111 protein-coding genes, 1 tRNA gene and 2 pseudogenes (1 of these 114 cut by a window edge) are annotated in these 109,975 nt (G+C 63.1%); 61 read left to right on the top strand and 53 right to left on the bottom strand.

The annotated features are described in order from the left end of the window. A protein-coding gene (locus NKH22_RS14155) for a cytochrome c (protein WP_023747500.1) crosses the window boundary here: on the top strand, window positions 1–630 show its 3' portion. The gene continues 321 nt to the left of window position 1, outside the view; the window shows 630 of its 951 coding nt (coding positions 322–951); the start codon falls outside the window, past its left edge; it ends in the stop codon at window positions 628–630. Between the two features lie 20 nt (window positions 631–650). Here NKH22_RS14155 and NKH22_RS14150 read toward each other — a convergent pair whose 3' ends face one another. The 3 genes from NKH22_RS14150 to NKH22_RS14140 form a co-directional block, all read right to left on the bottom strand. Continuing rightward, window positions 651–1,040 carry an SET domain-containing protein gene (locus NKH22_RS14150; protein WP_023673684.1) on the bottom strand — a complete coding sequence of 130 codons (390 nt, stop codon included), beginning with the start codon at window positions 1,038–1,040 and terminating at the stop codon, window positions 651–653. A 146-nt stretch (window positions 1,041–1,186) separates the two neighbouring features. Continuing rightward, window positions 1,187–1,813 (bottom strand): LysE family translocator, encoded by a 627-nt coding sequence (locus NKH22_RS14145; RefSeq protein ID WP_023687228.1) that lies wholly within the window; start codon window positions 1,811–1,813, stop codon window positions 1,187–1,189. Next, the gene (locus tag NKH22_RS14140) at window positions 1,810–3,957 is read right to left on the bottom strand and encodes a S9 family peptidase (protein WP_023673682.1); all 2,148 of its coding nucleotides are present in this window, start codon (window positions 3,955–3,957) and stop codon (window positions 1,810–1,812) included. Before NKH22_RS14140 ends, NKH22_RS14145 begins: the two co-directional genes overlap by 4 nt. A 114-nt stretch (window positions 3,958–4,071) precedes the next feature. Between NKH22_RS14140 and NKH22_RS14135 the strand changes: the two genes are divergently transcribed. Both NKH22_RS14135 and NKH22_RS14130 read left to right on the top strand, forming a co-directional pair. Then, window positions 4,072–4,446 (top strand): SH3 domain-containing protein, encoded by a 375-nt coding sequence (locus tag NKH22_RS14135; protein WP_023673681.1) that lies wholly within the window; start codon window positions 4,072–4,074, stop codon window positions 4,444–4,446. 412 nt (window positions 4,447–4,858) lie between these two features. After that, window positions 4,859–5,284 carry a Ros/MucR family transcriptional regulator gene (locus NKH22_RS14130; protein ID WP_023673680.1) on the top strand — a complete coding sequence of 142 codons (426 nt, stop codon included), beginning with the start codon at window positions 4,859–4,861 and terminating at the stop codon, window positions 5,282–5,284. Between the two features lie 126 nt (window positions 5,285–5,410). Here the strand turns inward: NKH22_RS14130 and NKH22_RS14125 are convergent, their stop codons facing one another. After that, the gene (locus tag NKH22_RS14125) at window positions 5,411–5,839 is read right to left on the bottom strand and encodes a SufE family protein (RefSeq protein ID WP_023684547.1); all 429 of its coding nucleotides are present in this window, start codon (window positions 5,837–5,839) and stop codon (window positions 5,411–5,413) included. Between the two features lie 117 nt (window positions 5,840–5,956). Then, a complete protein-coding gene (locus NKH22_RS14120; protein ID WP_023732038.1) occupies window positions 5,957–6,325 on the bottom strand; it encodes a DUF5330 domain-containing protein in 369 nt (122 codons plus the stop codon). Window positions 6,326–6,857: 532 nt separating this feature from the next. On the opposite strand from NKH22_RS14120, the gene NKH22_RS14115 reads away from it, so the two are divergent. The 3 genes from NKH22_RS14115 (at window position 6,858) to NKH22_RS14105 (ending at window position 9,787) form a co-directional block, all read left to right on the top strand. Beyond that, window positions 6,858–8,603 carry a sensor histidine kinase gene (locus NKH22_RS14115; RefSeq protein ID WP_023732037.1) on the top strand — a complete coding sequence of 582 codons (1,746 nt, stop codon included), beginning with the start codon at window positions 6,858–6,860 and terminating at the stop codon, window positions 8,601–8,603. Further along, complete coding sequence (locus tag NKH22_RS14110; protein ID WP_023732036.1) at window positions 8,578–9,366, top strand: peptidoglycan-binding domain-containing protein; 789 nt, start codon at window positions 8,578–8,580, stop codon at window positions 9,364–9,366. Before NKH22_RS14115 ends, NKH22_RS14110 begins: the two co-directional genes overlap by 26 nt. A gap of 73 nt (window positions 9,367–9,439) precedes the next feature. Beyond that, a complete protein-coding gene (locus NKH22_RS14105; RefSeq protein WP_023698568.1) occupies window positions 9,440–9,787 on the top strand; it encodes a DUF1491 family protein in 348 nt (115 codons plus the stop codon). Here NKH22_RS14105 and NKH22_RS14100 read toward each other — a convergent pair. From NKH22_RS14100 to NKH22_RS14085, 4 genes are all read right to left on the bottom strand, one after another. Next, the gene (locus NKH22_RS14100) at window positions 9,774–10,784 is read right to left on the bottom strand and encodes a DUF2336 domain-containing protein (protein WP_023732035.1); all 1,011 of its coding nucleotides are present in this window, start codon (window positions 10,782–10,784) and stop codon (window positions 9,774–9,776) included. The two genes, NKH22_RS14105 and NKH22_RS14100, sit on opposite strands and share 14 nt — an antisense overlap. Window positions 10,785–11,179: 395 nt before the next feature. Next, window positions 11,180–11,728 (bottom strand): DUF1254 domain-containing protein, encoded by a 549-nt coding sequence (locus NKH22_RS14095; protein ID WP_023735535.1) that lies wholly within the window; start codon window positions 11,726–11,728, stop codon window positions 11,180–11,182. Next, window positions 11,721–12,305, bottom strand: coding sequence for a DUF1214 domain-containing protein (locus NKH22_RS14090; protein WP_023670163.1), 585 nt, complete (start codon window positions 12,303–12,305; stop codon window positions 11,721–11,723). The genes NKH22_RS14095 and NKH22_RS14090 overlap by 8 nt, the downstream gene beginning before the upstream one ends. 73 nt (window positions 12,306–12,378) lie before the next feature. Beyond that, window positions 12,379–14,538, bottom strand: a complete 2,160-nt coding sequence (locus NKH22_RS14085) for a transglycosylase domain-containing protein (protein ID WP_023684539.1) — start codon at window positions 14,536–14,538, stop codon at window positions 12,379–12,381. A 217-nt stretch (window positions 14,539–14,755) separates the two neighbouring features. Between NKH22_RS14085 and NKH22_RS14080 the strand changes: the two are divergent. Both NKH22_RS14080 and NKH22_RS14075 read left to right on the top strand, forming a co-directional pair. Further along, a pseudogene (locus NKH22_RS14080) lies at window positions 14,756–14,971 on the top strand (glycine cleavage T C-terminal barrel domain-containing protein); the annotation flags it as partial. Beyond that, complete coding sequence (locus NKH22_RS14075; protein WP_352909892.1) at window positions 14,953–16,506, top strand: trimethylamine methyltransferase family protein; 1,554 nt, start codon at window positions 14,953–14,955, stop codon at window positions 16,504–16,506. The pseudogene NKH22_RS14080 and the gene NKH22_RS14075, both read left to right, overlap by 19 nt. Window positions 16,507–16,518: 12 nt before the next feature. Here NKH22_RS14075 and NKH22_RS14070 read toward each other — a convergent pair whose 3' ends face one another. The 3 genes from NKH22_RS14070 to NKH22_RS14060 all read right to left on the bottom strand — a co-directional run bounded on the left by NKH22_RS14070 (window position 16,519) and on the right by NKH22_RS14060 (window position 18,874). Continuing rightward, window positions 16,519–16,683: a hypothetical protein gene (locus tag NKH22_RS14070; protein ID WP_023698576.1), complete on the bottom strand. Its 165-nt coding sequence runs from the start codon at window positions 16,681–16,683 to the stop codon at window positions 16,519–16,521. Between the two features lie 135 nt (window positions 16,684–16,818). Then, on the bottom strand, window positions 16,819–18,447 hold the full coding sequence (groL, locus tag NKH22_RS14065) for a chaperonin GroEL (RefSeq protein WP_352909889.1): 1,629 nt from the start codon (window positions 18,445–18,447) through the stop codon (window positions 16,819–16,821). Window positions 18,448–18,511: 64 nt separating this feature from the next. Continuing rightward, window positions 18,512–18,874 (bottom strand): co-chaperone GroES, encoded by a 363-nt coding sequence (locus NKH22_RS14060; protein WP_023727642.1) that lies wholly within the window; start codon window positions 18,872–18,874, stop codon window positions 18,512–18,514. Between the two features lie 247 nt (window positions 18,875–19,121). On the opposite strand from NKH22_RS14060, the gene NKH22_RS14055 reads away from it, so the two are divergent. Further along, window positions 19,122–19,385 (top strand): hypothetical protein, encoded by a 264-nt coding sequence (locus tag NKH22_RS14055; RefSeq protein ID WP_023670169.1) that lies wholly within the window; start codon window positions 19,122–19,124, stop codon window positions 19,383–19,385. After that, window positions 19,382–19,648 carry a DUF1488 family protein gene (locus NKH22_RS14050; RefSeq protein WP_023727641.1) on the top strand — a complete coding sequence of 89 codons (267 nt, stop codon included), beginning with the start codon at window positions 19,382–19,384 and terminating at the stop codon, window positions 19,646–19,648. Before NKH22_RS14055 ends, NKH22_RS14050 begins: the two co-directional genes overlap by 4 nt. A gap of 43 nt (window positions 19,649–19,691) precedes the next feature. On the opposite strand, the gene NKH22_RS14045 is transcribed toward NKH22_RS14050, so the two are convergent. After that, window positions 19,692–19,883: a hypothetical protein gene (locus NKH22_RS14045; RefSeq protein ID WP_023684535.1), complete on the bottom strand. Its 192-nt coding sequence runs from the start codon at window positions 19,881–19,883 to the stop codon at window positions 19,692–19,694. A gap of 7 nt (window positions 19,884–19,890) precedes the next feature. Then, the gene (locus NKH22_RS14040; RefSeq protein ID WP_023727640.1) at window positions 19,891–20,100 is read right to left on the bottom strand and encodes a hypothetical protein; all 210 of its coding nucleotides are present in this window, start codon (window positions 20,098–20,100) and stop codon (window positions 19,891–19,893) included. 217 nt (window positions 20,101–20,317) lie between these two features. Between NKH22_RS14040 and NKH22_RS14035 the strand changes: the two genes are divergently transcribed. Beyond that, window positions 20,318–20,725 (top strand): DUF3168 domain-containing protein, encoded by a 408-nt coding sequence (locus NKH22_RS14035; protein ID WP_023670173.1) that lies wholly within the window; start codon window positions 20,318–20,320, stop codon window positions 20,723–20,725. Window positions 20,726–20,731: 6 nt separating this feature from the next. Here NKH22_RS14035 and NKH22_RS14030 read toward each other — a convergent pair whose 3' ends face one another. Further along, complete coding sequence (locus NKH22_RS14030; protein ID WP_023684533.1) at window positions 20,732–21,118, bottom strand: ester cyclase; 387 nt, start codon at window positions 21,116–21,118, stop codon at window positions 20,732–20,734. A gap of 280 nt (window positions 21,119–21,398) precedes the next feature. Between NKH22_RS14030 and NKH22_RS14025 the strand changes: the two genes are divergently transcribed. From NKH22_RS14025 to NKH22_RS13990, 8 genes are all read left to right on the top strand, one after another. Then, on the top strand, window positions 21,399–21,659 hold the full coding sequence (locus NKH22_RS14025) for a hypothetical protein (protein WP_023670174.1): 261 nt from the start codon (window positions 21,399–21,401) through the stop codon (window positions 21,657–21,659). Window positions 21,660–21,741: 82 nt separating this feature from the next. Next, a complete protein-coding gene (locus NKH22_RS14020) occupies window positions 21,742–22,407 on the top strand; it encodes a response regulator transcription factor (RefSeq protein WP_352909886.1) in 666 nt (221 codons plus the stop codon). Then, a complete protein-coding gene (locus tag NKH22_RS14015) occupies window positions 22,391–23,809 on the top strand; it encodes an ATP-binding protein (protein WP_023754803.1) in 1,419 nt (472 codons plus the stop codon). Before NKH22_RS14020 ends, NKH22_RS14015 begins: the two co-directional genes overlap by 17 nt. A 174-nt stretch (window positions 23,810–23,983) precedes the next feature. Then, a complete protein-coding gene (locus tag NKH22_RS14010; RefSeq protein WP_023687241.1) occupies window positions 23,984–24,427 on the top strand; it encodes an RT0821/Lpp0805 family surface protein in 444 nt (147 codons plus the stop codon). An 85-nt stretch (window positions 24,428–24,512) separates the two neighbouring features. Then, window positions 24,513–25,667, top strand: coding sequence for a c-type cytochrome biogenesis protein CcmI (gene ccmI / locus NKH22_RS14005; protein ID WP_352909883.1), 1,155 nt, complete (start codon window positions 24,513–24,515; stop codon window positions 25,665–25,667). Between the two features lie 3 nt (window positions 25,668–25,670). Continuing rightward, window positions 25,671–26,114, top strand: coding sequence for a cytochrome c maturation protein CcmE (gene ccmE, locus NKH22_RS14000; RefSeq protein ID WP_023670179.1), 444 nt, complete (start codon window positions 25,671–25,673; stop codon window positions 26,112–26,114). Continuing rightward, entirely contained in the window at window positions 26,114–28,105 is a 1,992-nt protein-coding gene (locus NKH22_RS13995; RefSeq protein WP_023670180.1) for a heme lyase CcmF/NrfE family subunit, read from the top strand. Before ccmE ends, NKH22_RS13995 begins: the two co-directional genes overlap by 1 nt. Beyond that, on the top strand, window positions 28,102–28,566 hold the full coding sequence (locus tag NKH22_RS13990) for a cytochrome c-type biogenesis protein (protein ID WP_023670181.1): 465 nt from the start codon (window positions 28,102–28,104) through the stop codon (window positions 28,564–28,566). Before NKH22_RS13995 ends, NKH22_RS13990 begins: the two co-directional genes overlap by 4 nt. Here the strand turns inward: NKH22_RS13990 and NKH22_RS13985 are convergent. Together NKH22_RS13985 and NKH22_RS13980 are read right to left on the bottom strand one after the other, a co-directional pair. Then, window positions 28,563–28,871 carry a type II toxin-antitoxin system RelE/ParE family toxin gene (locus NKH22_RS13985; protein WP_023670182.1) on the bottom strand — a complete coding sequence of 103 codons (309 nt, stop codon included), beginning with the start codon at window positions 28,869–28,871 and terminating at the stop codon, window positions 28,563–28,565. The genes NKH22_RS13990 and NKH22_RS13985 overlap by 4 nt on opposite strands. Further along, entirely contained in the window at window positions 28,868–29,137 is a 270-nt protein-coding gene (locus NKH22_RS13980) for a CopG family ribbon-helix-helix protein (protein ID WP_023670183.1), read from the bottom strand. Before NKH22_RS13980 ends, NKH22_RS13985 begins: the two co-directional genes overlap by 4 nt. 191 nt (window positions 29,138–29,328) lie before the next feature. On the opposite strand from NKH22_RS13980, the gene NKH22_RS13975 reads away from it, so the two are divergent. The 5 genes from NKH22_RS13975 (at window position 29,329) to NKH22_RS13955 (ending at window position 36,899) form a co-directional block, all read left to right on the top strand. Beyond that, complete coding sequence (locus NKH22_RS13975) at window positions 29,329–30,882, top strand: Do family serine endopeptidase (RefSeq protein WP_352909880.1); 1,554 nt, start codon at window positions 29,329–29,331, stop codon at window positions 30,880–30,882. A gap of 254 nt (window positions 30,883–31,136) precedes the next feature. Next, window positions 31,137–31,811, top strand: coding sequence for a response regulator transcription factor (locus NKH22_RS13970; protein WP_023670185.1), 675 nt, complete (start codon window positions 31,137–31,139; stop codon window positions 31,809–31,811). 107 nt (window positions 31,812–31,918) lie between these two features. Beyond that, a complete protein-coding gene (locus NKH22_RS13965; RefSeq protein WP_023698585.1) occupies window positions 31,919–33,394 on the top strand; it encodes a sensor histidine kinase in 1,476 nt (491 codons plus the stop codon). Between the two features lie 11 nt (window positions 33,395–33,405). After that, the gene (locus tag NKH22_RS13960; protein ID WP_502908570.1) at window positions 33,406–36,360 is read left to right on the top strand and encodes a bifunctional [glutamine synthetase] adenylyltransferase/[glutamine synthetase]-adenylyl-L-tyrosine phosphorylase; all 2,955 of its coding nucleotides are present in this window, start codon (window positions 33,406–33,408) and stop codon (window positions 36,358–36,360) included. A 65-nt stretch (window positions 36,361–36,425) separates the two neighbouring features. Continuing rightward, window positions 36,426–36,899: an EF-hand domain-containing protein gene (locus NKH22_RS13955; protein ID WP_023670188.1), complete on the top strand. Its 474-nt coding sequence runs from the start codon at window positions 36,426–36,428 to the stop codon at window positions 36,897–36,899. Between the two features lie 104 nt (window positions 36,900–37,003). On the opposite strand, the gene NKH22_RS13950 is transcribed toward NKH22_RS13955, so the two are convergent. Beyond that, on the bottom strand, window positions 37,004–39,325 hold the full coding sequence (locus NKH22_RS13950; protein WP_023670189.1) for a PAS domain-containing sensor histidine kinase: 2,322 nt from the start codon (window positions 39,323–39,325) through the stop codon (window positions 37,004–37,006). A gap of 310 nt (window positions 39,326–39,635) precedes the next feature. Continuing rightward, on the bottom strand, window positions 39,636–42,275 hold the full coding sequence (gene pepN / locus NKH22_RS13945; RefSeq protein ID WP_023732017.1) for an aminopeptidase N: 2,640 nt from the start codon (window positions 42,273–42,275) through the stop codon (window positions 39,636–39,638). A 37-nt stretch (window positions 42,276–42,312) separates the two neighbouring features. On the opposite strand from pepN, the gene NKH22_RS13940 reads away from it, so the two are divergent. Beyond that, window positions 42,313–42,525, top strand: a complete 213-nt coding sequence (locus NKH22_RS13940) for a hypothetical protein (RefSeq protein WP_155921555.1) — start codon at window positions 42,313–42,315, stop codon at window positions 42,523–42,525. Window positions 42,526–42,695: 170 nt separating this feature from the next. Further along, window positions 42,696–43,598 (top strand): DMT family transporter, encoded by a 903-nt coding sequence (locus NKH22_RS13935; protein WP_023687251.1) that lies wholly within the window; start codon window positions 42,696–42,698, stop codon window positions 43,596–43,598. Between the two features lie 19 nt (window positions 43,599–43,617). On the opposite strand, the gene NKH22_RS13930 is transcribed toward NKH22_RS13935, so the two are convergent. The 3 genes from NKH22_RS13930 to NKH22_RS13920 all read right to left on the bottom strand — a co-directional run bounded on the left by NKH22_RS13930 (window position 43,618) and on the right by NKH22_RS13920 (window position 46,238). Further along, entirely contained in the window at window positions 43,618–44,430 is an 813-nt protein-coding gene (locus NKH22_RS13930; protein ID WP_023687252.1) for a helix-turn-helix domain-containing protein, read from the bottom strand. A gap of 233 nt (window positions 44,431–44,663) precedes the next feature. Next, window positions 44,664–45,542 carry a uracil-DNA glycosylase gene (locus NKH22_RS13925; RefSeq protein ID WP_023670194.1) on the bottom strand — a complete coding sequence of 293 codons (879 nt, stop codon included), beginning with the start codon at window positions 45,540–45,542 and terminating at the stop codon, window positions 44,664–44,666. A gap of 141 nt (window positions 45,543–45,683) precedes the next feature. Beyond that, window positions 45,684–46,238, bottom strand: coding sequence for a hypothetical protein (locus NKH22_RS13920; protein WP_023698594.1), 555 nt, complete (start codon window positions 46,236–46,238; stop codon window positions 45,684–45,686). Window positions 46,239–46,540: 302 nt separating this feature from the next. Here NKH22_RS13920 and NKH22_RS13915 point away from each other — a divergent pair, with 302 nt between their 5' ends. Both NKH22_RS13915 and NKH22_RS13910 read left to right on the top strand, forming a co-directional pair. Then, on the top strand, window positions 46,541–48,220 hold the full coding sequence (locus NKH22_RS13915; protein ID WP_023692823.1) for an electron transfer flavoprotein-ubiquinone oxidoreductase: 1,680 nt from the start codon (window positions 46,541–46,543) through the stop codon (window positions 48,218–48,220). 144 nt (window positions 48,221–48,364) lie between these two features. Beyond that, window positions 48,365–48,964 (top strand): DUF922 domain-containing protein, encoded by a 600-nt coding sequence (locus NKH22_RS13910; RefSeq protein WP_023692824.1) that lies wholly within the window; start codon window positions 48,365–48,367, stop codon window positions 48,962–48,964. A gap of 25 nt (window positions 48,965–48,989) precedes the next feature. On the opposite strand, the gene NKH22_RS13905 is transcribed toward NKH22_RS13910, so the two are convergent. The 5 genes from NKH22_RS13905 to NKH22_RS13885 all read right to left on the bottom strand — a co-directional run bounded on the left by NKH22_RS13905 (window position 48,990) and on the right by NKH22_RS13885 (window position 52,828). Then, window positions 48,990–49,991: an endonuclease/exonuclease/phosphatase family protein gene (locus NKH22_RS13905; RefSeq protein WP_245260542.1), complete on the bottom strand. Its 1,002-nt coding sequence runs from the start codon at window positions 49,989–49,991 to the stop codon at window positions 48,990–48,992. A gap of 152 nt (window positions 49,992–50,143) precedes the next feature. Next, the gene (locus tag NKH22_RS13900) at window positions 50,144–51,604 is read right to left on the bottom strand and encodes an AMP nucleosidase (RefSeq protein ID WP_023731828.1); all 1,461 of its coding nucleotides are present in this window, start codon (window positions 51,602–51,604) and stop codon (window positions 50,144–50,146) included. Between the two features lie 278 nt (window positions 51,605–51,882). Beyond that, window positions 51,883–52,077, bottom strand: a complete 195-nt coding sequence (locus NKH22_RS13895) for a hypothetical protein (protein WP_023821077.1) — start codon at window positions 52,075–52,077, stop codon at window positions 51,883–51,885. A gap of 39 nt (window positions 52,078–52,116) precedes the next feature. Next, window positions 52,117–52,269, bottom strand: coding sequence for a hypothetical protein (locus NKH22_RS13890; protein ID WP_023692826.1), 153 nt, complete (start codon window positions 52,267–52,269; stop codon window positions 52,117–52,119). A 217-nt stretch (window positions 52,270–52,486) separates the two neighbouring features. Then, window positions 52,487–52,828 carry a DUF2147 domain-containing protein gene (locus tag NKH22_RS13885; protein ID WP_023821078.1) on the bottom strand — a complete coding sequence of 114 codons (342 nt, stop codon included), beginning with the start codon at window positions 52,826–52,828 and terminating at the stop codon, window positions 52,487–52,489. A 441-nt stretch (window positions 52,829–53,269) separates the two neighbouring features. Here NKH22_RS13885 and NKH22_RS13880 point away from each other — a divergent pair, with 441 nt between their 5' ends. Further along, entirely contained in the window at window positions 53,270–53,536 is a 267-nt protein-coding gene (locus NKH22_RS13880; RefSeq protein ID WP_023821079.1) for a sel1 repeat family protein, read from the top strand. 381 nt (window positions 53,537–53,917) lie between these two features. Beyond that, window positions 53,918–55,039, top strand: coding sequence for a branched-chain amino acid ABC transporter substrate-binding protein (locus NKH22_RS13875; protein WP_023821080.1), 1,122 nt, complete (start codon window positions 53,918–53,920; stop codon window positions 55,037–55,039). 68 nt (window positions 55,040–55,107) lie between these two features. Here the strand turns inward: NKH22_RS13875 and NKH22_RS13870 are convergent, their stop codons facing one another. The 8 genes from NKH22_RS13870 to NKH22_RS13835 all read right to left on the bottom strand — a co-directional run bounded on the left by NKH22_RS13870 (window position 55,108) and on the right by NKH22_RS13835 (window position 63,857). Beyond that, the gene (locus tag NKH22_RS13870; RefSeq protein ID WP_023692828.1) at window positions 55,108–57,069 is read right to left on the bottom strand and encodes an acetyl/propionyl/methylcrotonyl-CoA carboxylase subunit alpha; all 1,962 of its coding nucleotides are present in this window, start codon (window positions 57,067–57,069) and stop codon (window positions 55,108–55,110) included. Between the two features lie 309 nt (window positions 57,070–57,378). Next, window positions 57,379–57,909: an O-acetyl-ADP-ribose deacetylase gene (locus NKH22_RS13865; protein ID WP_023821081.1), complete on the bottom strand. Its 531-nt coding sequence runs from the start codon at window positions 57,907–57,909 to the stop codon at window positions 57,379–57,381. Between the two features lies 1 nt (window position 57,910). After that, on the bottom strand, window positions 57,911–59,518 hold the full coding sequence (locus tag NKH22_RS13860) for a carboxyl transferase domain-containing protein (protein WP_023821082.1): 1,608 nt from the start codon (window positions 59,516–59,518) through the stop codon (window positions 57,911–57,913). Window positions 59,519–59,526: 8 nt separating this feature from the next. Next, a complete protein-coding gene (locus NKH22_RS13855; protein WP_196815222.1) occupies window positions 59,527–60,351 on the bottom strand; it encodes a DUF1444 family protein in 825 nt (274 codons plus the stop codon). 107 nt (window positions 60,352–60,458) lie between these two features. Continuing rightward, window positions 60,459–61,622: an isovaleryl-CoA dehydrogenase gene (locus NKH22_RS13850; protein WP_023692831.1), complete on the bottom strand. Its 1,164-nt coding sequence runs from the start codon at window positions 61,620–61,622 to the stop codon at window positions 60,459–60,461. After that, window positions 61,591–62,235 carry a TetR/AcrR family transcriptional regulator gene (locus NKH22_RS13845; RefSeq protein WP_352909868.1) on the bottom strand — a complete coding sequence of 215 codons (645 nt, stop codon included), beginning with the start codon at window positions 62,233–62,235 and terminating at the stop codon, window positions 61,591–61,593. Before NKH22_RS13845 ends, NKH22_RS13850 begins: the two co-directional genes overlap by 32 nt. Window positions 62,236–62,304: 69 nt before the next feature. Then, window positions 62,305–62,589, bottom strand: a complete 285-nt coding sequence (locus tag NKH22_RS13840; protein ID WP_352459652.1) for an acylphosphatase — start codon at window positions 62,587–62,589, stop codon at window positions 62,305–62,307. 155 nt (window positions 62,590–62,744) lie between these two features. After that, a complete protein-coding gene (locus NKH22_RS13835; protein ID WP_352909865.1) occupies window positions 62,745–63,857 on the bottom strand; it encodes a pyridoxal phosphate-dependent aminotransferase in 1,113 nt (370 codons plus the stop codon). On the opposite strand from NKH22_RS13835, the gene NKH22_RS13830 reads away from it, so the two are divergent. Next, the gene (locus NKH22_RS13830) at window positions 63,856–64,017 is read left to right on the top strand and encodes a hypothetical protein (RefSeq protein ID WP_352758614.1); all 162 of its coding nucleotides are present in this window, start codon (window positions 63,856–63,858) and stop codon (window positions 64,015–64,017) included. The genes NKH22_RS13835 and NKH22_RS13830 overlap by 2 nt on opposite strands. 91 nt (window positions 64,018–64,108) lie before the next feature. On the opposite strand, the gene NKH22_RS13825 is transcribed toward NKH22_RS13830, so the two are convergent. From NKH22_RS13825 to NKH22_RS13815, 3 genes are all read right to left on the bottom strand, one after another. Next, window positions 64,109–65,284 (bottom strand): porin, encoded by a 1,176-nt coding sequence (locus NKH22_RS13825; protein WP_352909862.1) that lies wholly within the window; start codon window positions 65,282–65,284, stop codon window positions 64,109–64,111. A 122-nt stretch (window positions 65,285–65,406) separates the two neighbouring features. Continuing rightward, window positions 65,407–65,649 carry a GIY-YIG nuclease family protein gene (locus NKH22_RS13820; RefSeq protein ID WP_023829059.1) on the bottom strand — a complete coding sequence of 81 codons (243 nt, stop codon included), beginning with the start codon at window positions 65,647–65,649 and terminating at the stop codon, window positions 65,407–65,409. Window positions 65,650–65,917: 268 nt separating this feature from the next. After that, a tRNA-Ser gene (locus NKH22_RS13815) sits at window positions 65,918–66,008 on the bottom strand. A 464-nt stretch (window positions 66,009–66,472) separates the two neighbouring features. Here NKH22_RS13815 and NKH22_RS13810 point away from each other — a divergent pair. Both NKH22_RS13810 and NKH22_RS13805 read left to right on the top strand, forming a co-directional pair. Continuing rightward, window positions 66,473–67,645: a porin gene (locus NKH22_RS13810; RefSeq protein WP_352580049.1), complete on the top strand. Its 1,173-nt coding sequence runs from the start codon at window positions 66,473–66,475 to the stop codon at window positions 67,643–67,645. Between the two features lie 239 nt (window positions 67,646–67,884). Beyond that, on the top strand, window positions 67,885–68,961 hold the full coding sequence (locus NKH22_RS13805) for a tyrosine-type recombinase/integrase (protein ID WP_352909860.1): 1,077 nt from the start codon (window positions 67,885–67,887) through the stop codon (window positions 68,959–68,961). Between the two features lie 59 nt (window positions 68,962–69,020). On the opposite strand, the gene NKH22_RS13800 is transcribed toward NKH22_RS13805, so the two are convergent. Together NKH22_RS13800 and NKH22_RS13795 are read right to left on the bottom strand one after the other, a co-directional pair. Beyond that, on the bottom strand, window positions 69,021–69,923 hold the full coding sequence (locus tag NKH22_RS13800; RefSeq protein ID WP_352909857.1) for an alpha/beta fold hydrolase: 903 nt from the start codon (window positions 69,921–69,923) through the stop codon (window positions 69,021–69,023). Window positions 69,924–70,244: 321 nt separating this feature from the next. After that, window positions 70,245–72,278: a lytic transglycosylase domain-containing protein gene (locus tag NKH22_RS13795; protein ID WP_352909855.1), complete on the bottom strand. Its 2,034-nt coding sequence runs from the start codon at window positions 72,276–72,278 to the stop codon at window positions 70,245–70,247. Window positions 72,279–72,554: 276 nt separating this feature from the next. On the opposite strand from NKH22_RS13795, the gene dapA reads away from it, so the two are divergent. The 3 genes from dapA (at window position 72,555) to NKH22_RS13780 (ending at window position 74,731) form a co-directional block, all read left to right on the top strand. Continuing rightward, a complete protein-coding gene (gene dapA, locus NKH22_RS13790; protein WP_023732000.1) occupies window positions 72,555–73,436 on the top strand; it encodes a 4-hydroxy-tetrahydrodipicolinate synthase in 882 nt (293 codons plus the stop codon). A 25-nt stretch (window positions 73,437–73,461) separates the two neighbouring features. Continuing rightward, window positions 73,462–73,941, top strand: coding sequence for an SsrA-binding protein SmpB (gene smpB / locus NKH22_RS13785; RefSeq protein ID WP_023687280.1), 480 nt, complete (start codon window positions 73,462–73,464; stop codon window positions 73,939–73,941). Between the two features lie 82 nt (window positions 73,942–74,023). Then, window positions 74,024–74,731 (top strand): glycoside hydrolase family 25 protein, encoded by a 708-nt coding sequence (locus tag NKH22_RS13780; protein WP_023754780.1) that lies wholly within the window; start codon window positions 74,024–74,026, stop codon window positions 74,729–74,731. A gap of 267 nt (window positions 74,732–74,998) precedes the next feature. Here NKH22_RS13780 and NKH22_RS13775 read toward each other — a convergent pair whose 3' ends face one another. After that, window positions 74,999–75,664 (bottom strand): uracil-DNA glycosylase, encoded by a 666-nt coding sequence (locus tag NKH22_RS13775; RefSeq protein WP_352909852.1) that lies wholly within the window; start codon window positions 75,662–75,664, stop codon window positions 74,999–75,001. Further along, on the bottom strand, window positions 75,661–76,242 hold the full coding sequence (locus NKH22_RS13770; RefSeq protein WP_023670234.1) for a LabA-like NYN domain-containing protein: 582 nt from the start codon (window positions 76,240–76,242) through the stop codon (window positions 75,661–75,663). Before NKH22_RS13770 ends, NKH22_RS13775 begins: the two co-directional genes overlap by 4 nt. Before the next feature lie 332 nt (window positions 76,243–76,574). On the opposite strand from NKH22_RS13770, the gene rpoZ reads away from it, so the two are divergent. The 11 genes and pseudogenes from rpoZ to recO all read left to right on the top strand — a co-directional run bounded on the left by rpoZ (window position 76,575) and on the right by recO (window position 85,991). Next, complete coding sequence (gene rpoZ / locus NKH22_RS13765) at window positions 76,575–76,976, top strand: DNA-directed RNA polymerase subunit omega (protein ID WP_023670235.1); 402 nt, start codon at window positions 76,575–76,577, stop codon at window positions 76,974–76,976. 127 nt (window positions 76,977–77,103) lie between these two features. Next, window positions 77,104–79,335 (top strand): RelA/SpoT family protein, encoded by a 2,232-nt coding sequence (locus tag NKH22_RS13760; protein ID WP_023670236.1) that lies wholly within the window; start codon window positions 77,104–77,106, stop codon window positions 79,333–79,335. Between the two features lie 115 nt (window positions 79,336–79,450). Next, on the top strand, window positions 79,451–80,029 hold the full coding sequence (pyrE, locus tag NKH22_RS13755; protein ID WP_023822744.1) for an orotate phosphoribosyltransferase: 579 nt from the start codon (window positions 79,451–79,453) through the stop codon (window positions 80,027–80,029). Between the two features lie 11 nt (window positions 80,030–80,040). After that, window positions 80,041–80,421 carry a VOC family protein gene (locus NKH22_RS13750; protein ID WP_023822743.1) on the top strand — a complete coding sequence of 127 codons (381 nt, stop codon included), beginning with the start codon at window positions 80,041–80,043 and terminating at the stop codon, window positions 80,419–80,421. A gap of 265 nt (window positions 80,422–80,686) precedes the next feature. Further along, window positions 80,687–81,271: a DUF2062 domain-containing protein gene (locus NKH22_RS13745; protein WP_023670239.1), complete on the top strand. Its 585-nt coding sequence runs from the start codon at window positions 80,687–80,689 to the stop codon at window positions 81,269–81,271. After that, window positions 81,268–81,681 (top strand): holo-ACP synthase, encoded by a 414-nt coding sequence (gene acpS, locus NKH22_RS13740; RefSeq protein ID WP_023670240.1) that lies wholly within the window; start codon window positions 81,268–81,270, stop codon window positions 81,679–81,681. The genes NKH22_RS13745 and acpS overlap by 4 nt, the downstream gene beginning before the upstream one ends. 90 nt (window positions 81,682–81,771) lie before the next feature. Further along, on the top strand, window positions 81,772–82,521 hold the full coding sequence (gene lepB, locus NKH22_RS13735) for a signal peptidase I (RefSeq protein ID WP_023822742.1): 750 nt from the start codon (window positions 81,772–81,774) through the stop codon (window positions 82,519–82,521). Further along, a complete protein-coding gene (rnc, locus tag NKH22_RS13730) occupies window positions 82,521–83,237 on the top strand; it encodes a ribonuclease III (protein WP_023692856.1) in 717 nt (238 codons plus the stop codon). The genes lepB and rnc overlap by 1 nt, the downstream gene beginning before the upstream one ends. Then, window positions 83,234–84,160: a GTPase Era gene (gene era / locus NKH22_RS13725; RefSeq protein ID WP_023670243.1), complete on the top strand. Its 927-nt coding sequence runs from the start codon at window positions 83,234–83,236 to the stop codon at window positions 84,158–84,160. The genes rnc and era overlap by 4 nt, the downstream gene beginning before the upstream one ends. 44 nt (window positions 84,161–84,204) lie before the next feature. Then, window positions 84,205–85,097 (top strand): annotated as a pseudogene (locus NKH22_RS13720) (aminoglycoside phosphotransferase family protein). Between the two features lie 102 nt (window positions 85,098–85,199). Further along, on the top strand, window positions 85,200–85,991 hold the full coding sequence (recO, locus tag NKH22_RS13715; protein ID WP_023692858.1) for a DNA repair protein RecO: 792 nt from the start codon (window positions 85,200–85,202) through the stop codon (window positions 85,989–85,991). A gap of 101 nt (window positions 85,992–86,092) precedes the next feature. Here the strand turns inward: recO and NKH22_RS13710 are convergent, their stop codons facing one another. After that, entirely contained in the window at window positions 86,093–86,557 is a 465-nt protein-coding gene (locus NKH22_RS13710; protein WP_023692859.1) for an NUDIX hydrolase, read from the bottom strand. Window positions 86,558–86,804: 247 nt separating this feature from the next. Between NKH22_RS13710 and NKH22_RS13705 the strand changes: the two genes are divergently transcribed. The 8 genes from NKH22_RS13705 to NKH22_RS13670 all read left to right on the top strand — a co-directional run bounded on the left by NKH22_RS13705 (window position 86,805) and on the right by NKH22_RS13670 (window position 94,791). Next, a complete protein-coding gene (locus NKH22_RS13705) occupies window positions 86,805–89,579 on the top strand; it encodes a DUF2339 domain-containing protein (RefSeq protein ID WP_023692860.1) in 2,775 nt (924 codons plus the stop codon). A 47-nt stretch (window positions 89,580–89,626) separates the two neighbouring features. Continuing rightward, entirely contained in the window at window positions 89,627–89,869 is a 243-nt protein-coding gene (locus NKH22_RS13700) for a type II toxin-antitoxin system VapB family antitoxin (protein WP_023687289.1), read from the top strand. After that, window positions 89,869–90,285: a type II toxin-antitoxin system VapC family toxin gene (locus tag NKH22_RS13695; RefSeq protein ID WP_352909847.1), complete on the top strand. Its 417-nt coding sequence runs from the start codon at window positions 89,869–89,871 to the stop codon at window positions 90,283–90,285. Before NKH22_RS13700 ends, NKH22_RS13695 begins: the two co-directional genes overlap by 1 nt. Window positions 90,286–90,447: 162 nt before the next feature. Further along, window positions 90,448–90,966: an RNA polymerase sigma factor gene (locus NKH22_RS13690; RefSeq protein ID WP_023692862.1), complete on the top strand. Its 519-nt coding sequence runs from the start codon at window positions 90,448–90,450 to the stop codon at window positions 90,964–90,966. Further along, the gene (locus NKH22_RS13685) at window positions 90,963–91,754 is read left to right on the top strand and encodes an anti-sigma factor family protein (RefSeq protein ID WP_023692863.1); all 792 of its coding nucleotides are present in this window, start codon (window positions 90,963–90,965) and stop codon (window positions 91,752–91,754) included. Before NKH22_RS13690 ends, NKH22_RS13685 begins: the two co-directional genes overlap by 4 nt. 159 nt (window positions 91,755–91,913) lie before the next feature. Continuing rightward, window positions 91,914–93,011 carry a peptidase C39 family protein gene (locus tag NKH22_RS13680; protein WP_023692865.1) on the top strand — a complete coding sequence of 366 codons (1,098 nt, stop codon included), beginning with the start codon at window positions 91,914–91,916 and terminating at the stop codon, window positions 93,009–93,011. Window positions 93,012–93,016: 5 nt separating this feature from the next. Then, entirely contained in the window at window positions 93,017–94,480 is a 1,464-nt protein-coding gene (locus NKH22_RS13675; RefSeq protein ID WP_023692866.1) for a RimK family ATP-grasp domain-containing protein, read from the top strand. A gap of 38 nt (window positions 94,481–94,518) precedes the next feature. Then, window positions 94,519–94,791 carry a DUF3303 domain-containing protein gene (locus NKH22_RS13670; RefSeq protein ID WP_023670254.1) on the top strand — a complete coding sequence of 91 codons (273 nt, stop codon included), beginning with the start codon at window positions 94,519–94,521 and terminating at the stop codon, window positions 94,789–94,791. A 13-nt stretch (window positions 94,792–94,804) separates the two neighbouring features. Here the strand turns inward: NKH22_RS13670 and NKH22_RS13665 are convergent, their stop codons facing one another. Continuing rightward, window positions 94,805–95,704 (bottom strand): LysR substrate-binding domain-containing protein, encoded by a 900-nt coding sequence (locus NKH22_RS13665; protein ID WP_023692867.1) that lies wholly within the window; start codon window positions 95,702–95,704, stop codon window positions 94,805–94,807. Between the two features lie 87 nt (window positions 95,705–95,791). On the opposite strand from NKH22_RS13665, the gene NKH22_RS13660 reads away from it, so the two are divergent. After that, window positions 95,792–96,709: a fatty acid desaturase family protein gene (locus NKH22_RS13660; protein ID WP_023692868.1), complete on the top strand. Its 918-nt coding sequence runs from the start codon at window positions 95,792–95,794 to the stop codon at window positions 96,707–96,709. Window positions 96,710–96,721: 12 nt separating this feature from the next. Here the strand turns inward: NKH22_RS13660 and NKH22_RS13655 are convergent, their stop codons facing one another. After that, window positions 96,722–97,888, bottom strand: coding sequence for an amidohydrolase (locus NKH22_RS13655; RefSeq protein ID WP_023692869.1), 1,167 nt, complete (start codon window positions 97,886–97,888; stop codon window positions 96,722–96,724). Window positions 97,889–97,979: 91 nt separating this feature from the next. Between NKH22_RS13655 and NKH22_RS13650 the strand changes: the two genes are divergently transcribed. Next, window positions 97,980–98,828: an AraC family transcriptional regulator gene (locus NKH22_RS13650; protein WP_031198851.1), complete on the top strand. Its 849-nt coding sequence runs from the start codon at window positions 97,980–97,982 to the stop codon at window positions 98,826–98,828. Here NKH22_RS13650 and NKH22_RS13645 read toward each other — a convergent pair. The 3 genes from NKH22_RS13645 to ygfZ all read right to left on the bottom strand — a co-directional run bounded on the left by NKH22_RS13645 (window position 98,797) and on the right by ygfZ (window position 102,495). Then, complete coding sequence (locus NKH22_RS13645) at window positions 98,797–100,929, bottom strand: putative bifunctional diguanylate cyclase/phosphodiesterase (protein ID WP_023692871.1); 2,133 nt, start codon at window positions 100,927–100,929, stop codon at window positions 98,797–98,799. The two genes, NKH22_RS13650 and NKH22_RS13645, sit on opposite strands and share 32 nt — an antisense overlap. A 67-nt stretch (window positions 100,930–100,996) precedes the next feature. Then, the gene (locus NKH22_RS13640; protein WP_023670260.1) at window positions 100,997–101,635 is read right to left on the bottom strand and encodes an HD domain-containing protein; all 639 of its coding nucleotides are present in this window, start codon (window positions 101,633–101,635) and stop codon (window positions 100,997–100,999) included. Continuing rightward, window positions 101,635–102,495, bottom strand: coding sequence for a CAF17-like 4Fe-4S cluster assembly/insertion protein YgfZ (gene ygfZ / locus NKH22_RS13635; protein WP_023692872.1), 861 nt, complete (start codon window positions 102,493–102,495; stop codon window positions 101,635–101,637). The genes NKH22_RS13640 and ygfZ overlap by 1 nt, the downstream gene beginning before the upstream one ends. A gap of 82 nt (window positions 102,496–102,577) precedes the next feature. Between ygfZ and NKH22_RS13630 the strand changes: the two genes are divergently transcribed. Continuing rightward, on the top strand, window positions 102,578–103,909 hold the full coding sequence (locus tag NKH22_RS13630) for a dihydroorotase (RefSeq protein WP_023673560.1): 1,332 nt from the start codon (window positions 102,578–102,580) through the stop codon (window positions 103,907–103,909). A 239-nt stretch (window positions 103,910–104,148) separates the two neighbouring features. Next, window positions 104,149–104,526: a hypothetical protein gene (locus tag NKH22_RS13625; RefSeq protein WP_023692873.1), complete on the top strand. Its 378-nt coding sequence runs from the start codon at window positions 104,149–104,151 to the stop codon at window positions 104,524–104,526. Between the two features lie 41 nt (window positions 104,527–104,567). On the opposite strand, the gene NKH22_RS13620 is transcribed toward NKH22_RS13625, so the two are convergent. The 4 genes from NKH22_RS13620 to NKH22_RS13605 form a co-directional block, all read right to left on the bottom strand. Further along, window positions 104,568–105,371, bottom strand: a complete 804-nt coding sequence (locus NKH22_RS13620; protein ID WP_023692874.1) for a hypothetical protein — start codon at window positions 105,369–105,371, stop codon at window positions 104,568–104,570. Between the two features lie 106 nt (window positions 105,372–105,477). Further along, on the bottom strand, window positions 105,478–105,735 hold the full coding sequence (locus NKH22_RS13615; protein WP_023673564.1) for a hypothetical protein: 258 nt from the start codon (window positions 105,733–105,735) through the stop codon (window positions 105,478–105,480). Window positions 105,736–106,063: 328 nt separating this feature from the next. Further along, window positions 106,064–106,441: a TIGR02301 family protein gene (locus tag NKH22_RS13610; protein ID WP_023692875.1), complete on the bottom strand. Its 378-nt coding sequence runs from the start codon at window positions 106,439–106,441 to the stop codon at window positions 106,064–106,066. Window positions 106,442–106,508: 67 nt separating this feature from the next. Beyond that, the gene (locus NKH22_RS13605) at window positions 106,509–106,916 is read right to left on the bottom strand and encodes an NUDIX hydrolase (RefSeq protein WP_031203100.1); all 408 of its coding nucleotides are present in this window, start codon (window positions 106,914–106,916) and stop codon (window positions 106,509–106,511) included. Window positions 106,917–107,039: 123 nt separating this feature from the next. On the opposite strand from NKH22_RS13605, the gene NKH22_RS13600 reads away from it, so the two are divergent. Then, on the top strand, window positions 107,040–107,798 hold the full coding sequence (locus NKH22_RS13600; RefSeq protein WP_352909840.1) for an SOS response-associated peptidase: 759 nt from the start codon (window positions 107,040–107,042) through the stop codon (window positions 107,796–107,798). A gap of 136 nt (window positions 107,799–107,934) precedes the next feature. Here NKH22_RS13600 and NKH22_RS13595 read toward each other — a convergent pair whose 3' ends face one another. Continuing rightward, window positions 107,935–108,090, bottom strand: coding sequence for a hypothetical protein (locus NKH22_RS13595; protein ID WP_023673568.1), 156 nt, complete (start codon window positions 108,088–108,090; stop codon window positions 107,935–107,937). Between the two features lie 391 nt (window positions 108,091–108,481). Here NKH22_RS13595 and cysS point away from each other — a divergent pair, with 391 nt between their 5' ends. Then, window positions 108,482–109,915 carry a cysteine--tRNA ligase gene (gene cysS / locus NKH22_RS13590; protein ID WP_352909838.1) on the top strand — a complete coding sequence of 478 codons (1,434 nt, stop codon included), beginning with the start codon at window positions 108,482–108,484 and terminating at the stop codon, window positions 109,913–109,915. Window positions 109,916–109,975: the final 60 nt, after the last annotated feature.

The following is a 109,975-nucleotide window of genomic DNA, read 5'->3' as shown; positions in this document are numbered from 1 at the left end:
GCCAACGCCATGCTGAAGGGCGTGTCGCCGTCGGGCGAGCATTTCTATCCGGCCTTTCCCTACGCGTCCTACGCCCGGATGAAGCCGGCTGATATTGCCGATCTCTATGCGTTCCTGAAGACGCTGCCGGCGGTCGCCGGCAAGGCGCCCGACAATTCCCTGACTTTCCCCTTCAACATCCGCCGCGGCCTCGGCCTGTGGAAGCGGCTCCATCTCAGCAAAGAGCCGGTGATTGCCTTTGCCGATGGCACGCCTGATCTGGTACTCGCCGGCCGCTATCTGGTCGAGGGGCCCGGCCATTGCGGCGAATGCCACACGCCGCGCGACATCACCGGCGGCACCAGGAGGAGCCAGTGGCTGGCTGGCGCGGCGGCCGCCGAAGGCAGCGGCATCGTGCCGAACATCACATCGGGCGAAGGCGGGCTCGGTGACTGGTCGGAAGCCGACATCGCCAACTATCTCGAAACCGGTTTTACCCCTGATTTCGATTCGGTCGGCGGCGCCATGGTCGACGTGCAGCGCAACATGGCCGAACTGCCGCCGGAAGATCGCGCGGCAATAGCCGCCTATCTCAAGGCGGTGCCGCCGCATCCCAACGGCTACCCGGTGCGCAGCAAGCCGGCCAAGTGATCCCGGCCACAGGTGGCGATCTACAGGTGGCGATCGCCGAGGAAGTCGAAGCCCGTCTCGAAGAAATGGCTGTAATTGCAGGTCAGTTCCTCGCCGGGTGCGATGTCGCGCAAGGCATAGGTTTCCTCGGGCGAGGAGACGTCGCAATTCGGTTCGTCGTCATGGTTCATGTAGCGGGCGTCGTCGGCTTCGAAGACGATGTAGTTCGGATCCCGGCGGTCTGGATAGGAATAACGGTCGAGATAGTTCTTCACCGGGCCGCTCTCGCCTTCATAGGTCTCGACGTCGATGATCCGGTCGAATCTGGGGTCGAGCTTCCAGACCAGCGTGCCCTTGGCAATGTGGTTCCTGGCGAAAACCCCGATGCCCTGGATCGGTGATTTCTCGAGATAGGTGTCGACGAGCAACATAGTGGCCCCTTTGCGTATGTCATGGTCTGGAAGGTGGCGCGCATTGGGTAGCGCGCAGCCATTGCAAATGCGAGTGAAAATGAGCAGCCTGGAATTCAAAAAGTGACGATCGGCGCGCCTCGACGGGCGCGCCTTTCGCATCGACATCAGCGCTGCTGCAAGGCCAGACGGACGCCTAACGCGCAGTAGATGCCGCCAACCACCTTGCCTTGCCATTTCACCACCGACGGATTGCGGCGCAGGAACGTGCCGAGCCGGCCCGCACTCACGGCAAAGACGACTGTGCTGAAAAGGCCGAGCAGAACAAAGATTATGCCCAGCGTCATCAGCTGGAGCATCACCGATCCGTTTTCAGGCCGCACGAACTGGGGCAGGAAGGCAAGGAAGAAAAGCGCCGTCTTTGGATTAAGCACTTCGGTCAGGACAGCTTGACGAAACGCCTTGCTGGCGGAGATCGCGAGTGCACCGGCAGTAGGATCGGCCGGTATTTTCTCGATGATTGCGCGAATGCCGAGGTAAACGAGATACGCCGCGCCGATGTATTTTACGACGCTGAACAGCGTTGCCGAAGTGGCGATGATCGCCGAAATGCCGACCATCGCCATGATGGTATGGAACACATCGCCAGCCGCGACGCCCGCGCCCGTCGCGACGCCAACCCTGGTTCCGGAACTCGTCGCTCGCGCGACCGTCAAAAGCGTGGCTGGGCCTGGAATAAACACAAAGCCAAGCACAACCGCTATGTAAGCCGTCAAGGTGGATAGATCGATCATTGCGACGCCTCCGTTGCATTCTCAGCCTTGCCCGTAACCTCGGGTTCGGGCTTGGCCGTAACCTTGAGCGCGAAGGAGTAGGTATAGGCGATCTCCTCCAGCCTTGAAAAGCGGCCGGAGGCGCCGGCATGGCCGGAATCCATGTTGATCTTGAACAGCACCGGATTGTCGCCGCTCTTGCGCTCGCGCAGCCGCGCCACCCATTTGGCCGGCTCCCAATAGGTGACGCGCGGATCGGTGAGGCCGGCCAGCGCCAGGATCGGCGGATAGTCGTGATCGGCGACATTGTCATAGGGTGAGTAGGCGGCGATCGTTTGGTAATCTTCCGCCGACGCGATCGGGTTGCCCCATTCCGGCCACTCCGGCGGCGTCAGCGGCAAACTTGCGTCGAGCATGGTGGTCAGCACGTCGACGAAGGGAACCTCGGCAACGATGGCGCCGAAATTTTGCGGCGCCATGTTGGCGATCGCACCCATCAACATGCCGCCGGCCGAGCCGCCTTGCGCGACGATGCGGTCGTGTTGGGTGTAACGCTCGGCGACGAGATGCTGCGCGACGGCGATGAAATCGGTGAACGTGTTCATCTTGTGCGCCCGCTTGCCGTCGTCATACCAGCCATAGCCCTTGTCCTTGCCGCCGCGGACATGGGCGATGGCAAAGACAAAGCCACGGTCGACCAGCGAGAACCAGTTGGTGTTGAACGCCGCCGGAATGGCAATGCCGTAAGAGCCGTAGCCGTAAAGCAGGCACGGTGCGGAGCCATCGAGCGGCGTGTCGCGGTGGTGCAGCAGCGAGACCGGCACCAGTTCGCCATCGGCGGCCGGCGCCATCAGCCGGCGCGTGACATAATGATCCGGATTGTGACCGGACGGCACTTCCTGGGTCTTCAGCAGCACACGCTCGCGGCTGCGCATATTGTAGTCGAAGACCTGCGCCGGGGTCGTCATCGACGAATAGGTGAAGCGCATGATCTCGGTGTCGTATTCATAGGACCCCGACAGGCCGAGCGAGAACGCCTCTTCGTCGAACGAGATCAGATGCTCCTCGCCGCTGCGGCGATCGCGAACGACGATGCGCGGCAGCCCTTCCTTGCGCTCGAGCCTGACCATATGATCCCTGAAGCCGACCACCGACAGGATCAGCCGGCCTGGCTCGTGCGCCACCAGCTCTTCCCAATTGGCGCGAACCGGGTCATTAGCCGGCGCCGTCATGATCTTGAAGTCCTTGGCGCCGTCGGCATTGGTGAGGATAAAGAAGATGTCGCCGCCTTCTTCCAGATCATATTGCAGGCCAGTCTCGCGCTTTGCCACCAGCTTTGGCTCGGCGAAAGGCTCATCGGCGCGCATCAGGTGATATTCCGAGGTTTCGTGATCGTTGATCCCGATCATGATCCATTCGTTGGAGCGCGTGCCGCCGACATCCATGAAGAAGCCGGGATCGGTTTCCTCATAAATCAGCCGGTCATTAAGGGGGCTGCCGCCGAGCGCGTGGAACAGCACCTTGGACGGGCGATGATTGTCGTCGAGCCTTGTGTAGAAGAAGCCGTCATCGGCGGCATTCCAGACGCCGCCACCACTGGTGGCCTCGATCTGGTCGCTCAGTTCCTTGCCGCTGGTGAGATCGCGCACGCGAAGTGTGAAGAATTCAGAGCCCTTGTCGTCGAACGCCCACAACAGCTTGCGGTGATCGGCCGAATGGTCGACGCCGCCGAGGCGGAAATAGGGCTTGCCCTCGGCTTCCGCGTCGCCATCGAGCAGGATCTGCTCATCGCCGCCATCGCGCGGCATGCGGAAATAGCGGGGCTGTTCGCCGCCAAGCTTGAAGGATGAGCCGTAAGCATAGGGGCCATCCTTCATCGGCACCGTCGAATCATCTTCCTTGATGCGCCCCTTCATCTCGCCGAACAGCTGCTTCCGAAGCTCTAGCGTATCGGCCATAAGCACTGCTTGATAGGCGTTTTCGGCTTCGAGATGGGCGCGGATGCGGCCCTCAAGCAGGGAAGGGTCCCTGAACATCGCCTGCCAGTTCTCGGCCCTCAGCCAGGCATAGTCATCTGTGCGGGTAATGCCGTGATGCGTGTCGAAGACGGGGTGTTTCTCGGGGCTCGGCGGGCTGGCGGTCGGAAAAGCTGAGGTCTTGGTCATTGCGTCTCACTGAAGAAATTACTTGAATGGCAAATGAACACGCCGATCAGCGCGGGTTCAAGGGCCGGGATGTATTGGTTGCGGCGGGCTCGGGAGATGAGCCAAAAGGAGAGGATGATGAATTTCCATATCAACACCGCTGCGGCTCTCGCCGTCGTCGCTTCGACCGTTCTGGCTTTCACCGGCCAGTCTCATGCAACCGCGTTCGCCGCTTGGCAAGTGGCTGGCGTGCCGTTCGGCGACACGCTCAACGTTCGCAAATATCCGTCCGGCACCTCGCGGAAGCAGGCCGCCTATCCTAACGGGACGATCCTGCAGATGACCGGCAAGTGCACCGGCGGCTTGAATCTTCTGGAGATCGCCGGCCAGCCGCACTGGAAACAGAAACAGGCAATTCGCTATCAATGGTGTCAAGTTTGGCACGACCCGGCGCAAAATGGTGGTTTTGTTAGTGGCTGGGTCTATGGAAAATACCTCACGCCGTATTGAATCCGGTCAGACCGAAGATCTTCTTCGGCGTGTTTCGCCAACGCTTTGCAACTTACAGTTTGGTACGAATCCGACAATCAGCCGCCCAAACCTCGAAGCATAGACCAAGCATCGCTGCCCACTTTATGAGTCCTTGCTGATTTAGCGGTGGTGTGACCTTACGTCATGCTAGTCCTGGTCCGACCAGAAAATATCGCGAAGTTACAGAGTGCACGAAAGATTGAAGCTGAAGAGCGACTATTCGATGAATATCGTTGAATATAGCGCAAGATGCGAATTGACTTACTTTGTCTGTGGGCTCATTAAGATGCCCGGACGCGAATCCATGAAGCTCTTCCCGCGTGAAATTCGCGCCATGCCCGATCTTCCAAAAAGGGCGCAAACAGAAACATCCTTCGTTGGGGCCTAAACCATGGATATCGTCGAAACACCTTCCAGAAATAGCGATGCGCTGATCGAGCTGACCGCCGATGTGGTGGCAGCCTATGTCAGCAACAATCCCGTGCCGGTCGGCGAATTGCCGAACCTTATCGCTGATGTCCATGCCGCTCTCGGGCGCGTGGGCGGAGCAAGCGAACAGCCTCCGGCCGACAAGCAGAAGCCTGCGGTAAACCCGAAGCGCTCTGTTCATGACGATTACATCGTCTGCCTTGAAGATGGCAAGAAGTTCAAGTCGCTGAAGCGCCACCTGATGACCCATTACGGTCTGACGCCCGATGAATACCGCGAGAAGTGGAATCTCGACGCCAGCTATCCGATGGTTGCCCCCAACTATGCCGCTGCCCGTTCGCAGCTGGCCAAGAAGATGGGCCTCGGCCGCAAACGCAAGGGGCGGTAACACCGGCTCCAATGGACAAGATCAACGGCGCCCCTTACGGCGCCGTTTTGTTTCTAGAACAATTCCAGGAAAACTGCCGAGCGCTTTCTCTTGGGAATTGCGTCGAAAGAAGAGAAGATAGAGCAATCAAGCAGTCTGCTTGAGAGCCATCTCGGCGTCGCGCTTGATGCGCTTGACCATTGAGCGCAGGCCATTGGCCCGCTGCGGCGACAGATGTTCGTCGAGGCCAAGCGACCTCAGCGTCGCCTCGGCGTCCGTTTCAAGGATCTGGCTGGCAGTCCGTCCCGAAAACAGCGCCAGCATGATGGCGACCAGACCGCGTACGATATGAGCGTCTGAATCGCCTGTGAAGGTGATGACCGGATCGGCGCCCGGCGCTCGGCTCGTGGTCAGCCAGACCTGGCTGACGCAGCCCGGCACCTTGTTGGCGGCGTTGCGTTCGGCGTCGGGAAATGGCGGCAGCGCTTCGCCGAGCTCGATCACATAGCGATAGCGGTCTTCCCACTCGTCGAGCAGGGAGAAGTCGTCGCGGATCGTCTGGATCGTCGTGGCCATTGCTCGGGATATAGTCATCCGCGGCTGCGGCGTCACGGAAAAAGAAGAAAAGCACCGCAGGCATCGAGAGGTCCGACCGGCCTGCGGTGTCGCTGTAGATACCAGCTGAAACGGTGTTTAGTTCTTCGCCACCAGCTTGGCAGGTATGTTGACTGTCGCCGGCAGCACGATGTCCTCGGCGACGCTGCCGGTGGCCAGCGATGTATCGGGCGAGGTCTCGGCGCTCTTGTCGTCCAGCATGGCGGCGGCGATCTTGGCGGTTTCCTTGGCCCGGGCGCTGATCGTATGCATCGCCGACTTGCCGGTTTCGCAGACGTCCGGCTTACGCTCGCAAATGCCGGCGATGTCGCCGACCGCTTCGCGCGCCGCAAAAAGCGCCTGGAACGGCCCGACGCTCTCGCGGCCATCCTCGTCGGGGCCGACGGTCAGCGGCAGCGCCAGCAACACCAGCGAAAACCAGAACGCCATTCTTATCAAAAAGCCCATCGATCTGCCCTCTCGTCCAATGACCGGATCATGCGTCCATGCGCAATGACCTCTTTATATCAGCGACAATGGCACATGAGGCGCAAAGGACGGCTTTCTTGCTCAGTGAAAATTTTCCTCAAATTTTAGGCAAATTCGAAGCGAGGCGTTTTGCAGTGCATTAGCCTCAAATGCCGCCAATTTTCTTAACCTTGCAGTAACCATCTAAGCGATTGTTGCGCATGGATATCTTCAGAAGAGCAGGCATGCCGGCTCAGGGTTTCGCAGCCACGGGCACGCCCTTTGCACATAACGCTCCGTTTACTATGGCTACAAATGGCGGTGCATTCCGGTGCCGGCGCTCCAATTTTTGCCGCAGCGCGCTCGTTGTTCCGGTCAGCCTTATTCATTCCTTAAACGCTGGATGCGAGTTTCAAACAAGCAAAAGCGACCTGCAACGCAGGGGCAGTCACGACCGGGTGCGAGTGCGTTGAGTTTGACAACTGCCAGATATATTGAACTGCCTGGCGCGCTGGCGGCCGGTTGCGAACGCATGGTCCATCCGGCCATCATCGGCCAGGGCGATCGCCTGCGCCAGCGCCGGTTCATCGGCATCATGCTTGCCGCTCCGTTCTTCGCCGCCGGTGCGGCGGTGACACTGGTCACCTCGGGCATGGGCGCCGCCGTCACCGTCGCAACCATTTTCGCCGCCTTCGGTCTTTGCTGGTTCGCCGCCTTGCTGGTGGCGGCGTCGGGCAAGATGACGCTGGCAGCCCAGGTTGCCCTTGCCGCCGGCGGTCTTGCGCTTGCCGGCGCCGTCGCGGCAGCAGGCGGCCTGGCGTCGCCGGTTGCGCTGCTGGCCCTGGCACTGCCATTCGAGGCCTGGTGGATCGGCGGTTCAAAGCGCGCGGCACTTTGGGGCGGCCTCTCGGCCTTGGCCGCAATGCTGCTGCAGCCCTTTGTCGCCTCTGTCGTCCCGCTCGGCGGGGCGCAAGTCGCGGCGTGGCACTGGCTGCTGCCGCTCGCCTGGGGCCTGACGCTGGTTCCCCGGCTCGCAGCCCTAGGCGATGCCGCACGCGCGCAGCCCGCGCTGCTTCCAAACGACCGCCTTGAAGACATGATCGACGCCGTTGTCCTGCATGTCGCCCGGCATGGCGAGGTCCTGGATGCCTCAGCCAAGGCGCGCACCATCCTGAAGCTGCCGCCGGAACTGCTTTTCGGCGCCGGGCTGTTCGACCGCATCCACCTGTCCGATCGCGTCGCTTATCTCAGCGCGCTTGCCGACATGCGCGATGGCGCCCTGGCGCGCCGGCTCGATCTTCGGGTAAGGCTGCCGCAGGACGGCAGCGCCTCGACGGCCGACAATTACCGGCCATTTCAGCTCGAACTGATGCGTGCCGAAGAGCAGCAGGAGACCTTCACTCTGCTGCTGCGCGAGAACGACGAGACTGCCGAATTGCGCGACGAGCTTGCTGCCGCCAATGAGGCCGCAGCGTCGGCCGAGGTGGCAAAGGGCCGCTTCCTGGCGGTCGTCAGCCATGAGCTTCGGACGCCGCTCAACGCCATCATCGGTTTTTCCGACATGCTGCTGCATGAGATGTTCGGCGGCTTCAAGGACCCGCGCCAGAAGGAGTATGTCGGCCTGGTGAAGGAGTCGGGCCAGCATCTGCTTGCCGTCGTCACCTCCATCCTTGATGTCTCGAGGATCGAGGCCGGCGCCTACGCGACCGAGCCCGAACCGTTCCGATTCATCGAAGCGGTCGAGATGTGCCAGTCGATGATGCAGCTGCAGGCGAATGCCAAGAACATCGGTCTCCAGGCGCAGATTGCGCCGGACGCCGGGGAGATCAATGCCGACCGTCGTGCCGTGCAGCAGATCCTGATCAACCTCGTCTCCAATGCGGTCAAGTTCACGCCCGATGGCGGCAATGTCGTCGTCGGCGCCAAGCGGATCGGCTCGCGGCTGCATTTCTGGGTCAGGGACACCGGCATCGGCATCGCCGAGGAAGATTTTGTCAATCTCGGCAAGCCGTTCATGCAGATCCAGAACGACTATACGCGCCGCTTCGAGGGCACCGGGCTCGGCCTGTCGCTGGTCAAGGGCCTGGTGGCGCTGCACGACGGCACGATGTCGATCGAAAGCATGCCGGGCGAGGGGACGACGGTCACGATCAGCCTGCCGGTGAACGGGCCGAAGAGGAGCGCGACCGAGAGGAACGGCGTGCTGCCGATGCCCGCGACCAGGACGAAAGGCGACGCGAAAGGGGACAGGAATGGCTCGCTCCGCAAAACAGCCTAAGGCGGTCAAGCGCCGCAGCGGCGCGTTCGAGGCCGGCGCGATTGCGCTGGGCGGCGCGATCTCGCGCAATCCGGTCCTGGTCGGCGGCTCGACCGCCTTCCTGGTGACGCTGTTCTACGTTTCCGCCAACGCGCTGTGGTACCAGCCGTTTCCGCATGCCGGCGCCTTCTTCGCCACCCGCAGCATCGAGGGTTTTCCGCACCCCGGCGCGGACGAACCCGAAACCACCATCAACATCCTGCGGCCCGGCCCGGCTCCGGTCAAAAGCGATCCGACCGTCGAGCAGGTCCAGGGCATCCTGAAGGATCTCGATTTCTACACGGGAACGGTCGACGGCATTTCCGGGCCGAATACCCAAAAGGCGATCCAGGCATACCAGCAGAAAGTTGGCCTGCCGGCCTCCGGTGAGATCGACGCCGTCCTGCTCGACCAGCTCGGCGCCAAGCAGACAACGGCTGGCATCCCGCATCCTGTGCCGAGGCCCGTGGATATGGCCGCCGCTCGAGTTGCCGCGCCCGAGGCCGCGCCTGCGCCCATCCCGGTTTCCGCGCCGGTATCCGCCCAGGCGCCCGATGCCCGCATCGTCAAGATCCAGGCCGGCCTGAAGGCATTCGGCAATGACGACATGCAGCTCGACGGCGTCGTCGGCGCCCGCACCAAGGCGGCGATCAAGGAATTCCAGTCGCTGTTCGGCCTGCCGGAAACGGGCGAGCCCGACGAGGTCGTCTACGTCAAGATGCGCGACATCGGCCTGACCAATTGAGTGGTCAAGACGACCGCTCGCGGATAGACGAAAATCCGGCTAAGACGCCGCGCATGTCCTCCGGAGCCTCGTCATGCGCGTAACCACCGAGTTTTGGGTGTCGGCCCTGCTGCGCCGTGTTTTCGGCGCCGGCGGCTTTGCGGCCGTCGTCAAGCGCGGCGCGACCGAGGCCGGCGCTGTCTTCGTGCTCTCCCGCGGCAGGCTGGGCGACGTCTCCCTGTTCGGCCCGGCGCCGCAGACGAGCTACGATTCGGACAAACCGGATGATCGCTTTTTCACGCTGCTCGGCGCCGGCGACGATGCCGCCGCGCTTGACGCCAGGCTTGAGCGGGAGAAAAAATTCGATCCCGACATCTGGGTGGTCGAGATCGAGGCCGGAACGGTTTCCGTCGAGGAGCTTCTCTCCGTCAAGACGCCTTGAGGCTGGCCCCTAAGCTGGCTTTGTCGACGTCCGGCGCTTGGTCGCCATTCGCGGCGACAGGGGTGTTGCCGCGCACCGCTCGCGACAATGTTTCGGCCTTCCAGCCGCGCACCTTGTCGAGCGCCGCCTCGTGGTGCAGCAGCCGGTAGCGGTCGAGGAAGATGCGGATCGCCTGCGGGTGCGGAAACTCCCGGGGGTAAACCGCGACCACGATCAGGAATGCCCTGTCCTCACTGAGGTCGAGCGCCCGCAGCGCGGCGAGCAGCGAGACATAGCTCGAATGCTCGGTCAGCGACCGCGCCGTCGAGAAGTCGATATCGAGCGCGTCGGCAAGCGCGGTCTGGAAGAAGGCGGCGTTGCCGGTCAGCGCCGTCTCGCGCAGTTTGCTGTAAGTTGCTGAGCCGACGAAGGGAGTGACCGATGTCGCCTCGCCCTCGGCGAGCATCATCGAGCGCAGGCGGCGCCTGGCGGTTTCGGCGGCGCTGCCGGGCAGTTTTGGTGCGCTGGGAGCGGCGGCAGCGGCTTCGGCGCCGTCGCCCGCCACGTCGGCGATCGGCTCGGGCTGCCGCACGCGCACCAGAGTCGGCTTTTCCAGCGCCTTGATCAACTGCGCGATGGTCGGGTTCAAATCCTTGCGGCGGGCAATGGCGCGCGCATGCGGCAGGCCGTGGCGGCCGATCAACGCGATCAGGTCGATGTCGCCCAGCGCCCGCGAACGGACCAGCAAGGGCGCGCAGACATCGACCGGCTCCTCGCAAAGCCGCCGCACCAGGGCGGCCGGCGCATATTCGCATTCGGACAGGGCGGCGGCGACATAGCGGCGCGATTCGACCGGCACGCTGTCGAACAGCGGCAGCGTCAGATCCTCGAGCTGGGCGATCTCGCGGCGCGACGGGCGGGTCAGCGAGCAGAACGCCGACACGGCGGCGCGAAACAGCCTTTCGGCTTTTCCCGATTCCGTCCGTATGGCGATTTGCCTGAAATCCGAAGCTGACACGGAAGATACGCCCGACACTCGACACAACCCGGACCTGCTCAACCGCAACTGTGTCGGTTTCGCGTGAGGCCTGGAACAAACATCAAATTAGCCGCGATCCGTTAGCGCTCCGTTAACCCTCTGCCGGCCTTAATCACATTTGGAGGCGTTGCGTTGTGCTCCGGGGCAACCGAGAGGAATACGCGAACCATGGGCATGGTACTGTCTTTCGTGCCGCGATCGGCACCAGTCAATCGAGCAGTTCAGGACACCGGTACGCCGGCGGCGGTGATCATTTTTCCCGGCGTCCGCTACGAGCATCCGCCATTGGCGGGCCAGGCGCGACCGGCGGACAAGCCGGGCACACCACGGACGCCTGTTCCGCACCACTGAGTTTGCTGGTCGTCGGGCTGAGGTCAGTAGTCCTGCAGTTCGCAGGAGCTCTGGTCCAGGAACTGCGACACAACCGGCTTCCAGCTGTCGTCAGGCACGAAGGCGCGGATGACGAAGATGCCTTCCTCGATCGGCGCCTCGACGAAGATCGCCCCTTGCAGGTCTTCGGGAAGCTCCCTGCGCACGTCGATCATCTGTGCCGGCGTCAGCACCACGGTGTCCAGCTTGTTGCCGGTCGCCGTGCGGTCGTTGAATGAATAGAAATTGTGGCCGTTGCGGTCATAGACCGACACCGACCAGAACGGCACGCTGCCCGGCGCCTTGATCCGCACCACGCCTTCGGCAAGGTCGAAGCGGCAGGCGGCGGCGTAAAACAGCGGATCTACCGACTTCACCACCGGCGCGCCGCCCGCCTCGGCATCCAGCCTGGTCATCTTGTAGAGGTCGGACGCCATCGCCAGCCGTGACCAGGCATCGCGCTCGGTAAATTCCGGCACCAGCAAAAGCACCACGATGTGGACGATGCCGGCGCCGAGCAGGCCGAGCAGGATGGCGTGCAGCAACCTACGCATTGCAGCCAGCCTTGACGATCCGGGGCAGCGACACGTCGGAAAGGCCGGTGCTTGAGGCAATCGGCGTGTCGTAGAAGGTGAGCACGAAGTACATCCGGCCAAAACCTTCGGTCAGAAGCCAGTTGCCGGGGGCCGGACGGTTGCCGACGGCGATGATCACCGAATTGTCGGGCTGACGCAGCACCTGGTAGGATTGCAGCGCCGCCAGCCTCGGCTTGCCGGTGTCGACCACGCCGAGCGATTGATCCGCGGCATAGAGCGTCCAGAACCGGGCGGTCGGGAAACTGCCTTCGATCCTGTAGTCGCATTGCCGCTGAAGCTCATCGCCGGCCGCATCGCGTTCGGCGATGAAGGACAAGCCTTCCGCCTTGCCGAGCGCCAGCACGCCCTCGCGCGCCACGCGCGCCTTCGAATAGGGGTCGGCATCTTGCGTGCCGATCTCGGGGAAGGCGGTCCATTGGCCGATGCTGATCGCGCCGACGCCGCTCTGCGCCTGCAGCGCATACCAGACGCTGCCGCCGCCGAGGCCGATGGCTATGGCAAGCGAAAGCAGCGTGAAAAAGGCGGTCTTGAGCATGAAGAACCGGGACGAGAGAATTATCGTTCGGGGATATAGCGGGGCAGGCCACAGAGCAAGCAGCGCTGTGGAATCAAAGCGCCGACAGGGTCTCCGGTGTCTGCGGCGAGCCGAGCACGGGCGCGGCCTGGAACACCTTGGTCATCTCGCGCAGCGTCTGTGTCGTGCGGCTGGACAGCACCGCCGGGCGCTCGGCCGCGGCATCGGCGGCTGCCTGATCGGCGTTTTTCTTCTCCGCTTCCTCGGCTTTGGCCGCGATCTCTTCGTCGACGAAGGGCTTGTCGAGGCCGGGGATCGGCTTCAGGTCGATATTCTGGTGCGCGTAGACCATCAGCCGCTGCCACACCATCGCCGGCAGCGTGCCTCCGGTCATGTTGCGGGTCGGGGTGAAGTCGTCATTGCCGAGCCAGACGGCAGCGGTGTAATTGCCGGTGAAGCCGACGAACCAGGCGTCGCGGTAGGATTGCGTCGTCCCCGTCTTGCCGGCGACGACGATGTTGGGCAGCTGCGCGCGCCGCGCGGTGCCGATCGCCGGCACCGCAGCCAGCATGGTGTTCATGTATTTCAGAGCCTGTTCCGACAGAACCCGATGCGGCGCCGGCGCATCCTTGGCAAAGTCGTAGACGACATCGCCGGTGCGGGTGACGAGCTGGGTGATGCCGTGCCGCGAGCCGGCGAAGCCGTTCTGCGCGAACACACTGTAGCCCGTCGCCTGGTCCATGACCGTCATGCCCGATGTGCCGAGCACCATGGTCTTGTGCGACTCCAGCGGCGATTCCACGCCGAATGATTCGGCCATCGCCTTGATCGGGCCGATGCCGAGATAGTCCTTGGCCAGCCGTACCGGCACGGTGTTGATCGATTTGGCGATCGCCGTGATCAGCGTCACATTGCCGGCCGAGCCGCCATTGTAATTGTGCGGTGACCAGCCGCCCCAGCTGATCGGCCCGCCTGAGACGACGGAGTCCGGGGTGAACCCGTGCTCCATGGCGGTGGCGTAGACGTAAGGTTTGAACGAGGAGCCGGTCTGGCGCAGCGCCTTGGTGGCGCGGTTGAACTGGCTTGCGCCATAGTCGCGGCCGCCGACAATGGCCCGCACCGCGCCATTGGTCTCGATCACCACAACGGCGCCCTCGGTGACGTTGTATTCCTTGCCGAACTGGCGGAGATGGAATTCGACGGATTCCTCCGCCGCTTTCTGGATGTTGGCGTCGAAAGTGGTGTGGGCGACCAGCGAATGCTGGCCGGGCTTGGCGATCTTCTTGACCTCATCGAAGGCCCAGTCGAGGTAATAGTCCGGGCTCTTCTGCTCGCCGCGGTCGACGATCTCGGCCGGATGCAGCCTTGCCTGCAGCACCTGGCCTTCGGTCATGAAACCGGAATCGACGAGGTTCGACAGCACCACATTGGCGCGAGCACGGGCGGCGGGCAGGTTGATGTGCGGGGCGTATTTGGTCGGCGCCTTGAACAGGCCGGCCAGCATCGCCGCCTCGGCGAGGTTCAGATCCTTGACGCTCTTGCCGAAATAGAAATCCGCCGCCGCCTCGATGCCGAACGTGCCGCCGCCCATATAGGCGCGGTCGAGATAGAGCTGCAGGATCTCCTTCTTCGACAGATTGGCCTCCAGCCACAGCGACAGGAAGGCTTCCTTGATCTTGCGCTGGAAGGTACGCTCATTCGACAGGAACAGGTTCTTGGCCAGCTGCTGGGTGATGCTGGAGCCGCCCTGGACGACGGAATTGGCCCGCACATTCTCGAAGATGGCGCGCGACAGGCCGAGCACGTCGATGCCGTAGTGCTCGAAGAAGCGCCGGTCCTCGGTCGCCAGCACCGCTTTGATGACATGGTCCGGCATCTCGTCGACAGGCACGGAATCGCGCTGGATGATGCCGCGCTGGCCAATCTCGTTGCCGTAGCGGTCGAGGAAGGTGACGGCGAAATCGCCCTGACTGCGCCAGTCGCCGGTGGTGATCTGGAAGGCCGGCATCGCGAGTGCGAGCAGCACGACGACGCCGCCGGCGCCCATCGTAAAACCTTCGCTCAGCACCTCGATGATGCCGCGTCGCCAGCCGGTGACTCGGAAGCGCCGCGAAAAAATGGTTGCCGATTCCCAGAACTGGCCGGCCTTGAAGCCGATTTCGTAGAGCGAGGAATCGATCCACGCGTCCACCGCCAGCAATGCGGCGGCGATCGGACCTCTTCGTCTTGGACGTCGTTCTAAAGGACTGGCCATTCCCGAAACTCACCCAACCCACCTGAGAACCGCAAGCGGGCAATTTCAGGGCGGGCATACCCGGCCAAGACTATTCATCCATTTCAGCCCGGCTCACAAGGGCAGCCAGGCCACACCGCACGGTTTGTTGAGCGCCGCCCGGATCGTGACGCTGGAGGTCGACGCCGTCGATGCCGACGCCAGTGGCTTCGAGCCAGTCTAGCACAAGGGCCGGCGCGTCGGCTTCGTCGCCTCAGCCGGCTATGGCTACACAATAGGCAAAAGCGTCGCGCTGACGTTGCTGGGCGACGAATTCGCCGGGGAGGGGACCGCGCTTTCGGTGCACATTGTCGGCGTCGAGCGGCCGGCGCGAATTATTCCGGCCTCGCCATACGACCCCGAGGGCAGGCGATGCGGCAATGAGGAGTTTTGGCCATGGTCGATGACATTATAAGGGAGACCAGGCGCGAGCGCCGGCGCGGGCACACCGGTGAGGCCGGCAGCGGGTCAAGCCGCCACCCGAACTATCGCTCGCTCAAGAACCCGTTCCTGCCGCAGCCGGTGTTTTCGGACGACCAGGTCGCGGCCATCCACGACACGGCGTTGCGCGTGCTGGAAGAGCTCGGCATCAAGGTGCTGCTGCCGGAGGCACGGGCGATCTACGCCAAAGCCGGTGCGCTGGTCGACGAGGACAGCCAGATGGTGCGCATCGGCCGCGATATTGTCACTGCGGCACTGGCCTCGGCGCCGAAATCCATCCGGGCGCTGGCGGGCAACCGTAGCCGCGATCTCATGCTGGAGCTCGGCTCGATGACGTTCCTGGCCGGAGCCGGGGCGCCCAACGTCACCGATCTCGAACGCGGACGGCGTCCGGGCACGCTCGCCGCTTTCGAAGAACTGACCAAGCTTGTTCAGAATTTCGACGTGCTGCATATGCTCGGCCCCTGGATCGAGCCGCAGGATGTCGACAACCATTTGCGCCACTATGCCGTCAACCGTGCGCAGCTGACCCTGTCGGACAAGTTCCCCTTCGTCTTCGCCCGCGGCACGCCGCAGGTAGAGGATGGGTTCGAGATGATCAGGCTGGCGCGCGGGCTCTCGCAGGACGAGTTCCTGGCCGGCGTCCATTGCTACACCGTGATCAACACCAATTCGCCGCGCCAGCTCGATATCCCGATGGCGCAAGGCATCATCGACTTCGCCAAGGCCGGCCAGGTGTCCATCATCACGCCCTTCTGCCTGGCCGGCGCCATGGCGCCGATCACCGTCGCCGGCGCATTGACGCTGCAGCATGCCGAGGCGCTGGCTGGTCTCGCGCTGGCGCAGATGGTGCGGCCGGGCGCACCGGTGGTTTACGGATCCTTCTCCTCCAATGTGGACATGAAGTCCGGCGCACCGGCCTTCGGCACGCCCGAGCACGTCAAGGCGACGCTGGGCGCCGGCCAGCTGGCGCGCTTCACCGGCCTGCCTTGGCGGTCCGGCGGCGGCAGTGCGGCCAACATTTCCGATGTGCAGGCGGCGCACGAGACGCAGTTCGCGCTGTGGGGCTCGGTGCTTGCCGGCGCCACCGTCTGCATCCATGCCGCGGGCTGGCTGGAGGGTGGCCTCAGCGTCTCCTACGAGAAGCTGATCACCGATATCGAGGCATTGCAGACGGTTGCCGAACTCTGCGCTAGGACCCCCGGCGACGAGGATTCTATCGGCTTCGAGGCGATCGCCGAAGTCCAGCCGGGCGGGCATTTCTTCTCCGCCGGCCACACCATGACGCGCTACCGCACCGCCTTCTACGAGCCGCTGGTCGCCGACTGGTCGAATTTCGGCAGCTGGACGCAGTCCGGTTCGAAGTCGGCCACCGAGCGCGCCACCGGCATCTGGAAGCGGACGCTGGCCGAGTTCCAGCCGCCGGCGTCGGCCGTTGCCACATCCGATGTGCTCGACGAGTTCATTGCCCGCCGCACCGAAGAGGGCGGAGCGTTGCCGATGTCGTGAGGTTGGCAGCCGTCACATCGGCCGCTTGTCGCCGGTCTTCGACGGCTCGCGGCCAATCGGCCCGGCATCGGCCTGCGTGTGCTTGTCGGCGGCAATCCGGCGGATGCGATCGAAGCGGCTCTCCTCCGCCGGCTTGGTCGCGGATACAGCGTTTGGCTTCGGGGCGAATGTGATCATCTGTCGATCTCCCTGTCGTTGATGACTGGTCTTGACTGACTGACGGAAATTCCTGGCTCGCCGGGGAAATGTCCCCGGCAGCCTGTTCTGATTTATGCCCGCCCAGATTCCCAGCGGGCAATTTTCGGGCGATGGTCAGTAGCCGCCCATGCCGCCACCGCCGCCCGCAGGCGCCGCATCCTTGGCCGGAACGTCGGTGATCATCGCTTCGGCGGTGATCAGAAGGGCGGCGATCGAGCCGGCGTCCTGCAACGCGGTGCGCACCACTTTCGCCGGGTCGACGATGCCGGCCTTGATCATGTCGACATAGACCTCGTTCTGGGCGTCAAAGCCCTGATTCTGGTCCTTGCTGTCGGACAGCTTGCCGACGACGATCGAGCCTTCGACGCCGGAATTCTCGGCGATCTGGCGGATCGGCGCTTCCAGCGCCCTGAGCACGATCGAAATGCCGGCGGTCACATCGTCATTGGCGCCGGTCAGGCCGGCCAGAGCCGATCTTGCGCGCAGAAGCGCCACGCCACCGCCGGGCACGATGCCTTCTTCCACCGCCGCGCGCGTCGCATTCAGCGCGTCGTCGATGCGGTCCTTCTTTTCCTTCACTTCAGACTCGGTGACGCCGCCGACGCGGATCACGGCGACGCCGCCGGCGAGCTTGGCCAGCCGCTCCTGCAGCTTCTCCTTGTCGTAGTCGGACGTGGTCTCCTCGATCTGGCCCTTGATCTGCGCGATGCGCGCCTGGATGGTCGCCTTGGTGCCGGCGCCGTCGATGATCGTGGTGGTGTCCTTCTCGATCAGTACGCGCTTGGCGCGGCCAAGCATCTCGATGGTGACGTTTTCGAGCTTGATGCCGAGATCGTCGGAAATCATCTGGCCCGATGTCAGCACGGCGATGTCTTCCAGCATCGCCTTGCGGCGATCGCCGAAGCCCGGCGCCTTGACGGCCGCGACCTTGAGGCCGCCGCGCAGCTTGTTGACGACCAGCGTCGCCAGTGCTTCGCCTTCGACGTCTTCCGAGATGATCAGCAACGGCCTGCCGCTCTGCACCACTGCTTCGAGGATCGGCAGCATCGCCTGCAGATTGCCGAGCTTCTTCTCGTGGATGAGCACGTAAGGCTCTTCCAGTTCGACGCGCATCTTGTCGGCATTGGTGACGAAATAGGGTGAGAGATAGCCGCGGTCGAACTGCATGCCTTCGACGACGTCGAGTTCGGTGTCGGCGGTCTTGGCCTCCTCGACGGTGATGACGCCGTCATTGCCGACCTTGTCCATCGCCTTGGCGATCATGGCGCCGACGCTGGCATCGCCATTGGCGGCGATGGTGCCGACCTGCGCGATCTCGGCCGACGACTTGACCTTCTTGGCCTTCGCCTTGATGTCCTTGACCACGGCGGCGACAGCCTGGTCGATGCCACGCTTGAGGTCCATCGGGTTCATGCCCGCGGCAACCAGCTTGGCGCCTTCGCGCAGGATCGATGCGGCCAGCACCGTGGCGGTGGTGGTGCCGTCACCGGCGAGGTCGTTGGTCTTCGAAGCCACTTCGCGCACCATCTGCGCGCCCATGTTCTCGAACTTGTCAGCAAGCTCGATTTCCTTGGCCACCGTCACACCGTCCTTGGTGATGCGCGGCGCGCCATAGGCCTTGTCGATGATGACGTTGCGGCCCTTGGGGCCGAGCGTGACCTTCACCGCATTGGTGAGGATCTCGACGCCGCGCAGCATGCGGTCGCGCGCGTCGGTGGCGAATTTGATTTCCTTGGCAGACATTTTTTTCAATCCCGTTGGTGTGGTGAAGCAAGCGGCTCGCCGGAGCCTGGCAAAGCCAGGCCGGTCAGGCAGCCTTCTTGGCTTTGACGCTCTTCTCGGTGACGACCGTCCCGCTCTTGCCGATAGCGGCCGTCTCGCTCTTGCCGATGACGCCCATAATGTCGGCTTCCTTCATGATCAGCAGGTCCTCGCCGTCGATCTTGACCTCGGTGCCCGACCATTTGCCGAACAGGATGAAGTCGCCGGCCTTGACGTCGAGCGGAACAAGCGCGCCGTTTTCGTCGCGTGCGCCCGGCCCAACGGCGATGACTTCGCCTTCCTGCGGCTTTTCCTTGGCATTGTCGGGAATGATGATGCCGCCCTTGGATTTGACATCGCCTTCGGCGCGCCGGATGACGACGCGGTCGTGGAGTGGCCGAAACTTCATGAGAACTTCTTTCTGGGGCCGGCATAGGCGACCGCGCCGTTCTTATAGGCGTGTTGGCACTCGATAGATAGGAGTGCCAAAAATTATTCGTGGCCAAAATTAAATATTAAAAAGTATTATGATGTCTGCAGGGTTCGAAACGTCGCGAGGCGCCTAGATATTTCAAAAAATTGAATTTCGAGGCAAAAGTGGCTATTTATATCGTAAGTTCGATTTCACAATTTCAGGCACGAAGGAGATTTAGGCGATGGCCGAAGGCAATCAGAGCATCATGGAAAAAGCTGAAGCCCGCTTCATGGACAAGCAGAAGAAGACGGCCGAGCGCAACAAGGCAACCTCCGACTACATGTCCGAAGCGAGGGCCAGGGAGATCAAGACAGCAAGGCTCAGGGAATTGCGCCTGGCCAAGGAAGAGGCCGACCGCGTCGCGGAAGCCTTGAACCCGACACCGAAGAAGAAGCGGGCGACAGTCAAGAAAGCCGCCGCCGCGCCGAAGGGGGGCACGTCATGAGCCTGACATTCCCCAATCCAAGTCGCTTCTATGACGAGGCCGGCAAGCGCATCCGCTTTGTCGGCCACGACGGCATGTTCCAGATTTCCTTCTCTGTCGCAGCCGATGCCCTCTCGAAGGCGCCATCAGGGACGGCGACCGCGGAAGCCACCTATCTGGCGGCTTTCGACACCGCGTCCAGCTCCATCCATGACGTTGCCAGCAAGGCCTACGCCCGCACCCGCAAGAGCATATATGTGCTCACAGCCGCGGATTTCGGTTAGCGCGCGTTCGTCTTGCAATCAGAGCGGCTGAGATCAGCGTGCGTCAGGACTTGCGGTCGGCTTTTGCCCGCCGCTTGACGTCCCGGCTGTTCAGGCGGTCGGCCATCGCTTCCGCATCGCGCAAATTCATGGCCACCATCACCTGTTGCTTAAGCTCGACAGGCTGGCCGGTGAAGATGTCGAAGATAGTCCAGCTCTCGGGCTCGTCCATGCGCAACGCGTAGCGGTTTGTCATATCGGCATCAGGCCTTTGACATGAAAAATGCCGCCGCCAGGATCAGGATTGTCCAGGCCACCACCGACAGCTTCAAGGCCAGGCCGCCATGCATTGAAAGTATCTCGCGCATGCGCAGGGCCACGGTCCTCTTCGACAGGGCGGGTGCTGCCGCAATCGCGACCGGGGGCTTGACGCCGAGCTTTCCAAAAGCCGGCAGCAGCGGTGGCGTTCGCATGAAATGACCTCGAATTGCCGGAGAAAACAGGGCTCCTCATAACACCCTTCTTGAAACTCCCCGCATGCCAAATAGAACCCGGTCCGTGAAAGGGCCATGCCGCCCGATTCGCCGCCTTCCATCAGGCGGATCGTCATCTGGCGAAATCCGTGCAACGCGGTTAGGTTGCGCGCGAAACTGAGGTTGTTCAAAGCGTGACAGGCGAACGGAGACGACGATGACGGCGCCCGGCGATTTGCTGCAAGCCTTGTTCATGAGATTGAAGAGCGATGCCTCGCTGACGGCGCTGCTCGGCGGCGCCGGGTTGCGCGAGCAGGCGGCCGACAGTGCCGCCTTCCCTTATGTGACCTATGGCAGGACCAGCGCATTCGATCTGGACACCGGCGCCGACAATGATGACGACCAGCTCATCACGCTGCATGTCTGGTCGAAGGCGCAAGGCGAGGCCGAGACGCGTCTGATCATGGACAGCATCCGGGCGCGCCTTGACGGCGCCGCTTTCGCCACCGGCTCGCGCGACCAGACCCGCCTGTCCTTGGAGTTCGCCGAGGCCCGCTACGACGAGGACCTGGCGCTCTACCACGGGGTGCTGCGGATACGCGCCCTCACCGAGCAAAGTGATTGAAGCAACCTAGATTTGCGCCTGGATCTCGGCCTTGTCGATGACTGACCACACCTCGCGGATGCGACCCTCTCCGAATTCGTAGAAAACATTCTCAGCGAACGACACGCGCTTGCCGTTCACCGGCAGGCCGAACAGCACGCCCTTGGGATGACAGTCGAAATGCAGGCGCGCCGCCACGCGCGGCGGCTGGCAGACCAGCAGTTCGATGTTGAAGCGGAGGTCGGGAATCGCCTCGAAATCGCCTTCGAGCATACGGCGATAACCCGACAGGCCGAGCATTTCGCCATTGTGCTGCACCTCGTCGCCGACAAAGTCTCCAAGTTTCGCCCAGTCCTGGGCATTCAGGCAAGCGATATAGCCCCGGTAAAGGTCGGCAAGGTCTTTATCCGTCATGGCGCACTCCGATGATTTGGCGTTTCCCGCGCTATTTAGGGCGGCCCTTCAGAATGGTCTCGCCTTGACCTGTTCCCAATCTGGCTGCGAATTGAGAACCTGCGCGCAAACACCATAGCCGCGCAGCCGGTTTTCCGGTTATGAATCCATTGCCCGGTCTGAGGGACTGGGCGGTAGGATCGCATTCATTCGTTGCGCGCGCAGGGGGTATTGCGGGGATGGATTTTCACCCGTTCACCGTTCATTTCACGTTCAGCACAGTTGCGTTACAACGCCGACCATGAAAACGCTTCGCTCTCATGTCAGAACCGCGATACTGGCGCTCACAGCGGCCGGCCTGTTGGCGTCGCAAGCGACGCCGGCAGCCGCGGCGGATTGCTACGCGATCGGCCAGCAGGTTGCCGAGCAGAATGGCGGCACGCTGGCCAAGGCTTCGCAGACGACGCGTGGCGGCCAGGAGGTCTGCGTCATCGTCGTGCTTGTGCCGGGCAAGGACGGCCAGCGTCCGCGCCGTTCCGAGATCGTCGTCCCGGCGAACTGATCCAATCTTCCCTCTTGCAGGGCTCGTTTCCCAGACCACCGGAATCGGCCTATATCTGACCCATCAACAGGCCTGACCGATCATGCGCGTACTCGTCGTAGAAGATGACAAGGATCTCAACCGGCAGCTGGCCGACGCGCTGGTCGATGCCGGCTATGTCGTCGACCGCTCCTATGACGGCGAGGAGGGGCATTTCCTCGGCGACACCGAGCCCTACGATGCCGTCGTGCTCGACATAGGCCTGCCGCAGATGGACGGCATCAGCGTCGTCGAGCGCTGGCGCCGCAACGGCCGCAAGTTGCCGGTGCTGATCCTGACAGCGCGCGACCGCTGGAGCGACAAGGTGTCGGGCATCGATGCCGGCGCCGACGACTATGTCACCAAGCCGTTCCACATCGAGGAGGTGCTGGCCAGGGTGAGGGCGCTGATCCGCCGCGCCGCCGGCCATGCCTCGTCCGAGCTCACTTGCGGGCCGCTGCGCCTCGACACCAAGGCCTCCAAGGCCGATGTCAACGGCGTGCCGCTGAAGCTGACCTCGCATGAGTTCCGCCTGCTGGCGTATCTGATGCACCATATGGGCGAGGTGGTGTCGCGCACCGAGCTGGTCGAGCATCTCTACGACCAGGATTTCGACCGCGATTCCAACACCATCGAGGTCTTTGTCGGCCGGCTGCGCAAGAAGATGGGCATCGACATGATCGAAACCGTGCGCGGCATGGGCTATCGCATGCGTGAGCCGGAGGCGTAAGGCGGAACCGCTCCCCATACCAGCAAGGAAGCCTTTTTCGGCGCGGCTCTGGCCGCGCTCGCTGGCCTTCCGCGTCATCGGCTTTTCCACGATCTGGGCGATCCTCACCCTGATCGTCATCTTCACTCTGATCACCACGCTCTACCGCCAGGCCAGCGAGCGCGGCTTCGACAGCCTGCTGTCGGCGCATCTGTTCAATCTGATCGGCTCGGTCGGCGTTTCCGAATCCGGCCAGCTCACCGGTGCTCCCGACCTTGGCGACCTGCGCTTCTCGGAGCCGAATTCGGGCTGGTACTGGTCGGTGGAGCCGGCTTCCGAAGGTGTGCACGGCAACCTTCATTCGTCCTCGATGACCACGACGATCCCGTCGCCGACCGTCGCCGAGGTGCCGTTCAATTCGAGCTTCCAGCGCAGCTACTCCACCGACGGTATCGGCGACGAGCAGCTCGAAGTGTTCGAGAGCGAATTCGTGCTCGACGCCAAGAACCGCGCCGCGCGCTTCCGCGTGATGGGCAACAAGACCGAGCTCGAACAGGAGATCGCCACCTTCCAAGGCCGATTGCTGACCTATCTCAGCCTGTTCGGCGTCGGCATGATCGCCATCAATGCGATCGCTATCCTGCTCGGCCTCCAGCCCTTGCGCCGGGTTCGCAACGCGCTTGCCCAGGTGCGCGAAGGCACGGCGCAGCGGCTCGATGGCCGGTTTCCCGCCGAGATCGAGCCGCTCGCCAACGAAACCAATGCGCTGATCGAAAACAACAAGCGCATCGTCGAGCGCTCGCGTACGCAGGTCGGCAACCTCGCCCATTCGCTGAAGACGCCGCTCGCAGTTTTGATCAACGAGGGCCGGGCGCTCGGCGGCGCCAAGGGCCAGCTCATCGCCGACCAGGCCGCCTCGATGCAGAAGCAGGTCGACCATTATCTGCAGCGGGCTCGGGTCGCCGCGCAGCGCGACAGCGTCGTCTACCGCACGCCGGTGACCCCGCTGGTGCAGCGCATGGTGCGCGTGCTGCAAAAACTCAAGCCTGATGTCAGCCTGTCGCTTACGCTGCCGGCGGCCGACATCGTCTTTGCTGGCGAGCGCGAGGATTTGGAGGAACTGGTCGGCAACCTCCTCGACAATGCGATGAAATGGGCAAGGAGCACTGTTGCCGTATCCGTCACGCCGGCCGCAGCCGGCCTGTTCGAGCTATCGATCGAGGATGACGGTCCCGGCATCCCCGAGGACAAGGCCCGCGATGTCTTGAAACGCGGCCGGCGCCTCGACGAGACAAAGCCGGGAACCGGGCTCGGACTTGCCATCGTTGCCGACCTCGTCAACGAGTATGGCGGGGCGCTGGCGCTGGAACGCTCCACGATGGGCGGGCTGAAGGCGGTTGTGCGCTTGCGGAGCTTGCAATGATGTACTGCCCAGGGCCAATCGACACGGCCGAATGCCTGTGTTATGGCGGCCCCTCGATTGCGCAAAAGCCGTTAAGAACGGCCAAATTTCCGACAAATATCAATAGTATGACGTCCTGACGCCTCCGATGACGCGGCCCCCAGCGCATCCCGTTCAAGAAAACCGGTTGTTGGCATGAAGATTCGCGTTGCGCTCGTTTCCGCACTGCTCGCTCTTTCCGGCTGCGGAACGCTGGGCAAGGGCAGTGGCCCGGATATCTCCATCACCAACCCGCCCGCGTCGCCTCCTTCAGGGGCCAAAGTCGCGACGACGATCATCTCGGCCATGGCCGGCGGGCTCGTCGGCGGATCGATCGGCAGCGGCCTGAACAGCACCGAGAAGCGCAAGGCGCTCGAGGCGGAATACAAGGCGCTCGAATATACGGCGAGCGGCCAGAAGGTGACGTGGAAGAGCGACAGTTCGGCTCATTCCGGCGAAGTCGTCGCGGCCCAGCCCTACCGCGTCGGCTCGCAGGATTGCCGCCAGTACACCCATACGGTGTTTACCGGCACGGCCGGCCAGACCGCGCGGGGCACCGCATGCCGCAACGCCGACGGCAGCTGGACGCCGCTGACCTGAACATTGGGCCGGGGCCGGAATCCCGTCAAAGCGTCGCAGCACCCTCATGTTGTGAGAGCAGGGCTCTCGCTCTATTGGAAGAACCATGCTGTTCTGGGTCATAGCCGCACTCCTCACGCTGGGCGCAAGCCTGGCGGTGCTGCTGCCGCTGACCAGCGGCGGCAAGGGCGCTCCGACCAGCAGCGACCATGATCTCGAAGTCTATCGCGACCAATTGGCCGAGCTTGAGCGTGACGCCGCGCGCGGCCTGATTCAGCCGGCCGAAGCCGAGGAGGCGCGCACTGAGATCGCCCGCCGCATCCTTCGCCTGGGAGATGTTGGTCAAGCCAATGTCGGTCAAGCCGATGCACTTGGCGCGCGGCAGCCGTCGAGGGCGGCCAGGTTGATGGCAACATCAGCGGTGCTGGTGGTCCCGCTGCTCAGCTGGGGCCTGTACAGCCAGCTCGGCTCGCCGGATCTGCCGTCGCAGCCGCTCGCCGAACGGCTGGCCAAGAATCCGGCCGATAGTTCGGTCGACGAGTTGGTGGCGCGCGCCGAGGCCCATCTTGCCGCCAACCCTGGCGATGGACGCGGCTGGGACGTGCTCGCCCCGATCTATCTGCGCCTGCAGCGCTTTCCCGATGCCGTGACCGCCTATCGCAATGCCATCCGCCTCGATGGCGACACGGCTGCCCGCGAGGCCGGTCTCGGCGAAGCGATCGCCAATGCGGCCGGCGGCATCGTTTCGGCCGATGCGCAATCCGCTTTCGAACAGGCGCTAAAACTCGACCCGGGAAACGCGAAAGCCTCGTTCTATTTGGCGATGGCGCTGGCCCAGGAAAGCCGCATACCCGAGGCAACCACGGCTTGGCAGAAAATGCTCGATACCCTGCCGCAGGATTCGCCATGGCGCGGAGCTGTCCAACGGGCACTGGCCGAGGCCGCCAACCGCAGCGTCGCGTCAGGAGAGCCCGCCAAAGGCCCCGACGCCGCAGCCGTCGATGCCGCCTCGTCGATGGCGCCGCAGGACAGGCAGGCCATGATCGAAACCATGGTCGCCGGCCTCGACGAAAAATTGCGGCAAAATCCGCGCGACGAGGAAGGATGGATGCGGCTCATTCGTTCCTATGTTGTGCTGGGCAAGGCCGACCAGGCGCGCGACGCGCTGCATCGCGGTATTGCCGTGTTTGGCGCCGACAGTGAGGAAGCGAAGAAATTCGCCGCCTTCGCCGCCTCGCTCGGCCTGACGGCGACGGAGTAGGACATGACGCGCAAGCAGAAGCGATTGTCGGTGATTGTCGGAGGTCTTGCCTTCCTCGGCGCCGCCACCGGGCTGACCTTCTATGCGTTGGGCCAGAAAGCGTCCTATTTCTATATGCCCGCCGATCTGACCACCGCCAGCTTGCAGCCGGGACAGCGCATCAGGCTCGGCGGCCTCGTCGAAAAGGGCACGGTCGTGCGCGGGCAGGGCGCGACGGTTGCGTTCTCGGTCACCGACACGCACAAATCGGTCAAGGTCAGCTATACCGGCATCCTGCCCGATCTGTTCCGCGAGGAGCAGGGCGTCATCACCGAAGGCAGCTTTGGCGCCGACGGCGTTTTCGTCGCCGACAGCGTGCTGGCCAAGCATGACGAGCGCTACATGCCCAAGGAAGTCGCTGACGGGCTGAAGGCCAAGGGCGTGTGGCAAGAGAGCAAGAGCCAGTAATGGTTGAGACCGGACACTTCGCGCTCGTCCTCGCCTTCGTGCTGTCGCTGGTGCAGACGCTGGTGCCGCTCATCGGCGCCCGTACCGGCAACCAGAGGCTGATGGCTGTCGGCGGTCCCGTCACGGTCACCGGCTTCGCGCTCACGGCGCTATCGTTCGCAGCACTCGCCGGCGCCTATGCAAGTTCCGATTTCTCGGTGGCGAGCGTGTGGGAAAACTCGCATTCGCTGCAGCCGCTGATCTACAAGATCACCGGAACCTGGGGCAATCACGAAGGCTCGATGCTGCTCTGGGTGCTGATCCTGACCTTCTTCGGTGCGCTGGTCGCCGTCTTCGGCTCCAATTTGCCGGCGACGCTGCGCGCCAATGTGCTGGCCGTGCAAGGGGCGATCGGCGCCACCTTCTTCCTGTTCATCCTGGCGACATCCAATCCGTTCACCCGGCTCAATCCGGCGCCGATCGAGGGCCGCGATCTCAACCCGGTCCTGCAGGATCTTGGCCTCGCCATCCATCCGCCGCTGCTCTATCTCGGCTATGTCGGGTTCTCCATCTGCTTTTCCTTCTCGGTCGCCGCCCTCATCGAAGGCCGCATCGATGCCTCCTGGGCGCGCTGGGTGCGGCCGTGGACGCTGGTCGCCTGGATGTTCCTCACCGGCGGCATCGCGATGGGCTCCTACTGGGCCTACTACGAGCTCGGCTGGGGCGGCTTCTGGTTCTGGGATCCGGTCGAAAACGCCTCCTTTATGCCGTGGCTGGCCGGCACGGCTCTTCTGCATTCGGCGATCGTCATGGAGAAGCGTTCGGCGCTCAAGATCTGGACGCTGCTGCTTGCCATCCTCACCTTCTCGCTGTCGCTGCTCGGCACCTTCCTGGTGCGCTCCGGCGTGCTGACCTCGGTGCATGCTTTCGCCACCGATCCGACCCGCGGCATCTTCATCCTGTGCATTTTGACGCTGTTCATCGGCGGCTCGCTGGCCCTGTTTGCGCTGCGCGCCTCGCGGCTGACGGCCGGCGGCCTGTTCCACCCGATCTCGCGCGAAGGCGCGCTTGTCCTCAACAATCTGTTCCTGACCACGGCCACGGCCACCGTGCTGGTCGGCACGCTCTATCCGCTGGCGGTCGAAGCGCTTTCGGCCGGCAAGATCTCAGTCGGCGCCCCCTTCTTCAACCTGACATTCGGCCCGCTGATGGTGCCGCTGCTGGTCGTGGTTCCGTTCGGGCCGCTGCTAGCCTGGAAGCGCGGTGACCTCTATGCCGTCGCCCAGCGCCTGATGGCGGCTTTCGGCGCCGCTCTCCTGGCGATGCTGGTCACCGGGCTGTTCATCGACGGCGCGTCGGTGTTCGCCGCCCTTGGTGTCGGCCTCGCCTGCTGGCTGGTCTGCGGCGCGCTCACCGACCTCGCCGTCAAGTCCGGCTTTGGCAATGTGTCGCACGCCATCATGCTGCGCCGTTTCGCCGGCCTGCCGCGTTCGGTGTTCGGCACTGCACTTGCCCATCTCGGCCTCGGGCTGACGACGCTCGGCATTGTCGGCACGCTGTGCTTCGGCACCGAAAGGATACTGTCGATGCATGCCGGCGAGAGCGTCGAACTCTCCGGCCACACGCTGCGTTTCGACGGCCTCTTCCCGGCGCAGGGTCCGAACTACAGCGAGCAGCGCGGCCGCTTTTCCCTGATCGGCGCCGATGGCGGCGTTTCAGCCGAAATCACCTCGGCCAAGCGCTTCTTTCCGGTGCGGCAGACGACGACGACCGAATCCGGCATCGAGACGATCGGCTTCAGCCAGCTCTATCTGTCGCTGGGCGATGAAGGCACCGATGGATCCGTCGTGGTGCGCCTGTGGTGGAAGCCGCTGGTGACGCTGATCTGGGGCGGAGCTCTGGTGATGATGGCGGGAGCCGCAATGTCGCTGCTCGACCGTCGCCTGCGGGTTGGCGCACCCTCGCGCCGCCGCAAGCAGGCAGCCTCCATGCCGTCGGCAGGCGCGCCGTGAGCACCAGGTTCTCGTTGGCCTCGCTCACCCTGCTTCTGGCGCTGCTGTTTGCCGGCGCGGCGCAAGCGGTGAAACCGGACGAGGTTCTCACCGATCCGGCGCTCGAGGCGAGGGCGCGGCTACTGTCGGAAGGCCTGCGCTGCATGGTCTGCCAGAACCAGTCCATCGACGAATCCGATGCAGACCTCGCCCGCGACCTGCGCATCCTGGTGCGCCAGCGCCTGGTTGCCGGCGATACCGACCAGCAGGTGATGGACTATATCGTGTCGCGCTACGGCGAGTTCGTGCTGTTGAAGCCGCGCTTCAGCCCGCGCAACGCCTTGCTTTGGGGCACGCCGGTGCTTCTGCTTCTGGTCGGCGGCATTTTCATTGTGCTGACCACACGCTCCCGCCGCTCGTTGGCAACCAAGGCGCTGAGCGCCGAGGAACAGGCGGCGCTGGACAAGATGCTGAGCGACTAGCTCGGCCATTCCTCCAAAGGCCAGTCCCGCGACGTGTGGATGGCGCGCAGGATAACAATGCTCTGACGGCCGGCGATCAGGCGCAATTCATAGGCAATGATGTAGGGCAGGCGGCCGATGGGCTTCTCATAAGTGCCTGTTACCCGGCCAGGTCGGCCCGTCGCCATATCACCAAGGCCCCGGCCCATTTCACGGATACGGTCCGCGAGGCGTCGGGCGGCGGCAGGATTGTCCTGAGCGATAAAGGCAACTTGCTGCGTGAGATCGTCCAGCGCTTCTCGCGACCAGGTGACGAACCGCTTCACGCCTTGCCTGCGCGCCTAGCTTTCGCTGCTTCGATCACCGCGTCGACCTCCGCCATGGCGTCGTCGTGGGGCACGACGCGGCCAGCCTCTGCGTCGGCCATGCCACGTTTTATGCCTTCGATGATATCCAGCTCGCGATCGACATAGGCTGAGACCGCCTCGGCGGCGAGGAACGATTTACTACGCCTGGTATCGGTAGCGATCTGCTCCAGCTTCAGCTTGGTCTCGGACGAGACTCGAATGGTCATGGTGGTGCTTGCTGTCATTGTGAAAGCCTTGTGCTGAGTTGTGTACACCATAGGGCAGCAGGCGAGCGCAACCAAGCGATTTGTGCGACCGCCCAACATTACAAAACTTTCATGCACCGGAAATGGCGCCGTAATGTGCGCCTCTCTATTTCTCTTGTCCGAGGATGCTCTGCCTGAGCCGCATCCAGTGAAAAGAGGATACGAGACCCATGACTATCGCCCCCAACCCATATTCCCGCACCCGCCAGCGCCTGTTGGCCGCCGCCGCTTCGCTGGCCATTGCCGGCGGCATCGGTTTCGGCGCCGTTGCCACTGGTACAGCTCCCGTTCTGGCCGATGCCGTGCGGGTCGAAGCGCCGCAGGTACCGGGCTTTGCCGATGTCGTTGAGCGCGTTTCGCCGGCCGTGGTCAGCGTCAAGGTCAAGGCCAAGATCGAGCCTGCCGCCGATGACGGCTCCGACCAGTCCGACGATCCGGACGGCATGAACAACCTGCCCGACAATCCGCAGCTGCGCCAGTTCTTCAAGCAATTCCGCGGCTTTGGTGATCAGAACGGCCATGACGGCGGCAATCGTCGCTTCAGCCACCGCGACCATAACAACGACCAGCCGCGTCCGGTGGCGCAGGGTTCTGGCTTCTTCATCTCCGATGACGGCTATCTCGTCACCAACAACCATGTCGTCGAGGAAGGCTCCGCCTTCACAGTGGTAATGAATGACGGCAAGGAGCTTGACGCCAAGCTGATCGGCACCGATCCGCGCACCGATCTGGCAGTGCTCAAGGTCGATGGCGTCGGCAAGTTCACCTATGTCGATTTCGCCGACGATTCCAAGGTTCGCGTCGGCGACTGGGTGGTGGCCGTCGGCAATCCGTTCGGCCTCGGCGGCACCGTCACCGCCGGCATCGTCTCGGCTCGTGGCCGTGATATCGGCGCCGGTCCCTACGACGACTTCATCCAGATCGACGCCTCGGTCAACCGCGGCAATTCGGGCGGCCCGACCTTCAACCTCAACGGCCAGGTCGTCGGCATCAACACCGCGATCTTCTCGCCGTCGGGCGGAAGCGTCGGCATCGCCTTCGACATTCCGGCCTCGACCGCCAAGCAGGTGGTGCAGGATCTGATGAAGAGCGGCTCGGTGCAGCGTGGCTGGCTCGGCGTCGAAATCCAGCCGGTTACATCGGACATAGCCGAATCGCTGGGCCTGAAGTCGCAGAACGGGGCTCTGGTTTCGGGCGCCCAGGACGGTGGCCCCGGCAAGAAGGCCGGCATCACCGCCGGTGACGTGATCACCCAGGTCGAAGGCAAGGACGTCGCATCGCCGAAGGAACTGGCTCGTCTGATCGGCGCCTACCCACCCGGCAAGTCGGTCGACGTCACGGTGTGGCGCGACGGCAAGAGCCAGACCATCAAGGTCGATCTCGGCACGCTGCCATCCACTGACAAGCAGGCCTCGGCCGACCCGCAGCAGCCCGCGGCACCGGCAAAGCCCGCCGCGCTGGCCGATCTCGGCCTCACCGTCACCAAGTCGGAAAACGGCAAGGGCCTGGTGGTGACCGATGTCGATCCCGACAGCGATGCCGCCGACCGCGGCATCCAGCCCGGCGATGTCATCACCTCGGTCAACTCGACGGAGGTGAACGGCACCGAAGACGTCGCCAAGGCGATGGCCGATGCGGTCAAGTCCGGCCGCAAGGCGGTGCTGATGCAGATCACCCGCGACGATTCAAACCGCTTCGTCGCGCTGCCAGTCGCCAAAGGCTGACATCACACAGTTTCCAGTGCGGCGGTTTCAACACCCCCGAGCCGCCGCACGGGAAGCAAGGGGCCGAACGCGTTAGTCAGTCATCGTGTTCTGCCCCCGGCGGCAGCGGGCCCCCATCGCCCGCTGCCGCTCTAACAGCGAAGCATGTCGCCCAAAAGTGCACGGCGGTTTTGGCAAAACGACATGCTTGAACGAAAGCTTTTGCGCTCATGGCGGCCCCTCAATCTTCCGGAGAAATCGCGTATAACGGCTCTATGAAGATTCTCGTCATAGAAGACGATCGCGAGGCGGCCGACTATATGCAGAAGGCCTTTGCCGAGGCTGGGCACACCGCCCATGTCGCCGGCGACGGCGAAACCGGCTTTGCGCTGGCCGATGCCGGCGACTATGACGTGATGGTCGTCGACCGCATGATGCCACGCCGCGACGGGCTCTCCGTCATTGCCGGCCTGCGCTCGCGCGGCAACACCACGCCGGTGCTGATCCTGTCGGCGCTGGGCGAAGTCGATGACCGCGTCACCGGTCTGCGCGCCGGCGGGGACGACTATCTGACCAAGCCCTATGCCTTTTCCGAATTGCTCGCCCGCGTCGAGGTGCTGAACCGCCGCGCCAGCGCCAGGGAGGCCGAAACCGTCTACCGGGTCGGCGATCTCGAGCTTGACCGGCTGTCCCATTCGGTCAAGCGCGCGGCGCGCGAGATCACGCTGCAGCCGCGCGAATTCCGCCTGCTCGAATATCTGATGCGCCATGCCGGCCAGGTGGTGACGCGCACCATGCTGCTCGAAAATGTCTGGGACTATCATTTCGATCCGCAGACCAACGTCATCGACGTTCACGTCTCGCGCCTGCGTGGCAAGATCGAGAAGGGTTTCGACAAGCCGATCCTGCATACGGTTCGCGGCGCCGGCTATATGCTGAAGAGCGGCTAGAGCATGATCCCAAAAAGTGGGTACCGGTTTTTGGAGAAGATCATGCTCCAACAAAGGGGTAGGTCATGGTGAGATTTCAGCCAAATCTCATCATGAGCTAGAACTCGATGGCCCTTTCCCTGCCGGCCATCATGAGGACGACGGCGGCGCGGCTTTCAGCGCTTTATTTCCTGCTTTTCGCGCTATGTGCCGTGTTGCTGGTCTTCTACATGACGTCGTTGTCGGCCCGCATGCTGACCGGCCAGACCCAGCAGACCATCAATGACGAGGTGCTCGGCCTCGCCCGTGCCTATCAGAGCGGCGGCCTGCCGCGGCTGGTGCGCGTCGTCGAGCAGCGCTCGCGCCAGCCCGGCGCCAACCTCTATCTCATTGCCGACGTCAACGGCCAGATCCTCACCGGCAACGTGCAGAGCCTGGCACCGGGGGTGCTCGAGACCGATGGCTGGACGACCGAACCCTTCTCCTATCGCCGTTTCGGCGAAGGTGAGCTCGAACGGCAGCGCAACCAGGCTGCCGACCCGAACGGCGCGCAGCCCGGCGAGACCGAAATTCCGTCCGAGGGCGAGAAGGGCCACAACGCCATCGCGCTGGTGCTGCGGCTGCCCAACCAGATGATCATGCTTGTCGGCCGCGATCTCGGCGAACCCGAGCGCTTCCGCGCCGTCGTTCGCCGCGCCCTGATGCTGGCGCTGGGCATGATGGGACTGGGCGGGCTGCTGATCTGGTTCCTTGTCGGCCGCGCCGCGCTGAAGCGCATCGACAGCGTCTCGGAGGCAAGCCGCCGCATCATGGGCGGCGATCTCACGGGACGGCTGCCGGTGACCGGCGCCGGCGATGAGTTCGACCGCCTGTCGGAAAACCTCAACACCATGCTGGCCAGGATAGCGACGCTCAACGAAGGGCTGAAGCAGGTCTCCGACAACATCGCCCATGATTTGAAGACGCCGCTGACCAGACTGCGCAACCGCGCTGAGGCGACACTTTCGGGCAAGCACAAGACCACCGACTACCGGCAGGCGCTGGAAGGCACCATCGCCGAATCCGACCAGCTGATAAAAACCTTCAACGCCATCCTGATGATCTCCAGGCTGGAGGCCGGCTATTCCTCGGAGAGCACCAGCAAGGTCGATCTCGCCGCCGCGGTGCATGACGTTGTCGAGCTTTATGAGCCGGTGGCGGAGGAGGCTGGCGTGGTGCTTGAAACTGCCGCGAACGGGAATATTTCCGTCGATGGCAACCGCGAGCTGATCGGCCAGGCACTGTCGAACATCGTCGACAACGCCATCAAATACTCGACCGATGCGACGGAAAAGCCTGCCGTGCGCGTAGCCCTGCAGCGCGTCGGTCACGAAATCCGCCTTTCCGTTTCCGACAATGGCCATGGCATCCCCGACGATGCCGACCGCGCCAGGGCGACCGAGCGCTTCGTGCGGCTGGAAAAGAGCCGCTCGCAGCCGGGATCCGGTCTTGGCCTCAGCCTCGCCAAGGCGATCATGACTTTTCACAATGGCCGGCTTGAACTTCTGCCTGCCAATCCCGGATTGTCCGTTATCATGAGCTTCCCGGCGCGGGAGGACCATTGATGGCGGTGAGGATGGCTGCGAAACGGATCGAGACCGAATGGCGCCTGCAACTGGCGGCGCAGCTCGCGCCGCTGGATGAGGCCCGCGCCCGGCGTGAACTGTCGGAGATCGCTGGCGATGCCAAGGACGAGAACCTGCCGCGGCTGGCGAAATTCCTAGGAGGCAAGGGCACCGCACAGGAGTTTCTCGCTGCCGTCTTCGATCTCTCGCCCTTCCTCCGCGATGTTGCGCGCCGCCGGCCGCGATTCCTCGACGCGCTGTTCGATGGCAGTGTCGAGGCTCGGCTGCTCGCCATCGCCGAAGCGATCGGCAAGGCCGCCTTTTCCGAGACCGTTTCCGAATCCAGCCTGATGATGGAACTCAGGCAGTGGAAGGGTGAAGCTCACTTCCTGATCGCACTTGCAGACCTCTCCGGCGAGGCCGATGCCGCGCTGACGGTAAGGCGCCTCAGCAATCTCGCCGATGCCTGCACCTGCGCGGCGGTCGACTTCCTGCTGCGCGAGGCGCACAGCCAAGGCAAGCTCAAATTGCCCGATCCCGAAAATCCGTCACGGCAATCCGGCTGGATCGTGCTCGGCATGGGCAAGCTTGGCGCGCATGAACTGAATTTCTCCTCCGACATCGACCTCGTCGTCTTCTTCGATCCGGATGCGCCGGCGATCGTCGATCCGCTCGACGCCACAGAGCTGTTTGCGCGCCTGACCCGCAGGCTGGTCCGCATCCTGCAGGACCGCACCGGGCACGGCTATGTCTTCCGCACCGATTTGAGGCTTCGTCCCGATCCAGGCTCGACGCCGCTGGCGATCCCGGTCGAGGGAGCACTTCGCTACTATGAGGCGCGCGGCCAGAACTGGGAGCGCGCCGCCATGATCAAGGCGCGTCCCGTGGCCGGCGATCTCGATGCCGGGGACGCGTTCCTGCGGGAATTGCAGCCCTATGTCTGGCGCAAATACATGGACTATGCGGCGATCGCCGACGTTCATTCGATCAAGCGCCAGATCCATGCCCACAAGGGTCATGGCGAGATCGCGGTCAAAGGACACAACGTCAAGCTCGGCCGCGGCGGCATTCGCGAAATCGAATTCTTCGTCCAGACCCAGCAACTGATCGCCGGCGGCCGTTTTCCGGAGCTGCGCGGCCGCGAGACTGTGCCGATGCTGGGTGCGCTGGCGGCGCGCAACTGGATCACCGCCGATGCACGCGACGCGCTCACGCAGCAATATTGGTTTCTGCGCGGCGTGGAACACGCCATCCAGATGGTCGCCGACGAGCAGACGCATATTCTGCCCGACGATGATGAAGGGCTGGAACGCATCGCCCATATGCTGGGCTTTGCCGATGCCGCCAGATTTGCCGAAACCTTTCGCGCGGCTTTGCATGAGGTCGAGCGCCATTACGCCGCGCTGTTCGAGACCGCGCCTGAATTGTCGGCCGGCGTCGGCAATCTGGTCTTCACCGGCGATGTCGACGATCCCGACACGCTGCAGACCTTGCATGGCCTTGGCTTCCAGCGGCCAAGCGACATCTGCCGCGTCATTCGGGGCTGGCATTTCGGCCGCTATCGCGCCACCCAGTCGGCGGAAGCGCGCGAGCGGCTGACCGAACTGACGCCGGCGCTGCTCAAAGCCTTCGGCCAGACGCGCCGGGCCGACGAGGCGCTGGTTCGCTTCGATGAATTCCTCGCCGGCCTGCCCGCCGGCATCCAGCTGTTTTCGCTGCTGCAGTCGAATCCCGCTCTGCTGAAGCTTATGGCGACGATCATGGGCGCCGCGCCTCGGCTGGCGGCAATCATCACAAGGCGCCCGCATGTCTTCGACGGTCTGCTCGACCCGGCGCTGCTCACCGAACTGCCCAACCGCGCCTATCTCTCAGCGCGGTTGGCCGCTTTCATCGAAGGCGACCGGGCTTATGAGGACGTGCTCGACCGTTTGCGCATCTTTGCCTCCGAGCAGAAATTCCTGATCGGTGTCAGGCTGCTCGCCGGCTCGATCGACCCGGCGCGCGCCGGCCGCGCCTTTTCCGATCTCGCCGACCTCACCATCGACGCCGCATTGCAGGCGGTGACCACCGAATTCGCGCTGCGTCATGGCCGCATCGCCGGCGGCACCGTGTCGCTGCTCGGCATGGGCAAACTCGGCAGCCGCGAGCTCACCGCCGGCTCCGATGTCGACCTCATTCTGCTCTACGACCACGACGCGAATGCCGACGAGTCCGACGGCGACAAGCCGCTCGCACCATCGCACTACTATACCAGGATGACGCAGCGGCTGATCGCGGCTGTCTCGGCGCCGACCGCCGAAGGCGTTCTCTACGAGCTCGATTTGCGCTTGCGGCCATCCGGCAACAAGGGGCCGGTGGCCACCCACATCGATGCCTTCAAGAAATACCAGCGCCAGGAGGCCTGGACCTGGGAGCACATGGCGCTGGCCCGGGGGCGCGCCATCGGCGGCGACGCGGCCCTTTGCGCCGAGGTCGAGGCCGAGGTGGCGGCACTTCTGGCCTTGCCGCGCGACGCCGCCAAGGTGAGGGCGGAGGCATCCGAGATGCGCGCGCTGATCGAGAAGGAAAAATCGCCGCGCGATCTCTGGGACATCAAGCTCATCTCCGGCGGCCTCATCGACCTCGAATTCATTGCGCAGGTGGCGGTTATAACCGGGCAGGTCGAAGCCGGCCGCAGGGTGACCGCGACCGGCGAAATCCTGGCGCATCTGTCGCCGGATTTCGCCGAGGCCGACGTCAGGCAGCAGCTTTGCGAAGCCTACCAGCTCTATCTGGCGCTGACCCAGATGACGCGGCTTTGCCTCACCGGCGCCTTCGAACGCGATGACGTTCCGCCGGGACTGTCGGATCTGCTTCTGGCGGTGACTGACCTGCCGGATTTCGGTGTGCTGGAAGCACACCTCAAGGAGACGTCGCAAAAGGTCAGAAAGGATTTCGACCTTTTGCTTCGTACGAAACGGTTGTGAGGGCGTGAAGCGCTGGCGGCTGTTTCGGATCGCATCGGGGGTGACGATGCAACAGGAGAATACCCATGAGAAAGACAACCGGACTTGCCCTTGCCTTCGTCGCGCTTGCCGGCGCCGTCGGCACCACCGCCTATGCCGAGAACAATGCCAGCGCCAGAATGCGCGAGGGCACCATGATGCGCCTCGACAAGGCGATGAAGGATTCCAACGGCACCATCAGCTTCGACCAGTTTTCCGACGCCATGAACGCGCGGCTGAAGAAGCTGGTCGCCGATAATGGCGGCAAGCTGACAGTCGCCCAGCTCGCTGACGCGCTGGAGAAGGCGCGGTTCGAGGAAATGGCCAAGCGCATAGTTGCCCGCTACGACAGCAAGGGCGACGGCACGCTGACCACGGACGACATCACCGGGCGCGAGAAAAAGGTGTTCGCCATGCTCGACCGCAACAATGACGGCAAGATCGAGCGCAACGAACTCCCAAAGAAAGGCCGCATGGGCCGCCACCACCAATGGGACGGCGGCGACGACAGCATGGAGTGAAATGGCGATATGTCTCCGGCGGCGAAAGCCGCCGGAGCCCTTACATGACCGGGGCTACTCAGTCCTTGAACGCGGCGGAGAGCACCGCTCGCATTGGCGGGCCGTCAGGCCGCCGCCTTTACCGCCGGCTGCGCCTTCTTCACCGGAATGCGCACCGACACGATCGTGCCGACGCCTTCGGTCGAGCGGATTTTCAGCGCGCCGCCCTGCAGCTCGGCCAGCGAGCGCGAGATGGCAAGGCCGAGGCCGGAGCCGGCGTGGTTCTTCGAAAACTGGTTCTGCACCTGTTCGAAGGGGCGGCCGAGCTTGCTCAGTGCCTCCTTCGGAATGCCGCAGCCATTGTCCTCGATGGTCAGCACCAGAGCGCCTGACGTGTTGCGGGCGCGCACCGAGATATGGCCGCCCTGGCCGGTGAACTTCACCGCATTCGACAGCAGATTGATGGCGATCTGCTTGATCGCCCGGCGGTCGGCGAACAGCGTCATCGTATCGGCGATGCGGGTTTCGACGGTGATCGACTTCTCCGCCGCCTGCAGCGAGATCACCCGCACCGTCTCGCGGATCAGCGGGCAGAGATCGATTTCCTCGCGGTCCACCGAGAACTGGCCGGCCTCGATCTTCGACATGTCGAGTATGTCGTTGATGACGCCCAGCAGATATTTGCCGCTGCCGTTGATGTCGTTGGCATATTCCTCGTAACGCGGCGAACCGAGCGGCCCGAACAGGCCCTGTTCCATCAGTTCGGAGAACCCGATGATGGCGTTGAGCGGCGTGCGCAGTTCATGCGACATGTTGGCCAGGAACTCGGACTTGGCCCGGTTGGCGGCCTCGGCGCGCTCGGTTTCCTTCATGTATTCGCGGTTGAGCTCCACCAGCTCCTTGGCGCGTTCTTCTTCCGCGCGGCGGGCGAGGCTGAGGTCGTGGATGGTCGCCATCAGCCGGCGCTCGCTGTCGACCAGCTTTTCCTGGTGCAGCTTGATCTGGGTGATGTCGGAGCCGACGGAGACGGTGCCGCCGTCCCGGGTCCTCAGTTCATTGACCTGCAGCCAGCGGCCATCGGAAAGCTGCCGCTCGAACGTCGCGCCGCCTTGTGGCCCGTTGGTGTTGGCCAGCCGCCGTTCCGAGGCGAAGGCCAGCATGCGCTCTTCCAGCACGGCGCGCGCTGCACCTGGCATGACGTCGCGGTCCGACAAGCCGTTGTCCTTCTGGTATTTGGAATTGCACATGATCAGCCGCTGAGCGGCATCCCACAACACGAAGGATTCGTTGATGTTTTCGATCGCGGTCCGCAGGCGCAGGTCGGCCGCCTCCGAGCGCAGCGCCAGATGCCGCTGTTCGGTGACGTCGACGGCGATGCCGATCAGCTGGATCTCCGGCGCTTCCGGGTCGATCACCTGGGCCCTGGCGCGCATCCACACCCACTGGCCGTCGGCGTGACGCATCCGGAACACCTGGTCGATATGGTCGATCTCGCGCTCGACGATTTTGTTGGCGAGCTCGAACAGGTCGCCGTCTTCGGGGTGGATGATGTCGTCGACTTCGCCGAACGACAGCATCGAGTTGCAGGGCTCGTAGCCCAGCATGTCGTACATCGAGCGCGACCAGTACATCTTGCCGCGCACCATGTCCCAGTCCCACAGGCCGCAGCGACCGCGCACCAGCGCCATGTCGATGCGCTGATGGGCTTCGAGATAGATGCGGTCGGCTGTCTGGGCGCGCGATGCCTGGCCGAAATAGGCGTAGAGGATGATGATCAGCACGCCGGCTGTCAGCACAAACAGCGTGACGTTGAGCGAGACGGTCTTGCGCCAGTTGTCGAACACCGCTTCCTGCGGCACCAGCACGGCGGCGGCGTTCTTGCGGTCCCGGGTCAGGCTCACCGCCGCGTACCAGTCCTGGCCGCCGATGCTGACATCCATGACCCCGGCGCGGTCGCCGAACATGAACAGCGGCTGGCCGTCCAGCACCAGGCTGTCCAGCGATCGCCCTTGCCAGCCGGTCGACAGCGGCGACACGGCAATGATCTTGAAGGCACTGTCGGTGATCACAAGCACATGGCTTCTGCCCATGGCGCCCTGGCGGCTCGTGCTTTCCAGAAGATCAATTGCACCGCTGGATGCCGCGGTCGGGTCGGCCGAGATTGCGTTCGCCATCTGGCCGGCGGCGAGACCCAGCACCGCCTTGCCGTCGCGCTCGGCCTCGTCGCGCTCGTTCATCAGCGACAGCACGCGCAGTGCGGCGATGACGATCAGGAAGATGATGATGAGAGCCGGTATCGAACGGCGCAGAAGGGGTTCGGCAGCCAGGAGCCGCCGGTAGGCTGGTTCAGCGATGAGCCGCGTATTGCCGGCGAGGCCGTCGCCTCGCGCCTTGCGCCGCTCAAAAGCCGTCCCTTCGGGCGCGCCCCACGCGTCCGCCTTGGCCATAAATGGCACTCCCCGAATTTCCGTACGCTTGACGATCCGGCAACACCGCAAATCCGAATCGTCTGTAAAGAATCAAAGGTGATTCGCCTTGTCCAGAGGCGCGGCCGAAAAACATTAAAAATTGATTGAAATAACGCTGAAATCCCTCCCCTTGAGGGGAGGGTGGCCCGAAGGGCCGGGTGGGGTCCTCGGCGAAGCGCTCGACTCTCTCAATCACGGTCGAAGTTGGTCGAGGTCGCGCACTGCCGCAACGACCCCACCCGTCCATCCGCCTTCGGCGGCTGTCCACCGTCCCCTCAAGGGGGAGGGATCAGGCCAGCGTTCGCTCCACAATGTCCCGCAAATCCGCCGACAGGTTCTCGGCACCGGCGATGGCCAGCAGCGCTTCCCTGGCCTTGGCTTGCCTGCCCGGCTCCAGCGAGCGCCACGAGCGCAGCGCTGTCGCCAGCCTGGCCGCCACTTGCGGATTGCGTTTTTCAACCTCGAGTACGGTCTGGGTAAAAAACCGGTAGCCTTCGCCATCGGCGCGGTGGAAGCCGGTCTGGTTGGCGCTGGCGAATGTGCCGACCAGCGAGCGCACCCGGTTCGGATTGGCCATCGAGAAAGCTGCGTGACCAGTCAGCTCGCGTACCGTGTCGACTGTCCGGCGTCCCGGCACGCTGGCCTGGATCTGGAACCATTTGTCCATGACCAGCGGATCGGCGCCATAACGCGCCTCGAAATCGGCCAGCGCCTTGATCGCCTCCGGCGAACCGTCATGGCGGTGCGCAAGGACGGTCAGCGCTGCGGCGCGGTCGGTCATGTTGGTCGCGGTTTCGAAATGCCGGGCGGCGAGCGCAGCACCTTTCGGCAGCAGCGAGAGGTAGTCGAGCAGGATGTTGCGCAGCGCGCGGCGTCCCGCACTTGCCGCGTCGGGGCTGAACGGCCCGTCGCCGGCGAGGCGGCCGTATAGGTCGGTGAACGTTTGCTGATTGGCGCGCGCGATTGCCAGCGCCAACGCCTCGCGAGCGGCAAAGATGGCGTCGGGATCGATGTTCGTGCCGATGTCGCGGGCAATGTCGGCCTCGCCCGGAAGTGACAGCGCCAGCGCCCGGTAGGCAGGTTCCAGGGTCTCGTCGCCGGCGATCTTGCCGGCAAGTCCGGTCAGCCTGGCGGTGAAAGCCGGCTTCGCGCCGCCGAGGATCTGGCGGAAGGCCGCTATCAGCGCATCGGTGAGCAGCGTGTTGAACGCCTGCCAGCGCGCGAAGGCATCGCTGTCATGGCCGGCGAGGAAGAACTGGTCGTCGGCCTTCTGCTCGACCGAAAGTGTGATCGGCGCCGAAAAGCCGCGATTGAGCGACACCGCCGGCCGCTCGGCGACGCCTGAGAAGCGCACCATATGTCGGCGCTTGCGGATATGGATGACACCGTCTTCGACGGTGGCGCCTTCGACGCCGCCATAGGCGACCGGTTCGCCGCCGGCGCCGACCAAGCCGAAGGCGAGCGGAATGTGCATCAGGCGCTTGCGGCTCTCCGACGGTGTCGGCGGCACCGACTGCTCGATCTCGAGGGTAAACTCGCGCGTCGCCGGATTGTGCGTCGAACTGACGGTCAGGTTCGGGGTGCCCGCCTGGTGATACCAGAGCGCGAACTGAGACAGGTCGCGCCCGGAGGCGTCCTCGAACACCTTCAGGAAGTCCTCGATCGTCGCGGCCTCGCCATCATGGCGCTCGAAATAGAGGTCCATGCCGGCGCGGAAAGCCTCGGCCCCGAGAATCGTGCGGATCATGCGCACGACTTCCGAGCCTTTTTCGTAGACCGTCGCCGTGTAGAAATTGTTGATCTCGCGGTAGCGGCGCGGCCGTACCGGATGCGCCAGCGGTCCCTGGTCCTCGGGGAATTGGTGCGCCCTGAGCGTGCGCACTTCGGCGATGCGCTTGACCGCACGCGAGCGCTGGTCGGCGGAGAATTCATGGTCGCGAAAGACCGTCAGCCCTTCCTTAAGGCAGAGCTGGAACCAGTCGCGGCAGGTGATCCTGTTGCCGGTCCAGTTGTGGAAATACTCATGCGCGATGATCGCCTCGATATTGGCGAAATCGGCATCGGTGGCGGTTTCCCGGTCGGCCAGCACATACTTGTCGTTGAAGATATTGAGGCCCTTGTTCTCCATGGCCCCCATGTTGAAGTCGGAAACGGCGACGATGTTGAAGACGTCGAGGTCGTATTCGCGGCCGAAGGCCTGCTCGTCCCATTGCATCGAGCGCTTCAGCGCGTCCATGGCGTAGCCGGCAAGCCCCTCCTTGCCTGGCTCGACATAGATGCCGAGTTCGACCTCGCGCCCGGACATGGTGACGAAACTGTCCGCAACCTTGCCGAGATTGCCGGCCACGAGCGCAAACAGATAGGACGGCTTGGGGAAGGGGTCGTCCCAGACTGCAAAGTGCCAGCCGTCGGCAAGCGCGCCGCTTTCGACCGGATTGCCGTTGGAAAGCAACAGCGGCGCTTCGTCCAACCTTGCCTCGATACGCACGGTATAGACCGACAGGATGTCGGGGCGGTCGAGGAAATAGGTGATGCGGCGAAAGCCCTCGGCCTCGCATTGCGTGCAATAGACATTGCTGGAGCGGTAGAGGCCCATCAGCGCCTCATTGCTGGCCGGCGCGATCTCGGTCTCGAGCAGCAGCTGGAAACGGGCCGGCGGCCTCAAAATGGTCAGCTGGTCCGGCGTGGCGAGATACTCGGCCGGGGCAAGCTCGCGACCGTCGATGGCAATGCGCTTGAGCACCAGCCCGTCGCCGTCCAGCACCAGCGACGTCGAGACGGCGGCGCCATCGCGGCGTTCGATCGTCAGCACTGCGGTGACACGCGTTGCGTCTGGCGAAAGGCGGAAGGTGAGGCCGGTTTGCGGGATGGAAAAGTCGTTGGGGCGGTAGTCTTCGAGCTTGAAGACCTGGCCGGTATCGGTTCGCATTCCCTTGGGTTTCCCTGTCGCTATCGGAGCCGCTGACGTGTCCTGGCCCATTAAATCTAAAGTTGCGCGCTCTTTACACGAAACGGTCACTCGACAAAACTGCGCCAATGCCTATTTCGGAGCGTTCCCCTTCCGCCATTATCGTGAGGCCTTGATGACCGTCGTCACATCGAAGTTCGGCATGGGCGCCTGTTTACCGCGTCGTTCGACGCGCATCTCAGCGGAGATCCGGGAAGCAACAAAACAGTGAAAGCCGGCCCTGGAGACGAAGCGGGCGGGAAACTGTCCGATCATCCCGGCGCGCATCGGCCCAAAAATCAATGTCGATTTTTGGAAAGCACGATGCGCAGATTTAAAGTGTCAGAGCGTCCTTTACGCGTCGAAGACGACGCGCGGCGCTCTAATGTTCTCACCGGGATCATGCTCAAGGTCATGTCGGTGGCGGTCTTTGTCGGCATGCAAACCTGCATCAAGGCCGCCGGCACTTTGCCGGCCGGCCAGATCGTCTTCTTCCGCTCCTTCTTCGCCATCTTCCCGATCATCGCCTTCCTGGCCTTCAAGAGAAAACTGGGCACGGCGTTCGCCACCAAACGCCCGCTGAACCACATTGCGCGCGGTGTCGTCGGCGTTTGCGCCATGGGGCTCGGCTTCTTTGCGCTGACCCGGCTGCCGCTGCCTGAGGCGATCACGCTGAACTATGCCCAGCCTTTGCTGGTGGTGGTGTTCTCCTCGCTATTCCTCGGCGAAGCCATTCGCGTCTATCGCTGGAGCGCGGTTGCGGTCGGTCTGGTCGGCGTGCTGATCATCTCCTGGCCGGAGCTGACGCTGCTCACGTCGGGCGTCGCGCTCGGCGACCAGGAGGTGCTGGGCGTCATCGCTGCTCTTGTTTCTGCAGCAATCTCCGCCAATGCCATCCTGCTCGTGCGCAATCTTGTCCAGACTGAACGAACAGCGACCATCGTGTTGTGGTTCTCGGCGACGGCGAGTGTCATGGCGCTGCTTACGCTGCCCTTCGGCTGGCAGGCGCTGACGCCGCTGCAGGCCGGTCTGCTGGTCGCAGCAGGGTTCTGTGGCGGGCTGGCGCAGATTTTGATGACGGCGGCGTACCGCCATGCCGAAGCTTCGGTGGTGGCGCCGTTCGAATACACCTCGATGATCCTCGGCGTGGTCGTCGGCTATTTCGCCTTTGGCGATATCGCCACCATCAACACGCTCGTCGGCGGTGTGATCGTCGTTGCCGCCGGCATGTTCATCATCTGGCGCGAGCGCCAACTCGGCCTGGAACGCACCCGAACGCGCAAGGCAGCGCCACCACAGGGGTGAGGAGGTCCGCGGGGTTGGCTCAGTTAGCTTCCGCACGTTCCTTCGCCAGCCGCACCAGCACCGCTCGCGTCTGCTCGTCGGCCGGGAAGAAAGACTCGATCGCCAGTTCCGACAGCGTCACGTCAAGCGGCGTGCCGAAGACGGTGATGGTGCTGATGAAGGACAGCACCTGGTCGCCATGCGCCAGCCGCAGCGGATGGACGATGCCGTTGGGCTCGACCGGCACCGGCCGCGCACCCTTGAGCCCGGACGGATAGGTTCGCAATTCGCGCTCCAGCTCGACCAGGACGGGATCGCCGGCGGCATCGTTCTGGTGTTTCAGCCGCTCCAGCAGATGCGCCCGCCATTCCGCGAGATTGACGATGCGCGGTGCGATGCCGTTCGGGTGCAGGCTGAGGCGCAGCACATTGACCGGCGGCTGGAGCAGCGACGGCTCGGCAACATCGGCCAGAAACGGGCCGATGGCGGCATTGGCGGAAATCAGGTTCCAGTGCCGGTCGACGGCGAGGGCGGGGAACGGCTCATGCCCTTTGAGCACGCTCTCGACCGCGGCAAGCGCCGGCGCCAGCGTCGTATCTGTGAGTGGCCGCTCGCTGAAGCTCGGGGCAAAGCCGGCAGCCAGCAACAGCTGATTACGCTGCCGCAGCGGAATCTCAAGCTGCTCGGCCAGATGCAGCACCATCTCGCGCGAGGGCGCGGCGCGGCCGCTTTCGACGAAGGAGAGATGACGCTGGGAAATCTCAGCCTCCATTGCGAGATCAAGCTGGCTCATGCGCCGGCGCGTGCGCCATTCGCGGATCAGGCTGCCGGCGGAGGTTTGGGCTGTTGTCATCGGGCAGGATTAAGGCGGCGGGAGAGGGATTTCAATTACGTCGGAGGTTATAGCGGAGGCCGAGGCGAAATCTTCTCCCCCTTTGAGGGGGAGATGGCCGGCAGGCCAGAAGGGGTTCGACGGGATGCGACCTTCTTACGGAAATGGACGTTGGCGCTCCACGCGCAACGACCCCACAGTCGCCTTCGGCGACATCTCCCCCTCCAAGGGCCCTCAAGGGGGAGATCAGCTAGCTAGCCCACCTCTCGCAACTTCGCTTTCACCTCGAGAAAATCCCGCCACGCCAGTTTCTTGTGCGCCGGCGTCCGCAAGAGATAGGCCGGGTGCAACGTCGGCATGGCCGGAATGGCAGTGCCCGACACCGTCGTGTGCACCTGCCAATTGCCGCGCAGGCGCAGGATGCCCTCGGTAGTGTTGAGCAGGGTTTTGGCCGAAGGGCCGCCGAGATTGACCAGGACCTTCGGATTGACCAGCTCTATCTGCCGCTCGATGAAGGGACGGCAGATTTCGGTCTCGTGCGGCGTCGGCGTGCGGTTGCCGGGTGGCCGCCAGGGAATGACGTTGGCGATATAGACCGAAGTCCGGTCAAGCCCGATCGCCGCCAGCATGCGGTCGAGCAGCCGGCCCGAGCGGCCGACGAAGGGCAGGCCCTCAATATCCTCGTCGCGGCCGGGCGCCTCGCCGACCAACATCACCGAACCTTCCGGATTGCCGTCGGCAAAGACCAGGTTCTTGGCGGTGAATTTGAGGTTGCAGCCATCGAACGACGCCATGTGCTGGCGCAGTTCGTCGAGCGTCGAGGCACTTGCCGCCATTTGCCGGGCCAGGGCCGCCTGTGCCTCGTCGGGCACCGTCGCCATGGCCGGAACGGAACGCGCCGGCGCGTCCGGCACCCGGCTTGCGTCCAGCCCGGGGCTGGCGGCGGCTTGTTCCGGAAACTTGTTTTCGCGAGGCGGCGCGGCAGGGGCCGTTGTGCGCTCGGGGCGCTTCGGTGCTGCCCCGGCAAACCGGTTCACCGGCGCGTCCTCCAACGCTTCGTCGACACCGGCAGAGGCGTAGAAGGCGAGCAACTCGGCCAGGTCGGATCGGTTGTTGGGGGAGGCGGCAGTCATACCGGGCACATTCGTCCGCCGAGAGACGATTTGCAAGGTTGGGCGGTTAGTAATCTCCCCCTCAAGGAGGGAGATTACGCGCTCGTCGGCTTTCGCCAATCACGAAGGGCATTTCGTGGCGATTTTCACGGCGTCTGCCGCTTACCCCGTCGGTATCCGCGGATCCTGCACCAGATAGAACGTCCAGCGCGGCGTGTAGTCGGTGATCAGAAACTCGAAGCGTCCCCTCTTCAGCGGGTCGATCTGTCCACTCTTGAACAAGAGCCGGTCATAGGGTTCGAAATCGCGGTCGAAATCGGCGTACGCGCTCGACAGGATGTTGTCGGGCGTCTTGTTGCGCTGGTCGAAGGACAGGCCGTCGCCGAACACGCTCGGCTGGTTGAGTATCTCCTGCAGCTCGAACTGGAATTCGACCCAGGCCTGGCCGCTGTTGTTGAGCACCTCGATACGCATGTACAGGATGCCGTTGGCGAATTCGCCGTTGGTGCTGAACGGCTGGATCGGTTTGGTGGTGCGGATGGTGAGCGTCACCGGCGTTGACGAATTCAGCTCCTCGGAGATGACCAACGGATCTTCCTTGGTGCCGGTGCCCGAGGCGCCGGTGATGTGGAAACCGCCAAGCTCGTCGGAAAAGGAATAGGCGCCGGTCGCCCACACCTTCACCGGCTCGGCCTGAGCGCGAACCGGCGTAAGCATTGAAAGGGCGAGAAGGATCGCTCGGCAGGTCCGGCCGGGCGGAAGGGGGAAGCGCGTCAATGAATAGCCGGACGGCGTGCGCATGGAAATAAGTATGGCCGATAAGAGAGCCGTCGAACAATTAAAATATGGGACGCTGAGCGCGGCCGCGCGCAAAACGCTTGCGGCAGAGTTGTCATCCGCGACTTTTTGTCGAAATCGGCATTGTCACGTCAGCGCCGGTTTCCTGTCGCGGATTGATGCGCTATGCAGCGCAGGAGCCAGCAAAATGCCGGAAACGGTTGGCCAGAGCGGAGGGGTTGATGAGCGAGATCGAACGCGAGAGCATGGAATTCGACGTGGTCATCGTCGGGGCCGGCCCGGCGGGCCTTGCCGCAGCGATCCGTCTCAAGCAGGTCAATCCCGAGCTTTCCGTCGTGGTGTTGGAAAAGGGCGGCGAGGTTGGTGCCCACATTCTGTCAGGCGCCGTCGTCGATCCCATAGGCATCGACCGCCTGTTGCCGGGCTGGCGCGAGGAAGATGGCCACCCCTTCAAGACGCCGGTTACGGCCGACGATTTCCTGGTGCTCGGCCCCGCCGGCTCGTTCCGTCTGCCCAATATCCTGATGCCGCCGCTGATGAACAATCACGGCAACTACATCGTCTCGCTCGGCAATGTCTGCCGCTGGCTGGCAACCAAGGCTGAAGCGCTAGGCGTCGAAATCTATCCGGGCTTTGCTGCCGCCAGCCTCGTCTACAACGATGCCGGCGCGGTCACGGGCGTCGTCACCGGCGACATGGGCGTCGAAAAAGACGGCACACATGGCCCGGGCTTTGCGCCGGGCATGGCGCTGATGGGCAAATACGTGCTGATCGGCGAGGGCGCGCGCGGTTCGCTGTCCAAGCAGCTGATCGCAAAATACAAACTGTCCGACGGCCGTGAGCCCGGCAAGTACGGCATCGGCCTCAAGGAGCTGTGGCAGGTCAAGCCCGAGAACCACCGGCCGGGCCTGGTGCAGCACTCCTTCGGCTGGCCGCTCGACCTGAAGACAGGCGGCGGCTCCTTCCTCTACCACCTCGAGGATAACCAGGTCGCGGTCGGCTTCGTCCTGCATCTCAACTACAAGAACCCCTGGCTGTCGCCCTTCGAGGAATTCCAGCGCTTCAAGACGCATCCGGCGATATCGCGCACCTTCGAGGGCGCCAAGCGCATCGGCTATGGCGCGCGCGCCATTACCGAAGGCGGCTGGCAGTCGGTGCCGAAACTCTCCTTCCCCGGCGGCGTGCTGATGGGGTGTGCGGCGGGCTTCGTCAACGTGCCGCGCATCAAGGGTTCGCACAATGCGGTGCTGTCCGGCATGCTGGCGGCCGAGCATGTCGCGCAAGCGATCGGCTCCGGCCGCGCCAATGACGAGCTGTCGTCTTATGAGGACGCCTGGCGCGCGACCGATATCGGCAAGGATTTGAAGAAGGTCCGCAACGTCAAGCCGCTCTGGTCGCGCTTCGGCACCATTATCGGCGTCGGCCTCGGTGGTCTCGACATGTGGCTGAACACGCTGTTCGGCTTCTCGCCCTTCGGCACGCTGAAACATGGCAAGGCCGATTATGCCACGCTTGAGCCCGCGGCCAAGCACAAGAAGATCGCCTATCCCAAAGCGGACGGCGTGCTGACCTTCGACCGCCTGTCGTCGGTGTTCCTGTCCAACACCAATCACGAGGAAAACGAGCCGGTGCATCTCATCGTCGGCGACATGGAGTTGCAGAAGCGTTCCGAGCATGATGTCTTTGCCGGGCCTTCGACCCGCTATTGCCCGGCCGGTGTTTACGAATGGGTCGACAAGGACGGCAACGCCGCCGCCGATCCGTCTGCCAAGGATGTGCGCTTCGTCATCAACGCGCAGAACTGCGTGCACTGCAAGACCTGCGACATCAAGGATCCCAACCAGAACATCAACTGGGTGCCGCCACAAGGCGGCGAAGGCCCGGTCTATCAGGGCATGTGAGCCTCACCGACCGGGGCCGTCTCAACCAGCAAAAAATCGCCGCGATGGCCGGGTTTACCAAGGCATGTAAGGCGCTCGGCGCCAAAGATTGTTGAAACCGTCGTCTGCTTGTGGTCTCATTGCCGCGTCCATGGGGAAAATGGCATGCGCGTGTTGGTCTTGTTTTGCGTCGCCGTCATAAGCGCGGCCTGCGGCGTCGTCGGGACGGCGTCGGCGGGGGTGAAAACCGTCGTCAAGACGCGAACCTATGACATCACCGGCACGACAGGTGCCGGTCTGGTTATCGCCATGAACCGCAGGGGCCCCAAGCACGGTTTCATGACCCACGCCATCGCGCAGACAAGCTACACCGCCGACTGGAGCCTGGACGTGGGTCAGGTCAACGGCGTCTGCCGCCTGCGCCAGGCCAATGGAACGCTCAACATCGCCTACACCTACCCGCGCGTCGCCTCGGCCGTCACGCCGGCGCTGCGCAAACGCTGGAACCGGTTTTTCACAGGCGTTCTCGCTCATGAAGGAACCCATGGCCGTATCGCCGGGCAGATGATGCAGGCTGCCGAGCGGTCGGTTCGCGGCCTGAAATTTGCCAACGATCCGCAATGCAACAAAACGCGCGTCGAAGCCACGCGGCGCTTGCAAGCCACTTCCAAGCTCTATGAGGCAAAACAGATCGCGTTCGACGCGCGCGAGCACAGTGAAGGCGGCCATGTCGAGCGCATCATCGAGGCCTTGGTAGGCTTGTGAAACCGTAAGCCCCGTGGCGTACGATCTAGCCGCCCATGCTGGGCTGGATCAGCGACACAGTCGCGGTAGAATCCTCGTCGGCCGGCTTGGTCTCGTCGCGCATCAATGAAAATTCCACCATCACCGGCAGATGGTCGGAGCCGGTCTCTTCCATCTGCGTCGACGACAGGATGGTCACCCCGCCCTTCGAAAACACCTGGTCGATCGGCAGGCCCACATAGCGCCGCAGGAAATCGGGCAGGGTCCGGTGGATCCAGGTCGGTCCGGCCGACGGCATCACGGTCAGTCCGCCGAGCGAGGCAACGCGCCGTACCGCGGCGCTCCACGGCACGGCATTGCAGTCGCCGGCCATGATCGCCGTCTCGCCGAGCGAGGTGAGCGTCTCGGTCAACTCGCCGATCTGCCAGTATTGTTCCTTCGGCCACGGCCAGCTCAAATGGATCGCCGCGACATCGACCGGAGTGCCGCCGAAATCGACGGTGGCGGCCGCCATCGCGCCGCGCGGTTCGCAATGCGGCTCGGTGCCGGCCGCAAAAGGTCGCCGGGACAAAAGCGCCACGCCCCACACGCCGTCGGGATGGGCGCACAGGATGCGATAGGGATAGGCGTTCTGGATATAGCCGAGTTCGGTCGCCCACATGGCCGATACTTCATCGAGCGTGATCACGTCTGGGTTGGTCCTGGCGATCAGCGAAAGAACCTTCTTGGGCGTCGGATTGTTGAAACGCAGGTTCATCTGCAGCAGCCGGTAGACCGGTTCGTTGCCGGGCGCGGCGTCATTGGCGGCCTGCACCGGCCACAGGCGCGGAAAGGTGCTCAACGTGCTGGCGAAGGCGGCCACGGCCAGCAGCAGGCCCACGCCCGCCTGCAGGCGAAACGAGGTGGCGAGCAGCGGCAGCGCAATCAGCCCCATCAGCACGGCAAAATGGATGCGGAAATGGGCAAAGGAATCGAAGGCCGGATGCAGTGCGCCAAAGAACCCGGCTACAAGCGCGGCCGAGAGGCCGAGCATTGCCAGGAACGCCATTGAAGCCATCATCTTTCGCACGCGTGCCATCAGACCGGGTTTTGCCCATAGACCGGGTAATACATTGCCGAGGTATCAGGCCTTTATCGGCTGAAATGCGGCCCAATCAAGATGACGAAACGCCTCGCGGCAAACATTTACGGCAAGCCGGTCTACTGAAAGGCCGTCTCCGAAAAGCTTCTCAGCTTGCGCGAATGCAACCGTTCCATCGGCATTTCCGCCAGCTTCTCCATCGCCTTGATGCCGATGGTCAGATGCTGCGCCACTTGCCGCTTGTAGAATTCGGTCGCCATGCCGGGCAGCTTCAACTCGCCATGCAGCGGCTTGTCGGAGACGCAAAGCAGCGTGCCGTAGGGCACGCGGAAGCGGAAGCCATTGGCGGCGATCGTGGCCGATTCCATATCGAGCGCGATGGCGCGCGACTGCGACAGCCGCTGCACCGGTCCGCGCTGGTCGCGCAGTTCCCAGTTGCGGTTGTCGATGGTGGCGACGGTGCCGGTGCGCATGATGCGCTTGAGATCGTAGCCGGAAAGTCCGGTGACTTCGGCGACCGCCTCCTGCAGCGCCACCTGGATCTCGGCCAGCGGCGGTATCGGCACCCACACCGGCAGGTCATCGTCCAGCACATGGTCTTCCCGGACATAGGCATGCGCCAGCACATAGTCGCCCAGCGCCTGAGTGTTGCGCAGGCCGGCGCAATGGCCGAGCATCAGCCATGCATGTGGCCGCAGCACCGCGACATGGTCGGTGATCGTCTTGGCGTTGGACGGGCCGACGCCGATGTTGACCATGGTGATGCCGCCATGGTTCGGCTTCTTCAGATGATAGGCTGGCATCTGAGGCAGGCGCGGCGCCGCCACGCCTTCGCTGGGTGCGTTTTGCCCTGCCTTGGTGATGACATTGCCCGGTTCGACGAATTCGGTATAGCCGTGGCCGCCTTCAGCCATCTGGGCCCGCGCGCGGGCGACGAACTCGTCGATGTAGAACTGGTAGTTGGTGAACAGCACGAAGTTCTGGAAATGCTGCGGGCTGGTCGCCGTGTAGTGCGTCATGCGGTGCAGCGAATAGTCGATGCGCTGCGCCGTGAACGGCGCCAGCGGCCTTGGTTCGCCGAACGCGACCTCGAAGGTGCCGTTGGCGATCTGGTCGTCGGTGCCGTCAAGATCCGGCACGTCGAACAGGTCGCGGATCGGCCGTTTGATGCGGTCGGCGGCGGCGCCATCGACATGGGTTCCTTCAAGGAACGCGAAATGCAGCGGGATCGGCGTGGTCGATTCCGAAACCGTTACCGGCACGCCGTGATTGCGCATGATCAGGCGAAGCTGCTCTACGAGATAGCGTTCGAACAGCACCGGCTGGGTGATGGTGGTCGAGAAATGCCCGGGGGTCGGCATGTGGCCGTAAGCCTGGCGCGAGTCGATCTGGGTGAACGAATTGGTGGTGACGCCGATCTCCGGGTAGAAGGCGCGGTAGCGCTTGCTTTCGTCGCCGCCGGCGGCAAGCGTGGCAAAGGAGTCGCGCAGAAACTTGGTGTTGCGGTCGTAGAGCACCTGCAAGGCGGCCACGGCCTTTTTGGCGTCGTCGAAGCTCTGCTTGCCGAAAGGCTCCGGCATGACGACCGATTCGATAGCTTGTGGGTAGATTCGCTTTTCCATGGCTCAATATAGAGACTTGAGGCCGCACTTGGGAGGGGAGGATGGCCGCCAAGTGGTCGATTTATTCGTCCACGCCCAAGGTGTGCTGAGATTCAGGTAAGGCTGAGCCGGAGTCGAGGACGGGCGCGAAGCGACCAAACTGGTTGGCTTCGAGAACCGGAGCGGAGCGTACTCGAAGTATGTGAGCACCAAAGGCCGCCACTTGCAGGCCGGCATCACCTTAATACCGGCACACCTTACCCGCGCTGCAGACTGACCAGCAAGACAAAGCCGACGCCATGCTTCTTCGTCGCCGGCGCGTCGATCGTCGCGTCGGCATTGGCCCGCATCATCGGCATGGCCAGGACCGGCGCCGACAGCACGACCAGAACGAGCGCCGCCCGCGGCAGGAGCCGAAGGGTCTGGAGGGCGTTGATGGCGATGCGGTTCATGGCTTTTGCTTTTCTGTTTGGATCTATGTCTTTGTCGTCTCAGGGGCGAAAATGGTTCATGCAATCGAATTGGCAGGAACTGGCTGCATCCCAGGAACGGGCCGGGCGGCCGGCTTCGGCCACGAGGATGGCGAAGAGCATCCCGAACAGGCTCATCAACAGGCAGACGATGGTGAAGCGGCGAGCGAGCATTTGCGTAGTGTCTCCTTGAACACGCCATCAAAATGCCCTGATGCGACTGAACCGGCTCTGATGCCGGCGTTCATCTGCGGTTCAAAGTGATTGACGATGTTTTAGGGAGAGCATCGGCTCGATTGCGAGGCCGCGAGGTGTCGCGGGTTTGCCGTGGGCGCCTGGAAAAGAAAACGGGGCCTGCAGGCCCCGTTATCGTCGTGTCAAAACAGCAAGCTCAGAGCTTGTGCCAGGTCTGGCTCTTGCAGATCAGCCCGCCGAGCACGCAGCCGCTCATCTTGAGCGAGGTGCCCGACAGTGTGGCCTTGCCGGAATAGGTCTTGTCGTTTGCCGGATCTGTGATGTTGCCGGCATATTTGTTGTTCCCGGCCACCTTGAGCGAGCCGATGGTCTTGCCGGCATATTTGCCGGTCTTCAATGTGATGGAGAATGAGCCGCTGCCGCCAATGAGTGCGGTGTCGCCGGCCTGCGTCTTCCAATTGCCTTCGATCGGGTCGGCCCATGCAGCGCCCGCCATCATCACCGTGGCCGCCAGGGCCAAGCTTACTTTGCGAAACATATCTGTCCTCCCTGTGGTTTCATCTGGGGCTCCCGCCTCTCTGCCCCTTACGCAAACGTAAGCTAATCCAGCTCCCGGCAAAACAAAAGCGGGTGCCGCCACGGAAGGGTTTGCAATTTTCATGGGAGCGGGAGAGCTGTGCACGCGAGAAATGAAACGATCGGCGCGTTGGCTTTGGTTTCTGTGGTTAGCAGAGTGTTGATTGGTGCCCCATAAATTTTCGTCAAATCCGGCGCGAAACGGCGCGATTGCTGATTTTGTATCCTTAACGAATTTCCGCGTTTACCTCTTGTTTTAGCTTTGTTTTCTCCAAATTAAGCACGCCGTTTAACGACGGATTCAAGGCTCGGCTTCATTCTCGAAAGCATCGAAAGAGCGGCTCCCCAGGGGACACCGGGGGACAGAAAAGGCCCGCTCTCGGGAGCCAGACAGGGGACTAAAATGGCACGTTTTGAAATGCTTGAAGCCGGCTTCGGCGCCATGGGGGCAACTGCCCAGGCCGACATTCTTTTCGAACTGGGCATGATGTATGCGACCGGCCGCGATTGCGAGACCGATGTCGTTGCCGCCCACAAATGGTTCAACATCGCCGCCATCAAGGGCTCGGTCCGCGCCGCCGAACTGCGCTCGGAACTGTCGGCCGCGATGTCCAAGGCCGAGATCGCCAAGGCGCTGCGCGAAGCCCGCGAATGGATGACCATGCACTGAGATCGGCGATCTCGAGCAGATATACGAAAGACAGGGAAGCTCCGGGATCAAGACCGCATAGACGGCCGGAACCGGTAGACAACAAGACCGCGACAAGACGGTCGACAATGAAAAACAAGAACGCGGCAGGCCAACACGGTCCAGCCGTGCACAATGGGGACGGCGAGCAGGTTTTCGTGGCGCGGGGGCGCATGGGGACTGCTCCACGAGCAAAAAGCCACGACCGGCCGGGAACAGGCTGGCGTGGCTTTTTGCGTTGATGAGGCCCAATCGAGTGGCGCCGATGCGCCTAGACAGGCCCAATGAAGGATGAAATTGTCCCGCCTTCTGAAAGAAGCGCGGCCAGAGCGGCTGCGCGAGTGTGGGAGGAGTTCTATCGCCATGAAAAAAATGGGTATTTTGAGCGCGGCCGTATTTGGCCTGATGATGAGCGCGCCGGTTGCCTTTGCCGATGACATCACCATTTCGGTGGTCGGCCCGATGACCGGACAGCTCGCCACGATCGGCGATCAGTTCAAACAGGGCGCAACGGCAGCCGCCGACGCGATCAACGCCGCCGGCGGCGTCAACGGCTCGATGATCAAGCTCGACATCGAGGACGACCAGTGCGATCCCAAGCAGGCGGTTTCGGTGGCCAACCGGATCGTTGCCAACAGCGTCAAGTTTATTGACGGCCATGCCTGTTCGGGTTCGAGCATCCCGGCGTCCGCCGTCTACGCCGAGGCCGGCGCGCTGATGATGAGCCCAGCCTCTTCAAATCCCGAGCTGACTGACGCCGCCGCCAAGGCCGGCTGGCCGACGATCATGCGTCTCTACACGCGTGACGACGCGCAAGGCGCCTTCATCGGCCCGTGGATCGCCAAGAAATATGCCGGCAAAAATGTTGTTATCCTGCATGACAAGAGCGCCTACGGTCAGGGCGTTGCCGATGCCGTGAAGGCGACGATGAATGCCGGTGGCCTCAAGGAAATCGACTATGAAGGCATCAATGCCGGCGAGAAGGACTATTCGGCTCTTGTCACCAAGCTGAAGGACCTCAAGGCCGATGTCGTCTATTTCGGCGGCTATCACCCGGAAGCCGGGCTGATCCTGCGTCAGTCGGCTGAGCAGAGCGTCAAGTTCCAGCTGATCATGCCGGACTCGATCGCCTCGCCGGAATTCTGGCAGGTCGCCGGCCCGGCCGGCGAAGGCACCATGTTCGTCTTCCCGTCCGACCCGCAGGCCAAGCCGGAAGCCAAGGAAGCCATCGCCAAGATCAAGGCGGGCGGCTTCGTGCCGGAAGGCTTCACGCTGTTCTCCTATGCCGTCGTTCAGGCCTTTGCAGAAGGCGTCAAGCGCGCCGGAACCGACGATCCGGTCAAGGTCGCCGAAGCGCTGAAGAACGGCACGCCGTTCAGCACCGTGGTCGGCGAGGTCACCTTCGACGAGAAGGGCGATCTGAAGAACGCCAGCTACGACATCAACCAGTGGCATGACGGCAAATACGCGCCGATCGCGCAGTAATCGTCCGCATACTCACGGAAATAATGGCCGGGCTCGTCCCGGCCATTTTTGTTCAAGGGTCCAGGCGGCTATGCAGCCTCTTCGGCAAAGCGCACCAGCACCGTTCCGTCGGTGACCTGCGCGCCCTCCGTGGCGATTTCGGCGATGACGCCGTCATGGCTGGCCGAGATCGTGTGCTCCATCTTCATCGCTTCCAGGATCAGCAGCGGCTGGCCCTTGCTCACGGTCTCGCCTTTTGCCGCGCGCACCAGCTTGACCAGGCCCGGCATCGGCGCGCGCAGGCTGCCGGAAGCAGCGGCGGCCTCGTCGGTTCGCGCCAGCGGATCCGGGACGAGGAAACTGTAGCCGACCGCGCCTTCGAACACGGTGACGTGGCCTGGCCAGCGGGCAAGGCGAGGGGCGGCGCGAAGATCGTGCGAGTTGACGCTGTCATAGGGCGCGTCCAACGCCACCACGAAGCGCCCGTCCGGCCGCACTGAAACACGCGCCAGAATATCGTCCTCGCCATGGCGTAGCCGCGTGCGCCGCGCAACAGTGTGGAAATGCGCATAGCCGGCCAGCGACGACCACGGATCGTCCGATGGCGGCAACGCACCGGCGCCGGCCGCTGCAAGCGCTGCCGCGGCAACGATCTCGCTGCTCGGCGGGGCGACCGCAGTCAGCGCTTCCTGATGCCTGCCGATCAGGCCGGTATCGACGTCGCCGACGGAAAAATCGGCGTCCGCGGCAAGTGCCGCGAGAAAGGCGGTGTTGACGGTCGAGCCGGCAATCTCGGTCTGCGACAACGCTGTGCCGAGCGCATCGAGCGCCGCCTGCCTGTCCCTGGCGTGGACCACCAGCTTGGCGATCATTGGATCGTAGAAGGGCGAGATCGCATCGCCGGCCCGCACGCCGGTCTCGATGCGCATCGTGGCGCCTTCGGGAGCTTTGTCGGGAAATCTCAGGTGATGCAGCGTGCCGGTCGCCGGCAAAAACCCTTTTGCCGCGTCCTCGGCGTAGATGCGCGCCTCGAAGGCGTGACCCGAAAGTGCGATCTCGCCCTGCGTCTTGGGCAGCTTTTCGCCGGATGCCACCCGCAACTGCCACTCGACAAGATCGGTGCCGGTGACCATTTCGGTGACGGGATGTTCGACCTGCAGGCGGGTGTTCATTTCCATGAACCAGAAGCGGTCGGCCTTCAGCCCTTGCGAGGCATCGACGATGAATTCGATGGTACCGGCGCCGGAATAGCTGATTGCCTTGGCGGCCTTGACCGCCGCTTCCGTCATCGCCTTGCGCAGCGCCGGCGTCATGCCGGGCGCCGGCGCTTCCTCGATCACCTTCTGATGCCGGCGCTGCGCCGAGCAGTCGCGCTCAAAGAGATGCACGGCGTTGCCAAAATTGTCGCCGAACACCTGGACCTCGATGTGGCGCGGCTTGTCGACATATTTTTCGACCAGCACGCGGTCGTCGCCAAACGCGGCCTTGGCTTCGCGCCGTGCGCCCGAAAGCGCCTCGGAGAAATCGTCGGCATGTTCGACCCGCCGCATACCTTTGCCTCCGCCGCCGGCACGCGCCTTGATCAGCACGGGATAGCCGATCTCGCGCGCCTTGGACGCCAGCAGCACGATCTCCTGCGCCTCACCATGGTAGCCCGGCACCACCGGCACGCCGGCCTTTTCCATCAGCCGCTTGGCCGCGTCCTTCAAGCCCATGGCGCGGATCGAGGCGGCCGACGGGCCGATGAAGGTGAGCCCTGCCGCCACCACCTGGTCGACGAAATCAGGGTTTTCCGAGAGGAAACCGTAACCGGGATGGATCGCTTCGGCACCTGTCGCCAGCGCGGCCGCGACAATCTTGTCGCCGCGCAGATAGCTTTCGCCGACGGGCGAAGCGCCGATATGCACCGCCTCGTCGGCCATTTCGACATGCATGGCCTTGGCATCGGCGTCGGAATAGACGGCGACGGTGCGCACACCGAGCCTGCGCGCGGTGCGGATCACACGGCAGGCGATCTCGCCGCGATTGGCGATCAGGATCTTGGCGAACATGGAGCCTCCCGGTTTTGCGTTGGTCGACGTCGGCATCCCTTCGCGCCCCCCTCTGTCCTGCCGGACATCTCCCCCACGAGGGGGGAGATTGGCAGCTTTGAGGCTGCTGCCCTTCTTTCAACGGTGGCGATTGGCGAAAGCCGGCGTGACGTCCGATCTCCCTCCAAGTGGGGGAGATGTCCGGCAGGACAGAGGGGCGCGCTGTCCCGCCAGCGTGTCAGGGCAACCATTCGTGCATTACCGACCTCTCCCTTACCAAGGGAGCGCCCTATCGAAGTCGTCTCTATAGCAGTCGTTTGATCCATGAGTTCAGCCCTCCCCAAGAGCGGCAACGGCACGCTGATATAGTTCGGCCGTCTGATCATCGAAGCAGCAGAAGGTAACTGTATCAGGCACTGCATTCAGTTGCAGGAAGGCGCTTACGGCGCCAACGGCGATCCCGGTCGCCTGGTCTTTCGGATAGCCGTAGATGCCGGTCGAGATCGCCGGAAATGCCACCGTCCGGCAATTATGGTCGAATGCGATTTCAAGCGACCGGCGGTAGCAGGAAGCGAGCAGTCCGGCTTCGCCCCTGCTGCCACCTTGCCAGACTGGCCCGACCGTGTGGATGATGTAGCGCGCCGGCAGCCTGTAGCCCTTGGTGAGCTTTGCATCGCCGACCTTGCAGCCATTGAGCATCCGGCATTTGAATTCGAGCTCCGGGCCGGCCGCGCGGTGAATCGCGCCGTCGACACCGCCGCCGCCAAGCAGCGAGGAATTGGCGGCATTGACGATGGCATCGACCGCAAGCCTTGTGATGTCGCCGGTGTGGATGCTGATGCGTTGGTCGAGCGTGCTCATCTCACATCCTGAACACGCCGAACTTCGTTTCTTCGATGTCGGCGTTGAGCGCGGCCGACAGGCTGAGCGCCAGCACCTCGCGTGTTTTCGCCGGATCGATGATGCCGTCGTCCCACAGCCTTGCCGAGGAATAAAGCGGATGGCCCTCATGCTCGTATTTCATCAGGATCGGCTTCTTGAATTTTGCTTCCTCGTCTGCGCTCCACTCGCCGCCCTTGCGCTCGATGCCCTCGCGCTTGACCACCGCCAGCACGGTTGCGGCCTGTTCGCCGCCCATCACCGAAATGCGGGCGTTCGGCCACATCCACAGGAAGCGTGGCGAATAGGCGCGCCCGCACATGCCGTAATTACCGGCGCCGAACGAGCCGCCGATGATCATCGTCATCTTCGGCACGCGCGCGGTGGCGACCGCCATCACCAGCTTGGCGCCGTCCTTGGCGATGCCGCCGGCCTCGTATTTTCGCCCGACCATGAAGCCGGTGATGTTTTGCAGGAATATCAGCGGGATCTTGCGCTGGCAGCATAGCTCGATGAAATGCGCGCCCTTCAGCGCGCTTTCCGAAAACAGCACGCCATTGTTGGCGATGATGCCGACCGGCATGCCCTGGAGATGGGCAAAGCCGGTGACCAGCGTGGTGCCGTAATTCTGCTTGAACTCGTCGAACTCGGAGCCGTCGACGACCCGCGCAATCACCTCGCGCACATCATAGGGCTGGCGCAGATCGGTCGGCACGATGCCGTAGAGTTCCCGCGCGTCGTGAAGCGGCGGCGTGGGGCTCTGTAAGGTCAGGCTTACGGTCTTGCGCCGGTTGAGATTTTTCACGATGCGCCGGCAGATGGCCAGCGCATGTTCGTCATCCAGCGCATAGTGGTCGGCGACGCCGGACAACCTGGTGTGCACGTCGGCGCCGCCAAGCTCCTCGGCGCTGACGTCTTCGCCGGTGGCGGCCTTCACCAACGGCGGGCCGCCGAGAAAAATGGTCGCCTGGTTGCGCACCATGATCGTCTCGTCCGACATTGCCGGCACATAGGCGCCACCTGCCGTGCATGAGCCCATGACGCAGGCGATCTGCGGAATGCCGGCTGCCGACATGTTGGCTTGGTTGTAGAAGATCCGGCCGAAATGCTCGCGGTCGGGAAACACCTCGTCCTGGTTGGGCAGATTGGCGCCGCCGCTGTCGACGAGGTAGACGCAAGGCAGATTGTTCTGCAGCGCGATCTCCTGCGCGCGCAAATGCTTCTTCACGGTCAGCGGATAATAGGTGCCGCCCTTCACCGTGGCGTCGTTGACCACGACCATCACTTCGGTGCCTTCGACACGGCCGACGCCGGCAATCATGCCGGCCGAGGAAATCTCCTCGCCATACATCGACCATGCCGCGAACTGGCCGATCTCGAGGAAGGGCGAGCCGGTGTCGAGCAATTGTGCGAGCCGCTCGCGCGGCAACAGCTTGCCGCGCGAAACATGACGCTCGCGCGCCTCATCCGAACCGCCGCGCTCGACGCTGGCCGCCTTTTCCGCAATGTCGGAAACCAGCGCCCGCATGCGCTCGGCATTGGCGCGGAAGGTTTCGGAGGAGGGCGAGATTTGGGTTTGAAGTACGGCCATATCGATCTCTACACCTGCGCTAGGAGTTTGCCGTTGCGGCGTTCGAAAATTTTATCGGATAGCAGATTGAAGCCATCCTCGAACGTGACGTCGATCATCTGTCTGGCCACGCTTTGGGCCTTCGGATTGCTCGCATCGAAGATGAACAATTGATCCCGGCGCGGCAGCGCAAATAAAACATCGCCGGGAAACTGTGCTTTGATCGACAGCCAGAACTCGTCGAGCAGCACAAGGCTCGTGGAGAGCATCGTATTGCCGTCGACGTAATAGAGATAAAATGTGCCAATCTGGCCGTCGGAGACAATTTTCGGCAGCCATTTCTTCACATTGCCTAGTGCGACATCGCGCAAATCCGAAAGCGCCCGGCCGGGGAAGTCCTTCGGAGCAACAGGTGAGACTGAATCGGGAAGGTCGGCCATGTATACGACCGCAATTTCACCAACCAGCGGTTCGCACAATAAATCCAGACCCATCGATCTGAGGTGCTCGACATACTGCTGGGTCCGTATCACCGCGATCAGACTTTCTTCACTCGCCCTAGGTCGTATTTCGGCCAGGCCTCGGACTAGCCTGCGTATGGCCGCATCGGCGTCTTCGTCGGGGTATGAGTTCAAGTGCCCGAACACGTTTGTGACGTCTGCCGTCACTTCTGCGCCATCGAGTTTTGCACCGATTTTTGCAGGATCCGATGGGTCAGCGACAGCGCTATCGACACCTGGCTGCCGTTTGAGTTCGGCAATTACGAGCTCTCTGAATTCCGCCATATTAGAAAAGCGACGCTTCTGAGCCTTCGCGCGCCCGAGAAAGCCAGCGATTGTGGAAAACAAAGCCATCGCAAATATCCCCCGCCTTGTGACTGGATGTCCCGATGACGTAACCATCTATCGCCCTACTTGTCTCTCGATACCCGCAAAACAACAGCCTGCCATCTTGGCAGGCACTAAACCCCCTCCGCCATGATCTCGCGTCCGATCAGCCAGCGGCGTATCTCACTGGTCCCGGCGCCGATCTCGTAGAGCTTGGCGTCGCGCAACAGCCGGCCGGTCGGGTACTCGTTGGTATAGCCGTTGCCGCCAAGCAGCTGGATGGCGTCGAGCGCCATCAGCGTCGCCTTTTCGGCGGCAAACAGCACGCAGCCGGCAGCATCCTTGCGTGTCGTCTGGCCGCGATCGCAGGCAGCCGCGACAGCATAAACGTAAGCGCGCGCGGCGTTCATCGTCGAATACATGTCTGCAAGTTTGCCCTGCACGAGCTGGAACTCGCCGATCGGCTGGCCGAACTGCTTGCGCTCATGCACATAGGGGATCGCCACGTCGAGACAGGCCGCCATGAGCCCGAGCGGTCCGCCGGCGAGCACGGTGCGCTCGTAGTCGAGGCCCGACATCAGGACCTCGACGCCGCGGCCCTCCTCATGCAGCACATTGTCATAGGGCACCTCGACATTGTCGAACACCAGTTCGCCGGTGTTGGAGCCGCGCATGCCGAGCTTGTCGAGCTTTGGCGATGCCGAGAAGCCGGCCATCGTCTTTTCGACGATGAAGGCGGTGATGCCGCGCGATTTCCGCTCGGGATCGGTCTTGGCGTAGACCACCAGCGTTTCGGCATCGGGGCCGTTGGTGATCCACATTTTCGAGCCGTTGAGCACATAGCGGTCGTTGCGCTTTTCGGCGCGCAGCTTGAGCGAGACGACGTCGGAGCCGGCGCCCGATTCCGACATGGCCAGCGCACCTGCCCTTTCGCCCGAGCACAATGCCGGCAGGAATTTCTCCTTCTGAGCCGGCGTCGCCCAGCGGTTGATCTGGTTGACGCAGAGGTTCGAATGGGCGCCGTAGGAGAGACCAACCGAGCCCGAGGCGCGCGAAATCTCTTCCACCGCAATGACGTGGGCAAGATAGCCCATGCCGCTGCCGCCGAAATCGGGATCGGCGGTGATGCCGAGAAGGCCGAGCGCGCCGAGCTCTTTCCACAGATGCGTGGGGAATTGATTGCTGCGGTCGATCTCGGCAGCGATCGGCGCTATTTTCTCCTGGGCAAAGCGGCGCACCAGATCGCGCAGCGCCTCGATGTCCTCGTCATGCCCGAAGCTGAGTGTGTTCGTGTACATGCCGTTCCTCCCCGATTTCGATCTTCGCGCCAACCAGGCGCATTGTCATTGAAAAATATGTCGCCGTGACTTCAGCCATCGACAGCCGCTCGCCCGGCCGGAACCAGACGATGACGCCGGTCATCATCTGGATCAGGGCCATGGCAGTGAGCCCGGTGTCATCGACACTGAAGGCGCCTGCCTCCGCGCCGTCGCGCAGGATGGCGCGCAACTCCTTCTCATAGGCGGTGCGCATGCGCAGTATCTGCGTCAGCCGGTCATGCGACAGGCTGCGCAATTCCATGTTCGAGACATGGGTGGAGTGGCGGCGCTCGATGTGGAAAGCGATGTGGTTTTCGACATAGGCGGCAAGCCGCGTTGCCGGATCGGCAGCGTCGGGGCGTGCGGCGTCCCACGCTTCGATCAGCCCTTCCATATGTTCGCGCATCAGCGTGAACAGCAGGTCTTCCTTGGTCGGAAAATAGCGGTAGAGCGCGGCGGCCTGGACGCCGACCTCGGCGGCAAGCTGCCGCATCGACATTGCCTCGTAGCCGAAGCGGGCGATCAGGCTGACCGCAGCCTCCCGGACGGCCGCTTCAGTTTTTTCGCCGTCGGATCCCGTTGTGCGTGCCATGAACGTCTCCCGATACCTAGTAATAAAACGAACGTTCAATTAATTCAAGCGGCAACAAAGTGGTTCCGTCTAGACGATGATCCGAAAGTCGATGGGCGCGTCGAGGAGTTCGAATTCCTCGGTCTCGACCTTCGAAACCGAAGCTCCCCTTGGCCCTTGCCGGAGCTGTTCGATCATTGTGGAAACCGCAGCATCGGCACCGGCAATCCAGGCCGTCACGGTGCCGTCTCGTTCATTGCGTACCCAACCTACGAGGCCAAGCCCTGTCGCTTCGCCTCGCGCCCACATCCGGTAGCCGACGCCTTGCACCTTGCCATGCACACGCGCCTGCACTGCCCTTTGCCGGTCATCCATCGTTGCCTCCCATGCACAGAAACTGGCGCGGAATCGGACGAAAGCAACAGGCTTGACTTCGGATTGCTGCTGGATCGACGGAGTCGGGGTCGCGGCTGATTCTGTTTTGGCCTTGGCGGCCTCGGCAGGCTCTGTTGCGATGGCAATCGGCGGCGCTAGTTTCCCCGCGCCGCGGCGAGTGCGCCGGGCAGTTCCTCGGCAAAGATGTCGAGTTCATGATCGAGGCCGACGCTGACCCGGATGCAACGGTCGAGCCTTGGCGCCATCGGCTTGCGGATGAAAACGTCGCGCGACAAAAGGTTTTGCAGCACTTTCAGCGCGAAGGCGCCGTCCTGGCCGCAGTCGATGGTGACGAAATTGGTCGCCGATGGCAGCGGCTTCAGCCCGTTCGTCTCCGCAATCCCGGCTATACGTGTGCGGCCGGCAGCGACTCGCGCCACCACGGTGTGCAGCCAGTCCTGGTCGGCCAGCGCCTCGACGCCGGCGATCTGCGCCATGCGGCTGACGCCGTAATGGTTGCGGATCTTCTCGAAGTCACGGATCACCTCGGCTTCCGCCACCGCATAGCCGCAGCGTATGCCGGCCAGCCCGTATGCCTTGGAGAAGGTGCGCATGCGGATGACATTGGATCGCGCGACATCGATCGGCGGCAGCGCCGAGGCCGGCCCCAATTCGCCATAGGCCTCGTCGAGCACCAGCATGGTGGTTTCCGGCAACGCTTCGACGAAGCGGGTGATATCTCCTGCTTCCCACCAGCTGCCCATCGGATTGTCCGGATTGGAGAGATAGACCAGCGGCGCCTTCTCCTTGATGACTGCCTTGAGCAGGCCGTCCAGGCTTTCCTTGTCGTTCTCGTAAGGCACCGTGACCAGCCGGCCGCCGACGCCGGCAATGTGGAAGTTGAAGGTCGGATAGGCGCCGAGCGAGGTGACCACTGCGTCGCCGGGCGCGACATACATGCGCGCCACCAGGCTGAGCAGCCCGTCTATGCCTTCGCCGACCATGACGTTTTCGGCGCCGACGCCGAGATGGCGGGCCGCAGCCTGCTTCAGATCGTAATTGTCGGGATCGCAATACATCCACTGGTCACGCGCGACGCGCTCCATACGGGCGATAACGCGCGGCGAAGGCCCGAAGCTGCTTTCATTGGCGCCGATGCGGGCGCGAAAAGCACGTCCGCGCTCGCGCTCCTGCGCTTCCGGTCCGACAAACGGCACCGTCGAGGGAAGCGCGCCGACAAGCGGCGTGAGGGCAGGGCGCTGGCGCATGGCAAAGGCTCACGAGAAGATGGGCCTTCTTGCTAGCGTGCCCAATGGGACGGCGCAAGTTCTGGCGCGGCTGGAAATAGTGGCCATCACGCCCGTGATGAAATCGGCGCGGGTGGCCACGCTCTACGACCTGACCGCCGGTAGGCGGCAACCCTTTTGAAGGCCAGCACTGCAGCCAATGGCGACGGGCGCTTCAAAAAGAAAACCCGGCGGTTGCCCGCCGGGTTCGATTTTCAGCCAGGCTGAGCGTCTTAGAACGAGCGCTGGAAGCGGAGGAGACCGCCGATGCTGCTCTTCTTGTCGGCGTTGGTGAAGTTGGAGAAATTGGCGTCGTCGAACTTGCCTGCATTGAGGTAGTCGACTTCGGCCGTGACCGTGAAGCCGGGAACAACGTCGTAGGCGATGTTGGCGGCAACACCGAGATTCTTCCATTCGTCATACGAGACCTGGGCATTGAACGAGGTCTTCTCGTTGATGGTGTAGGTGCCACCACCCCAGAAAGCCCAGTTGCCGCCCCACTGCTTGTAGAAGCCGCGGCCGCCGGCGTCGATCGCATAGCTCGAGTCCGTCAAATTGTCGTCGGTGCCGTAGCCGCCCATGATGAAGAGCGACAGGTTCTGCATCGGGGTGATATCCAAACGAACTTTGCCGGCGACTTCTTCGTAGTTGCTGTCATAAGCGACGACGCCGGTGATGGCGCCCCAGCCCTGCGTGTACTTCACGCCGCCGACGACATGCGGAACGTAGCTGTCGATGGTGCCAACGGTTCCGGAGCCTTCTTCGAGAGAGACCACGGCCGAGAAGCCGTTGCCCGCATCGAAGTAGTACTGGACGACGTTGGTATCGAAATCGCCGTAGGGAACGAGCGTATCCTGGAGGACGTTGCCGGCGTAGCCGATGAACGTGTCGAAGGCCGATTCGTCCTTACCGACGCGCAGGCCACCGAGCTGGATCCAGGCGAAGTTCAGCGAAACGTTCTTGTTGCCGGCAGGGTTGGAGTTGAACTCGTCTGCTTCGGTCGTCGGATCGTCTGCCGAGGGGTAGCCGTTGCGGTTGCCGAAGTTGAAGCGGGTCTCGGTGTAGGTGTTCAAGGTGCCGAGTTCGGTTTCCTGGCCGGTCCAGGTCTTCAGCGTGAAACGGGCGTTCTTGTAGAAGGTATCCTGCTCGTCGCCATCCTTATGGTCGAAGGACCTCGCACCATCGAACGAACCCACGTCGCCGGCACCGATGTCGTAACGGACATAGCCGCCGATGCGCAGGCAGGTTTCGGTGCCGGGAATGTAGAAGTAGCCGGCGCCGTAGACGTCGCAAATCTTGACGTATTCAGCCGGTTCCGGCTCGGCGACGACGACGGCGTCGGCGGCGCGCGCACCGGAAACTGCGATCAGGGCCGCAGCGGAGCCGAGGAGAAGGCTCTTAATGTTCATTTTCTGACCTCCAGTCAGAATCGAACAAGACAGTGAAGCCGGCGACAGGCGTTTTCGCTGTAATCAGTTGTTATTGTTGAGGTCTATTGAAAAATGGAACTTTGCTGCGGGTGATGCGGCCATCACCACAGGCGCTTGTTTGCGGAAGCATGCCCTGAACCGGATTTGAGATAGCGCTCGAATGAAGCTGCCTTGCCCTGGTTCGAAAAGGCCATATAGGTGACGATCCGCCACGGCAGAAACTTGGATGTATGGCTGGATTTCCCCGCATTGTGCTCGACAAGCCGTCGTTTCAGGTCCGTCGTTATGCCGATATAGCGTTCGCGTTCGGCAGCCGCACTCCCCAGAAGATACACATACCACATGAGCTGCTCTCCCTTGCCGGGCGTCGGAGGGCATCCTCTCCGCCATCCTGCTTCGCGCTGAGGTGGGCTTGTCCTGCGAAGCTCGAAGAGCGAAGCAGGACTGCCAATCGAATTTTGCAAGGGATTGTCTGGGCTTACGCTGTGCGGCACGTAGCACACCACACGGTCCGGCCCTTCTACGCCAAGGCTTCGGAGGGCATCCTCTCCGCCATCCTGCTTCGCGGTGAGGGTTGGGCTTGTCCTGCGAAGCTCGAAGAGCGAAGCAGGATGGCGGAGAGGATGGGATTCGAACCCACGAGAAGCTTTTGACCTCTACTCCCTTAGCAGGGGAGCGCCTTCGACCACTCGGCCACCTCTCCGTTGCGCCGCTGGATAGAGAAAAGCGCCGGCACAATCAACAAGCCGGCGCGATAATCGTTGAAAAATCCGCATTCGGCCGCAGCGGCGCCTTTTGCATGCGGCGATTCTACGGCAGTTCCCTGGCTGGCGAGTCGGCGACATGGCCGCAATTCTGGCCGGCCATCGCCGGATTCGGCCGCATTGCGCGGCGCTGGATAAGGCTTGCGGGCCCTTCGATAGTTAATGAGAGCTTTCTGACTGAGGCCAAATCGTGTCATTTGTGCAACAACGCATGGGGATAGCGCCCGCATAGCCCTTTCGCCGGTACGATCGTGGTTGAACGCCGCCGCCTCATGGGTAATGTCGATTTCGAAGGAGCGGCGCGGTGCGCATCTTTTTCGGTAGTGGGGATGGGGCAGGGAACGCTGTCCTTCAGCAAAGAATACCCAGACCCGTTTTTTAACTTTTGACTGGAGGTCAGAAAATGAACATTAAGAGCCTTCTCCTCGGCTCCGCTGCGGCCCTGATCGCAGTTTCCGGTGCGCGCGCCGCCGACGCCGTCGTCGTCGCCGAGCCGGAACCGGCTGAATACGTCAAGATTTGCGACGTTTACGGCTCGGGCTACTTCTACATTCCCGGCACCGAAACCTGCCTGCGCATCGGCGGCTATGTCCGCTACGATATCGGCGCCGGCGACGTCGGCGCATTCACGGGTGCGGAGTCGCTCGACCACGAAGATGGTGACGCGCAGGACACCTGGTACAAGAATGCCCGCGCCACCTTCAAGACCTGGACCGGCCAGGAAACCGAACTCGGCACCTTGAAGACCTACACCGAGACCCGCTTCAACTTCGGCAACAACAATCGGTACGCCACCAACATCGCTGATGATCCGGCCACACCCCTCGTCGATGAAACCGCTTTCGATAGCAATCCGGCCGGCATGAAGAGCGTTTCGCTGAACTTCGCCTGGATCCAGCTCGGTGGCCTGCGCGTCGGTAAAGACGAATCGGCCTTCAATACGTTCATCGGCTATGCCGGCAACGTCATCCAGGATACGCTGGTCCCCTACGGCGGCTTCGACACCAACGTCATCCAGTACTACTTCGATGCGGGCAACGGCTTCTCCGCCGTCCTCTCGCTCGAAGAAGGCTCTGGCGTCGTCGGCACCATCGACAGCTATGTTCCGCATGTCGTCGGCGGTCTGAAGTACACACAGGGCTGGGGCGCCATCACCGGCGTGATTGCTTACGACAGCAACTACGAAGAAGTCGCCGGCAAGGTGCGTTTGGACGTCACCCCGATGCAGAACCTGTCGCTGTTCATCATTGGCGGCTATGGCACCGACGACAACCTGTCGGATCCGACCTGGGCAATCCCGGCCGGCGGCCGCGGCTTCTACAAGCAGTGGGGCGGCAACTGGGCAGTCTGGGGTGGTGGCACCTACACCATCAACGAGAAGACCTCGTTCAACGTCCAGCTTTCGTATGACGAGGACAAGAACTTCGGCGCCGCGGCGAACATCGCCTATGACGTCGTCCCCGGCTTCACGGTCACGGCCGAAGTCGACTACATCAACGTTGGCGACTCCGATTGGACCGATGCCCGCGATGACGACGCCATTGGCGGCATGCTCCGCTTCCAGCGCTCGTTCTAAGGGCTAGCTTTAAACAGGTGAATACCAGCCCGGGCGATTCAACGCCCGGGCTGTTTTGTTTCGTGACTGGGTCAAGACAAGCAGAAGGAACAGGGGGAATCGGCAGCTGAACAGTCCGTAGGGTGAGTTCGTGGGATCCGCTGATGGTGGATGAATTCACAACTGCGTGATTAAATCTCTTGAAAGGACGCTTCCAAGCGGGTAGGTCTGACTCTATCCACTCGGGGGTGTGGCAATTTATGACCATCGAAGCGATACAAGAGGGCGACCCCTCCGAACATTTCTCAATGTTCTCTTCTCAAAATGCGAAGATAAAATACAGCTACAACAAGATCAGAGAAGTAAAGTCGCACCGGGTCGGAGAGCTTTTTTCAGCGTACCGAGACATACTCTGGGATGATGGGCGACATAAGTACAATGTCAGCTCCTTCATCGGCGAAATAGACGAGATTCTCCTCGGAGAACGGTTCAGCGCCTTCGACCAGAGCACCCTTGACAACCTTATCGGCACCTTGCGCCAGCGCGGCAACAGCAACGCAACCATCAATCGAAAGATGGCTGCCCTCAGCAAACTGCTGCGCAAGGCTTACAAGATGGGGGATATCCACAGCCTGCCCGAGTTCCGCCGCCAGAAGGAGCGGGCGGGACGGATACGTTTCCTCGAAAGGGACGAAGAAGCAAGGCTGTTCGCCGCCATCAGGACCCGCAGCGAGGATGCCTACCGTCTTTCATGCTTTCTCGTGGACACCGGATGCCGTCTCGGCGAGGCGCTCGGACTGATCTGGAACGACATCCAGGAACACCGCGTCTCGTTCTGGATCACCAAATCCGGCCGCAGCCGCACCATCCCGATGACCGAGCGGGTCAAAGAGGTGATCAAACTGCCGCCCTCAGAGGGCCGCCGGCCCAAAGGTCCGTTCACCAAACTCAGCCAGGCGCAGTTTCGCGCCATCTGGAACGATGCCAAGGCCGAGGTCGGCCTCGGCGCCGACGACCAGGTGGTGCCGCACATCTTGCGTCACACCTGCGCCTCGCGTCTGGTCCAGGGCGGCATCGACATCCGGCGCGTGCAGATGTGGCTCGGCCACCAGACGCTTTCGATGACCATGCGCTATGCGCATCTGGCCACAAACGATCTCGACGGCTGCGTCGTCGTGCTGGAAACGCCCCGCGGCGAAGGGCTGTCCGGTGATGGAAAAAACTCCGCCTTCGCATCGCCGCTGACCACGGCCTCAGTGCCAGCGCCTGCTCAAAAAAGTAAAGCGGCAGCGGCGAAGGCACCCAAGGCGCCCCGGAAAAGCTCGAAAGCCAAATAGTTACCCAAGGCTTTCATATACTGCCTCGGCAACCCCAGGATCATATTTGATCTTGGGGTTTACTTTTTCTGGGCCGCATTTGGTACTCCATCCAGGAAAGCCGCGATAGCGCCCGGCAGATTGCCTGTCTCCAGGAAGGGCGCATGGCCCTGGCCCTCGACGGTGATCGCTTCCATGCCGGAATGACGCTTTTGCATCTCGTCGAGTGTGTCGGCCGACAGGAGTTTCGAGTTGGCGCCGCGAATGGCAAGCAAAGGTATGGCCGCCAGCGCCTCGAACTGTGGCCACAGATCCGGCAACGGCTTGCTGAGGTCGAGGCCCGCCACCGTCTGGACCAGCCGCGGGTCGAAATCCGGCAGCAGGAGACCTTCGCCCGTCTCCCGGTAAAGGGCCGACACCATCCGCTCCCAATCCGCTGCCGTCAGCGCGGGAAAATCCGCGCCGTGCGCGACGCGTTGCGCATCGATCGCCTCAGCGCGGCTCTTCGGTTTCGGTGCCGGGTCGAGATAGGTTTGGATATGGGCGAGCCCCGCGGCCTCGATCACCGGTCCGATGTCGTTCAGCACAACGGCTTTCAGCGCGGCTGGCCGCAGCGCGCCGAGCACGTGGATGATCAGCCCGCCGCGCGAGGTGCCGACGAAGGCCGCTTCCTCGACGTTCAGAGCGGCCAGTCCGGCGAGGACATCGCCGGCCTCGATGCCGATAGTGTAGTGGCCGATATCAGGGTCGTAAGCGGACTGGCCGCGGCCGCGATAGTCGAAGGCGATGACCTTGCGCGGATTGTCGGTCCGCTGCGACAGATAAAGCGCCAGCTCATGGAAATCGCGCGCGTTGCGGGTCAGGCCGGCCAGGCAAACGACCTGCCAGTCTGCCGAATTGGTCTCGCCATAGACGCGGGCGTGAAGCTTGAGCCCGTCCGGCGCGGTGTAGAAAAAGTCGGAGAAGCCGTCGGTGCTCGACATATTAAAAGGACTCCCTGGCCGGATTGTCTCCGTCTGCTACAGGCGAGGGTGGGAGCGGTCAAATCGAGGGTTGTCGGCAAGCTGACACTCTTGGAAATGTCGGAGGGACAGCGCCCCCTTCTGTCCTGCCGGACATCTCCCCCCACGAGGCCCCACGAGGGGGGAGATTGGCGGTTCCGGCGCTACGCCCTTCCTTCGACGTTGGAGATTGGCGAAATCGGCAACGAAGCTGATCTCCCCACTCGTGGGGGAGATGGCCGGCAGGCCAGAGGGGGGCGCGAAGGATCGCCAACGTCTGCCCATGGCGACAGCTCTGCCGCCTCAGCCCCTTCCGTTCACCAAATCCCCAACGATATCGTACTTCCCCGAAATACGCATCTTGTAGACCTCGTAATTCTCCATCACGCGCTGCACGTAACTTCTTGTTTCCGTGTAGGGAATCCGCTCGATCCAGTCGACGACGGCGTCGATGCCCTTGCCGCGCGGGTCGCCGTACTTGGCCACCCATTGGCTGGCGCGGTTGGGGCCGGCATTGTAGCCGGCGAAGGTCAGCACATAGGAGCCGCCGAAGCGGTCGAGCTGCTCGCCGAGGAAGGCAGCCCCCAACGTCGCATTGTAGCCGGCGTCGCTGGTCAGCCGATCCTGCGAGAAGGTCACGCCGGCCTTCTTCGCCAATTGCTTGGCGGTGCCCGGCATCAGCTGCAGCAGGCCGCGCGCGCCGGCGCTGGAGACGGCGCCGACATTGAATTCGCTTTCCTGGCGGGCGATCGCGTAGGCCAGCGCCTTGCCCGAGCCGGAAATGTCGGCGGTGTCGGGAATGACGCCCAGCGGATGCGACAGCGCGCCGACATCGATGCCGCGCGCGCCGGCGATCTTGCCGATCTTCAGCGCCATGAAATGATTGCCCTGCTTTTCCGCCAGCACGGCAAGCAGCGCCAGCTCGCCGGGGCTGGTCAACTGCCCGGCGAGGTCGCGGTAAAGCGTCTCGGCATAGCGGTCGTAGCCCGCCTCCTGCAGCCGCTTGATGGCGCTGACGGCTTCGCGGCCGTCAAAGCTTTGGCGGTCGACAGTGCTTGGCTCGGGATAGGCGATGTTCAGCGTGCGCAAGCCAACCCGTTCCGCCGCCAACTGCCCGTAGAAAGTGGTGCCATAGGCTGCCGCCTTGGTGAAATAATCCTTCGCATTGCCGGGACCGCCGACTTCCGCCGCGCGGCCAAGCCAGTAATAGGCGCGTGACAGCGACATCGGTCCCTGCGCGAGATCGGCGATGCGGGCAAAATGGGTCGAGGCCGTCGCAGGATCGTTGAGGCCGCGCAGCGCATACCAGCCGGCGTGGAATTCAGCCTCGGCGGCGCTGGCGGGACTTTCGGCGGCGTGCGCGGCAACGATCTTGTAGGCGGTCTTCCAGTCGCTCTGATCGACCAGCGCGCGCGACAGCACGCGGCGTTCTACCCACCAGGCATCGGGATCGACCAACGCGTCGCGGTTCGTTGGCGCTTTCATCATCACCGCGGCGGCGTCCGCAAACTTCCGCTGCTTGCGCAGATATTCGGCTTGCGCGAAGAAATAGCCGGCCGATTGCTGTGCGGCAGGCACTGCTTTCAACAGCTTGGCCGCGTTCTTGTCGCCACGCGAGGCGGCGGCCCAGGCATCGGCCAGCGGTTGCGCGCCGGCAAGTGCTGCGACCCGCAGTGCCGAATTCTCCCGGTCGGCATAAAACATCCGTTCCATGCGGAAACGATGGTCGGCAGCCGGAATGATGGCACCAAACTCCTTGCTGACGGCCGCCTCGTCCCTGGCTTCCAGCTTCTCGGTGCGCCAGAATGGCGACAGCACGGAAAGCGCAGCCTTGGTGTTGCCAAGAGCTACATAAGAACGGGCAAGGATGACCACGCCTTGAAAGGTCAGCGGCTGGCTGCCGTCAAAGGCTTTCACCACGGTCTGCGGCGACGGGTTTTCGCGATAAAGCGCGCGCTCGCTGTTCTTGCGCAAGGACATGGTGCCCGGCCAGTTCGGCAGCATCTTTGCGGTATCGGCAATCTCGCTGCTCGGCACACGGTCGCCGCCATAGAGCGCGATTGCCCAGGCCAGGATATGGCGGTCCAGCGAATTGGCCGGCAATGTTTCGCGCACGGCTCGCGCCGCGGCGATATCGCCGGTCGCCAATGCGTCGAGACCGCTTTTCAGCACGACGATGCTGGGGGAGGGCACATCGGTCTCCGCTCTGTCTTGCATGTCGGGCATCGGGATCGATGAGGTCGTCTGCTCGTCGACGCTCTCGTTTGCCGCCGTCCCCACTATCAGCAGGGCAACGGCGCCAAGCAATATGAAGCGGAGTGGCCGACCGGCCGGCATGATCCTGATCTTTCCCTGTTGCGGCACTTTAGATGGCAAGCCAGGTGCCAGAGAGCCTAGACTTAGGTCGTGAAGAGCCCGTAAACAAAGCGTTATCGAGGCCGTTCGAATTGCGCTTGCTGGCACCATCGGCATGCTTGCCGCGCAACAGTGTCGAGACTATGGTGCGCGGCTTCGCTTTCGGCTAGAAGGCGCCCAATGCAGTCGCCCAAAAGGGGAAACCGGTTTTGGGACGACGACACGCATAAACAAACAAGTCCCAAGGAGTTGGACGACATGCTGAGAGGCTCGCTTACTGCGCTCGTGACACCGTTCGAAAAGAGCGGGCGTTTCGACGAGAAAGCCTTTCGCGCCTTCGTCGAATGGCAACTTGGCGAGGGCACGACGGGCCTCGTCCCGGTCGGCACCACCGGCGAGTCGCCGACGCTGTCGCATGACGAGCATCGCCATGTCGTCAAGGTCTGCATCGAGGTGGCCAAGGGGCGCGCTCCGGTCGTCGCCGGCGCCGGCTCCAACAACACCGCGGAAGCGGTCGGTCTGGTGCAATATGCCGAGCAGGCGGGCGCCGACGCCGCTCTGGTGGTCACGCCTTATTACAACAAGCCAACACAGCGCGGCTTGTACGAGCATTTCGCCGCTGTCGCCAGGGCGACCAAGCTGCCGATCATCATCTACAACATCCCGCCGCGCTCGGTGATCGACATGATGCCGGAGACGATGGGCAGGCTGGCGCACGACTTCCAGAACATCGTCGGCGTCAAGGATGCCACCGGCAAGGTCGAGCGCGTGTCCGAACAGCGCGCCACCTGCGGCAAGGATTTCATCCAGCTTTCAGGGGAGGATGCCTCGGCGCTCGGCTTCAACGCCCATGGCGGCGTCGGCTGCATCTCGGTGACGTCGAATGTCGCGCCGCGGCTGTGCGCCGAATTCCAGGAAGCCACACTGTCCGGTGACAGCGCCAAGGCGCTGGAATTGCAGGACCGTCTGTTGCCGCTGCACAAGGCGATCTTCCTTGAGCCCGGCCTGTGCGGCGTCAAATACGCGCTGTCGAAGATTGGCAAGGTCGAGAACGTGGTGCGCTCGCCGCTGGTGACCATCGAGGCGTCGACCGCCGAGAAGATCGATGCGGCGATGAAGCACGCCGGCTTGATAAACTAGGGATGAGGCGCCACCTCTCCACATCATGAACCAGGTCAGAAAAGCCGATCCAAACAACAAAACCGTTGCGGAAAACCGCAAGGCGCGGTTTTCCTATGAGGTGCTCGACACGGTCGAGGCCGGCCTGGTGCTGACCGGCACCGAGGTCAAGTCGCTGCGCCAGGGCCAGGCCAACATCCAGGACAGCTACGCCTCGGTCGAGGGTGGCGAGATCTGGCTGATCAATTCCTATCTGCCGGAATACCTGCAGGCCAACCGCTTCAACCACGAGCCCAGGCGGCGTCGCAAGCTGCTGCTCAACAAGCGCGAGATGGCAAAACTGGCGCAGAGCATCGACCGCGAAGGCATGACGCTGGTGCCGCTGAAAATCTACTTCAACGACCAGGGCCGTGCCAAGCTGCTGCTCGCCGTCGGCCGCGGTAAGAAACTGCACGACAAGCGCGAGAGCGAAAAGCAGCGCGACTGGTCGCGCGAAAAGGGCCGGCTCATGAAGGAACGCGGCTAGAACCTCGGGCAGTCCCAGAAAAGCCAGACGTCGGTTTTCAAGTTTCGAACAGCTGCAGCAGCGACACACGATGGGGAAAGGTTTGAAGAACCGGATCATCCTCTGGGGTGCGGCCAGTCTGGTCTTTGCCGGCCTCGTCGCGGCAGGCGGCTTCTTCTATTTCCGGACCTTCTCGCCGGATCGTGACAGCTATCCGGTCAGGGGTATCGACGTTTCCCATCATCAGGGTGAGATCGACTGGCGCCGCGTTGCCGCCGACGATGTCGCCTTCGCGGTCATCAAGGCGACCGAGGGCGGCGACCATGTCGACGATGCCTTCGCCAAGAATCTGCGCGAGGCGCGCGCGGCCGGCCTCGCCGTCGGCGCCTATCACTTCTTCACCTTCTGCCGGCCGGGCGCCGACCAGGCGAAAAATTTCATCGCGGTGGTGCCGCACGACCAGCCACTGCTGCCACCGGTCGTCGACATCGAATTCGGCGGCAACTGCCCGCAACGCCCGTCGCCGGAACAGCTGAGCGCGGAACTCCAGGCCTTCCTCGGACCGGTTGAAGCTGCGTTCGGCAAGCCGGCGATCATCTACCTGACCGACGAGGCTGAGGACGCCTATGCCGGGAAAATCGACGTTCGCCCGCTCTGGCGTCGCTCGTTGCTCCTGGAGCCAGGTCGCAACGACTGGATCTACTGGCAGTACCACAATATGGGCCGCGTCGACGGTATCATCGGCGATGTCGATCTGAATGTGCTGAAGGGCGGGCAGGAGAAGCTGGCTGAGTTGTTTGCCGCGCCTTGACCTGGCGTGCTCGACCGGCGCGAGATTGGAACCAAACATCGCGGCGCTGATCGGCCCTACCCAGCGTTCCGGCCAGTCTGCGCGCTAACGAAGGTCGGTTTCAGACCGAGCGCTTCCGGGACTTTCATGATTGTCGCAATTCCGGCTTCCGTCGCCGCTCAAGGCTTTGGAGAGCGCCTGTCTCGTCATGCCTGCCTTTCGGCAAGCTTCGTCATCCGCGCCCGGGCAAGCCAAGGGCAAGATCGTGCTGGCGGGGTTCTGAAGGCGTCAATTGCGCAGGAAGGCGGCGATGTCGCTGAATACCTTGACAAACATGGGTTCGGTCAAAACACCGGTGTTTGTGTTGTAGCGCGAGCAGTGATAGCTGGAAAACAGCGTGACGCCGCCGGCCGGCAACCGACTGCCGTGCTTGAACGGATAGGTGGCGACGCGCTGGCCCAGCGCCCTGACGGTCGACTGGTGGGCGATCGAGCCCAGCGCCAGCACGGCGCGCAATTTTGGAAAGCGCGCGATCGTCGGCACCAGAAAGCTGCGGCAAGTGGATATCTCGGCGCCGACCGGCTTGTTCTCCGGCGGCACGCAGCGCACCGCATTGGTGATCGCGGTGCCGATCAGTTCGAGCCCGTCATCCGGCCGCGCCTTGAACTCGCCGCGGGCAAGACCGTGAGCGATCATCGTTGAGTAGAGCAGGTCGCCGGCATAGTCGCCGGTGAACGGTCGCCCGGTGCGGTTGGCGCCGCGCAGGCCGGGCGCCAGCCCGACGATCAGCAGCTCGACGGCGTCCTCGCCATCAGGCGGCAGGAAAGTCGGCACCGGCGCATTGAACCACGACGGCTCGCGCTGCCGCCAGTCTGCGATGAAATCATGCAGGCGCGGGCAGAGCGGGCAGTCGCGGTCGGGTTCGGGAGCGGCGTCCAAGGCCGCCGCCGTCAATAGTCTTCCTCTTCGACTTCGGCCGGCTCGGGCCTGCGCACCGGCCGTTCGGAGGGATCGCGGCCGACCTCGTTCTTCAGCGAGGTCAAATCGATGAAATGGTCGGCCTGGCGGCGCAGATCGTCCGAGATCATCGGTGGTTGCGAGGCCATGGTGGAGACGATCGAGACCTTGCGGCCGCGCCGCTGCAGCGCTTCGACCAGTGTGCGGAAGTCGCCGTCGCCGGAGAAGATGACATAGTGGTCGACAACATCGGCAAGTTCGAGCGCATCGACGGTCAGTTCGATGTCCATATTGCCCTTGATCTTGCGGCGGCCGGTCGAGTCGGTGAACTCCTTGGCCGGCTTGGTCACCACCTTGAAGCCATTATAGTCGAGCCAGTCGATCAGGGGACGGATCGAAGAGTATTCCTGATCCTCGACCAGAGCGGTGTAGTAATAGGCCCGCAGCAAATAGCCGCGCTTCTGGAAGCTGGACAGCAGTTTGCGGTAGTCTATGTCGAAGCCGAGTGCGCGCGAGGTGGCGTAGAGATTGGCGCCGTCTATGAAAAGAGCGATTTTTTCACGGGGGTCGAACATGGCAATATTCCTTTTTCGAAATAGGTGGCGGACTAATCGAAATGGGTCGTTTATATCGCTCGGCTCGTAAATAAACCGGCTGACCTTTCGTCAACCGAGATAGCGCCAGTTTTACGGCAATCCAAGGGTGCCGGGGCGCACTGCAAGCAATTGTGATCGGAGCCGTGTCGTCGCCCGGTAGGCGGGCTTCGCCGGCAAGGCATTCAGCGGCGCCAGAAGCTGGCATTCGCCAGCCCATGGGGCCACAGAGCCATAATGCTTGTATTTTGGCGGCGTTCGGGTTATGGACCGCGCCTGTTTTCCATCAAATCCAGGCATGAAAGGGGCAATCAATGGCCCGCGTAACCGTTGAAGACTGCATCGACAAGGTCGACAACCGCTTCGAGCTCGTGCTGCTTGCCGGCCATCGCGCCCGCCAGATCAGCCAGGGCGCGCCGATCACCGTGCCGCGCGACAACGACAAGAACCCGGTCGTGGCGCTGCGCGAGATCGCCGACGAGACGCTGTCGCCCGACGACCTCAAGGAAGATCTGATCCACTCGCTGCAGAAGCATGTCGAGGTTGACGAGCCCGAGGCCGACGGCGAGGCGATCGCCGACCAGACCGGCAACGCAGTTGCAGCTACCGACGCCGACGACGCGGAAGAAAACGTCACCTTCGATCGCATGACCGAGGAAGACCTTTTGGCCGGCATCGAGGGCCTGGTTCCCCCGGAAAAGAGCGACGACTACTAATCGCTGCCCTGGACCTGCCGGGAATATGGTTCCGGCACTTCCGTCCCGTGTGTTTCGTGGCTATCTATGAGATGCGCCGTACATCAGTGCGGCGCATCAATCATTTCAGCACCGTGAGAACCCGCCCATGATGCGTCAGTATGAGCTTGTCGAGCGCGTTGCGCGCTACAAGCCTGACGTCAATGAGGCGTTGCTCAACAAGGCCTATGTCTACGCCATGCAGAAGCATGGCCACCAGAAGCGCGCTTCCGGCGATCCCTATTTCTCGCATCCGCTCGAAGTCGCCGCCATCCTCACCGAAATGCACATGGATGAGGCGACGATCGCTGTCGCCTTGCTGCACGACACGATCGAGGACACCACCGCGACGCGGGCCGAGATCGACGATCTGTTCGGCCCCGAAATGGGCAAGCTGGTCGAAGGCCTAACCAAGCTGAAGAAGCTCGATCTCGTCTCCAAGAAGGCCGAGCAGGCAGAAAACCTGCGCAAGCTGTTGCTGGCCATCTCGGAGGATGTCCGCGTTCTGCTGGTCAAGCTCGCCGACCGTTTGCACAACATGCGCACCCTCGACCACATGCCCGAGGCCAAGCGCCTGCGCATCGCCGAGGAGACGATGGACATCTACGCGCCGCTGGCCGGGCGCATGGGCATGCAAGGCATGCGTGAGGAACTGGAAGAGATCGCCTTCCGCTTCATCAATCCGGAAGCCTACCGCGCCGTCACCGCGCGGCTCGCCGAGATATTCGAGCGCAACAAGGGTGTGCTGACCGACATTGAAAAGGCGCTGTCGGCGCTGTTCGAGAAGCATGCCATCAATGCCGGGGTGAAGAGCCGGCAGAAGAAGCCTTGGTCGGTGTTCCGCAAAATGGAGGCCAAGGCGCTGTCCTTCGAGCAGCTCTCGGACATCTTCGGCTTCCGCGTCGTCGTCGACAGCGTCGAAGACTGTTACCGCGCGCTCGGCGCCATTCACACCACATGGTCGATGGTGCCTGGCCGCTTCAAGGATTACATTTCTACGCCCAAGCAGAACGACTACCGTTCGATCCACACCACCATTGTCGGCCCATCGCGCCAGCGCGTCGAACTGCAGATCCGCACCCGCGAGATGAACAAGATCGCCGAATATGGCGTCGCCGCCCATTCGATCTACAAGGACACCGGCGGCAAGACGAACGGTGCCGCCCATGCGATCTCGAAGGAGACCAACGCCTATGCCTGGCTGCGGCGCACCATCGAGCAACTGGCAGAAGGCGACAACCCGGAAGACTTCCTCGAAAATACCAAGCTGGAGCTGTTCCAGGACCAGGTATTCTGCTTCACGCCGAAAGGCATGCTGATTGCGCTGCCGCGCGGCGCCACGCCCATCGACTTCGCCTATGCCGTGCACACCGATGTCGGCGACACCTGCGTCGGTGCCAAGGTCAACGGCCGCATCATGCCGCTAATGACGGAACTGAAGAACGGCGACGAGGTCGAGATCATCCGCTCCAAGGCGCAAGTGCCGCCGGCGGCCTGGGAGTCGGTGGTGGTCACCGGCAAGGCGCGTTCAGCCATCCGCCGCGCCACCAAGAACGCCATTCGCAAGCAATATTCAGGTCTTGGTGCCCGCATTCTCGAGCGCGCCTTCGAACGCGCCGGCAAGACCTTCACCAAGGAAAGCCTGAAGCCGGTGCTGCACCGGCTGGCGCGCAAGGACATCGAGGATGTGCTGGCCTCGGTCGGGCGCGGCGAACTCGCCTCGACCGACGTCATGAAGGCCGTCTTCCCAGACTACAAGGACGAGCGCGTCACCGTCAGTGCCCCCAAGCAGCGCGAGGAGGGCTGGTCGAAGATCCGCAACGCCGCCGGCATGCTGTTCCAGATGCCCGGCACCCGAGCCGCGCGCAAGGACAAGGACCAGCCGCGCGACGGCGCGGTGCCGATCCGCGGCGTGCGCGGCGACCTGCCGGTGCGTTTCGCGCCGGAAGGGGCCGTGCCTGGCGACCGCATCGTCGGCATCGTCCAGCCGGGCACCGGCATCACCATCTATCCCATCCAGTCGCCGGCGCTGCAGGCCTTCGACGACCAGCCGGAGCGCTGGATCGACGTGCGCTGGGACATTGACGAGCAGACCAAGGAGCGCTTTCCGGCGCGCGTCTCGGTCACCGCCATCAACGCGCCGGGCTCGCTCGCCGATATCGCCCAGGTCGTTGCCTCCAACGACGCCAACATTCATACGCTGTCTATGGTGCGCACCGCGCCCGACTTCACCGAAATGCTGATCGATCTCGAAGTCTGGGATCTGAAGCACCTCAACCGGCTGCTGTCGCAGCTCAAGGATAATTCGAGCGTCAGCGATGCGCGGCGTGTGAATGGGTGAATAGTGAATAGTGAATAGTGAATAGTGAATAGTGAATAGTGAATAGTGAAAGAAGGCGCTCTCACTACCATTCACCATTCACCATTCACCATTCACCATGGACATGGGGCGAGTTATGAATACCGACGAGGTGCTGGGCATTTTCCGCGAGGCGGGCGCTGTTCTGGAGGGACATTTCATCCTGACGTCGGGTCTGCGCAGCCCGGTCTTCCTGCAGAAGGCGCGCGTCTTCATGCATGCCGACAAGACCGAGCGGCTTTGCAAGGCGCTGGCCGAAAAGATCCGCAAGGCGGTGCCGGGCAAGATCGACTACGTCGTCGGCCCGGCGATCGGCGGCCTGATCCCGGCCTATGAGACGTCGCGCCATCTCGGTGTGCCAGCAATCTGGGTGGAGCGCGAAGGCGGCGAGTTCAGGCTGCGCCGCTTTGAGATGGCGCCGGGATCGCGCGTCGTCATCGTCGAGGACATCGTCACCACTGGTCTTTCGATCCGCGAAACCATCGACTGCCTGCGCGCGATTGGCGCCGAGGTTGTGGCGGCGGCCTGCATCATCGACCGCTCGGCCGGCAAGACCAATGTCGGCGTGCCGCTGATCGCGCTTGCCGAATACGAGGTCCCGGCCTATCCCGCCGACCGCCTGCCGCCGGAACTTGCCGCCATTCCCGCCGTTAAGCCAGGAAGCCGCAACATCTAGGGGACATCACCATGATCGCCGGCATCGATCATTTCGTGCTGACGGTCCGCTCTGTGGAGGACAGCTGCGCCTTCTACCAGCGGGTGCTTGGCCTCAAGCGCCTCGACGAGCCGAACCGGCCGACGGCGTTGCTGTTCGGATCGCAGAAGATCAATCTGCATCAGGCAACGCACACTTTTGAACCGAAAGCCAAGACGCCGATGCCTGGCTCCGGCGATTTCTGCCTGGTCGCCGCAAGGCCGCTTGCCGAGATTTGCGCCAGTCTGGAAGCCAATGGCGTTGCCATCGAAGTCGGTCCGGTCGAGCGCACCGGCGCCCGCGGTAAGATGATGTCGGTCTATTTCCGCGATCCGGACAGCAATTTGGTCGAAGTCAGCGAATATCGGGAATAGTCTATCCGCCTCGGCGTCGTCTTCGCGCGGACCTTGCCGTCGTCAGGGAGCTTTCATCGATATTGTCCTCAGTTTCGCCCCAATGGCGCTCTTGTTACAGGCCTGCGGCAGACCATCGCGGCGGCGTTTCATTGTTACGCGGCAAGGCAGTCGCTATATGAAAGTCGTTGTTGCCTTTCTGCGCCCTCGAAGCGCAAGATGGAGCGACCGCGCCCGGCCAGGGATGGTTGCAATTTGGGCGTGATGAACCGGGAACTGGAACAGAGTGCTTTTTCGACGCCGAAAGCCTGATGGCATTCTGGAGCGGGTGCGTACCTATCTGTGGCCGCGCCGCTCGTTTTCGCGCTCGTTGCAATATTTCTCCAAGCGCATCCTGCGTCTGAAGGCGACACCGCATGCAGTCGCGGCCGGCGTCGCGGCCGGCGTTTTCGCCTCCTTCTTTCCGCTCGGCTTCCATTTCGCCGTCGCCGCCGTGCTCTGCTGGGTGGTCGCCGGCAATCTGGTGGCCGCCGCCCTCGGCGCGGTATTCTTCGGCAATCCGCTGACTTTCCCGCTGCTGTGGGGAGCGTCCTGGGAAGTCGGCAAGCTGATCCTGCATGAACGCCTGCCCAAGAACGGACCGCCTGCGCATCTTGGCGAGATGATGCACACGCTGTCGTTTGCAAAACTGTGGCATCCGGTGCTCGAGCCGATGCTGATCGGCGCTGTGCCGCTCGGCCTGATCTTCGGGCTGATCTTCTACGGCATTACCCGCTGGGGGATGACAGCCTTTCGCGAGCAGCGCAGGAAGCGCATGGCAGAGCGGGCGCATAAGGCCGGGCACCGCGGACGGGAAGTTCCGGCGGAATGATCATCGGCATCGGCAGCGACCTGATCGACATCAGACGCATCGAAAAGTCGCTGGAGCGGCATGGTCAGCGCTTCATCCAGCGCATCTACACCGAGGTCGAACAGGTCCGCTCGGAAGGCCGCAAGGGCCGCGCAGCCTCCTATGCCAAGCGCTTCGCCGCCAAGGAGGCCTGCGCCAAGGCGCTTGGCACCGGCCTGGCGCAGGGCGTGTTCTGGCGCGACATGGGGGTCGCCAACCTGCCCAGCGGCGCGCCGACGATGGCGCTGACCGGGGGAGCGGCGGCACGGCTGGCCAAAATCCTGCCACAGGGGCACAGAGCGGCGATCCACCTCACAATCACCGATGATTTCCCGCTTGCTCAAGCCTTTGTGATCATCGAGGCGTTGCCCGCCGAACAAGCGCCACATTGATTGCATCAGACGACCGCTATCTAACGCCGACTTGACGTTGCCCAGCGCGCGCCGAGACTCTATACCATCCAACGCACAATCGAGGACGACATGAGCGTGGCTGAAAAATCCGAGAAGAAATCCGGCGGGCTTGGCGAAATCGTCAGCGTCATCATCCAGGCTTTGCTGCTGGCCATGGTCATCCGCACGTTGCTGTTCCAGCCCTTCTCGATCCCGTCCGGCTCTATGCGGCCGACCTTGCTCGAAGGCGACTATCTGTTCGTCACTAAATGGTCCTACGGCTTCTCGCGTTATTCGCTGCCATTCGGCCCCGACATCTTTTCCGGCCGCATCTGGGGTTCCGATCCGAAGCGCGGCGACGTGGTGGTCTTCAAGTTCCCGCCGGATCCGTCGCTCGACTACATCAAGCGCGTCGTCGGCCTGCCGGGGGACAAGATCCAGATGAAGGACGGCCAATTGTTCATCAACGGCCAGGGCGTGCCTCGTGTGAAAACCGGCCAGATCCAAAATCTTGATATCACGGAAGTGCCTGAGCCGGTCGACGTCTATCGCGAGACCCTGCCCAACGGCGTCAGCTACGACACGCTCGACCTGACACCGAATTCGATCACCGACAACACCCGCGAGTTCGTCGTGCCCCCCGGCAACTATTTCATGATGGGCGACAACCGCGACAATTCCTCCGACAGCCGCCTCAGCGTCGGCTACGTGCCGGCGGAGAACCTTGTCGGCCGCGCCAACATCGTCTTCTTCTCGATCGCCGGGAAGGCGAGCCCCCTCGAGATCTGGAAATGGCCGTCGCTCGTGCGCCTGTCGCGCCTGTTCCATTTCGTAAATTGATGGCTTTGAAGCGCCCGACGGGTGAGACTCTGGCCGATTTGGTGACAGCCAAAACCGGCCATTCCTTCCGGGACGTCCGTTTGCTCGAGACCGCGCTGACTCATTCCAGCGCGGTCAAGGCAAGCAGCAACAACCAGCGCCTCGAATTCCTTGGCGACCGCGTGCTCGGCCTGATCGTTGCCGACCTGCTTTTCGAAAAGTTTCCTGAGGCGCCGGAAGGTGAAATCGCCCCGCGCTTCAATGCCCTGGTCGATGCGCGGACATGCTCCGAGATCGGCATTGAAATGCAGCTCGAAGATCTGGTTCGGGCCGACGCTGCCTTGAAGGCGCGCTCGCGCGGCTCGGGCGGAAACTATCTGGCGGATGCGGTCGAGGCGCTGATCGCGGCGGTCTATATCGACGGCGGCCTCGATGCCGCAAGGCAATTCGTCCTGCGCTACTGGGAGCCGCGCTCGCAAAAGGTGGTGGCCAAGCCGCCCAATCCGAAATCCGACCTGCAGGAATGGATCGCCAAGACCAGCGATGTCAGGCCCGAATACGCGATCGAGAAACGCGAAGGACCTGAACATCAACCGGTTTTCACGGTGTCCGTGAAGGTCGGCGGTTTTGCGCCGGCAAGCGGCACGGGCGGCTCTCGCCGCGCAGCCGAAGAAGCGGCGGCATCGGCGTTTCTTATGCGCGAGGGCATCTGGGCCAACCAAGGGAGTGCGGCGTGACCGGCAGCGAAGATCTCCCTCCGGCAGCGGAGGCCACGCATTCCGGTTTCGTTGCCCTGATCGGGGCGCCCAATGCCGGCAAGTCGACGCTGGTCAACCAATTGGTCGGCGCCAAGGTGTCGATCGTCACTCACAAGGTGCAGACCACCCGCGCCATCGTGCGCGGCATCGCCACGCATGACAACGCGCAGATCGTCTTTGTCGACACGCCCGGCATCTTCAAGCCGAAGCGCCGGCTCGACACCGCGATGGTGACCACCGCCTGGGGTGGCGCCAAGGACGCCGATATCGTGCTGCTGCTGATCGATGCCGAGCGCGGCATCAGGGGCGACGCCGACGCCATCCTCGAGCGGCTGAAGGACGTCCGCCAACCGATGGTGCTGATCCTCAACAAGGTCGATCGGGTCAAGCACGAGGCGCTGCTGGCCCTGGCCGCGGCAGCAAACGAAAAGGTGCCGTTCAAGCGCACCTTCATGGTCTCGGCGCTGACCGGCTCCGGCTGCAAGGATTTGCTCGACTATCTCGCGCAAGCGCTGCCGGTCGGCCCCTGGTACTATCCGGAAGACCAGATCTCGGACCTGCCGATGCGCCAGCTGGCGGCCGAGATCACCCGCGAGAAACTGTATCTGCGGCTGCATCAGGAGTTGCCCTATTCCTCGCATATCGAGACCGAGAAATGGGAAGAGAAACCGGATGGCTCGGTACGCATCGACCAGACCATCTATGTCGAGCGCGACAGCCAGAAGAAGATCGTGCTCGGCCACAAGGGCGAGACGATCCGTGCCATCGGCCAGTCGGCGCGCATGGAAATAGCCGGCATTCTCGAGCAGAAAGTGCACCTGTTCTTGTTTGTCAAAGTGCGTGAAAACTGGGGCGACGACCCCGAGCGCTACCGCGAGATGGGGCTTGAGTTTCCCCATTGAGCTTCATCGTCTGGAAATGCCGCCCGGCAGTTTGAGACGATGACATGCCTGATCCAAAACCGACCATCGATACCGATCTCGTGCGCCGGTTGATCGCCGCGCAATTTCCGCAATGGCGGCATCTGCCGGTGAGGCCGGTGGCGTTTGGCGGCTGGGACAACCGAACCTTCCACCTCGGCAATGATATGACTGTGCGGCTGCCGAGTGCCGCACCATATGCCTTGCAGGTCGAAAAGAGCACCGCTGGCTGCCCAGGCTGGCGCCGCTTCTGCCGCTGCCGATCCCGGTTCCACTGGCGATGGGCGAGCCTGGGGAGGACTACCCCTGGCAATGGTCCGTCTACCGCTGGATCGACGGCGAAACAGCCAAGACCGCCGAAATCGCCGATCGCCCACAGTTCGCGGTCGATCTGGCCAAGTTCCTCATTGCGCTCCGGCGGATCGATCCGGCGCGCGGGCCGCCCGCGGGCCAGCACAATTTCTTCCGCGGCGGATCGCCGAGCGTGTATGACAACCAGACAAGGGAAGCACTCCAGGCGCTGGAGGGGCAGATCGACACCCAGGCGGCTACCGCTGTCTGGGATGCGGCCCTTGCCGCCACCTGGCAAGGGTCGCCCGTCTGGTTTCACGGCGACGTCGCCTGGGGCAACCTTCTGGTCCAAAACGGCCGTTTGAGCGCCATCATCGACTTCGGCACCTCAGGCATCGGCGATCCCTCTTGCGACCTGGCGATCGCCTGGACATTCTTCCAGGGCGAGAGCCGGGAGTCGTTCCGGGCTGCCATCGACGTCGATGAAGCGACCTGGGCGCGCGGCCGCGGCTGGACGCTGTGGAAAGCGCTGATCACCGTTGCCGGACACGACGCCAACCAGGCCGAGGCGGAACGATCGCGCCGCGTCATCGACGACGTTCTGGCCGATCACCGGAAATTCGCATGATCAGAGCCTTTCGACGATGTGTGGGGATCCAATGTCAGCACAGATCGCACGCGGCGCGCCAAAATCTTGATTTCGCCACGCAACCGGTGACAAGCTCCTGCCATGGAATGGCGCGACGAGGGAATCATACTCGGCACCCGCAAGCATGGCGAAACCAGCGCCATTCTCGAGGTAATGACGCGTGCGCATGGCCGCCATCTCGGCCTGGTGCGCGGCGGGCGCTCGCGCAAGCAGCAGCCGGTGCTGCAGCCCGGCAACCGGGTCGACCTGTTGTGGCGAGCCCGCCTAGACGAGCATCTCGGCACCTTCCAGGCCGAGGCGATCGAGATGAATGCCGCCCGGTTGATGGACAGCGCTGTCGCCGTCTACGGCCTGCAGACCATGGCCGCGCATCTCAGACTCCTGCCCGAGCGCGACGCCCATGGCGGCCTGTATGAGACGCTTGCCGTGATGATCGCCCATCTGGACGATTCGGATGCCGCCGGCGAACTGGTGGCGCGCTTCGAACTGCTCATCCTCGACGAACTCGGCTTCGGCCTCGATCTCAGCCAGTGCGCGGCGACCGGCGCCAGGCAGGATCTGGCCTATGTCTCGCCGAAATCCGGCCGTGCGGTGTCGCGAGCCGCCGGTGCGCCGTGGCGCGACAAGATGCTGGCGCTGCCGGCCTTCCTGCAGCGCGGCTCCGGCTTGCGGGCCGACCACGCGGCACTCGAGGACGCCTTCCATCTGACCGGTTTCTTTTTCACTCGCCATGTCTACGAGCCGCGCGGCATTGAACAGCCCGATGCCCGTGCCGGCTTCCTCGCCGCCTTGCGCAAGCATCATTCGGGCGGCAATGCCGCCACTACGGCAGACGCTGCGCCAGAAAGGGGAGGGAGACTCGGTGGGTGCTGACCTCCGCAAACCGTCCAGGTTCACACCAAAAGCTGCATGCGGCAGCATTCCCTCCCCCTTGTGGGGAGGGTTAGGGTGGGGGTACTCGTAGGGCAAGAGCCTCAGCCGGCTTTGCGATGCTCCATGAAATCATCGAGGATGGCGCGCTGACCGCCGAGGATCTTGAGGCTGGCCTCGGCGAAGGAAAACCAGCCGGCCCTGTCGATTTCGGGAAATTCCTTCGTCACGCCTGACCTGGGCGGCCATTCGATCGTGAACATGTTGCTTTTAACGGCATCGGGATCGAAATCGGCTTCGACGCTCCAGGCGATGACAATCTTGCCGCCGGCTTGCCGATAGCTGCCGACAGGTTCGAAATCGCCATCGATGCTGACTCCGAGTTCTTCCCCAGCCTCGCGCCGGGCGGCGGCCAACTCATCTTCATTGTCCTCGACGAGGCCCTTGGGGATCGACCAAGCGCCTTCATCCTTCCTTGCCCAGAACGGGCCGCCGGGATGGACGAGCAGAAATTCGAGAATGCCGACCCTTGTCCGGTGGATCAGCAGCCCTGCACTTCGTTTCGGCATTCGATTTCCTCGTAGTTCATCCGAGGATAGCATGGCTCCTGGGCAAGTGGCGGCGGCATGCCATTCCTGGCTATCTCAGATGATGGGTGAGGATAAAGACCGTAGGCCGCTGGAATTTGCCGACGAAACATGCTCGATAACTTCTTTTCGGCCACCATTGCGGTGGCGTGACTTGAATAGCCGTCTGGGGTGGCCGTGTGGCCGCCGCAATTGTCAGTGAAAACTGGCCTGGTTTGGGGGAACCGCCATGTTTGAAAGCCTGATTGGCGCCGTCGTCGTTATCGTGCTTTTTGTCCTCGTCTTGCGCCAGCAGGGCCGCGTCAGTCTGATCGAGCGCGAGCTCGGAGCGCTGCGCAGCCTGGTTCTGTCCGGCGTGCATGCGACACCGCCCGTTGCCAAACCGGCCGAGCAGGCTGCAAGCGCACCGGCGGATGCCGCTCACGCTAGCGCACCAGTTGCCGACATAGCTTCGCCAACAACAGCCGACGCGGCACATGCCCAGGCACCGGCCGCCGAGGCCGAAGCGGCCACCAGCGTGGCCGTGCCAGAACTGTCAGCCGCGGCCAAGGCGGCATTCACCGGATCCGCGCCTGCCGCCACGGCGAAGGGAGCCCGCCAGTCCGAGGTCGAAACCGCGCTTGGCACACGATGGGCGGTCTGGGTCGGCGGCGTCGCATTGGCTTTGGGCGGCCTGTTCCTGATCCGCTACACCATCGAGGCCGGCATTTTCGGCCCCGAAGTGCGGCTGTCCCTGGCGGCGCTGCTCGGCCTGGTGCTGATCGGCGGCAGCGAGTTCATCCGCCGCACCGGCTTCAAGGTGCCGGTGCAAGGGGCTGCAGGCGCCTATATTCCGGCGATCCTGACGGCTGCCGGCGCCTTCATCCTGTTCGGTGCGGTCTATGCCGCGCACGCCATTTACGGTTTCGTCGGCCCGGCCTTCGCCTTCACCGTGCTCGGCGCCATCGGCGTAGCGACCATTGTCGCCGCTCTCGTCCATGGTCAGGCCCTGGCCGGCATCGGCCTTGTCGGCTCGATGGCGACGCCGGCGCTTGTGTCCTCGCAGGCGCCCAACCCATGGGCGCTGTTCGTCTACCTGGCGATCGTGCTTGCCGCCACAGCCGTGATCTCCCGCATACGCGACTGGAAATTCCTGATTGCGGCCGCCTTCTTCGGCACCGGCGCCTGGACCATCGCCTACATGATGAGTACGCTCGTCGCCGACCTTGCCGTCATCCTGTTCATCGACGCGGTGACGCTGGCGGTGCTTGCCTTTATTTGGCTGGGCAGTCGTGGCGGCGAAGCGGAACCTGCAAAGGCGGGCTTCGACTGGCCCTCGATCGTGCCTGGCGTTTTCGTTGCGTTTTCAGCGCTGGGCCTGTCGGTCGACACGACGCTGGTCGCCGCCGGTGGCGCCTTGCCGGGCGCCTTCGTCCTCGTCGCCCTTGTCGCCACCGCACTCTACCGGCCGCGCGCGCTGCCGCTGCTGCATGCCGCCGGCGTGGTGAGCGTGATGATCCATCTCGGCATCATTCCGCCCACCACCATCGGCTCCGACATAACCCAGGGGAATATCGGCTTTGACGGCATGCCGGTGGCGGCCGGAAATCCGTTGACGCTGCGCATCGGCATTGGCCTCGGCCTGGTCTTCATCGGCGCCGGCTTCTGGGCCGCACGCCGCTTCGCCGCCTCAGCACGGGTCCGCGCGGCATGCTGGGCGGCATGGGGCGTCGCTGCGCCGCTGCTTATTCTGCTGACGCTGTGGCTCGCCTACGGCAATCTCGACCGCGACCTTGTCTACGCAGCGATAGCTGCCCTTCTGGTCGTCGTCTTCGCCGCCGGCGGCGAATGGATTGCGCGCGCCGAACAGCCGCCGCTCAAGGGCGACGTCGCCGTCTCCTTCGCGCTTTGCGGCTCGGCTCTGGCCGGGCTCCTGATGCTGCACATGGCCTTCGGTTCCGGCTGGACCACGTTGCTTGCCGGCGTTGCCGCCATCGTGCCGGCGCTGGCGACGCGTTGGCGTTCTTATCCCGTGCTGGGCTGGATTTCGGTCGGCGCGGTCGTCGCCGTGCTCGGCCGCGTCGCCTTCGATCCGACCATCGTCGGCGCCGAGTTCCTGACGACGACGCCGGTGTTCAACTGGCTGCTGCCGGGATACGGCGTACCGGCGCTAGCCTTCGGCTTTGCCGCCTGGCAACTCGCGCGTACCACCCCCGCACTACCAACAACTGGCAATGGCCGGCCGCGCCTAGCGATGGAGGCGGGTGCAGCCCTGTTTGCGCTGCTCACCGTTGCCATGCTGGTGCGCCACGCCATGCATGGTGGCGTCATCGACACCGGCCCGGTGACGCTCGCCGAACAGGCGATCTATACGCTGATCGCCATCGGCGCCGGCGCAATACTGTTGGCAATCGACATGCGCTCGCCAAGCTCTGTGCTGCGCTACGGCTCGATGGCCGCCGGCGTGCTCTCGGTCGCCTTCATCGTCCTCCAGCATTTCCTGGTGCTCAATCCGCTGTTCACCGACGAGTCGACCGGCCAGATCCCGGTGTTCAACCTCTTGTTCCTGGCTTACCTGTTGCCGGCCATAGCCGCCGGCGGGCTGGCGCTCTATGCCAGGGACAAGCGGCCGCCATGGTATGCGCAGATGCTGGCGGTGGTGGCGGCATTGCTTGTCTTCGCCTACGCCACACTGTCGGTCAGGCGCGTGTTCAAGGGCGAGTTCATCGGCCTGTGGAGCGGCCTCGGGCAGCTTGAGACCTACACCTATTCGGCGCTCTGGCTGATCATCGGCGTCGTGCTGCTGACCGCCGGCGTCTGGCTGAAGTCGCAGGTGCTGCGCATTGCCTCGGCGGCGCTGATCGCGATTGCCGTGGTAAAAGTCTTCCTGTTCGACATGTCGGAACTGGAAGGCGTGCTCAGGGCGCTGTCGTTCATCGGTCTTGGCGCCGTGCTGATCGGCATCGGCCTGTTCTACCAGCGGCTGCTGACGCGGGCGGCGAGGGAGGCCAACGCTGCAACTTGAAGTGATATACGAGGTGGAATAAATGAATATCCAACGGAGGATATTCAATGCCGCTCTATATCCGCGACGACGAAGTGGATGCGCTGGCCAGCAGATTGCAACGCGAGACGAACGCTCCGAGCAAAACGGAGGCGGTGAGGGTCGCGCTCGTGCACGAACTTGAGCGCAATCGAGCGAAGGTGCCGCTGCGCGATCGGATCGCCAGTCTTCAGGACAGGGCCAGGAAGCTTGGCCTGCCCAATCCCGACTTCGATATGAAGAAGTTCACCGACGAGCTGTGGGAAGACTGATGTTTGTCGACGCGTCGGTGATCGTCGCCATTCTCAACCAGGAACCTGGGTGGGAGGAATTGCTGAAGCAGCTATCCGGTTTTTCCGGGCAGGTCTGGGTTTCTCCGTTGTTTCACTTCGAAGCAACACAGGCATTGGCAAGGGCCGGCGCCGGCCCGCGCAGACCCAGCGCTGAAGCCCTTCTCCATGCCCGCGATCTGATCGATGAGTTCATTGTGGAGATCATGGGAGAGAGTCTGGCCATTGACGACAACATCGGCTCTCGGGCCATTGACGCGAGCGCCCGTTACGGCAAAGCCGTTGGCCACAAGGCGGATCTGAATCTCGGGGACTGTTTTGCTTACGCCTGCGCGAAAAGCCGCGATCTTCCACTGCTGTACAAAGGCCATGATTTCGCACTGACCGATTTAGGATAATTCGGCCCTTTTGTTGATTGCGGGGAATAATTTAGCCGATCAACTCGTTATCTCACTGCTTGGGTGACCGGGGCGGCAGACCGCTTCGCGCTGGCCGCTTGCGCCGCGCCGGGAAGGCGCGTTCAATCGGGTTAAACAAGGGCGACCTCAGAACCAGCGGTCATGGACGAAAAGAAGGCAGCAATCCTTGGCGAAATACCGCGCCTGCGCCGCTACGCACGCTCGCTTCTGCGCGACCGCGAATCCGCTGACGATCTCGTCCAGGATTGCCTCGAACGAGCGCTCTTGCGGCTTGAAAGCTGGCAGACGGGAGAAAGCCCCCGGAGGTGGCTGTTTACGATCATGCATCATTTGTTCATCGATCAGATGCGCAAGGTGAACCGGCGCGGTGAGGCGGCGATCCTGCCGCTCGACGCAAACGAGGCGCAGACAGTCCCCGCCGAGCAGGCCGAGAACGCCGCCTCGCGCGAGATCATCGACGCATTGCAGGCGATCAGCCCCGACCGCCGCGCCGCCCTCGTCATGGTCGCCATCGAAGGGTTTTCCTATGCCGAAGCCGCCAACATTCTCGGCGTGCCCGCCGGCACGCTGATGTCGCGCATAGCGCGCGGACGCGAGGAGCTGCGCAGCCTGCTCGATGACACGGCGCGCCGCCGCTCGATAAGGATCGTCGAGAAATGACCCGCCGCGATTTTTCCGAACGCGATATCCACATGGCTCTCGACGGCGAGCTGCCGGGCGACGAGCGCGCCGCCTACGACGCCTGGATCGACGCCAATCCCGAAATGAAGGCGAAAAGCGCCCGCTACACCGCCGACCGCGCCGCGTTGCGCGCCGCCTTTGCCGGTGTGCTCGACGAGCCCGTGCCGGTGCTGTTCAAGCAGATCGTTAGCGGTGAAGGCGCGACCAAAGCGGCGGCGCGGCAGTCGCGCTGGTGGCTTGCGGCCGCGGCGGCCGCAGTGCTCGTCATCGGCGGTCTTGGCGGCTATTTTGCCGGCATCGACGGCATCGGCAGGGAAGATGGCGCCGATGACCAACTGGCCGAAGAGGCGATCGCCGCCCATGTCATCTATGCCGCCGAACAGCGCCATGCGGTGGAAGTGCCGGCAAGCGACAAGGATCACCTGCAGACCTGGCTGTCCAACCGCGTCGGCCTGAAACTGGTGGCGCCGGATCTGGTGGCGGAAGGCTTCCAGCTGGTTGGCGGCCGGCTGCTACCCGCCGGCCAGGGCAAGGCAGCGATGCTGCTTTACGAAGACGCCAAGGGTCAGCGCATCTCCTTGTTCGTTACCGCTGATTCCTCAGCCAAGTCCAAGGGCACCTACATGGCCGACGCCGACGGTCCCGAGGCGGTCTACTGGCTGGACAAGGGCTATGCCTGCGCCGTCGTCGGCTCGCTGCCGCGAGAGCAGCTGGCTGCGGTCGCCAAGCGCGCCTACGGTCAGCTTCTGTCGGGTATCGCCAGTTAAGCGCATTCCGATTCGGGAATGCGCCTGGGTAGAAAGTGTCACAATTCGGCCCTATTCGAAGTGCGATAGCGCTTGATGGATATCGGCGTTTCGGCTGATGTTTGCGACGTTTTTGACCGCGGCCTTTTCCTCCACCCAATCGAGGTTTTCCAAACCCGCATGCCTGCCGAGATTCGCAAGGCCCGCGCGTCCGACGTCGATGACCTCGCCGCCATCGAGAAGGCGGTCTTTTCCAGTGACCGCATTTCCCGGCGCTCCTTCCGCTTGTTGATCGAACGCGAGACAGCCGAGATGCTGGTCGCCGAAAGCGATGGTCGTGTCGCCGGCTACGCCATCGTGCTGTTTCGCAAGGGCAGCGGCGTCGCCCGGCTCTATTCGCTTGCCACCAGCCCGTTTTTCAGCGGCCGCGGCATTGGCCGCATGCTGCTTGCAGCGGCCGAAGAAGCTGCCTTCGAGCACGACCGCATGATGTTGCGTCTCGAAGTGCGCGAGGACAATCTTCGCGCCATTGGCATCTATGAGCAGAGCGGCTACCGCAAGATCGGTCGCGAGCCTCACTATTACGAGGATGGCGCCACCGCGCTGCGCTACGAAAAGACCTTGCGCGGCGATATTCCGGTCGCCACCAAAGTCCCGTTCTACCAGCAGACCTGCGAGTTCACCTGCGGTCCATGCTGCCTGATGATGGCGATGGCCAATTTCGATTCCGGCTTCGTGCCCGATCCGGTCATGGAAATCCGCCTATGGCGCGAGGCAACGACCGTGTTCATGATGTCCGGCCCGGGCGGCTGCGAGCCCTTCGGCCTTGCGGTTTCCGGCTACGAAAGCGGGCTTGCGGCGGAAATCTTCGTGTCCTTCTATGGCGCGCTGTTCTTGCAATCGGTGCGCAGCGACGACAAGCGCCGGGTGATGGAACTTGCCCAGGTGGACTTTCGCCGCCGCGCGGAACTTTACGGCATCCCGGTGAATTACCGTCCGTTCACCATCGATGATATCCGCGGCGCCCTGGCTCAGGGAAAACTGGTGCTGGTGCTGATCAGCGGCTTCCTGATGTTCGGCAAGAAGGTGCCGCATTGGGTGCTGGCTATCGGCGACGATGGCGACCACATCCTGATCCACGATCCCTGGGTCGAGGACGAAAGACAGGAGACCATCCTCGATGCCGCCAACATTCCCGTGCCGCACGGCATCTTCATGAACATGGCGCAATTCGGCCGCGACGGACTGCGTGCTGCCATCACTCTTGGGAAACGCTGATAACAATGACCTGGGTCATCCTCACCGGCCGTCAGAACGATCTCGACCCGGCGGCGACGCCGCACAAGATCATCACCAACCGTGACTATCTTGCGCATCCGGCGCTGTTTCGCGGCCAGCAGCCGAAGGTCATCAACCTGTCGAACAATTACGCCTACCAGAGCCGCGGCTATTATGCCTCTCTGCTCGCCGGTTCGCGCGGCCACAAGGTCATCCCGACGGTCGAGACGATGATCGACCTGTCCGAGCGCAAGCTCTACGAGCACGCGCTGCCGGAACTGGAGCTGGCGCTCAACAAATGCCGCAAGGATCTCGGAGGCGTTTTCCCGCAAAAAATCTGCATCTTCTTCGGCATCGGACCGTCGAAGGTCTGGGACCGCTTCGCCAAGCTGTTGTTCGACTGGTTCCGCGCTCCGGCGCTTGAGGTTCACATCAAGGACAGCGCCGAATGGGCTTCGATCCGCAAGATAGGCTTCCTGCCGCTGGCCAGGATGGCCGAGGAGGAAGAAGCCCTCTTCGTGCAGGCGCTCGAGACGTACACCAACCGCGAGTGGCGCGACACCAAGGGCCGCACGCCGGCACGCTACACCTTCGCCACGCTGGTCGATCCGCATGAGGAACTGCCGCCGTCGGAGATTTCCTCGCTGCGTTACTGGGCCAAGATCGCCGAAAAGATGGGCGTCGAAATCGAGCCGATCACCAGGAAGGACCTGGCCAAGCTCGCCAATTACGACGCGCTGTTCATCCGCGAGACCACCTCGATCTCAAACCACACCTACCGCTTCGCGCGCCGCGCCCAGCAGGAAGGCATGCCGGTGATCGACGACCCGCTGTCGATGATCCGCTGCACCAACAAGGTCTATCTCAACGAACTGATGGCCTACAACAAGGTGCCGGTGCCGCCGACGGTGATGATAGCCGGCACCTCGGACCTCGAACTGGCGGCGCAGACGCTGGGCTTTCCGCTGGTGCTGAAGATCCCGGATTCATCGTTCTCGCGCGGCGTCAAGAAATGCGGCAACTTCGAAGAACTGAAGACGCTCGCCACCGAGTGGCTGGAGGATTCCGATCTCCTGATCGCGCAGAAATTCATCCCGACCGAATATGACTGGCGCGTCGGCGTGCTCGGCGGGCAGCCGCTGTTTGCCGTGCATTATCTGATGGCGAAAAAACACTGGCAGATCGTCAACCACAAGGCCAGCGGCAAGCCCGACCAGGGCGGTATCAAGACCTTCACGCTGAAAGAGACGCCGCCGCATGTCGTCGACACCGCGGTGAAGGCGGCGCGCTGCATCGGCGACGGGCTTTACGGCGTCGATCTCAAGGAAACCAAGGATGGCGTCTTCGTCATCGAGGTCAACGACAACCCGAACCTCGACCATGGCTGGGAGGATTCCGGCGAAAAGGACGAAGTCTGGGTGCGGCTGACGCAATGGTTCCTGGAGCGGCTGGACCGTCCCGGGCGTTAGTTTGCCGTCCCGGGCGGTAATTCAACCGAGGGGGAAAAATGCAGTTCATCGTCATCGAGGATTTCACCGGCTGCGACCGCAAGGAGATCTACCGCCGTTTCGGCGAGCGCGGCCGATTGAAGCCGGACGCGCTTGTCGTGCACCACTCCTGGATCGCGGCTGATATGAGCCGCTGCTTCCTTTTGGTCGAAGCCGATGACGTCACGCTGCTGCAGCGCTGGGTCATCGAATGGTCTGACCTGGTGGAGTTCGAGATCATTCCCGTGGCGACGAACAAGGACATGGTCGCCGCACTGGCCGGCCATCTCTGAGCAGTTCGGTCCATCAGCCGAGCACCGGCGAACCCACCGACCGCCGGCATTCCTCAATCAGCCAATTGCGAAACGCCGCCACCAGGTCGCGCCTTGCACTGCGTTCCGGGATCGTCAGGCAATATGGCTGACGCAGCGCGATCGATAGGGCATTAGCCCGGACCAAACGGCCCTCTTCCAGCGCCCCGGCGCAATAAATGCCTTGCGCCAGCGCCACGCCCAGCCCTGAAATGGCAAGGTCGAGCGCTGCCCGCGACGAGTTCGCCGACAGGCCGCGCTGCACTGCGCGGCCGGGTTCTATGCCCGCCGCCTCGAACCAGGTGCGCCAAGACGGAAACGACGCGCCGGTCGGTCCCCAGTCGGTGTGAATCAGTGGCAGGCCGGCGAGGCTGTCGGTTTTGGCGGTGAGTTCTGGCGCGCAGACGGGGTAGACGGCGTCCCTGACGATCTCCTCGCTCGGGTGTTCACGATAGTGCGGGCCGAAGGACAGCCGGATGTCGATCAGTTCGCGGTCGAACGGCACCGGATCGTCATCGCCGCGCAGGGATATGTCGACGGCGCCGCGGCTGGCGACAAAGCCGGCGAGGCGTTCGGAAAGCCAGCCCATCGCCATGGACGGCGGCACCGATACGACAAGCCGCGGGCGGAAGGCATCGCTGCCACGCGCGATGCTGCCGATCTCCCGAAAAGCCAGGGTCAGCCGGGGCAGCATCTCGACGCCGGCTTCCGTCAGCACCACGCGGCGGTTGACGCGATGGAACAGTTTTCGACCCATCTGCTCCTCGACGGTGCGAATGAGCTGGCTGACCGCAGCCGCCGAGATCGAGAGCTCATCCGCCGCTGCGGCGAAACTCCCCGAGCGCGCCGCCGCCTCGAAGGCTTGAAGTCCTCTCAGGGAAGGAAGCGCGGTCATTGGGTGATCCGATAGGTAAGGTCAGCTTATCTGTGTCGCAGAAATCCTCGTCTTTTGAAAGCTTTCTTATTCGAGTAGCTTGGCGCCATGACCGTATCGGCCCAGTTTGAACCCAGAGACCATCGCGACGTCATCGCGTTCCTGACCAATGAGCAGCGCAGCCGCCTGACCGGCAAGTCGGACGGGCCGGGTCTGGTCCAACTCGCCTTCCATCTCGGCGCGATTGTGGCTATCGGCGGGCTGATTGCGGCCAAGGTGTCGTACTGGCCGCTGTTGATGTTGCCGCAAGGCATTCTTATCGTCTTCCTGTTCACGCTGCTGCATGAGACGGTGCACAGGACGGCGTTCGAGACGCAGTGGCTCAACGATGCCGCCGCAAGGGTCTGCAGCCTGGCGATCGCGCTGCCCGCCGACTGGTTTCGCTATTTCCACTTCGCCCATCACCGTTTCACCCAGGATCCCGAGAACGATCCGGAACTCGCCTTCCCGAAACCGGAGACGATGCGGCAATACATCGTCCACGTCTCGGGCCTGCCGGTGTGGTGGGGGCATTTGCAGACACTCTACACCAACGCGATTGGCGGCTGCCACGACAGCTACGTGCCGCCGAAAGGCCTGCCCAAGGTGCGCACTGAAGCCCGCGCCATGATCGCTTTCTATGTCGTGGTCGCCGCGCTAGCCCTGTGGTTCGAGGCAAGTGTACTGCTCTATGTCTGGATCGTGCCGGCGCTGCTCGGCCAGCCCTTCCTCAGGCTCTATCTGCTGGCCGAGCATGGCCGCTGCCCGCTTGTCGCCAACATGCTGGAAAACACCCGCACCACGCTGACCAACTGGCTGGTGCGCAAAGTCGCCTGGAACATGCCGTATCACGCCGAGCACCACGCCTATCCCGGCGTGCCCTTCCATCAGCTGCCGGCCTTCCACCAGCTGATCGAGCGCCATCTCAAAGTCGTCGAACCCGGCTATGTCAGCTTCCACGAGAAATACGTCGAGACCTTGCGCTGAGGCGCTCGGCCGTCAGCGTAGCGTCTGCTCAACGAGCGTGACGAAATAGCGGAGCACGGTGGGGACGATGGCGTCGTTGAAGACATAGCGATCGCCGTGCAGCCCTTCGCCCGGTCTGACCGCTCCTGCGCCGACCCAGGCATAGCAGCCGCCGGCTTCGCGGACCATGTAGGCAAAATCCTCGCAGCCGAGGCTCGGGTTGAATGCGGTCTCGACCTGCTCGCGGCCGACAACCGCGGTTGCCGCCTGGACGGCCCGGTCAGTGGCAGCCGACGTGTTGACCAGCGGCGGGTAGCCTTTCTTGTAGGCGAGCTTGGCGGTGAGGGCATGCGCCGAGGCAATGCCTTGCGCGATGTCGCCGATCAGCCTTTCGCAATGGTCCGACAAAGTGGGCTCGAAGAAGCGGCAGGTTCCCTGCAGCCAGACCTTGCCCGGCACGATGTTGCCGACATTGCCGCCATGGATCTGGGTGATCGAAACGACCAGCGCCATTTGCGGGTCGACCGAACGGCTGACGATGCGCTGCACGGCCTGGACGAAGGCGCCGGCCGCGAGCACGGGATCGTCGCCTAGCTGCGGCATGGCGGCATGCGCGCCGGTCCCCTCAAAGTTCAGTTCGAAAGTGTCGACGGCCGCCATCATCGACCCGGCACGGGCCGCGATCTTTCCGAGCGGCAGCCCCGGCCAGTTGTGGACGGCGTAGACGGCTTCCACGGGGAAGCGCTCGAACAGTCCGTCCTCGATCATCCGCATGGCGCCGCCTTCATTTTCTTCCGCCGGCTGGAAGATGAAACAGACGGTGCCGTCGAAGGCTCTGTTGTCGGCGAGCAGCTTGGCGGCGCCGAGCAGCATCGCGATGTGCCCGTCGTGGCCGCAGGCATGCATCACGCCGTCTTTCTTCGACGCATATGGCAATCCTGTCTTCTCCAGCACGGGCAAGGCATCGAGTTCGGCCCGAAGCCCGATGGCGCGCACGCCTGGCCGTCCTCTGAGGACGCCAACCACGCCGGTGCCGCCTATGCCTTCATGAACCTCGTCGAGCCCGAAGGTGCGCAGCTTGTCGGCGACGAAGCGCACGGTCTCATACTCTTGGAAACCGAGTTCGGGGTTGGCGTGGATGTGATGCCGCCATTCCACCACCTGCGGGGTGAGGGCGGCGATGGGGTCGTTGTGCAGCATTGCGCTCTCCTTGCCGGCTATCCTAAATTCGGCCTTGTCGATGCCAGCACGTAAAGGTTTTGCGCCGGCAGCGTCTTGAACAGGATTGACCGTGTCTGGAATTCAACAGCCTCAGGAGACGACGCAGTTCTGGCGTCATCCGCGCTTTCGCGATCTTGGCATGCTCAAGGCGCGCTTCACGCGGCATCGCTACCAGCTGCACACGCACCCGACCTATGTCGTCGCCCTGATCACGCAAGGGTGCGAGCGGGTCCGCATCGGCAACGAGACTGTCCTCGCGCCGTCGGGCACGGTTCTGCTCGTCGATCCGGAGATATGGCATGACGGCGAGGCGGGTGCCGACCAGGGTTGGGCTTACCGCACCTTCTATCCGTCGGCCTCGCTCATGGGTGCGATCGCGGACGAGCTCGGGCAGGATCGCCCGCCGTTGTTTTCGCAAGCGATCGTCGATGATGCCGATCTCGTCCAGGCAGTAGGCGTCGCGCACTTGGCTTCGACATCGAATGATGCCACCAGCGCCGAAACATCCATGCTGATCGCCTTGCGCAAGCTCATCCTGCGCCATGGCGATTGGGGCGGCCGGCGGCGCGAGGCGGTCGAAAGCTTCGGATCGAAAAGCCGGCTCCGGGTCTATGAACAGGTCATCGAAGACCATCTGAACTCGGACCTCGATTTGCAGCGGCTCGCTGAAGCCGCAGGCGTGACGCGCTTTCAAGTTATCCGCGATTTCAGGAAAGTGCTGGGTCTCACCCCTGCTGCCTTCATCCGTGACCGCAGGCTGCGCCGTGCCGATCTGCTGATCCGGCAAGGTTCAGATCTCGCCGGTGCCGCCTTTGCGGCCGGCTTCTCCGACCAAAGCCATCTCTCGCGCACCTTCCGCGCCGCGCATGGAATGACGCCGGGGATGTTCAGGCGCGCCGGGACGCTGCCCTCGTCTTGAGAAGTCGAGCCATGTCGGCGGCCTTTGACGGCATGCCGATCAGAAAGCCCTGCGCCTCGACGCAGCCAGCCTTGCGCAATATGTCGAGCTGCGCTTCGGTCTCGACGCCTTCGGCGGTGACGGTGATGCCAAGTTCGGCACCAAGCCCGATGATCGTGCGCACGATCGCCGCCGTGTCCTTGTTGTCGATATCGTGGATGAAGGAGCGGTCGATCTTGATCTTGTCGACGGGAAAACGCCTGAGATAGCCGAGCGACGAATAGCCGGTGCCGAAATCGTCGAGCGCGATGCGGATACCGAGTTCGCGCAGCTGCCTCAGCGTCTTCAGCACCGTCTCGCTCTCATCCATCAGCACGGTCTCGGTGATTTCCAGTTCGAGCCGGCTGGCCGGCACACCGGAAACGGCCAGCGCCGAAATCACGCTGCGGGCAAAGTCGGCGCTTCTGATCTGCACTGCCGAGACATTGACGGCGATGCGCATTCCAGGCGGCCAGCCGGCGGCCACGCTGCAGGCCTGTTTCAGCGCCCATTCGCCCAGCGGAACGATCAGCCCGCTGTCTTCGGCGGCTGCGATGAAATCGTCGGGCGCCACCAGGCCGCGCGTCGGTGAATTCCACCGCATCAACGCTTCGGCGCCGACGATCTTGCCCGACGCGATGTTGGTGATCGGCTGGAACTCCAGCACGAACTCCCGCCGTTTCAGTGCCGTCTCGAGATCGGTTTCGAGCGCCAGGCGCGCCCGCACCAAGGCATCCATGCCGGGCTCGAAAAAGCGGTAGACGTTGCGGCCTTCGCTCTTGCCGCTGTAAAGCGCCATGTCGGCGTTCTTCAAAAGCGTGTCGGCGTCCTTGCCGTCACCGGGATACAGCGCGATGCCAAGGCTGATGCCGACATGCATGTCGCGGCCCTTGTCGCGAAACGGCTGGCTGACGACAGCGACGATGCGTTTTGCCAGTTGTTCCGCATCGGTGGCGCCTTTGGGATTGAACTGCAGGATGGCGAACTCGTCGCCACCGAGGCGGGCGACCACATCGGTGTCGCTGCGCAGGCTGTGCCGCAACCGCTCCGCCACGCATTTCAGCAGCCAGTCACCGGCCGGGTGTCCCCAGGTGTCGTTGACGGCCTTGAAGCGATCGAGGTCGAGCGAGAAGATCGCCAACGGTGTATCGCCGGTCATCGCCTGGTCGAGCCGTTCGCGAAACATCGAGCGGTTGGGCAGGTCGGTCAGCGTGTCGTAATGGGCAAGGTGGCTCATGCGCTCTTCGGCGCGCCGGCGCTCGGTGATGTCTTCGAAGGTCGCCACCCAGCCGCCACCGGTAAGCGGCCGGCGCGCAACCAGCAGCGTTCGGCCATCGGCAAGGCTGCGGTCTGTCGAACGCTCCTCACCGGCCTGCAGGCTGGCTCTGGTGTTGGCGATCTCGCCGTCGATGTCCATCGACGGATAGATGCGCAGTCGCACCATCTGTTCGAGCAGGGCGCGCTGGCTCATGCCGAGCGGGAAGTCGTCAGGCGTGACCTTGTAGAGGTCGAGGAAGCGCTGGTTGCGCACGATCAGCGTGCCTTCGGCGTCGTACATCAACAGGCCTTGCGACATGTTGGCGAGCGCCGCATCGAAGCGGCGGTGCTGCTCCTTCAGTTCCTGCTCGGCCCGCCTTTGCTCCGTAATGTCCTCATAGATCGACACCCAGCCGCCTGAGGCCAGCGGCCGGTGCGTGATGGAAACGATGCGTCCGTCCGACAGTATTTCCTCGTAGGTCGAGGCTTGCGCGCGCTCGATATAGGGCTTGCGGATGGCATACAGGTCTTCGGCGCTCTGTGAGGCGACACCGATGTCGACGCTGTGCTTTAGAATGTCCAGGAACGCGATGCCGGGCCGCACGATCTTCGCGTCGAGGGAGAAGATGCTGATATAGTTGCCGTTGCAGATGATCATCCGCTCGTCGGCGTCGAACATGCACAGCCCATGCGACATATTCTCGACGGCCGCGGAAAAGCGCTCGTTCTGGTGGCGCAGTTCGTCGGCGATCTGCCGTGGCGCGGCGACGCCTCCGGCTCCCCGTCTGCGGACGGGCGAACCACCCTTGACGTGCGCAACGGACATGAGGCGTGCCTGCTGACCGTGATCGAAACCCGGTACTGTGGTTACCGCTGGTTAATTTAGCGTATGTTCACTGCGCCGAATGCACGGCAACCGTTGCCTGGCGTTGCTTTTCAAGCGTTGCGTAGCGTTTGAGGAAGGCAGCTTGCGCCGAGGTCACCGAGTGCGGCTTAAAGTCGAAGCGGTCGGCATTGAACCCGCGCGGCCGGCCGAAGAACTCGGTTGCTTCCGCGGTCGAGAAACCGGCAAGCAGCGTCGCCTCGTAATAGGCGGCGATCTGGTCGGCGCGCTTGATCTCCTTGCGCAAGCCGACGCCGAGTTCGGGCGGCAGCGAAAAGCGCTGATGGATGGCGCGCTGGAGACGCAGCTCACACTCCTTGTAGGAGCCGCCCATTACCGATTTGAACGGCGAGATCATGTCGCCGATGACATATTCCGGCGCGTCATGCAGCAGTGCTGCCAGCTGGGCATTGGCCGAGGCGTCCGGCTGCAACTCGCTGAACAGCGCCTCGACCAGCAGCGAATGCTGGGCGACCGAAAAGGCGTGATCGCCGCGGGTCTGCCCGTTCCAGCGGGCGACGCGGGCAAGCCCGTGGGCGATGTCGGAGATTTCGATGTCGAGCGGCGAGGGATCTAGCAGGTCGAGCCGCCGTCCCGACAGCATGCGCTGCCACGCGCGCGGTGGCGCTCCGACGCGATCGGCAGCCATCAGGCGTCCTCCGCGCCGATGGCTTCCCTGGGAAAGCTGAACTGCGCCCAGGCCGGGATGGCGAGCGAGACGGTGACATCACCGGCCAGTACCGGCTGGCCAGCGTCGAGCGCCGCCTTGACCCGGTCGATGCGGGCAATGGCGAGTCCGGCCGTGCCCGCGGTCGAGCCGAGCGTGCCGACCGGCCGCCCCGCAACCGTCAGCTCCGTGCCGGGCGCGGGCAAGGCGCGGTCGGCCGAAACGATCAGCACGCGGCGCCTGGCGGTGCCGCGATGCTGCATGCGCGAGACCACTTCCTGGCCGACATAGCAGCCTTTCTTGAAGCCGACGCCGCCGGTCTCGTCGAGCAGCACGTCGTGAGGGAAGGCATCGCCGAGCTGATAATCGGAACCGCTTTCGGCAATGCCTTTGGCGATGCGGAGCGCCTTCCACGCAGCCGGGTCGCCACCTGCGGATGCGCCGCCATAGGAACGGCTCACAACCACATCGCGGAAGCGGGCATCGGCAAGTGTCGTTGAATCAGAAGGTGAGGCGCTTGAATCATCGCCCCAGGCAACCGTCACAAGCACTTGATCCTGCCTGGCAATCTCGGCCTTGGCGCGCAGCTTGTAAAGCATCAGCCGGCGCAGGAAGTCGTCTGCGATATCGGCACGGCAATCCAGCCGGAATGCGTCTTCGCCGCTACGCGAGATCAGGAAATCAAACAGGATCTTGCCTTGCGGCGAAAGCAGCGCACCGGGCTTTGCCGCGTCGACGGCCAGCGTGTCGAGGTCGGTGGTGAGGATGTTCTGCAAAAAATGCTCGGCATCCGGGCCTGACACGGAAATGAGAGCGCGGTCTTTGAGCAGGGCAAAAGGCATGGGCGGCAAAGAACCTGATCTTGCAAAACGGTCGGCCTTTACGTAAGCCGACGATACTCCCCCCGCAAGAGACCGAACGCCCATGGCCACCACCTACGACCTCATCCTGACAGGCGGCACGGTGGTCAACCATGATGGCGAGGGCGCGCGCGATGTCGGCGTCAAGGGTGGTCGCATCGTCGCAATGGGCGATCTTCGCCAAGCTTCGGCCGGCGAAGCGATCGACTGTCGCGGGCTGCACGTCCTGCCCGGCGTCGTTGACAGCCAGGTGCATTTTCGCGAGCCGGGGCTGGAGCACAAGGAAGATCTCGAGAGTGGATCTCGCGCCGCTGTTCTGGGCGGGGTCACCGCCGTCTTCGAAATGCCCAACACCAATCCGCTGACCACCAGCGAGGCGGCGCTTGCCGACAAGGTGCGCCGCGCCACCAGCCGGATGCATTGCGACTTCGCCTTCTGGGTTGGCGGCACGCGCGAGAATGCCAATGATGTCGGTGAGCTCGAGCGGCTGCCGGGTGCTGCCGGGATAAAGGTGTTCATGGGCTCGTCCACCGGCGACCTGCTAGTCGAGGACGACGAGGGTGTCGCATCGATCCTGCGCAACACCCGCCGCCGCGCCGCCTTTCACTCGGAGGACGAGTTCCGGCTGCGCGAGCGCCTCGGCTTGCGCGTCGAGGGCGACCCGTCCTCACACCCCGTCTGGCGCGACGAGATCGCGGCCTTGCGCTGCACCGAGCGGCTGGTGCGCATCGCGCGCAGCACCCGCGCCCGCATCCATGTCCTGCACATCTCCACTGCCGAAGAGATCGTGTTCCTCGAACAGCACAAGGATGTCGCCACCTGCGAGGCGACGCCGCACCATTTGACGCTCACCGCCGACGACTATGCGCGGCTGGGCACGCTGATCCAGATGAATCCGCCGGTTCGCGCGGCCCGCCATCGCGACGGCGTCTGGCACGGCATTGCGCAAGGCATTGTCGATGTGCTCGGCTCCGACCACGCCCCCCACACGCTGGCCGAAAAGGCAAAGCCCTATCCGGCCTCACCGTCTGGCATGACCGGGGTGCAGACGCTGGTGCCGATCATGCTCGACCACGTCAATTCAGGCCTGCTGACCCTGCAGCGCTTCGTCGACCTCTCCAGCCACGGCCCGCAGCGCATCTTCGGCATGGCCCGGAAAGGCCGTATCGCCGCAGGCTATGACGCCGATTTCACCGTTGTCGACATGAAGTGCCGCGAGACCATCACCAATGCGCAGGCCGGCTCCAAGGCCGGCTGGACGCCCTATGACGGCAAGGAAGTCACCGGCTGGCCGGTCGGCACCATCGTGCGCGGTCGTCGCGTGATGTGGGAAGGCGAGATCGTCACGCCAGGACAGGGCAGGCCGGTGGAGTTTTCCGAGGCGCTGCCGGCTTAGGCGGCCGGATAACGAACCACCCTACGTGTCCTCGGCTACGGATCCCCGTTCGACCGCCAGGCGGGACAGGCCAATACCGCGGCGTATTTACTAACCAAAGCGGTGCATTGTTCTGCCAAATCCGTCACTCTCTTTGTTTGGACGCAATTCGGACGGAAAGCCGTTTCACACTTTTCCTGGAATTACTCTGGAAAGCGTCCGGCAAGACAGACTCTAATTCTCGTTTATTGGGGGGAATTATGCTCAGATATATCTCCGCTATCTTGATCATTCTGGGTATGACTGAAGTTTCGGCAAATGCCCTGGATACCCCGAAGCAGGGTGTGTCTGAATTGAGCGGATCGGAATTCAACTACTCTATAATCGACCTGGGTTCGAACAAGAGACGCATAGAGGTCATTCATAACAGAGAAAAGTATGATGGGCCGCTGGCGGAGATGTCGTTCCGAGATCGGCATCTGCAAGTTTTTGGAATGGTGGCGAGATTGATCAAGGGTAGTTGCCAAAATGGCGTCAGCGCCCTGGGGAGTATAGCCGTAAGCAGGGATCCTGAACAAGACGAGGATCCCGACGCTGAGCATCCTCAAATTTTCACTTGGGAATACAGTTGTAAATAAGCGCCTCAACCGCGCAGGAGAGACAGCTATTCGCCGGCCGTTCAATCCCCGGCGACGAAAAACGTCCACTGCCCGGTGGGCGTAATGCCGACGCGGTAGAAGATGTAGGCTCCGAACTGCTTCATGTCGTCATAGTCGCCGGCGGTGACGATCTTGAACAGTTCGACCCGCTGCCTGGCGTTGAGCTTGTCCAGCGGCAGGGCGAAGAAATACGGCCAGACATAGAGTTCCTGCGGTGTGCCGACGTCTACATGGACATAGCCGGCATTGAGCACCTCTTCCAGGATGGCGAGGATTTCCTGACCTTCCTTGTCGCCCGATAGCCCTTTCAGGAAGGCGATCGGGTCGCCCTCGATTTCGCCCAGCGACAATTGGGTCATGGTGTCGCCCTTGCCGATCAGCGGCCGCAGCTTCTCGATGTCGCCGCTGACGCAGGCCTCGACCATCAGATCGCGCATGCGCCTGACGGGCTCGGGCAATTTGGAAAGGTCATAGACGACTTCGGGCACCGGCGCTTCTGGATCGGCACGCGGGTTGGCCACGCCGCCATCGTTGGCGGGGGCTTCCGGTTGGCTTTGTCCGGGCTCCGTGGGCGATTTCGGCTGGCTGGCGGCCGGTGGCGCCGTGCCGGGCAGATCGGGCATTGGCACTGAATTTTCAGACGGCGCCGTCTCACCATTGGCTGGTGGCCCGGCAGGAGCTGGAAGCTCCTCGCGCTTGATCTCGCTCAGCGCATAGGCAGGGTTGCTGGTCAGGACAAGCGCCAGCGGAACCGCGGCGCAAGAGGCGGCAAGCCAGATGCTGAGGACCACGCCGCGAGGCCGGCCTGACATCGAAAAATTCACCGCTTGCCTCTCCTTGGGCCTAGGCTGTTCAGGCATGATGCCCAAACGGCGCGCCGTCGTCAAAGAACCGGTAAGCTGGCGATGCACCCTCTGAGACGCGCGACGCCTAGTGCCGAAACCGCTCCGGCTCGAAGGCGCCGGCGATCACCTTTTCACGCATGCGATCGAGCAGGGCAAGGGCCGAGGTTTCGCCATTGGCTCGCAGCATCTCGCCGAACGCGGTTTCAAGCGCTGCCTCGGCGATGATTTCAGGTTCTATGCCGGCCGACAGACCTTCCGCCCAGGCCTCGCTATGGCTTTCCACCGCGGTCAGGCGCTTTTCTTCCCTGACCAGCGCGTCGATGTCGTTGACGCCATGTTCCATTTGCGATGTCCACCTTTTCAAGCGGCGGTCCGACGGGTCGGATCCGGCTTGGGCTGCCCCTATCTCACGCAGGCTAAGTAAGTATCTGTAAATACGACATTTTTTTGATCGTCTTTACAAACTTCGTCGCCTGCGTTCGGTCCGATTCAAACTTAGCCGATTAGACCGGTGAGCGGGATGAAAACCTTCAGTTTGAGTTAATTCCGCATTCGCGCGCTAACGTTTCGTTAATACTGTTGCGCAAGTGCAACACCAAGATTGCATCAACGTGCCGTGGATACAAGGCGGGTGCTCGAAAAGGCGTTCGCTAAACGCCGTCTGGCGCTCGTCAGTTGCCGTAACGCGAGGCGATGTCGCGCGACAGCGTCTCGCCTTCCTTCATGTAGCGGCTGATGGCTTCGGTCGCTGACGGCGTGCATTGGGTATAGGTGCCGCCGAAGGAACGGTAACCGCGGTTGAAGCTGGCGATGAAGCGGGCACGCCGCTCCGGATCGGGATTTTCCGAATCGATCAGCTTTTCCATCTCGGTGCGCCACTGGTCGCCCTTTTCGCCGCACAGATTGCGCAGGAAATGCAGCGACCCCAGCACCTCGGCCAGTCGCATCAGCCCGGGCTCGAACGGCGACTCGGCGGCCAGCGCCGGCTGCACGGCAAAAGCCGTGGCGGTGGCGATGCATGCGGCAAGGAACAGCGAGGTGCGGGTCATAAGTCTATCTGGCGAAACATTTTGTCGCCTGCAAGGCGATTCTCGGAGCGGCAGATATGGGCCTGCTTCAGGCCAAAAGCTCTTCAGCCACCTCCATGACGTCACCCGCGAGCGGCAGCGTCGCCATTTCATCAAGACTATAGAAGGCGGCGGTCTCGGCATCGTCGCTGGCCGTCGCTTCGCCGCCGGCATAAACGGCGCCGAACACGGTCAGCAGATAGTCGACCGGGTGATTCTCGCCGCTGCCGTCGATGTGGATGTCGCGAAGCGGACGATAGTCCTGCGCCCGCAGCCCGGTTTCCTCCAGCAATTCGCGCACTGCTGCTTCTTGCAGCGTCTCGCCGGGCTCGACCTTGCCGCCGGGAAAGGCATAAAGCCCCTGCGACGGCGGCCGCGCCCGTTTGACCAGCAGCACCGTCCTGCCGCGCACGACGGCGACCGAGACTGCGGGAAGTATCTTGCGCTGCTCGTTCATCGATATCGATTCGCTTATGTGAGGCCCACCCTGTGGACCGGCTGGCAGCGAGCAGCTTTAGCGGTTGCGCAGCGCCGGTTCCATCGCCACGTTCGCGATCGGATCAATTCATCGAGCTTGCCAATGTGCGGACGCTTTGCCCTGACCGCGACGCCCGACCAGACCGCCGCCTTGCTCGGCCTGGCGGAGCTGGAGGATTTTCCGGCCCGCTACAACATCGCGCCGACGCAGCCGGTGCTGATGGCGTTGTCGGGGCCGCCGCGCATGCCGGGCTCGAATTTCCCGGATCGCCAGGCGATGCTGGTGCGCTGGGGGCTGATCCCCACCTGGGTCAAGGACACCAGGGAATTTCCGCTGCTCATCAACGCGCGTTCGGAAGGCGCTATTGAAAAAGCCTCGTTCAAAGCCGCCATGCGCCATCGCCGTGCCTTGGTGCCGGCCTCCGGCTTCTATGAGTGGCAGCAATCCGGCAGCGGCAAGAAGGGCCAGCCCTACTGGATACGGCCGCGGCATGGCGGGTTGATCGCCTTTGCCGGGCTGATTGAAACCTATGCCGAGCCGGGCGGTTCGGAAATGGACACCGGCGCTACTCTTACCGTCAACGCCAATGCCGGCATCGCCCATATCCATGACCGGATGCCGGTGGTGATCGCGCCTGAAGATTTTGCCCGCTGGCTGGACTGCCGCACGCTCGAACCGCGCGATGTGGCCGACCTGCTCAAGCCCGCGCTGCCCGATTTCTTCGAGGCAATTCCGGTCTCCGACCTCGTCAACAAGGTCGCCAACACCGGGCCGGAGATACAGGACATGGGCATCGTCGAGCCCGGCAAGGTCAGGCGCCAGAAGCCCGGCGCGGACGACAGTCAGATGACGCTGTTTTAGAGCGCGCTCCCAAGAAGCCATGTCCGGTCTTCGGGAAGAACCTGCTCAATAGGAAGAGCTGCTGTTTTCAGGCGCGCTATGGGGCCTCAGCCTTCCGTTCCGGCGCACGCCTTGTCGGCGGCGGCACGATGCCTGTTCAGGCAGCGCGGGGCGAAGTGATTTTCGGCGCCGGCTTTTTATTCTTCGCGGTATGGAGAAGGGCGGCGACGATCGCGGCCGGGCCGATCGCACGGTAGTGGTTGGCGAGCGCCGGTTGCTTGGCGCGGCTCGATTCCTGCTTGGTTCGTGACATCGATCTCTTCCCTGGTAACATTTCCGTGTCTGCGTTTGCCGGCCGAATCTGACCGAATCGTGACCTATGGTGAACTAGCCGGCGAATGTTTCATGACTGTGCCGACATGTTTAATAAAATGTTTCAGCGGCTCCTGACCTATGAACCAGCGACGCTTTTGCCGGAAGTTGCGACTTGACGGCAACACCGGCCAAGGCGATAAAGCCGCCGATGAAAACGTTTTTCGCCATTTGTGGCATTTGCATTATTGGCTAGCTTCGCGCTGGTCCGGACGTTTTCGCCTCATCTTTCCCCAGAGTGGACAAACGCCCCGGCCAGCAGGCTGGAGCCCGATTTGTGCCTTGGCACAGGTAAGGCTCTCTCCAGAACTTAACGGACCGGAAGGGCACGCATGTCTGACGCATCGAAGGGTCTCAGCCTCTACAACACGCTAACGCGGACGAAGGACGTGTTCGTTCCCATCGACCCGTCGAATGTGCGCATGTATGTCTGCGGTCCGACCGTCTACGACTTTGCCCATATCGGCAATGCGCGTCCGGCGATCGTCTTCGACGTGCTGTTCCGTTTGCTGCGTCACCTCTACGGCGAGGCTGGTGTCACGTATGTGCGCAACATCACAGATGTCGACGACAAGATAAACGCCCGCGCGCTGCGCGATTTCGGCGCCGAGATCGCGTCGGGAAACCTGACGCTCAACGAGGCAATCCGCCGCGTCACCGAAAAAACCGCCGACCAGTACCACAAGGATGTCGCCGCACTCGGCTGCTTGCCGCCGACGGTCGAGCCGCGCGCCACCGAGTTCGTCGCGCGCCGCGCCGACGGCAAGGTTGACATGATCACCCTCATCGAACGTTTGATCGAACGCGGCCACGCCTATGTCGCCGCCGGCGAAGTGCTGTTCGACACCGCCTCGATGCCGGATTATGGCGAGCTGTCGAAGCGCAATCTCGACGAACAGCAGGCCGGTGCGCGAATTGCCGTCGACGCTCACAAGAAGAACCCGGGCGATTTCGTGCTGTGGAAATTGTCGTCACCGGAAGAGCCCGGCTGGGACAGCCCATGGGGCAGGGGCCGGCCGGGCTGGCACATCGAATGCTCGGCCATGTCGGCCGCCTATCTCGGCGATGTCTTCGACATCCATGGCGGCGGCCTCGATTTGATCTTCCCGCACCATGAGAACGAGATCGCCCAGTCGCGTTGCGCCCACGGCACCGACGTCATGGCCAATGTCTGGATGCACAACGGCTTCCTGCAGGTCGAGGGCCAGAAAATGTCGAAGAGCGTCGGCAATTTCTACGCGATCGCCGAACTGCTGGAGACCGAGACCTTCGGCGGCCGCAAATGGCCGGGCGAGGTGCTGCGTCTGGCGATGCTGATGACGCATTACCGCGAGCCGATCGATTTCTCCGTGCGCAAGCTGGAGGAAGCCGAGAATACGCTGCGCAAATGGAAGCGCGCCGCCGATCTCTCCCCGTCGGCAGGGCAAGTTCCGGCGGAGGTTGTGGCGGCGCTGTCTGACGACCTCGCCACCTATGCCGCCTTCCAGCAGCTCACGCAGCTTGCCGGTGAGGCCGCGGAGGGCAACGAAGCGGCCGCATCGCTGAAGGCATCGCTGTTGTTCCTCGGCTTCGATATCGGCGCGGCCAAGGTCGACGAGGCAGCGATCGCCAAGGCGATCGCCAAGCGCTTGGAACTGATCGCAGCGAAAAACTGGGCCGAGGCCGACCGCATCCGCGACGAGCTTCTGGAGCAAGGCGTGCAGCTGAAGGACGGCAAGGATCCTGTCACCAACGAACGCGTGACGACGTGGGAGGTGAAGCGGTGAGGGTGGCGCGAGACACCGTTGTAAGATTGGCGAAGGCGGCAGCGACAGCCAATCTCCCCC

Origin of the sequence: Mesorhizobium sp. M1252, assembly GCF_040318265.1 — a bacterium.
Lineage (GTDB): Bacteria > Pseudomonadota > Alphaproteobacteria > Rhizobiales > Rhizobiaceae > Mesorhizobium.
Note: the sequence above shows the minus strand (reverse complement) of the source record. Positions and strands in the feature narration are given on the sequence as shown.

What these genes read in the sequence shown, in the direction of transcription:
- NKH22_RS14150 (WP_023673684.1), bottom strand. Translation starts at nt 1,040, where the DNA reads ATGTTGCTCGTCGACACCTATCTCGAGAAATCACCGATCCAGGGCATC.
- NKH22_RS14145 (WP_023687228.1), bottom strand. Translation starts at nt 1,813, where the DNA reads ATGATCGATCTATCCACCTTGACGGCTTACATAGCGGTTGTGCTTGGC.
- NKH22_RS14140 (WP_023673682.1), bottom strand. Translation starts at nt 3,957, where the DNA reads ATGACCAAGACCTCAGCTTTTCCGACCGCCAGCCCGCCGAGCCCCGAG.
- NKH22_RS14135 (WP_023673681.1), top strand. Translation starts at nt 4,072, where the DNA reads ATGATGAATTTCCATATCAACACCGCTGCGGCTCTCGCCGTCGTCGCT.
- NKH22_RS14130 (WP_023673680.1), top strand. Translation starts at nt 4,859, where the DNA reads ATGGATATCGTCGAAACACCTTCCAGAAATAGCGATGCGCTGATCGAG.
- NKH22_RS14125 (WP_023684547.1), bottom strand. Translation starts at nt 5,839, where the DNA reads ATGGCCACGACGATCCAGACGATCCGCGACGACTTCTCCCTGCTCGAC.
- NKH22_RS14120 (WP_023732038.1), bottom strand. Translation starts at nt 6,325, where the DNA reads ATGGGCTTTTTGATAAGAATGGCGTTCTGGTTTTCGCTGGTGTTGCTG.
- NKH22_RS14115 (WP_023732037.1), top strand. Translation starts at nt 6,858, where the DNA reads ATGGTCCATCCGGCCATCATCGGCCAGGGCGATCGCCTGCGCCAGCGC.
- NKH22_RS14110 (WP_023732036.1), top strand. Translation starts at nt 8,578, where the DNA reads ATGGCTCGCTCCGCAAAACAGCCTAAGGCGGTCAAGCGCCGCAGCGGC.
- NKH22_RS14105 (WP_023698568.1), top strand. Translation starts at nt 9,440, where the DNA reads ATGCGCGTAACCACCGAGTTTTGGGTGTCGGCCCTGCTGCGCCGTGTT.
- NKH22_RS14095 (WP_023735535.1), bottom strand. Translation starts at nt 11,728, where the DNA reads ATGCGTAGGTTGCTGCACGCCATCCTGCTCGGCCTGCTCGGCGCCGGC.
- NKH22_RS14090 (WP_023670163.1), bottom strand. Translation starts at nt 12,305, where the DNA reads ATGCTCAAGACCGCCTTTTTCACGCTGCTTTCGCTTGCCATAGCCATC.
- NKH22_RS14085 (WP_023684539.1), bottom strand. Translation starts at nt 14,538, where the DNA reads ATGGCCAGTCCTTTAGAACGACGTCCAAGACGAAGAGGTCCGATCGCC.
- NKH22_RS14075 (WP_352909892.1), top strand. Translation starts at nt 14,953, where the DNA reads ATGGTCGATGACATTATAAGGGAGACCAGGCGCGAGCGCCGGCGCGGG.
- NKH22_RS14070 (WP_023698576.1), bottom strand. Translation starts at nt 16,683, where the DNA reads ATGATCACATTCGCCCCGAAGCCAAACGCTGTATCCGCGACCAAGCCG.
- groL (WP_352909889.1), bottom strand. Translation starts at nt 18,447, where the DNA reads ATGTCTGCCAAGGAAATCAAATTCGCCACCGACGCGCGCGACCGCATG.
- NKH22_RS14060 (WP_023727642.1), bottom strand. Translation starts at nt 18,874, where the DNA reads ATGAAGTTTCGGCCACTCCACGACCGCGTCGTCATCCGGCGCGCCGAA.
- NKH22_RS14055 (WP_023670169.1), top strand. Translation starts at nt 19,122, where the DNA reads ATGGCCGAAGGCAATCAGAGCATCATGGAAAAAGCTGAAGCCCGCTTC.
- NKH22_RS14050 (WP_023727641.1), top strand. Translation starts at nt 19,382, where the DNA reads ATGAGCCTGACATTCCCCAATCCAAGTCGCTTCTATGACGAGGCCGGC.
- NKH22_RS14045 (WP_023684535.1), bottom strand. Translation starts at nt 19,883, where the DNA reads ATGACAAACCGCTACGCGTTGCGCATGGACGAGCCCGAGAGCTGGACT.
- NKH22_RS14040 (WP_023727640.1), bottom strand. Translation starts at nt 20,100, where the DNA reads ATGCGAACGCCACCGCTGCTGCCGGCTTTTGGAAAGCTCGGCGTCAAG.
- NKH22_RS14035 (WP_023670173.1), top strand. Translation starts at nt 20,318, where the DNA reads ATGACGGCGCCCGGCGATTTGCTGCAAGCCTTGTTCATGAGATTGAAG.
- NKH22_RS14030 (WP_023684533.1), bottom strand. Translation starts at nt 21,118, where the DNA reads ATGACGGATAAAGACCTTGCCGACCTTTACCGGGGCTATATCGCTTGC.
- NKH22_RS14025 (WP_023670174.1), top strand. Translation starts at nt 21,399, where the DNA reads ATGAAAACGCTTCGCTCTCATGTCAGAACCGCGATACTGGCGCTCACA.
- NKH22_RS14020 (WP_352909886.1), top strand. Translation starts at nt 21,742, where the DNA reads ATGCGCGTACTCGTCGTAGAAGATGACAAGGATCTCAACCGGCAGCTG.
- NKH22_RS14010 (WP_023687241.1), top strand. Translation starts at nt 23,984, where the DNA reads ATGAAGATTCGCGTTGCGCTCGTTTCCGCACTGCTCGCTCTTTCCGGC.
- ccmI (WP_352909883.1), top strand. Translation starts at nt 24,513, where the DNA reads ATGCTGTTCTGGGTCATAGCCGCACTCCTCACGCTGGGCGCAAGCCTG.
- ccmE (WP_023670179.1), top strand. Translation starts at nt 25,671, where the DNA reads ATGACGCGCAAGCAGAAGCGATTGTCGGTGATTGTCGGAGGTCTTGCC.
- NKH22_RS13995 (WP_023670180.1), top strand. Translation starts at nt 26,114, where the DNA reads ATGGTTGAGACCGGACACTTCGCGCTCGTCCTCGCCTTCGTGCTGTCG.
- NKH22_RS13980 (WP_023670183.1), bottom strand. Translation starts at nt 29,137, where the DNA reads ATGACAGCAAGCACCACCATGACCATTCGAGTCTCGTCCGAGACCAAG.
- NKH22_RS13975 (WP_352909880.1), top strand. Translation starts at nt 29,329, where the DNA reads ATGACTATCGCCCCCAACCCATATTCCCGCACCCGCCAGCGCCTGTTG.
- NKH22_RS13970 (WP_023670185.1), top strand. Translation starts at nt 31,137, where the DNA reads ATGAAGATTCTCGTCATAGAAGACGATCGCGAGGCGGCCGACTATATG.
- NKH22_RS13965 (WP_023698585.1), top strand. Translation starts at nt 31,919, where the DNA reads ATGGCCCTTTCCCTGCCGGCCATCATGAGGACGACGGCGGCGCGGCTT.
- NKH22_RS13960 (WP_502908570.1), top strand. Translation starts at nt 33,406, where the DNA reads ATGGCTGCGAAACGGATCGAGACCGAATGGCGCCTGCAACTGGCGGCG.
- NKH22_RS13955 (WP_023670188.1), top strand. Translation starts at nt 36,426, where the DNA reads ATGAGAAAGACAACCGGACTTGCCCTTGCCTTCGTCGCGCTTGCCGGC.
- NKH22_RS13950 (WP_023670189.1), bottom strand. Translation starts at nt 39,325, where the DNA reads ATGGCCAAGGCGGACGCGTGGGGCGCGCCCGAAGGGACGGCTTTTGAG.
- pepN (WP_023732017.1), bottom strand. Translation starts at nt 42,275, where the DNA reads ATGCGAACCGATACCGGCCAGGTCTTCAAGCTCGAAGACTACCGCCCC.
- NKH22_RS13935 (WP_023687251.1), top strand. Translation starts at nt 42,696, where the DNA reads ATGCTCAAGGTCATGTCGGTGGCGGTCTTTGTCGGCATGCAAACCTGC.
- NKH22_RS13930 (WP_023687252.1), bottom strand. Translation starts at nt 44,430, where the DNA reads ATGACAACAGCCCAAACCTCCGCCGGCAGCCTGATCCGCGAATGGCGC.
- NKH22_RS13925 (WP_023670194.1), bottom strand. Translation starts at nt 45,542, where the DNA reads ATGACTGCCGCCTCCCCCAACAACCGATCCGACCTGGCCGAGTTGCTC.
- NKH22_RS13920 (WP_023698594.1), bottom strand. Translation starts at nt 46,238, where the DNA reads ATGCTTACGCCGGTTCGCGCTCAGGCCGAGCCGGTGAAGGTGTGGGCG.
- NKH22_RS13915 (WP_023692823.1), top strand. Translation starts at nt 46,541, where the DNA reads ATGAGCGAGATCGAACGCGAGAGCATGGAATTCGACGTGGTCATCGTC.
- NKH22_RS13910 (WP_023692824.1), top strand. Translation starts at nt 48,365, where the DNA reads ATGCGCGTGTTGGTCTTGTTTTGCGTCGCCGTCATAAGCGCGGCCTGC.
- NKH22_RS13905 (WP_245260542.1), bottom strand. Translation starts at nt 49,991, where the DNA reads ATGGCGTTCCTGGCAATGCTCGGCCTCTCGGCCGCGCTTGTAGCCGGG.
- NKH22_RS13900 (WP_023731828.1), bottom strand. Translation starts at nt 51,604, where the DNA reads ATGCCGGAGCCTTTCGGCAAGCAGAGCTTCGACGACGCCAAAAAGGCC.
- NKH22_RS13895 (WP_023821077.1), bottom strand. Translation starts at nt 52,077, where the DNA reads ATGAACCGCATCGCCATCAACGCCCTCCAGACCCTTCGGCTCCTGCCG.
- NKH22_RS13890 (WP_023692826.1), bottom strand. Translation starts at nt 52,269, where the DNA reads ATGCTCGCTCGCCGCTTCACCATCGTCTGCCTGTTGATGAGCCTGTTC.
- NKH22_RS13885 (WP_023821078.1), bottom strand. Translation starts at nt 52,828, where the DNA reads ATGTTTCGCAAAGTAAGCTTGGCCCTGGCGGCCACGGTGATGATGGCG.
- NKH22_RS13880 (WP_023821079.1), top strand. Translation starts at nt 53,270, where the DNA reads ATGGCACGTTTTGAAATGCTTGAAGCCGGCTTCGGCGCCATGGGGGCA.
- NKH22_RS13875 (WP_023821080.1), top strand. Translation starts at nt 53,918, where the DNA reads ATGAAAAAAATGGGTATTTTGAGCGCGGCCGTATTTGGCCTGATGATG.
- NKH22_RS13870 (WP_023692828.1), bottom strand. Translation starts at nt 57,069, where the DNA reads ATGTTCGCCAAGATCCTGATCGCCAATCGCGGCGAGATCGCCTGCCGT.
- NKH22_RS13865 (WP_023821081.1), bottom strand. Translation starts at nt 57,909, where the DNA reads ATGAGCACGCTCGACCAACGCATCAGCATCCACACCGGCGACATCACA.
- NKH22_RS13860 (WP_023821082.1), bottom strand. Translation starts at nt 59,518, where the DNA reads ATGGCCGTACTTCAAACCCAAATCTCGCCCTCCTCCGAAACCTTCCGC.
- NKH22_RS13855 (WP_196815222.1), bottom strand. Translation starts at nt 60,351, where the DNA reads ATGGCTTTGTTTTCCACAATCGCTGGCTTTCTCGGGCGCGCGAAGGCT.
- NKH22_RS13850 (WP_023692831.1), bottom strand. Translation starts at nt 61,622, where the DNA reads ATGTACACGAACACACTCAGCTTCGGGCATGACGAGGACATCGAGGCG.
- NKH22_RS13845 (WP_352909868.1), bottom strand. Translation starts at nt 62,235, where the DNA reads ATGGCACGCACAACGGGATCCGACGGCGAAAAAACTGAAGCGGCCGTC.
- NKH22_RS13840 (WP_352459652.1), bottom strand. Translation starts at nt 62,589, where the DNA reads ATGGATGACCGGCAAAGGGCAGTGCAGGCGCGTGTGCATGGCAAGGTG.
- NKH22_RS13830 (WP_352758614.1), top strand. Translation starts at nt 63,856, where the DNA reads ATGGCAAAGGCTCACGAGAAGATGGGCCTTCTTGCTAGCGTGCCCAAT.
- NKH22_RS13835 (WP_352909865.1), bottom strand. Translation starts at nt 63,857, where the DNA reads ATGCGCCAGCGCCCTGCCCTCACGCCGCTTGTCGGCGCGCTTCCCTCG.
- NKH22_RS13825 (WP_352909862.1), bottom strand. Translation starts at nt 65,284, where the DNA reads ATGAACATTAAGAGCCTTCTCCTCGGCTCCGCTGCGGCCCTGATCGCA.
- NKH22_RS13820 (WP_023829059.1), bottom strand. Translation starts at nt 65,649, where the DNA reads ATGTGGTATGTGTATCTTCTGGGGAGTGCGGCTGCCGAACGCGAACGC.
- NKH22_RS13810 (WP_352580049.1), top strand. Translation starts at nt 66,473, where the DNA reads ATGAACATTAAGAGCCTTCTCCTCGGCTCCGCTGCGGCCCTGATCGCA.
- NKH22_RS13805 (WP_352909860.1), top strand. Translation starts at nt 67,885, where the DNA reads ATGACCATCGAAGCGATACAAGAGGGCGACCCCTCCGAACATTTCTCA.
- NKH22_RS13800 (WP_352909857.1), bottom strand. Translation starts at nt 69,923, where the DNA reads ATGTCGAGCACCGACGGCTTCTCCGACTTTTTCTACACCGCGCCGGAC.
- NKH22_RS13795 (WP_352909855.1), bottom strand. Translation starts at nt 72,278, where the DNA reads ATGCCGGCCGGTCGGCCACTCCGCTTCATATTGCTTGGCGCCGTTGCC.
- dapA (WP_023732000.1), top strand. Translation starts at nt 72,555, where the DNA reads ATGCTGAGAGGCTCGCTTACTGCGCTCGTGACACCGTTCGAAAAGAGC.
- smpB (WP_023687280.1), top strand. Translation starts at nt 73,462, where the DNA reads ATGAACCAGGTCAGAAAAGCCGATCCAAACAACAAAACCGTTGCGGAA.
- NKH22_RS13770 (WP_023670234.1), bottom strand. Translation starts at nt 76,242, where the DNA reads ATGTTCGACCCCCGTGAAAAAATCGCTCTTTTCATAGACGGCGCCAAT.
- rpoZ (WP_023670235.1), top strand. Translation starts at nt 76,575, where the DNA reads ATGGCCCGCGTAACCGTTGAAGACTGCATCGACAAGGTCGACAACCGC.
- NKH22_RS13760 (WP_023670236.1), top strand. Translation starts at nt 77,104, where the DNA reads ATGATGCGTCAGTATGAGCTTGTCGAGCGCGTTGCGCGCTACAAGCCT.
- pyrE (WP_023822744.1), top strand. Translation starts at nt 79,451, where the DNA reads ATGAATACCGACGAGGTGCTGGGCATTTTCCGCGAGGCGGGCGCTGTT.
- NKH22_RS13750 (WP_023822743.1), top strand. Translation starts at nt 80,041, where the DNA reads ATGATCGCCGGCATCGATCATTTCGTGCTGACGGTCCGCTCTGTGGAG.
- acpS (WP_023670240.1), top strand. Translation starts at nt 81,268, where the DNA reads ATGATCATCGGCATCGGCAGCGACCTGATCGACATCAGACGCATCGAA.
- lepB (WP_023822742.1), top strand. Translation starts at nt 81,772, where the DNA reads ATGAGCGTGGCTGAAAAATCCGAGAAGAAATCCGGCGGGCTTGGCGAA.
- rnc (WP_023692856.1), top strand. Translation starts at nt 82,521, where the DNA reads ATGGCTTTGAAGCGCCCGACGGGTGAGACTCTGGCCGATTTGGTGACA.
- recO (WP_023692858.1), top strand. Translation starts at nt 85,200, where the DNA reads ATGGAATGGCGCGACGAGGGAATCATACTCGGCACCCGCAAGCATGGC.
- NKH22_RS13710 (WP_023692859.1), bottom strand. Translation starts at nt 86,557, where the DNA reads ATGCCGAAACGAAGTGCAGGGCTGCTGATCCACCGGACAAGGGTCGGC.
- NKH22_RS13705 (WP_023692860.1), top strand. Translation starts at nt 86,805, where the DNA reads ATGTTTGAAAGCCTGATTGGCGCCGTCGTCGTTATCGTGCTTTTTGTC.
- NKH22_RS13700 (WP_023687289.1), top strand. Translation starts at nt 89,627, where the DNA reads ATGCCGCTCTATATCCGCGACGACGAAGTGGATGCGCTGGCCAGCAGA.
- NKH22_RS13695 (WP_352909847.1), top strand. Translation starts at nt 89,869, where the DNA reads ATGTTTGTCGACGCGTCGGTGATCGTCGCCATTCTCAACCAGGAACCT.
- NKH22_RS13690 (WP_023692862.1), top strand. Translation starts at nt 90,448, where the DNA reads ATGGACGAAAAGAAGGCAGCAATCCTTGGCGAAATACCGCGCCTGCGC.
- NKH22_RS13685 (WP_023692863.1), top strand. Translation starts at nt 90,963, where the DNA reads ATGACCCGCCGCGATTTTTCCGAACGCGATATCCACATGGCTCTCGAC.
- NKH22_RS13680 (WP_023692865.1), top strand. Translation starts at nt 91,914, where the DNA reads ATGCCTGCCGAGATTCGCAAGGCCCGCGCGTCCGACGTCGATGACCTC.
- NKH22_RS13675 (WP_023692866.1), top strand. Translation starts at nt 93,017, where the DNA reads ATGACCTGGGTCATCCTCACCGGCCGTCAGAACGATCTCGACCCGGCG.
- NKH22_RS13670 (WP_023670254.1), top strand. Translation starts at nt 94,519, where the DNA reads ATGCAGTTCATCGTCATCGAGGATTTCACCGGCTGCGACCGCAAGGAG.
- NKH22_RS13665 (WP_023692867.1), bottom strand. Translation starts at nt 95,704, where the DNA reads ATGACCGCGCTTCCTTCCCTGAGAGGACTTCAAGCCTTCGAGGCGGCG.
- NKH22_RS13660 (WP_023692868.1), top strand. Translation starts at nt 95,792, where the DNA reads ATGACCGTATCGGCCCAGTTTGAACCCAGAGACCATCGCGACGTCATC.
- NKH22_RS13655 (WP_023692869.1), bottom strand. Translation starts at nt 97,888, where the DNA reads ATGCTGCACAACGACCCCATCGCCGCCCTCACCCCGCAGGTGGTGGAA.
- NKH22_RS13645 (WP_023692871.1), bottom strand. Translation starts at nt 100,929, where the DNA reads ATGTCCGTTGCGCACGTCAAGGGTGGTTCGCCCGTCCGCAGACGGGGA.
- NKH22_RS13640 (WP_023670260.1), bottom strand. Translation starts at nt 101,635, where the DNA reads ATGGCTGCCGATCGCGTCGGAGCGCCACCGCGCGCGTGGCAGCGCATG.
- ygfZ (WP_023692872.1), bottom strand. Translation starts at nt 102,495, where the DNA reads ATGCCTTTTGCCCTGCTCAAAGACCGCGCTCTCATTTCCGTGTCAGGC.
- NKH22_RS13630 (WP_023673560.1), top strand. Translation starts at nt 102,578, where the DNA reads ATGGCCACCACCTACGACCTCATCCTGACAGGCGGCACGGTGGTCAAC.
- NKH22_RS13625 (WP_023692873.1), top strand. Translation starts at nt 104,149, where the DNA reads ATGCTCAGATATATCTCCGCTATCTTGATCATTCTGGGTATGACTGAA.
- NKH22_RS13615 (WP_023673564.1), bottom strand. Translation starts at nt 105,735, where the DNA reads ATGGAACATGGCGTCAACGACATCGACGCGCTGGTCAGGGAAGAAAAG.
- NKH22_RS13610 (WP_023692875.1), bottom strand. Translation starts at nt 106,441, where the DNA reads ATGACCCGCACCTCGCTGTTCCTTGCCGCATGCATCGCCACCGCCACG.
- NKH22_RS13605 (WP_031203100.1), bottom strand. Translation starts at nt 106,916, where the DNA reads ATGAACGAGCAGCGCAAGATACTTCCCGCAGTCTCGGTCGCCGTCGTG.
- NKH22_RS13600 (WP_352909840.1), top strand. Translation starts at nt 107,040, where the DNA reads ATGTGCGGACGCTTTGCCCTGACCGCGACGCCCGACCAGACCGCCGCC.
- NKH22_RS13595 (WP_023673568.1), bottom strand. Translation starts at nt 108,090, where the DNA reads ATGTCACGAACCAAGCAGGAATCGAGCCGCGCCAAGCAACCGGCGCTC.
- cysS (WP_352909838.1), top strand. Translation starts at nt 108,482, where the DNA reads ATGTCTGACGCATCGAAGGGTCTCAGCCTCTACAACACGCTAACGCGG.